Below are 115,343 nucleotides of genomic sequence, written 5' to 3' on the forward strand. Positions count from 1 at the left end.
GTTTGATAAAAACTTGGATGGTTTAGTAAATGCAGAAGATGCCAAATTAGCGGGCAATAGTAATGCAACGCATGATGGATTCCGCGTGAAACTACCAATTTCGATGCCGATGCCAAGTAACATCAACGAATTTATTAGCCAATATGGTCAAGGGAAAAACTATGTAACGCTTGGAGATTATCTAACAACGCGTGACAAACAATATTTTGCAACCGATGTGAATGGTGATCATATTGTCACTGAGAAGGAATATGTGGATGAGTTTATGCAACGTTTTGATGCCAATATCGCAACAGGTAAATTCAAAATGCAGGAAACGGCAGCACAACAATTTCAATTGATTGGCAAAGGTAAAACAACAATTCAAGCCAGTGATATTCAAAAATTTGCTAAAAATATGGATCAAGCGATCAGTCAATAAATTATAGTCAATACGTAATAAACAGTTTCTCGGTCATCTTGAGGATGATCGAGAAATTTTTTATTTAAAAACTAAGATAAATCTTTGATATAAATATATTCGGTCTCTTTTATAAGTTCTTTTTTAAAGTATAAATTGACATAAAAACACCCACATCTTTGCATTTTCCCAAAGGAAGAATGAACTTTCAATACTCATATGATTTAATTCAAATGATCATTTTTTGATTTATGAAAGAGGGCTCATAATTCTAAATTAAATGTTCTTTAAGAATTACAATATATCCCATTCGAGTATGTTGCGTAGTCTTATAAATGAGTTGGATGAATTAAAAATTCAATTAAAAGGGCAAACCGAGCTCTTATTTTCTTTATTTTTCTGCTAAGATATTGCTAATAATTCTCATTCTCTTTAAGTATGTCTGATCCTATTAGCACACTATATCGTCATCACCATTCTTGGTTATATCAATGGTTAAAACGTCGCCTCAACCATAGTGAAGATGCCGCTGATTTAGCCCATGATACTTTTCTGCGTATCTTAAAGCGTAAAGATGAATTGTATTTTGATCAGCCGCGTGCAATTTTGACCACTGTTGCCAAGGGAATTTTGATTAATTGGTATCAACGTAAATCGATTGAAAAAGCCTATTTAGAGGCGCTTTCAAGCAGACCTGAATATGATGAAATTACACCTGAGCAAAAAATATCGGCAATTGAATCTTTATGTTTGATTAATCAATTACTCAATCAATTGCCTGAGCGCCAGCAACAGGTCTTTATTTGGTCACAATTAGAAGGGCTGACTCAACAGGAAATTGCAACACGCTTAAATATTTCTACCCGAACCGTGATGCGTGATCTGGTTTCAGTACTGAGTCAATGTTTAGCTGTTATGGATTAATGCCTGCATGTTGCATGATCAAATTTATCAAGAAACAGCGCAATGGATCATTAAAATCCAACACGCACCATTGAATGAAACTGAACAGCTTGAATTTGAACAATGGAAACAGCAAAGTTCCCAACACCAAGCTGCATGGTCTAAAGCCGAACGCTTATTGTATAGCCTTGAGGAATTTCCCGAAGATGGGCAGCAGCTGATTCAGCAAGGCAAGAAAAATGCCCAATTTAATTTAAACAAACAACTGGTGCTTGCCTGTTTACTGTGTTTTGGCAGTGTCATGCTATGGAACTCGGATTATCGCTATATATGGTTATCGGATTATCGTACTGCTGTGGGTCAGCAGAAACAGGTTGAGCTGGAAGATGGGACACAACTTCAATTAAATACCCATACGGCTTTGGACGTGCGTTATACAGCGCAACAACGTATTGTAAAATTACATTATGGCGAAATACAAATACGTACGGCCAAAGAAAAAAATCATGCTTATCGCCCATTCTTGGTCGAAACTGAATCGGCAAATCTGCAAGCGCTTGGCACTGTATTTAATGTTCAGTATTTCAACAACAGTGAAAAGCAAACCTGTCTAGGCGTCATAGAAAGCGCAGTGAAAGTCAGTTTGAACCAGTCCAAACACACTAAAATTGTCCATGCTGGTGAGCAGCTATGCTTTGATGATCGCAATTTTAAAGCATTACAAAGTTTAGATCCGAATATATTGGCATGGAAAAACCATATGGTCATGGCTTTTGAAATGCCGTTGGAAAAATTGCTTCAAGAGATTGGGCGCTATCAACACCAATATATAGATATTGCCCCTCAATTGAAGTCGTTAAAAGTTTCAGGTTCATATCCAGTCAATGACTTTGGCACCTTACAAACAGCATTGCAATTCAGCTATCCAATCAAAGTAGAACGTTATTTCGGGGATCGTGTGTTGAGTATTCAGCCTAAAGCTGAAAATCAGAAAAGTAAAAATAATTAAGAAATGATGTCAGTTTTTACAGACAAGGCGGGTAATACAGTTAAACCAAACAAACTGGAGAAAATTGATGAGCACCTCATTCACACTCAACCGCCTTGCATCTCGTTTAAAAACAGAAACAGCCAGTCAACATGAATATATGCATCAATTAATGGAAAAAGCCCAAGTATTTAAAGACGTCGCACATTATGCAAAATTTACTTTGTCGCAGTATTATTTTCAAAAAAATGTCGAATATTTATTTCAACATCCCAAGGTTGCAGACTTGATTTCTGATTTAGATATTCGTGGGCGTTCGCAAGCAGCTTACTTAGATCTACAAGACCTTCAGATCGAACCAGAATCGTTGGCCTTGGTTACTGAAAAGATCGGCTTTCCTGAAGCGCTGGGTTGGATCTATGTATCTGAAGGTTCTACGCTGGGTGCAGCATTCTTATTTAAACAAGCGCAACAAAGTTTGGGGTTTTCCGCAGATTTTGCTGCGAGAAATTTAGCTGCCTATCCAGAAGGGCGGGCCAAAGTCTGGAAACACTTTATTGAGGAACTTGATCAGGCTGACTTTACTCAAGATGAGCAAGATCGCGTCATTTACGCTGCTCAACAAGCCTTTGATTATTTTGGCGCATTATTAAAAGACATTCATTCAACATGAAGAAAGCGTCTTCTGTCAGCAATCACACACAAGGCAAAGACTTAACGCTGTTAGCGTCTTTGCCGGTAACGCCATCTGCAAATTTACATTCATCCTCAGTGGTGCGTGTGATCTGCATCATCTTGGCAATTTTGTGTCTTGTTCTCGCTGTGGTGGGCATTTTATTGCCGGGGATCCCAACTTTTGATTTCCTCTTTTTAGCAACGATTTTTGCCTCAAAAGGTTCAGCACGCTTGCATCGTTGGTTACATCAAAATCGTTATATTGCAATGTTGCTCGCACAGTATCGTGGCGGTTTTAAACAGATTTCGCGTTCACGTAAATGGATGATGACATTGAGTATTTTATTCGGTACGACAATGTTAATGGTGTCTTCACTGCATTTGCACTTAAAACTTAGCCTGCTGGTCATTTTGCTGATTGGGTTGATCTGGATTTGGACCAGACCAGAAAAAATATAAATTTTCATGTCATGTTTTAACAATTCACTGGGTAATGATTATTGAAAATGAAAATCATTCACAAGTGTGGGCGTTCCTATGAAGTTTAAAAAACAAACTCTGGCCATGTTAATACAGTGCTTTTGCATCAGTGGTGTTTATGCACAAATTACTCCCAATGTTTCAATGGCAGCGAAAAAAGCGCCAGAAAAATATTATCAAATTTCAGAGAACCAATTGGGCTATGTGTTATCAAGTTTTGCAGCACAGTCGGGTATTGCCTTAAGTTATGATGCAAATATTTTAAAAGGGCTGAAAAGTAAAGGAATTACCGGGCATTATAGTGTAAAGCAAGGCTTCGATTATTTGCTTACAGATCACCCTTTTCGGGTAGAGCAGCAAGGTTCGACTTATGTCTTAATTGCTAAATCTGGCTCAGCTAAACCGAATACAGAGAAAAACACTGCGATTGCAAATACAAGCACTCCGTTAAATAACACTTCGCTTTTCAATAATATGGACAGTGATGTTGTTACGCTTCCTCAGATTAAAGTCAATGCTGTACAACAAAAACAAAAGGTCAATACAACACAGCTGAATCGTGAACACATTAGCCGATTTAGAGGCACGGGGAATGGTGATGTGTTTTCTGATATCGCTGGTGTACAAGTCAATAGCCTGCGTAACGAAGCGGGTGCAATAGATATTGGTATCCGTGGAGTACAAGGTGAGGGACGTGTCCCTGTAATTATTGATGGTAGCCTACAATCCAGTCATACCTTTCGAGGCTATCAAGGAGAGAGTGACCGAACTTATATCGATATGGATTTGATTAGTCAGATTGAAGTCGAAAAAGGTGCATCGCGAGCGAAATTTAGTGTGGGCGGTATTGGCGGAATCGTGAAAATGCGTACACTCAGTGCAAACGATATTTTGCTGCCTAATCGTCAATCAGGTGTCATGCTAAAAGGCAGTTTTTATAACAATAACAAAGCACCACAGACCTCAGATAATGAGCGTGAACAGATGTCTTATCTGCTTCGTAATAAACTGTCCTCGAATAATTTTCAAAATGGCGCTGGCACAATCGCTGCTGCTTATCGGAATGATGTATTCGATCTGGTCGCTGCTTATAGTAAACGCGAAGTCGGTAATTACTATGCTGGAAAACATGGCATTGATTATTATGAAGCGCGAGATATTGTTGATGTTGGACCCGGTCAAGAGGTGGTAAATACCAGTTATAAAAGTGATTCTGGCATCATCAAAGCGGGTATGAATATTACAGACGAACATCGTGTTGAAGTGAATATGCGCCGCCATATGCAAAAAGCGGGTGAGGTCATGGCTTTTTATTGGAATAGATCGCAAGTGATTGATCCCAACTCCCCACCTTGGGGATATATCGATGGTGATTATGTTCTACCCAAATATATAGAGGGTGCATATACCATGCCACAATGGTCCCTTGGAACCGCAGCGATTAATGCATTCAGTGCCAACTATACCTATAAGCCCAAGAATAATCAGTGGTTTGATTTAGAGTTAGGGGTTTGGCATACCAATGCCAAATATCGCCAGCACAATGGCATGCTTGGCATAGCCAATTCTCATTATGGCGACCAATACTGGGGAAGTTTTCAGGACTATCGTAGTGGGATTAATTTAGAAAACACCAGTAAAATTGATGCTTTAACCTTGAATTATGGTCTGACATATGACGAGCAACGGATGAAGCCACAAAATCTTATTGATACTGAAATCGCACGTGATGGATTACGTCAAGAGTCCTCTCTATTTCTCAATGGCGATTATATCTTTAAAGATTTTACCCTGAGTTTAGGCAGTAAATGGCATAAGGCAAAAGTTAAGGATTATGGAGACCAGTATGTCGCAATGAGACCGGTCGCCAATTCCGATTTAAATGACAAAGGCTATGCGCTTCGAGATTATGACGGAAAGATCGACTGGATAGCGCAGCTGAATTATCAGTTGCTGAATGGTATTGATGTCTATGGAAAACTCTCCAATATGTACCGCAGTCCAAGTTTGTTTGAATCGACGGTTTCCAAACAAACCTTTAGTTATGATCCAGATCTGCCGATTAAATCAGAGAATTCTCGTCTTGTTGAGTTTGGTTTTATTGGGCACAACGATAACGTTTTCACTGAAGCAGATCAGTTAAAATTCAATATCAATTATTTCCGTAATCAAACCCAAAATTTCCTTACCCAAGGAGTCCAACGTAAAGAGATTGTTAATGAGATTACGCCTGATTTTATTTTGCCTTATACCACCTCATATACTTTTCTAAATTATGAGCAAGTTGTATTGAAAGGTTTAGAGTTTAATCTTGCTTACCAGCATCCAAGTTTCTTTGTAAACATGAACGGAACTTTATATCAAGCACCGAAAGTATGCCCAGCAACGAAAGATGATTGTAATGAGGTCGGAGATTCTTGGAGTCTGATTTCAACACGCTTGCCACCACGTAAACTTTTTAATATTAGCTTAGGCAAGAGTTTGTTTGAAAATAAACTCAATGTGGGGGTACGTGCCAGATATCATTCTGAAAAGAAAAATCCTAAAGGTTGGTTACAGGGTACAGGGGTGAGTGGGCGTGCGGTGACTGAAATTTCTTCGGAAACCTTAGTTGATATTTTTGCGAGCTATAAACTGAATCCAAATCTAAATCTCTCGTTTAATGTTGATAACTTAACGAATCGTTATAACTTTGATCCTGGTACAGTGATCGGTATGCCGATTCCCGGCCGTACCATCAAAGCAGGGTTCGAAATGAGATTCTAGAATCATAAAACAATCAAATCGGCAAAACCCAACTGTAAAAATATGAGTGAACAAAGTAGTGAAAAATCAGTCGCTCTAAATCAGTAGCTCTAAATCAGTGGTTAGAATCACGCACTAAAAAGTTGATAAAGTTCTATAGATATAGAACTTTATCATCAAAAAAATATATTCAAGCGATCTGATCATACACAGAAGCTTAGACAGCAGCATGCTGGTTGTTCAGCCCACTCAACGTCATGATTTTTGCGCCTGTTGGTCAATCTGTTGTAGCTCTTGTAAACGGCTAGAGTGAAGGTCTTGATTGTGTTGACGAGCCAACAGACTGTAAATGGTAGGTAAGACAAAAAGCGTAAAGAAGGTCCCGATCAACATACCGCAGACAATCACAAGCCCTAAGCCAAAACGACTATGTGCACCAGCGCCTGTGGCAAAAAGGAGAGGAATCAGCCCAAACACCATTGCCGCTGTGGTCATCAGAATTGGACGTAAACGAATTTGAGCAGCTTTTAAAATGGCCGCTCGCCGATCTAAACCTTCATGAACTTGTAATTCATTGGCAAACTCAACCATTAAAATACCATGCTTACTAATCAGTCCAATCAGTGTGACTAAACCAATCTGAGTGTAGATATTGACTGTGGCAAGTCCAAAAGCCAAGGGGATTAATGCGCCACAGATCGACAGCGGAACCGTAATTAAAATAATAAATGGATCCATTAGGCTTTCATATTGAGCGGCTAAAACCAGATAAATCACAATCAGCGCGGCTAAAAATGCAAACATCAAAGCGTTACCTTCCTGTACATACTGACGTGCATCGGCTTGCCAGTCATAACTAAATCCAGTCGGTAACTCAGATGCAGCCTGTTCCAGAAAACTTAAAGCTTGACCTAAGGAAACCCCAGCGGCGGGGATTGCCTGAAAAGTTGCAGCATTTTGTTGATTAAATTGAGTGAGTTTATTGGGTTCTACCTGTTCACTTAGACTGACCACAGTCGATAAGGGAATCAGTGTGCCTTGGTCCGTACGAATAAACTGTCGTGTCAGTGCTTGAGCTGTCAAACGTTGTGTATTGATGCTTTGAGGAATCACATCATAGGCACGACCTTGCATACTAAAACGATTGATATAATTCTCACCAACCAATGTCGCCAAGGCTTCACCGATATCTTGCATACGAATACCCAGACTATTGGCTTTGGCCCGATCAACCTCGATTCGAATCACGGGGTTATTAAAGTCAAGATCACTGTCGACCACCACAAAAAGGCCACTTTCACGGGCTTTTTGCTTGATGTTCTGCATCGCCTGATAAATGGTTGAATAGTCTTGTGCACTACGCAACACCATTTGTAAGGGTAATCCACCTGTTGAACCGGGAAGCGCAGGATTTTGGAATACAAAAATACTGCTGCCTTCTACATCACCGACTTTGGCTTGAAGTTGCTGTTGAATTTCATCCGCAGAATGCACTCGCTCAGACCATGTCGAAAGGGTTGTTCCACCAAAACTTGATGCAGGCCCATCTGTACCATTAATAATCCACGTGGTACTGGTTTCGGGGAAAGTCCAGAAGATTTCATCGAGTTTTTGATTAAAGTGCTCAGCATAATTCAGATTGGCATGTTGTGGTGCTTTGATGGCTGCCAATACACTGGCTTGATCTTCATTGGGCGCCAATTCTTTTTGAGGGAGTTGGTAAAGCAATGGAAGGCTAATAAAAATAGCGATCGCAAAAACCACTGTGATCCAACGATGATGTAAGGAAAAATTGAGCAATTTACTGTAAAGCTGGGTCAAATGTTCAAAGAACCATTCGGCTGCTTTTGCCATTTTACCTTCCTGCTGTTTGGATTGAAGTAGAAATGAACTCATAACAGGAGATAGGGTTAAGGCAATAATCCCTGAAACTAAAACTGCGCCCGCTAAAGTAAAAGCAAATTCTTTAAATAAGGAACCAGTTAATCCACCCATTAAACCAATCGGAGCATACACTGCGGCCAGTGTAATGGTCATTGCAATTACAGGGCCTGCGACTTCTCGTGCCCCGATCAAAGCTGCTGCAACAGGGGATGCACCTTCTTCAATATGCCGATGGACATTTTCAACCACCACGATTGCATCATCTACAACCAAGCCTATGGCGAGTACCATGGCTAAAAGTGTGAGTAAATTGATGCTAAAGCCACATAACAGCATTAAACCCAAGGCACCTAACATTGACAGTGGAATTGTCACTACAGGGATCAAGACACTACGTAAAGAACCTAAACACAGATAAATCACCGCAATAACAATAATCAGCGCTTCGATAAAAGTATGTAAAACTTCATCAATAGAGGCATCAATAAAACGGGCTGTTTCATAGGCAAGATTGACTGTAACCCCCGGCGGTAAGGTTTTTTGGATCTCAGGCAATTTATCTTTAATTCCCTGTACGATCACCAAGGGATTGCCTGTAGGCGTCGCTTGTAGACCGACAAAAATTGCAGGTTTACCATCCATAGAGGCACTTGTTTCTGTCGAAGCAGCGCCAAGTTCAACTGTTGCCACATCTTGTAGACGAATTAGATTTTGAGCATCATTGCGTATCACCAGATTTTTAAAGTCCTGAATACTGGTGAGATCTGTGGAAACATTGACATTTGAAACCACCAATTCGCCTTTGACCTGACCCGGTGCGGCTTGATAGTTATTTTGACGGATCGCATTGGCGACATCGGTGGCAGTTACACCACGACTGGCCAAACGATCGGCATCCAACCAAATCCGCATAGCCAAACGCTGACTGCCATAGGTCTGTACCTTAGCAACGCCATCAATTGTAGACAGCATGGGCTCTACCACCCTAGACAAATAATCTGTTAATTCAGCCAAGGACAGTTGTTCGCTGGAAAATCCGATATAGGCAACATCGGTAGATTCACCTGAAGAACGTTCAATGACTGGATCAAATGCCTGTTCTGGTAGTTTGTAACGGACTTGATTAACCTTTGCCATTACCTCTGTTAACGCTTGGGTTGAGTCACGATTTAATTGCATACGTAACGTTACAGCACTGCGACCCTGTACAGTAGAAGAACTGAGATAGTCGATGCCTTCCACCGAAGATACTGCTTGAGCAATGGGTTGGGTGACAAAACCTTGCATAAGCTCAGCAGATGCACCGGGATATTCTGTATTGATACTTATCGTTGAAGTTTCAAGTAAAGGATACTGTCGGATAGGCAGTTTATTCAGGGAAAACAAGCCCGCCAGCAAGATCAAGGTGCTGACAACCAAGGCCAATACTGGGCGTTTTACAAAAAGGTCAGTAAATTTCATTCGCTTATCTCCCTAGACTTTGGGCTTGATCGAGGAAGATTGGGGATGCTCAAGTGTATTTACGGTCGGCTCAACTTGCATACCATCACTTAATTTAAGTTGCCCTGATACAACAACTTGATCACCTGCTTTGAGCCCAGATTTGACTACAACTTTGGCTTGATGGCGCTCACCGAGTACTACAGCCACACGTTGCACAATAAGCTTGTTCTGGTCTTGTTTTGCAAGGAAGACAGTATTGCCATAAGCTGTATAGGTAATTGCAGTTTCAGGAACGACCAAGCTTGGAAGTTCAGATTCTTGGATGTCTAATTTGGCATACATGCCCGGTTTTAACTGTTGATCATGGTTATTTAAAATTGCTTGCCCTTGCACAGTTCGCGATGTTGTGATCAGCGGTTCGATTGCACTTACCACAGCTGTAAAGGACTTTTCAGGAAATGCATCAATTTTGAGTTGTACAGATTGTCCGATTTTTAACCTCGATGCCAATTGTTCATCCAATGTGAAATTGGCAAGAATTTGTCGAAAGTCGACCAGATTAGCAATACTAGTGCCTGCCTCTAAATATTGTCCTTGATGTACTTGGCGTATTCCCATGACACCAGAAAAGGGGGCACGAATCGCTTTCTGTTTTATGCTGGCTTGTAGCTGTTGGATTTCTGCACGCGTCATATCTCGATCAGCCAATGCTGTATCCATTTCTGCCTTTGAAATCGCATGACTATCAATCAGGAGTTTGGTGCGGTGATAGGCCATTTCGGCTTGTTTCAATTTGGCTTGCAAGCGACCTAATTGAGCTTGTTCAACATCGGTATTGAGTTGAATCAGTATTTGACCTTGTTGAACAGCTTGTCCAGATTGGAAATAAATCTGTTTGATCATACCTGTTATTTCTGTTGACACTTTGACTTGTCGGATTGCTTCCAACTCACCAATACTGGAAAGCACTTGTGGAATATTTTGTTCGACCACTGTACTCAAGGCCACTTTGACTGGAGGGTAAGCGCCAGATTGATGCGTTTCACTTGAACGAGAATTTAAATAAAAATAGATTGAGACACCCACGAGAATTAAAGTGATCGCGATTAGAAAAAGCCATTTGTTGTTTTTCATGCGACAACTCCAAGGTTGCGGAGTTGTTGTCGAAAATGACTGGCAATGGTCAGCGCTAAAAGACCGCCAATCACTGAAATATGTTCAAGTGCAAAGTAAAAGGCGATATTGGCTTGGATACCAGACATGTTCCAAAAGTGATGTACAATCACAATTGTCAGTGCTAAAAATACAGAAAGAATCAGTGTGCCGAACCACATATGCCGCTCAAATAAAATACAATAGGCGCCCACAAGCAGAATCAACGCAGAAGCATAATTAAATAACCACGCAGGCTCTAGACCAGCAGCCTGCATTTCCAAAAATCCTGTTTCAACAGCAAGAATTTTACTAAGTCCTGAACTTAGAAATAGAAGCGCAAGACAACATCTGCTGATGGCCCACAGCCATTGGCTTTCTAAACTTAATTTAATGAAATATGGCATGAGAATATTTCCTGAAGAAATAAGACTGGATAATTAAAACCTTTAAAATGAATAGCTTGTTGTTATTCATAACAGCTGTGGCAAGCAGTCTAAAACCTCAAGTTATATTTAGGTCAATGGGCTTTGATCAGAAAATTTGTAGAGGGATAAGATTTTTACAATGGATTAAATTGGCGATAGCGTTTTTTGTATTTTGAGTTGTAATGATGAAAAGCCATGGCAGCTAAGATCAATTGACAAATGTACTTTGCTGAATTATAAAACCTCAAGTAATATTGAGAAATATCAAAATGCAGACAGAAGAAAAAATTGATTTTAATCGAATGATGACGGTAGGAGAGGTGGCTAAACGGAGTGGTGTAGCCGTTTCAACCTTGCATTTTTATGAGTCGAAAGGGCTAATTAAAAGTATTAGAACAAATGGAAATCAGCGTCGTTTTCCATCAATTGTCTTACGTTATATTGGAATTATTAAGGTTGCACAAAAAGTCGGAATTTCTCTGGAGGAAATTAAAAATGCATTAAGTGTTTATCCTATGGGAAGCAAATTAACCGCAGAACAATGGTCAGTGTTATCATCGCATTGGCGTAAGGATTTAGATGAGCGTATTCAAAAACTAACACGTTTAAGAGATGAAATGGATTGGTGTATTGGTTGTGGTTGTTTATCTCTAAAGCAATGTCCTTTACGTAATCCAGAAGATATATTGAGACACCAAGGATCCGGTCCCCGTATTTTAGAGCGTGAATAAGAATCCAATATTAATATTTTATGTGATTGATATTTTAGCTTTTTATCTTGAGCTGTTGATCACTTATGTTTGGTGAAAAAACTCTAAGCACACTTTCAAGCTTTTAATCAGTACAAATGACCATTATCAATAATGATATTGAGCTAAAACGGGCATATTCAAAACCAAGTCAGTGTTGTGTAAATAACCAGTAATAAATAGACAGGTCTGTATAGACAGTCCGCCTAACTTTTTAGTAGAATACATCACAATTTAAAATTAAATAATAATGCATGTCTAACAATATTTACGCTGCTTTGGAGCAGCTTGGCTTATCAGCACAAAAACGTGCGATCCACATACAATTTTCTAATTCGGCGTTGAGCCAACAGGTGTTCCTACAACGTATCGATGGAATACATCAAATCAATGAGGGTGTTCGGCTCCAACTCATCTGTCTTGCAACGTCAGCAACTATCCCTTTAAAAAGCTTTATTGGAACGCAAGCTGCAATTGATATCGTCACAGATAAATCCGAATTAACCCGTATTTCAGGGATTGTGACCCAAGCCGATATTGGCGCATCTGATGGTTCTCTTACCATCTATCGTCTGACTGTAGAAGACCCAACAGCACTTTGGAAACACCGTAGAAACTCTCGAGTATTTATGAATAAGTCGGTTGTGGATGTGATCCAGACCGTGTTCCAAGAATGGGCACAACGCAGCCCGCTGTTTGCTTCAAGTCTAAGTTTAGATAAGAGTGGACTGAGCAAAGACTATGATGTGCGTCCATTCATTATGCAGGCATCTGAAAGTGACTTTGACTTCCTGACCCGTTTGATGAGAAGTGAAGGGATTAACTGGCTGATCGATGAAGCACAACTTAAAGTGTCGAGTTCAACAGAACAAATCCAAGCACAAAAGCTTCGTTTAATTGATGATAATTCGCAATTTAGTGCCTTAGAACGCCGCAATATTCGCTTCCATAGAAGCAGCGCCGTAGAAAAAACTGATTCAATTACCAATTTTATTGGCCAGCGTTCCATTCAACCGACTTCAGTGCATATCCAACGTTGGCAAGCTGATGTATTGGATATTGATGAAGGCGCTGGCAGTGTCCAAAGTAAACACAGCCATAGTGAAAATTATGACAATGCCAGTCTAGCTTTAGAACAAGCATGGCACTTTAGCCCTGCATGGATTCAAGACTTGAATGGTGAAGATGGCGCAACGCCATCGGGCAACAGTCAAATTGAAAAGTTTAACCAAAACCTCAGTAACTACTACGATTCACAAGCCAAACAATTTACAGCAACGTCAACTGTGCGCGATGCACATGTTGGCTATTGGTTTGAACTGAATGAACACCCTGAGATAGATCAACACTCAGGTGCAGACAAAGAATTTTTAATCACGGCTAAAAGCTTTTATAACCAAAATAACTTACCTAAAGATCTCACTGATCAAGTCACCGCTTTAGTTCAACAAAGCAATTGGCAAACAAGTCAAATCACCAGCAACACGAGTGATGAACGTCAAGCCAGTAATTTAACCATTCAACGTCGTAACATCAGCACGGTTCCAGCTTATAACCCATTACAACACCGACCGATTGCATCAGCACAACGGGCCAAAGTGGTGGGGCCAAGTGGAGAAGAAATCCATGTCGATGAATGGGGGCGTATTAAAGTTCGCTTCCTGTTTAGCCGTAATGAAGACAATACCCATGATGGCGGTGCGGGTTCTAATGACAATGACACAGATTCCGCTTGGGTCGATGTCCTGACCCCATGGGCAGGTGAAGGCTATGGGGCGCGATTCTTACCGAGAATCGGTGAGATTGTCGTGATTGACTTCTTTGATGGCAACATTGACCGTCCATTTGTGGTTGGGCGCATCCATGAAGCACAACGTCATCCAAGTAAGTTTGATGACAAAGGCAAACTGCCTGACACCAAGAAACTGGCAGGAATAAAAAGTCGAGAGTATCAAGGCAGTGGCTACAATCAACTGAGGTTTGACGATACTACAGGCCAAATCAGCAGCCAGTTACAGAGTAGTCATGGGGCCAGCCAACTCAACTTGGGCAAACTGAGTCATCCTAAAGACAAAGCGGAAAGTGAAGATCGTGGTGAAGGCTTTGAACTTCGTACAGACCAATGGGGAGCAGTTCGGGCAGGGCAAGGTTTACTACTTTCAACCTATAAACAAGACCAAGCCAAAGGTGATCACCTTGATTCAGAGCTTGCCAAAAAGCAACTTGAGGGTAGTCAGACCAACAGTAAAGCTTTAAGTGATATTGCCAAGAATCAAAAGACGGATGAAATTGAATCGATTGAACAACTCAAAGAATTTACAGAACAGCTTGAGCAAAAAATTGCAAAATTCAATAAAGCCTTACTTTTATTAAGTTCACAAGATGGGATTGCCTTAAGTACCCCTGAAGATATTCATTTATCAGCAGATTCGCAGATCAATCAAATTGCAGGCGATAGCATCAACTTGAGTACGCAAAAGAATTTGATTGCACACGCGCAAAACAAACTCAGTTTATTTGCTGCTCAAGGTGGCATTAAAGCCATTGCAGCACAAAGTAAAGTTGAAATTCAAGCACAGTCCGATGCTTTAGATGTATTTGCCAAGCTGGGTATTACCATTTCATCTACCGATGACAAAGTTGTGATTAGTAGTCCTAAAGAGGTTGTGATTACAGGTGGTTCATCGCAAATTGCACTGAATAATTCAGGAATTTTCCCAAAAACAGGTGGGAAGTTTGAGGTAAATGCTGGGCAGCATGTATTTCAGGGTGGGAGTAGTGTGAATACCAATGTTCCTGTCCTACCGGAATATAATAATCAAAATTGGATAGGCTTAGAACTGCTGGATACACTTAGAGAGCCATTTGCAGATATTGGCTATAAAATTCATTTTGAAAATAATCAGATTATTGAAGGAAAGCTAGATTCAGCAGGCAAAGCGCATCATGACAATGTGCCACAAAAAGCGATAAAAGTTGAATATGAGTTTAATCCAGAAGATGAGCCATGGCCTGATTATGATGATTTATTTCAAGCAATAGAAAAAAATATAAAATAGAGAGAAAAATATGTCTGATTTTTTTGATGATATTGCAAGTGGTGTAAAAAGAATAAAAAACTCGGTTTCTGATACTGTTTCAGATGGCGTGAACAGTGCTCAAAAAACTGTATCTCGAGGGTATGATGTTGCTCAAAAACAAGTTTCAGAAGGTATAAGTACAGCGCAAAAAAATGTTGATGCAAGTGTTGGGGCTGCCAAAAAGAAAGTTCAAGAAATTAGCAAAGAAGTTTCTAAAAATATCGATGTGGGAAAAAAGAAATTAGAAACGGCACAAAAGCAAATCGAAAGTACCGCACAACAGGCTGCTAATGCTGTAACCGAACAAACTTTAAAAAGTGCATTGGCTTTCTTTTCTGCGGCAAAACAAGGGAGTGAAGCAGCAAAGAATGTTGGTATTTGGTTGTGGGAAGTGATCAAAGGGGATTTTCATGAAGATCCTACAGTAGGGCAGATTGCGACTGGAATGGTTATTTCAATGATTCCTATTGTTGATCAAATATGTGATGTACGTGATTTTTTTGCTTGTAGTATACAAGTTAGAGAAAAACCGGATGATAATTTGCCCAAAATTATGATGGTGATTACGATTATTGGAGTTGTTCCAACAATTGGTTCATTTGCTAAAGGTATGTTGAAAATTATACTTTCGATACTTCGTCGGACGTTTAAGAATGTACCCGCTAATTTTCATCGATTACCTGCATTTGAAAAAAGGATAGATGAAACTTTAGAAAAAGCATTAAAACAGGTGAAAGTTTTTTTAAATAGAGCGGATGTTCAAAAGTATCTTCAGTTTAAAAAAATTGGAGACCCATATAAGTTTGTGGCAGGGAAAATTGAAATATTAATAAGTGAAGCAAGCAAAAACAGCTCATATGTAATTAAGCAAGCCAAATATCTTCTTGGAATATTTGATAAATTGATTGGTTATGTTAAGCGATTCGGTGGTAATAATAAGCTTGTCCAGGAAGCACTTGAAGAACAGAAAAAATTAAAAGATTTTATTAATAATAAATTACCTAAATTGCTTCAAGACAATGAAATATTAACTGCTGCAATTAAAATGCTAAGAAAAGTTCAACGACGATTAGAGATCGAAAGTGATATGGCATTTAGAGCGACAGTGAATAAAAAGAATCTAGATAAAATTTGGTTTCCGTACCTAGATGAATTGGAGCAGATGAAAAAGAAGACCCCAAAATGGGCGGATAGAAATAAAACCCCATTACCATATAAAGCTCATTCAAGAGCTGAGCCACCTACAAGTCAAGCCCATTTTTTAAATGAAGGTTACCCAGATATTGGCGATGGTTTTACTACTTTTGCTAGAAATGCAGCTCGTGCCACAGAATTTAAAGAAGGTGAGGTGCTTTATCGAATTATTTCTCCTGGTTCTGCGGATAACTCAGTTTGCTGGATGAGAAAGGAGGAGTTTGCAAAGCTCAGCAATAAGGATGATTGGCGACGTAACTTTGCCGTGTGGGGAAGTTGGAACAGTAATGGAGAGTATGTAACCTATACTGTTCCTAAAGGGGGGTTAAAAGGCTGGGAAGGCAAAACAGGGTCACAAGTGATGGATACCGCTGGTCGTAAGCCTGATGGCATTTCACAATTGGATTGGGATAAAAAAATGAATGAAGCAAAAGAATTTTCATTAGATGGTGGGGCGATCCAAATTGTACTGGATCCTAAAATGTTACAAGTTTCTAACCTTGGCACACGTAAACCCACAGGTTGGGGCTATGGAGACGACGATCTTGGTCATGTTGTTGATTTGGTGGGTGTGCCTGTGCTTAAAAATAGTGTCTATGTGAAATAGTGAGTAAATAAATGATTGATTTACAAAAACTGGAACTCTTCCCCAAAGAAATATATGTAATTGAGCAATTTACAACCTATAGGTATTATTACCAAACTGTTTTACTTTGGGAAGACTTAATCCAGTATGCTGAAAAACTTTTAGATCAATACAGTGCAAATTTAGCCCCTGATCATCGTTCACAGCATCCATCCCATCAGGCTGACTATGTTTGGGGAACAATGGTACTGCCTAATTTTAAAGGGACACTTCACCATTTATTAGATGGACTTGAAGATTTAAAAGCTGGTTTTTTGCCGATACTTAGACGGATGAGTAGTATTCGTAATGATCTTATCGCTCAATGGCGAGATTATCCCTATGACTGGATGGATCAAGTGCAAAAAGGTGCAAGTGTAGTATTTAAAGAAAAAAGAGATATTCTATCTATTAGGGCAACCAATATTTATATTACGAGTGATTACCATGATTCCCAATGGGATTATAAGAATTTATTAGAAGATAGGTACTTAATCGGTATAAATTTTCCTAATTCCTTGCCTAAATATAAACTTAATACTGCTGTAATGATAAAAACTGATGAACCAATTATGGTTACTGGTATTTACCGCTCAACTGAACCCTATTCAGCGTGTAAGTTTTTAATGCAGGAGTTAAAAATGGGCGCTGAAAACGATGATGACTGGAAATTAGCGCCTGAAGTAAGTGCCTTTGAAAATAATCCAGATCTCTGGACCACACCTGATACGATTGAAGACCCAAGAGAGGTACCAACAACATGGATATTGGTTGAACAAGTGACTGAAAACAATGATGCAGATTTTGTGTCAAATAATTTGGGGATATCTCAAAAAGGTGGGGAAAAATGCTCAAAGACAGGATATTGGACGACACCAGCTCAACCTGATACACGTCCTTACTTTACGCAAGGCGAAATATTACCAACCTTATCACAGACCGATTGGGGGGAAGTGTATTGGTATTTTGATGGGCTAGACTAAAATTTTTTCAATTAAATAAGAAGCTATCTATAAAAGGATGGCTTTTTTTATTGACAATGCTGTCAAAGGCGTTTCCCCTACTGTTAAAGACACAACCAAACTCAATGTAAAATTAGAGAGATGTAAATAATGTTACCGATAAACCAACAGGAAGAAATAAAAAAATATTTTGACTATTTTAAGGTTAAATTTACGAATATTAAGATTGGTAAAAAGCCTTCGCCTGAGTTTATTGCTCAATATAATCATACTTTTCCCGAATACCTATTTTATATTTGGGAAAAGTTAGGTTTTGCTTCATTTGAAAACGGTGGATTCTGGTTAGTTAATCCTGCGGATTATGAGGATGTTTTAGAATCGTGTTTAAAAGATACTGATTTTACTCAATATGATGATTTCTATGTTATTGGTCGAAGTGCTTTTGGTGAGCTGCATACTATTGGTAAAAATACGAGGTCAAAATTAACAATAGATGTTGTAAATTTAAGAATTTATCCCTCAATGAGGGAGGTTCAAGAATTAGAAGAAATGGATCATCTTGGAGCTTTTTTATCAACTATAGTTACTCAGGCAAAAAATGAAGATATAGATATTTATGATAAAAATGAAAAATTACTTTTTGATCGCTGTTTAACTAACTTAGGTGAGCTTAAAGAAAATGAAATCTATGCATTTGAACCTCCTGCGGTACTCGGTGGGAAACAAGTCATAGAGAACATGAAGAAAGTAGATTTATTCCAATATATTCCTTTTGTTGCTCAGTTGGATAAGTTCCAAGTCATGTTAGACATTGCTAAAGAAGTCGAAAAACAAGGAGTAAAGCCAAATAACTAATTTTATAGCAGTTTAAGGAGGCTGATTTTAGTCTCTTTCTTTATCAAGTTTTAAGGGGGGAGTAAAGCCCTGAAATACGATGATCAAGGTAACTTACTTAGCTATACCGATTGTTTAGGTAAAGAAACTGAATATATGCATGTAGAATGCTCACAGGGCGTTATTCATGGACATCCAATTTCTAAAACGACACATGATAGTTATATTAAGAGGTCAAAATGAGTATTTGGTGGGAAATAGACATTAAAACAGGAATTGTAGATCATGACTCTATTTCTTGGATAAATGATAATTTTGAAGTAACAGAAGATACAGTTTTTGATTTATCTCAAGATTTATTGCAAATTAATTTTAAAAATCAAAAAATTATTTTAGATGTAGGGTGGTATCCTGATTTGGATGAAAATGGAGTATTTAGAACGGAATTAATTAAAGATAATGATTGGGAAAACCCAATTATCTCTGTCGAATCTAAAAATATAGGAAGTCTGAAACATGATATTGGTAGAGTTATTAGTGATCGAATATATGAATAATAAACTTATAGTATTTTGAATAAATTTAATTTATTAGCTTGGGTGATTCAATGACTATAAAGTTGGAAATTTTAAATGAGTTGTTAAAGTATGATTATCAAAAGGAATATTTTAAATCATTGGAAAATAATTTTGATATAAAAGAAAGTGATAAAACTTTAGAACTTGTTAGATTGGTTTATAACTTATTTGTTCAAGAGTTTGATAATTATTCTGTGATCAGAGAATTTTTAGATAGTATAGAGTTTTGCGATTTTAATCGTAAAAATTCAATCCAATGGGCAAGTCTTTGTTATTTATATCAAATTAAATATGTTGTAAATGAGAATATTAACTTAAGAAAAGAAATCATTTCTATTTTAATGAAAGATCTTAATGATAATAAAGTAATGGAAGAAAAGCGTTTTAATCGGGTAATCAATGGAAGTGAAATAGCTTCTAGAATCGAGACTAGGAACAAGGAAAAAAAATTGGGACGAGAATTTTATTATACTAACTCTATAGCATTAATAATTGATATGTTGAAAAAAAATATATATGAGTTCAAAGATAAAGAAGACTCTTTTTTATTACAGGATAATATTATTTGTGAAATTAATGAGTTAAAAAATATTTTGCCTACTTTAGAGGAAATTTTTTAAATTTTGAATATTAATCAATCTGAGGTCTTTTTTATAAATCAAAATTGTTTGAGTATTGATGCATAATTTAAAAAAGAAATATATTTATATTCAAAAGCTTATAGATATTCAGTTTAAGCGATTAGCGGGCATTTGACGTATACTTGAAGCCACCAGTAAACTCGGTAAAGAAACCTTTAGCTTTGACCCAGCCAGTAACATCATAGATCGCTACAATGATGACAAAGCCCAACATCAAGATCAAAACCATGTACAACGAGCAGAAGAAAAAGGCTATGGTTACAATCGTCTAGTCAATAACGTGGTCAAAGAATACCTCGACCAACAATACCAATATGATGCATACGGACAATTGGTTCGACAAAAATCAACGCAAGGTGATTTAAATCTTGAGTGGGATGTTTATGGTCGAATGATCAAAAGCCGTAACAGCCAATATACAGCAGAATATCGCTATGACGCTTTAGGACGAAGAATACAAAAACGTAGTAAGCACCACCATACAGGTGATGAGCACAACATCATCTATGGATGGGATGGTGACACATTAGCTTATGAGTCAACAGAACAAGCCACTAAACACTATATCTACGAAAAAGATAGTTTTGTGCCGATGCTGCAAGCCGTCTATCAAAGCCCTATAGAATTACATCAAACACCTGATTGGTCAGACAAGCCGTATAGTGTACATCGTGACCCACTATGGAAAACTACCAAGCAAAGCAAAGGCTTTGATGATGTATGGTTCTACCACTGTGACCATTTGGGTACACCACAAGAAATGAGCGACCATACAGGTTCGATCATTTGGAAAGCTGAATATAAAGCTTGGGGTGAGTGTAAAACTGAAAAAGCTAAATCCAGTTTCTTTGAAAACTCTGAAATCATCAGCAACAACATTCGTTTCCAAGGTCAGTATTTTGATGAAGAAACTGGGCTCCATTACAACCGTTATCGTTACTATTCACCTTATGTGGGGAGATTCGTAAGTAAGGATCCGATTGGATTATTGGGAGGAAATAATTCTTATCAATATGCATCGAGTTCAACTGGTTGGATTGATCCACTTGGGTTAATGACTCAATGTGAAAAAAGTCAGAAAATTTATAATGAAAAATTAAAGGAGATTAAACATCTTATCGCTATTCATGACTATACTAATAGACCAAATGCTAAATTGAAAATAGCAGGTGGAGTTAGTGGTTCGATTGGTTATACAAAAGCTACAGGAATATTAGTTGGGCCAGGTGCTGGAGATCACGTTGAAAAAGGAAAAGGATTACTTACTAGTTTTAAAAAGACTATGAAAAGTGTAGACAATGCATTCAGTCTATGTGTGAAAGATAAAGCAAAATTACATATGTATGCTGATCCATATATTAGAAAGTTAGAAGGAGCTTTGGCAATGCCTGTTAAAGTACAACCAACTGGAAAGCGAATATGAAATATTTTAATCATAATATAGAGTTAATGGAAATTAAAAAACTAAATGAAGATGAGAAATTTGAATTTTGGGTGCATCCAAAATATGTAATAGGTTTTAATAAAAAAGACTTATTAAACTTCAACTCAGAACGGAATTATATTAATAATCACTATAATAATGAAGAGGTTGAGTCGCCTGATGTTGTAATTATTGATTATTTAACCTCGTGTTTAAAGGCTGATCAATATCAAAATGAGTCCAATGGGTATTTTATTAAATATACTGATATGTTAGATGCTGTATTTTTCTTGATTAAAGAATTATTCTCATCAAAGGCTAGTTATCCATTTGCTTGGTGGGGGGAGTATTTACTTGACTCTGATAATTGTAATCGAGTTTTTGAAATTATATTTGACGAGTTTAAGCAATCGAAAAATAATCATGTTAAAAATTTATTAAGAATATTCTGTATTGAATTGCTATCTGGTAAATCTAGAGAATTAAATGAAAAAAACAATTTAAATTTTAAAAAAATAGAAGAATTTCAAACGGAAAATACTTCTATGTATTAAATTAAATTGTGAAAGTAGTGAGAGGAATTAATGGGCTTTGTAATTTAAATAACTTATTAATACTAATAAAAATGGTATTAATATAAAAGATAATGCTACGGAATAAATACTCATGATAACGAAAAAATTATAACTCTTTTAAACGGAATACCTAATGTTGACACCGTCATTTATTTCTAAAGAACTGTTAGGTAAGTTTAAGCTAACAACCACAGATTTATAAAATTAAATTCTTAATTTAGGGCTAAGTATTAAAAGTCACGGGTAATTGATAAAAATGCTGATAAATTGAATCTTCTAGTTCAGGGTGAAAGAGAATTTTTGCTTGATAGAATATAAGTTCAATTAGTTGGGTAGATCCACTTGGTCTTCAAAAAAGTGGTAAGCAAAAGTAAGGATCAGCAAAGCCAGAAGAAGGCACTCCTAAAAAACATGCCCGCATTCGAATGTAGTTAATGCTTTAGAGAATTTCCAAACAAAAAGGTATCAGTTTGGAAGCAATACATATATTTTAGACAAAGCTGCAATGACTCATATTTTAAAACGACATCATCCAGAATATTGGGATGGTTCAATTAAAAGTACACAGTCTTTCTTGTGTCCGAGTTTGTCAATAACGCAAATTGAAACAGAAATTAAAGCTGTACTACAAGCTAATCGTGAAAAATTAGCAGAGGCAGGGGCAAATGCAAAAATGTTCCAACTGCCTAAAACAAATTGTCGAGTAGTTGGGTTGAATCGTGGGCGAATAGGGCAATTTTATTAAGAGGCAGTATGATTGAATTTAAGTCACTCATTAAAATTAATGAAAATTATGTAGATATCAATGATTTTACTTTATCTCATCAAGTAAAGAGTCTTGATTGGGACTATGTTCAAGGAAAAATCATAATTTTTTATTATGGGAAGGAAATTTTTGGATCAGAAATTGTAGATGATATTAATTGGTTTTGGGGATTTATTGCTGATGGATTTAATGAGTTTTTTGAAAAAGGAGTTTATGATATTGGCTTTCCTTCGCAGGATATACGTTTTGTTTTGGTAAAAATTAAAAAAAATATTATTAGTCTTAAAATTACATCAGAAAATATAGTTTATTTAAAGAAAAAATTTGATTTGATTGATTTTTTAAATTCTTTTTTTACGGTGCTATTAATTATTTTGTTTTTGAAAAAAATTAATAAAGATGAAAATATTGAAATGGATAGGAAAATTGGTTTAATAGAATTATATAAGAAAAATCTTTGAAGTTTAAATAGGATCTCATTTTTGAAATAATAACATATGAAATATTCAAATAAAGGCTTAGTAAGTAATGATTTTTACTTTTTTGTATAAGGTGTAAAATGAAAAAAAGCTTTTTTTTAACATATACTTCAAAACTTAAGATGTTTGATTTAGAAGAAATTTTTCAAAATAAATTTGATATTTATTTTATTAAACATAGTAGTGATTACTTAGGTGAATACTACTCATATGAGGGATTGTTCTGTGATCAGTTTAAATTATTAAATAATAAGTTGCCTGATAATAATTATCAAATAACTGATAGTGAAATTGTAACTATTTTGAAATTTGGATTTTTTAATGGAAAAAATAAAGAAAAACAAAGTAAATACGAATTTATGAAAAAGCAATTGGAGAAAATTAATAATTTGAGTTTATATTCATTTGAAGTTTTTGAAAATTAGTGATCATTGTCGTGTAATTATTTGGAAAATCAATTATATTGTTTAGGATTGGCGAGATCATTAAATAATCTTAGAAAGATTATTTAATGATTCTTATTAGAAAAGGATAAATTAAATATGAGTTTTAAAGATTATTTGAATGAGAGTTTTTTTATGCCTTACAAGGTAAAAAGAAATTGGATGATTGTAAAAAATCATCTATATAACGTAGATTTGAAATAGCTAAGCTCCTTAGAAGAAGATGAAAAGTTTGATGTTATAGATGCATAATTTTATAAAAATATTTTTTATGAATTGTATGAGATCGAATTAAATTCAAAAAATAAAAATTAATTTTAGATTTTTATATTTATCCAGAAATTGAAAGTGATATGTATGTGGGGTTTGAATATGAAGTCACAGTAAATCTTGTTAATATGAATAAAAAGAATATAAGTTTAGATATTGTCGAATTTGAAGTGAAAAGAATTGGTGATTTAATTAAGTTAATGAATATTTTCTCACCTTTTACATCTTTAGATTTAAATAAATATATCGATAATAAAATCTTAAAAATTAGTTATGATTTGGAAGTGATGGTGAATGAATTTAATTTAGGCAATAAAGTATTAAGAACCTAAATAATATAAGTTGAAATAGATATCACTCAGTCCCTTATGTTTATCGATAATATCAAACTTAAGAAAAGTTAAAAAGAACCTTAAACAGAAAACTTATAACAATTCTAAGTTAATTTTCATTCTGTTCAATCCATTGAACCAAATCATAAATTTTTTCAGCGACTTCAACTCCTTTATTTTCAGATAAAGAATATTCTACATGTGGCGGAATAATTGGATATTCCTTACGAATCACAAAACCATCATTTTCCAAATCACGTAAAGTTTGAGTCAACATTTTTTCACTGATGCCATCAATTCTCCGTCTTAACTCACTAAAACGGTGAGTCCCTCTTCTTAAACAGAACATGACCAAAACGCCCCAACGATTGGTTAAATGCATAAGCTTAACCCGAGACGGGCAATTCTTTGACAACACATTTGCGGCTAAACAAGATTCATCAGTATTCATAAACTTTCCACGACTAAAAAACACTTACTTTTTAGTAAGTACTTACAAAAAGTAAGTTTATTATTTACTATAACAAATATCAGCAAAACTGTGTGGCTTTTCACATATTTTGAATCATATATTTATAGATGAGAGTTAATTTATGGCTTCTCCAATTCTACACTGGATTATCGACCCGATCTGCGGCTGGAGTTATGGTGCACTGCCTTTAATTAATGCAGTCGAAGAAAAATTTCCAAATCTACAACGTCTACATTTTGGTGGACTTTATAGTGAAGATCATCAACCACAAATGACAGCAGCAATGCGAACACAGATCATTCACTATGATGAACAAATCCATCAACTCACAGGTGTTGATTTTGGTGATGAATATAAAAATGGTTTGCTTAAAGACAGCACACTGATCATGAACTCTATCCCTGCAACTCATGCTTTACTGAGTATTCAGCAGGGGTTAGGGCATAGCGCGATGATATCGTTATTAAATTTAATACAACTGGGCTACTATCAAAAAGGTCTAAATGTCACACAATATAGTGTACTGGCTCAATTTGCTGTCGAGTTAGGACTGAATAATGACCAATGGTCAAAATATTTAGATGCGATCGATCAAGATCAACAAGATGAATATATTCAACATGCACGCCAATTATTATCCCATGTTCGAGGACAAGGTTTTCCAACATTGGTGTATGAAAATCAACATGGTGAAATGGGCAAAATACCGCTTCATGGTTTTTATAATAAATCAGAGGATTTTGTACGTTTTTTAGAGCAACAACTACTTAAATCTTAATTTAATTCTAAAGAGAGCCAACAATATGAAATTATTTTTAAAATCACTTCTTGCAAGTTCAGTGATGTTGAGTGCTTCTGCATTTGCAGCAGAGTTAAGCTATAAAGTTTATAACCCACAAGCACAAGGCATTTTTCCAGTTACATCTACACTTATTTCGGGTGAAAAAGATGCAGTGCTGGTGGATGCGCAATTCAGTGTTAACGATGCAAAGAACTTGGTTAAAATCATTCAAGACAGCGGTAAAAACCTTAAATATATTGTGATTACAGCGGGTGATCCAGATTTTTATTTTGGTTTAGAGCCACTGGTACAAGCGTTTCCAGATGCAAAAGTGATTGCAACCCCAGAAGTTGTTAAACATATTGAAGCAACCAAAGAAGGCAAGTTTGCTTATTGGGGACCTATCTTAAAAAATGGTGCGCCATCTCAAGTGATTGTACCGAGTGCCAGTGAAGATAAAACCATTGTGCTAGAAGGTGAAAAAATTGAGATCAAATCACCGGGTAAATACGCATCTTATCTTTGGGTTCCAAGCAATCGTACAATTCTAGGTGGTGTAGGGTTATCTTCAGGGATTCATCTGTGGACAGCAGATGCACAAACTGAAAAAGAACGTAACGAGTGGCGAAAAACGCTAAAACAAATGAATCGTTTAAATCCACGTGCAGTGATTCCTGGACATTATATTGGTGATATTCCAACAGGAACTCAAGCAATCGACTTTACTTATCAATACCTTGTGGATGTTGATCAAGTTTTAAAAGATCATAAAGATTCAGCATCAGTGATTGCTGCTTTAAAAGAAAAATACCCGAACTTGGCCGAAGAAAGTTCTTTGGAGTTAAGCTCTAAAGTGTTGACGGGTGAGATGGAATGGAAATAATTTAACGATGACCTATTGTTTTAAATTCATGAACTTCGTCATTGTTGGTGAACAAGGATAATGGGTTAATCTAATCAGGTGAAACTTAATCTAAGATCATGGTTAAGTTTCATCATTGAAGCCATTGATTTTTTTCTAAGCGGAATTTTGAGTTTCAAAGCCAATACACAATCGACATTTACAAAATCTCTCACAGTATTCAATTTCATCGCCACGTTGTATTTCTGTATCGAGCGTGAGTATTGATCGTAGAAAATATAAATCTTTATTAAAATCTAATTAATTAAAAATCAGATATTTACTGTTAATAAAAGCAGGGTTTATTGGTGGCGATAGCCTGATAAAAATTGAATTCAGCATATGTTTTAAAATTGTAGAAATAGGGGTTTTCCCTCATTCAAAAATCTTTTTAGGGCAGAATATACTGTGCATGTTGAATATATCCTCTATAAGAACGCTTGGAGTAAAAAATGACTGAACTAAGTAAAATACCTACACCAGATACTGCTGAAGATAATGCATTTTTTCCATCCCCTTATTCTTTAAGCCAGTACACCGCATCGAAAACAGATTATGACGGTACGACTTATCCCAATCCATATCGTGGAGACAAAAAAATTCTGATGATTGCAACGGATGAGCGCTATATCCTGATGCAAAACGGTAAATTCTTTTCTACAGGAAATCATCCAGTTGAAATGTTACTTCCAGTATTTCATTTAGACAATGCAGGCTTTGAGTTTGATATTGCAACGCTCTCAGGCAATCCTGCCAAGTTGGAAATGTGGGCGATGCCGAATGAAGATAAAGTGGTTTTAGATACTTATGCAAAGTATGCTGAAAAACTTAAAAACCCGTTAAAGCTTGATGATATTTTGGACGAGATCATTGCTGGAAACTCGCCATATGCAGGGGTTTTCATTCCCGGTGGTCATGGTGTACTCGCGAAAATTCCTGAAAGTAAAAGTGTAAAAAAAGTTTTAGAATGGGCGATAAACAACGATAAATATGTGATTACACTGTGTCATGGACCCGCAGCTTTACTTGCCGCAGCCGTCGATGAAAAACCAGAAAACTATATATTTAAAGATTATGAAATTTGTGTATTTCCTGACTTTTTAGATAAAGGCGCAAATATTGAAATTGGTTATATGCCTGGGCCATTACAATGGTTGGTGGGTGAAAATCTCGATAAATTAGGCGTTAAAATCCTAAATAAAGGTATTACAGGGCAGGTCCATAAAGACCGAAAACTTCTGACTGGAGATAGTCCTTTGGCATCGCATAATTTAGGTAAGTTAGCCGCTGAAACCTTATTGGCTGATCCTGAATTGGTATAAGCATCAATCAAGACGTTGTTTCTATTTAGACGCAATTTTTTATCTCAATATTGGAGATCTAGAGGCGATCTGCTACTGATCTCCAATATTTTAGTTTTAAGTGTTCAGTTTAGTGAGAAGACGGCTTTATGAGACTTGCAAGCAATCAACTGGCCGATTTATTGTTTCAGACCGTTCACCAATTGAGACAAGCGCGTGACCTCGAAAGTCTATTTAAAATTCTGGTGGGATTTGCCGCTCAGCTAAATTTTGATCGGATTATTGTATGTAGTGTTTCACCTCAAAACCAACATGAATGGATTGATGAGGTTTTCTTTGTGCATGGTAACTGGGTTGATCGCAGCAATATCAAAGAGCGTGAAGTTTATTTACGCCTCTGCCCAATCACCAAGCATATTTTTGAATACGATGAAGCCTTTTTTTGGGCAAAGAGCTCGCATAAAAAAACTGCAAAAGAAACCTATCGGATTATCAAAAGCCCTCTGCATCTTGGTGAGGTCAATGGAATACAAGTGCCCGTATTTGGTCGAACAGGTTTAGAAGGGGCAATTTCATTTGCGGGTGAAATTTCGGATATGGGTGCTGATTTTAAACTCACAGTACAGATGGTTTGTAATATTGCTTTTGGTGAAATTTTACATAAACAAAAGCATAGAATTGCGCATAAAAAAATACTGACCAAACGTGAAAAAGAAGTTTTAAAATGGGCAGCAGTGGGTCAAAAGCATTTTGAGATTGCCGACATTTTAAAAATTTCAGAGAGAACTGTTGAAAATCATTTACGCAGTATAAGAAAGCGCTTAGGAGTAAAATCTACTGCTCAAGCAATTGCTTCTGCCATCATCAGTAGAGAAATTGAATTATAAAGCAGCCCAATGTTTGCGACTTTTAAACATTCAGGTTTAGCCAAAAGCGCAGCGATTCTTTTAAGAAGCATAGCGTGAGCATTGAGATTTTAAGCCCCCCCCCTCAAAAAAAGAAGAAAAGAAATAAAATAATAATGATCACCAAATAAAAAACCAGAAGGACTTCTTATTTGGCGTGTATGTGTAGAAAATTTGGTTAGTCTTCACTATGCCTAAATTGAAGTAATTAGATTTATCGATGCTTAAAAATAAATAAATTTTGAAATTTTATCAGCATACTCAACCACATTTTGAGAAATTTCACCTCTAAATAAATCTTCTGTATAGGTGCTCAATGGGCAGCTTACAGATAATACGGCAGCGATTTCTTGAGTTGCCTGACTATAAATAGGTGCAGCACTGGCAGCCATATCGGTATTAAAGTGCCCCCAACTGATCATAAAATCCTGACTGCGGACATAGTTTAAACGTTCTAATAAACTCGCCAAATCACGTGGTGTACGATCAGAATAGACTTTCCAATCGGTAAAATGTTCATAACGCTTAACCACTTCAGCCTCGGAAAGGCGAGATAAAATTAATTGTCCAATTACGGTGGCATGGGCATGCCAACGTGTACCAATATGCACATTACTGGTAAATGAACCAATAGATTGGGCATTGCTGATAAAGACAATATCGGTACCTTCTAAAATCGAAAGATGCACAGCAATTTTAATTTTATCGCGTAATTCACGCATGATGGGGCTAGCCAGATCAGTCAGCGATGATTTGGATAAGCTGTTAAAACCAAGTTCCATCACGTTGCTGTTCAGCGCATAAGTCTTTTGCGACATTTTTCTTAAATAACCACAAAACTCTAAGGTGTGGATTAAACGAAAAGCACTCGAACGGTTTACATCTAATTTTTCTGCGATTTCAGAAATGGTCATTTCCTGATGCTGTTGATCAAATAATTTTAAAATGGCTAAGCCACGCACCAAACCCGGTACTAAATAACGTTCATCATTATTGGGTTCAGCATTTTGCTCCAAGAGAGCATCATTTATTAAGTTCATTGCCAAGTTGCCCTATGTTTATTTTGCAATTCCTGCACATGGAATATCACTATAGTAATCATCAATTTTTCTAATCTCAATGTTTATATATAAAACATTTTTTTGATTAAGAAACATCTAAAAATATAACTTTTTATTAATTCATTGAAAAACATAAAAATATAGTATTTGACAAGCAAAATGATCAAAGCTTATGCTATTCATTATGTTTTAAATGCTAAATTAAGTTTTATATATAAAACAAATAAGGATGCAAAAATGAGTTGGATCTCAGTTTGTCAGCAAGATGACATTACCGAAGACGAGCCGAAAGCCATAGAAGTCGAGGGTAAGAAAATTGGTGTTTTTTTTATCGATGACAATTATTTTGCGATCGAGAATGTTTGCCCACATGCCTTTGCGTTACTAACAGAAGGTTTTATTGAAGATCAAACCGTGGAATGCCCATTACATGAGGCAATTTTTGATATTCAAACAGGTGAGCTAAAGAGTGGACCGGGATGTCGTGATTTGTGTACTTATCCCGTACGTGTTGAAGGGCAGGACGTTCAAATTCAACTATAAGTCTTATTTATAAGGATGGAATCTCATGAAAACATTTAATGAGAAGCTAGCGAACTGGATTCATGCCACGCCAGCGACCGAAGCAGGGATCAACAATATTCAAATACCGGGACAGCCAGAGCTTCTGGTTTGGCAAACACGTTATAAAGTGCCAACAGTCTATGAGCAGGATTTTGTTCAACATTTAATTCAAGCCTTTTCTTCAGGCGTAACAGAACTTACTGATTTGGTTCAATCTTTAAATCAACAAGGTTTTCGTTGCGAGTCTGGTGAACTTTGGACTTCTGAAACATTTTCTGAAGAAATGCAACGTTTAGGTTATTGATTCAAGGAAGAACAGTGATGAATGCAGCAGTAACAGTGACTCCGAGTGTTGAGGAGTATTTAGATTTAGGTTTACGTGATCAATGGCATCCGGTACTGGCAAGTTGGGAAGTCGCAGCCAATCCTGTGGGTATTACCCGTTTAGGTGAAAATATCGTGGTTTGGCGTGATGACCAAGGTCAGGTGCATGCTTTAGAAGATCGTTGTCCGCACCGTGGTGCGCGTCTTTCTTTAGGTTGGAACTTAGGTAATCGCGTGGCATGTTGGTATCACGGCGTTGAAGTTCGCCATGATGGCAAGGTTGAAGATGTACCCGCAGTACATGAATGTCCAATGAAAGGCACAACCTGTGTGAAAAGCTACCCAGTGATTGAGCAACATGGTGCAATTTTCCTGTGGTTTGGCATTGATCCAAATGAAGTCGCTAAACCACTTGATTTTCCTGAGCAATTGGCGAGTGGGGAGTGGAGTTCATTTCTATGCCAAGCAGATTGGAAGGTCAATCATCAATATGCGATTGATAATGTAATGGATCCAATGCATGGCACCTATTTGCATTGTACCTCGCACTCAATGGCGGACGGCGAACGTACTGCAGAAATGAAACACCGCTCAACTGAAAATGGTTTTGTCTTCGAAAAAGAAGGGCAAACAGGGGTCAATTTTGACTGGGTTGAGTATGCCAATACTGGTGCAAGTTGGTTGCGTCTTTCGATTCCTTATCGTAAAGATTTTGGTCCAGGCGGTGAGTTTTGGATTGTGGGTTATGCCACACCGATTGATGCTCAAAATACCCGTGTTTTCTTCTGGCGTTGTCGTAAAGTCAGTGGTTGGCAACGTAATGTTTGGCGTTTTCTTTATCGCAATCATTTAGAAAAACTGCATTGGGATGTCTTGGAACAAGATCGAATTATTTTAGAAAATCTTGCGCCAAACGCACGTCAACATGAATTCCTCTATCAACATGATGTCGGTTTATCCCGCTTACGCCGTTTAATGAAAAAAGAAGCGGAAAAGCAGTTAAAGAAAATTGCGAGCTTGAATAGCTCAAACCGTATTGAAATGCAGGAACAAGTTCATGGTTAATGTCGCATTGTTGCAGGGCAAGAAAGTCTTTGTTACAGGCGCAGCAAGAGGCTTGGGACGAGACTTTGCACAGGCCATTGCCGAAGCAGGTGCTCAAGTGGTCATGGCGGATATCTTGACAGATCTTGTGCAACAAGAAGCAGCAGTATTGCAGGCACAGGGTCTACAGGTGACTGCGGTCACGATTGACTTGGCCAATGCTGATTCGATTCAACAGGCTGTTCAGCAAGCAGCTGAACATTTAGCTGGAATAGATGGTTTGGTGAATTGCGCTGCACTTGCGACCAATGTGGGTGGTAAAAGCTTGATGGATTATGACGCCGAGCTATGGGACCGGGTCATGAACATCAATGTCAAAGGGACGTGGTTGGTCACTAAAGCATGTGTGCCATATCTCAAGCAGTCCGATGCAGGCAAGGTAATTAATGTGGCATCGGATACGGCTTTATGGGGCGCACCTAACTTGATGGCTTATGTTGCAAGTAAAGGTGCTTTGCTGGCAATGACCCGTTCGATGGCAAGAGAGTTAGGGCCATTTAATATTTGTATCAATACGCTTTCTCCAGGATTGACGCTGGTTGAAGCAACAGAATATGTACCGCAAGATCGTCATGATTTATATGTAAATGGTCGTGCGATTCAACGTCAGCAGTTACCACAGGATCTGAACGGAACAGCACTTTATTTACTTTCGGATTTGTCCTCATTTGTGACTGGACAGAATATTCCCGTAAATGGTGGTTTTGTCTTTAATTAAGGAATTGTTTCATGATTACAGGGATTGAGATTTTAAAGTTTGGCGTTGAGGATCGGGCTGCTTCAAATAAATTTTTGGCAGATTTTGGTTTAAAGCCAAGCCAATCAGATATTGAGGGTACGGATCTTTATCAAACCCAGAATGGTAGTAAAATTTATTTATTTGATTGTGATGATCCGCGTCTACCACAGGCCATCGAGTCAGGTTCAACCTTACGTGAAGTGACTTGGGGCTTGGATGATGCAGCACAGGATTTGGCTGATTTAGCGACTCGCCTGAAAGATGTAGATGGTTATCAAGCCACGGCTGACATGCTGCAATGCTTAGACCCAAATGGGATGACCATTCGCTTTCAAGCCAGCTTTACCCAAGAGCTACCTGCGTTAAAAACAGAAGGGATTAATCAATACGGCAGTATCACTCGTGTCAATGCAGCCAGTCCAGTGTATGAAAAAGGGCAACCTGTTGCGATTGGACATGTGGTGTTCTTTACCCCAGATTTAGAAAAAACAGAATCGTTCTATATCGAAAAGCTCGGTTTCTTCTTATCGGATGCTTATCGTAATCGTGGTGCTTTTTTACGTTGTCGTGGCAAAGGCTATCACCATGATTTGTTTTTGCTTTCGGTACCCAATAAACCTGCTGGACTCAATCATGTGGCCTTTGTGGTGCGTGATATTCATGAAGTGATTGGCGGTGGCTTAAACATGAACCGTTCTGAATGGTCTACTTTTATTGGTCCGGGTCGTCATCCAATTTCTTCGGCTTACTTCTGGTATGTCAACTCACCTTTGGGTGGTGCATTTGAATACTACACCAATGATGATTATTTGACGGAAGAATGGCAACCACGTGTTGAAGAACATTGTTTAGAACTCTTTACTGAGTGGGCGGTTGAAGGTGGTTTAGATGACCATACTCGTCGCCAAGTCAAACCTGTATAAGCAGTTGGAACAGGGAGATTAAGCTATGCAAAGAATAGTCATCGTTGGCGCAGGACAAGCTGCGGGTTGGGCAGTAAGCACACTCCGTCAACATGGATTTCTAGGTGAAATTCATGTGGTATCCAATGAGGAACGGGTATTTTACGAACGCCCACCCCTGTCAAAACAAGTCCTCTCCAAAGAAGCCAGTTATGACAGTTTGCATCTGTTCTCTGCTGAACAGATGCAAGATTTTAACATTGAGTGGCACAAACCCGCTGTGGCAACACAAGTGGATCGCCAACAAAAACATGTGGTTTTAGAAAGCGGTCAAGTTTTGCCTTATGACAAATTATTGATTGCAACAGGAAGCCGAGCACGTGTACCAGTCAATACATGGCAATTTATTCCCAATGTGGTGACTTTACGTAATGTACAAGACTGCGAACGTTTAGCCGAAATCTTACAACATACGCAAAAGTTAGCAGTAATTGGTGGTGGTTGGATCGGCTTAGAAATTGCAGCAACGGCACGGAAACAAGGCAAACAAGTGCATGTTTTTGAATACGGTGATCGACTTTGTGCACGTAGCGTTAGCCCTGATGTATCTGAATTTTTGCAAAATATGCATCAACAACAAGGTACTCAGATCCATTTAAATAGTAAAAATGTGCATTTGATTGAAGCAGGTCAACAGCAAGTTGAAGTGGTGAATCATCCAAATGCCAGTGAACTGTTTGATTGTGTAGTGGTGGGTGCGGGTGCAGATATTGCCAAAGAGCTGGGTGTGAGTGCGGGTTTAGACGTTAAAGATGGCATTGTTGTCAATGCTTTTGGACAAACTTCAGACCAAGACATTTATGCCGCAGGTGATGTGGCGACACATCCAAGTTTGGGCTATTGCATTCAGTCTTGGGCCAATGCGCAAAATCAAGCCATTGCCACGGCAAAGTCAATGTTAGGTATGGATACGGAATATCTGGATATTCCTTGGTTATGGTCAGACCAGTATCACTACAATATTCAGATTTTAGGGACTTACCAACCTGAAAAAACCAAGCAGATTGTGCTACGTCAAAACGCAGCAGATCAGTGCTGTTATCTTTATCTGGATGAGCAAAACTGTTTGATTAACATGATTGCGATCAATGACTCAAAACTGGTCAAACTGGCAAAGCGCTGGATGCAATCCAATACCGTGTTAGACCCCAAATTATTAGCAGACCCTGAATTTAATGTAATGAAATTAAAACCGTAAACATTAAATCCGGTTCATGACTCAATCGAAGGAATGAAATATGAGTAATGAAGAGAAAAGTGGATTGAAGCATTGGGTTCCTGCTTTTGTCCTGATGATCTGTGTCGTTCTGGCATTTTTCGACAAAATTAGTATCGCAGTCTTATTTGCGGACCCGCACTTTCAGGGTGCGATGGGGATTGCCCAAGACAAAGCAAAGCTTGGATGGTTAATGACCAGCTTTTTATTGGCTTATGGTTTTTCCTCTGTGTTTTTAAGCTTCTTAGGCGATATTTTTAGCCCTAAAAAAATGCTGTTTTGGAGCGTCTTATCTTGGGGGATACTCATGTTCTGTATGGGTTTTACCACCAACTATACAGGGATGTTGATTCTCCGCGTTCTGCTTGGATTAGCTGAAGGCCCATTATTTGCCTTGGCTTATACCATCGTGAAACAAACCTATACAGATCGTCAGCAAGCACGTGCTTCCACCATGTTTTTGTTGGGTACACCGATCGGTGCCTTCTTGGGTTTTCCAATTACCGCGGCTGTTCTCGCAAACCATGATTGGCATACTACCTTCTTTGTGATGGCTGGTTTAACTGTAATTGCACTAATTGCGATTGTGTTTGGGTTACGTAATTTACAACTCAAGAAAACCATTGAGCTTGAATCGACCAGTAAACGTGTCAATTTTAAAGGGCATATCCACAACACCAAAGTGCTATTACAGAACGGTTCATTTTGGTTGGTGTGTATTTTTAATATTGCACTGATGACTTATCTGTGGGGATTAAACAGTTGGGTTCCATCCTACCTGATTCAAGACAAGGGCTTTAACCTTAAAGAGTTTGGTATTTATTCAAGTTTCCCATTTATCGCCATGTTGATTGGTGAAGTGATTGGTGCATTTCTTTCTGACAAGTTAGGTCGTCGTGCCATTCAAGTTTTTAGTGGCTTATTGGTGGCCGGCATCTTTATGTATGTCATGGTCATTATGACAGATCCAATTTTAGTGATTGTTGCAATGTCTCTCAGCGCAATGGCTTGGGGCTTTGGTGTCGCAGCAATATTTGCACTACTTGCTCGTGTGACCACTGCTGATGTGGGCGCGACTGCGGGTGGGATTTTTAATGGACTGGGTAATTTTGCCAGTGCAATTGCACCCGTTCTGATCGGTTACATCGTGATGCAAACCCACAGTTTTAATTTAGGAATTACCTTCTTAGCAGCAGTTGCTGTGATTGGATCGTTCTTCTTGGTTCCTTTACTAAAACGTTATTAATTCAAGATATCTAGGAGTTAAAACATGACTACTCAACAATTCGAATCATGGTCACAGCCTGAAGGTACAAGCTTACAAGATTGGTTAAATACACGTATCGCACGTTTTGAAACACGTAAATATGATTTTGATGCCTTGAAGTTCCAAGCGGACTATGACCCCAAATATCGCCGTGCCCAAATGCGTTATATGGGCACAGGTGCAACAGGCGTAGTCAATGATGGCAACACCGTTCCAGCAGAAAACTTCACTTTTTCAACCATGGTTTTACCTCCGCAGTGCGAAGGGCCTTTGCATATTCATCATGATGTTGAGGAAGTGTTTTTTATGTTGCGTGGTGAGATTGACCTGTTTATCGAACATAACGGTGAGAAATTTCAAACCAAACTTAAAGAGCGTGATCTGATTTCAATTCCACCTGGAATTTACCGTGGCTTGTTTAATCCGGGTCAGGAAGATGCCTTGATGTGTGTGATGTTAGGTGCGGGTAAACCGACTATTCCGAACTATCCACCAGAACATCCATTGTCGCAAATCAAACGTTGATTGAATCGACAAAGCCCAGGTTTACAGCAAAAAAGGAATCCAGCCATGACATTGCTTGATCGATTAGCCAAATATCCAGTCAAAACCATTGTAGTAGATGGTCAAGTACACGCCTATCGTGAGGCGGGTCAAGGCCAGCCGTTGATTTTGCTACATGGGATTAGTTCGGGTTCTGCTTCATGGATCAATCAGCTCGATGTACTGAATCAGTCTTTTCGTGTGATTGCTTGGGATGCACCGGGTTATGGCTTATCGGAAGGTTTAAATACAGCGCAACCGAATGCAGAAGATTATGCACAACGTTTGTTGGGTTTAATCGATGCTTTGGCAATTTCGCAAGCCATTCTGGTTGGTCATTCCCTTGGGGCTTTACAGGCCAGTGCTTTTGCTCATCTTTATCCTGAACGTGTACAGACTTTGCTGATTGCCAATGTGGCACAAGGTTATCAACGTTCAGATGAGGAAAGCAAATCACAGGTTTATCAAAAACGACCAATGCTGTTGAAAAGCTTAGGTCATGCAGGCATGGCAGCAAGTCGTGGACCGCATTTAATTTATAAACAAGACGCTCAAGCTTTGGCTTTGGTCACAGCAGTGATGCAGGATTTGACCTTAGACGGTTTTACCCATGCATCGTATTTGCTGGCCTATGACGAAATTAGAAATTATTTAACAGATATTCGTGTTCCTTGCGTCGTGATTGCAGGCGATCAGGACCAAATTACATCTGCACAAGGTATTCAAGACCTTGCCGCAGAAATGCAATTGAGCCGATGTCATTTGATTACAGATGCAGGTCATCTGAGTTATGTCGATCAACCACAACAGTTTAACGACATTATTTTATCGGCACGTTAAGACTCAAACGAGAGAAAAATATGAGCTTCCAAGTTGAAGGAAAAGTAGCAGTAGTAACAGGTGGCTCGTCAGGCATTGGTTTGGCTGCTGTCGAAATTTTAGTTGCAGAAGGTGCCAAAGTGGCATGGTGTGGTCGGGATGAACAGCGTCTAGCAGAATCAAAAAATTATATTTTGGAAAAGTATCCGCAAGCCCATATTTTTACTCAAGCCTGCAATGTTTTAGACAAACAAGATGTAAAACGCTTTGCACAACAGGTCAATCAAAATTTAGGCAATGTCGACATGTTGATCAATAACGCAGGTCAAGGGCGTGTATCCAATTTTGAAGACACCCAAGATGAAGATTGGATGAAAGAAATTGAATTGAAGTATTTCAGTGTCTTGCATCCTGTTCGTGCATTTTTAGATGATTTAAAAAATTCGGCGTGTGGATCAATCACCAATGTCAATTCCTTACTGGCCTTGCAACCTGAACCACACATGATCGCGACTTCATCGGCACGCGCCGCTTTGCTGAATTTAACCCACTCCTTAGCGCATGAATTTAGCCAATATGGGATTCGGGTGAATTCAATTTTATTGGGCATGGTGGAGTCAGCACAGTGGAAACGCCGTTTTGAAACACGTTCAGATAGCCAAGCGTCATGGGAACAGTGGACAGGCAATATTGCAAAAAACCGTGGTATTCCAATGCAACGTCTAGGTAAACCTGAAGAACCAGCACACGCTTTGGTGTTCTTGGCTTCACCATTGGCATCCTATACCACGGGTGCAGCCTTGGATGTCTCTGGTGGATTTAACAAACATTTATAAGGTGTGCCCATGAAACAGTTGATGATGATTGGTTTCGGTGCAATGGCAGCAGAAGTGTACGCACATATGCCACAAGATTTACAGCTTAAATGGATTGTGGTGCCTGCACGCAGTGTTGAAAAAGTACAGGCACAAGTATCCGCTCAGGTACAGGTAATTAGTTCGATTGATCAATGCCTTGGCACGCCTGATTATGTAATCGAAGTGGCAGGCCAAGCGGCGGTAAAAGAACATACCCAAAAGGTGTTAGAGAAAGGATGGACTATTGGTCTGATTTCAGTGGGAACCTTAGCCGATAGCGAATTTTTCTCTCAACTGAAACAGACTGCGGAACAACACGATGCCCATCTACATCTTTTAGCGGGTGCGATTGCGGGGATCGATGGTATCTCTGCGGCAAAAGAAGGTGGTTTGGAAAAGGTTACCTATAAAGGCTGTAAAAGTCCGAAGAGTTGGCGTGGCAGTTATGCTGAACAATTGGTTGATCTCGATCAGGTCAGTGAAGCTATGGTTTTTTTTCGTGGTACAGCCAGAGAAGCAGCACTGAAGTTTCCAGCCAATGCCAATGTTGCAGCAACTATTGCACTCGCAGGTTTAGGCATGGATGAAACCATGGTTGAGCTTACGGTTGATCCAAAAACCAATAAGAACAAGCACACCATTGTGGCAGAAGGCGTGTTTGGTGAAATGACTATTGAATTGGTGGGTGTACCTTTGGCAAGCAATCCCAAAACCTCAACTTTGGCTGCGCTTAGCGTGATTCGTGCATGTCGCAATAGCGTTGAAGCAATTCAGATTTAAAAGGATTTGATCATGGTAAAGGAAATTTATATCGCAGGTGAATGGCGATTAGGTAAAGGCAATACGATTCAAAGTCTGTTTCCAGCAGATCAATCTGTAAATGCTGAAATTTCTACAGCGAGTTTAGATGATGTCAATGAAGCAATTGAAAAAGCAGATTTGGCATGGCGACAAGCAGGCTGGCGCAATAGCATGCCACATGAACGTGCACGTATTTTGTATAAAGTGGCAGAGATTATTGAAGCGCGTGTAGATGAGCTTGCAAAATTACAAACCCGTGATAATGGTAAGCCACTGGCTGAAACACGTGGTTTAGTGATGAGTGCAGCCGCGACAGCACGCTATGTTGCCGCAGCATGTGAAACGCTGAATGATGAACTCACCACACAACGTGCGGCTGACTTTATGACCATGAGTGTGCATGAACCTGTCGGTGTGGTGGCCGCGATTACACCGTGGAATTCACCGATTGCCAGTGAAGTTCAAAAACTTGCCCCTGCCATTGCTGCTGGAAATGCGGTGATCCTTAAACCGGCAGAGGCAACGTCTTTAATTGCCTTGGAACTCGCCAAAATCTTTGAACAAGCAGGACTGCCAAAAGGCTTACTCAGTGTTTTAGTGGGGCGTGGTTCTGTAATTGGTGATGCCATCGTAAAGCATCCTTTGGTCCGCAAAATTTCATTTACTGGCGGAACCACTACAGGGCGTCATTTGGCTCATCTTGCCGCAGATAAATTGATTACCACCTCATTAGAGCTTGGTGGAAAATCCCCTACGATTGTTATGCCTGATGCAGATATTGAATTGGCTGCTAAAGGTGTGGCTTATGGGATCTTTAGCTCCGCAGGACAAGCCTGTATTGCAGGTTCACGACTCTTCGTGCATCACAGTATTTACGATCAGTTCCTTAAGCGTTTGGTTGAAATTACCAAAGCTTTACGAGTGGGACATCCAGAAACAGCGGATGTACATTTGGGCTCTTTAATTAATCCAAAGCATTTGGCTTCTGTCGATGCCTATGTGCAATTGGCCAAGCAAGAAGGTGGTCAGGTTGTAGTGGGTGGTCAAGCGCTGACGGATGGTGATTTGGCGAAAGGAAGTTATTACTTACCGACCATCATCACGGGCTTAAATAATACTGCACAAACCTGTCAGGAAGAGATTTTTGGTCCGGTCTTGGTGGTGATGAAGTATCACGATGAAGCTGATTTAATCACCCAAGCCAACGACAGTTGTTTTGGGCTTGCAGCAGGAATCTGGACTGAAAACTACCGTAAAGCTTGGCAAATTGCACGTGCTTTGGAAGTTGGTACAGTCTGGATTAATACCTATAAAAAATTCTCTATTTCGGCACCGTTTGGTGGCTTTAAAGAAAGTGGTATCGGGCGTGAAAAAGGGCGTTTAGGTATTTTGTCTTATATGCAGCAAAAAAGTATTTATATGGGATTAAGCGAACAGCCAAATCCTTGGTGTGAATAATAAATTCATGGAATGAAAAAGTTTTTGAGGATTAAACAATGACAGAACGTGTAAATGTAGGCGAAGCAATCGCGCGTGTTTTAGAAGCACACCAAGTGGAAAGTATCTATGGGGTGATTTCAATTCATAACCTACCAATTGCAGATGCCGTAGGGCGTCGTGAAAAAATTCGTTTTGTGGCAGCGCGTGGCGAAGCAGGTGCAGTCACGATGGCAGATGGTCACTCACGCTTTAAAGGTTTAGGGGTTGCTTTGACCAGTACCGGTGCAGGTGCAGGCAATGCAGTAGGCTCATTGATTGAAGCGATGAATGCTGGGAGTCCTGTGTTGCATTTAACTGGGCAAGTTGAACGTGAATATCTTGATCGTGATGCCAGCTTTATCCATGAAACCAAAGATCAACTGACCTTCTTACGTGCTTCAAGCAAAGCTGCATTTCGTATTACCAGCCCAGACAATGCAGTGGGTGTAATTCGTGAAGCAATTCGTGTTGCAACCACAGTACCGATGGGGCCTGTAAGCGTTGAGCTACCGATTGATGTGCAAGCTGCAGAAATTGACTTGCCATTGAATTTAGGTCCTGTCAAAGCGCTTGAATTACCACAGGCTGAGCAAGTTGAAATTGATTTAATTGTTGAAGAAGTTAAAAAAGCCAAACGCCCCATCTTCTGGATTGGTGGTGGCACGTTAAATAGTGTTGATGAAGTGAAAGCCATTGCGGATCTTGGGATTCCTGTTGTTTCTTCTACCCATGCCCGTGGTGTGTTAGCGGATGAGCATCCACGCAGTTTAGGTGCATTCCATAACTCAGCAGGGGTTGAGCAACTGTTAAAAGAGGCTGACTTATTGGTGGTAGTGGGCTCGCGTTTACGCAGCAATGAAACCAAAACCTATTCGGTGCAGTTCCCTGATAATCTGATTCAGATTGATGCCAATCCAGTGGCGCAGCAACGTAATTATAAAGTTCGTAACTTCATTTGTGCTGATGCCAAAGATGTATTACAACGTGTGCTCACAGGGCTAAGCGGTATCTCAAAAGTTGATGCAGATTATGATGCAGCGGTTGTTGCAGCAAAACAGTCCGCTATTGAGGCACTGCGTACTCAGCTGGATCAATATGCACTGATCTGTGATCACTTACGTGCGGCACTGCCACAAGATGGCATCTTTGTACGTGACATTACCATGTCAGGCAGTACTTGGGGCAGCCGACTATTTCCAGTACAAGCACCGAATCAAAATATTCACTCACTTGCAGGGGCAATTGGTCTTGGTTTAGCCACGGCAATTGGCGCTTCGATTGCCAATCCAGATAAAAAAGTGATTGGGTTAGTGGGCGATGGTGGTTTGATGCTCGGTATCGGTGAGATTGCCACCATGGCGCAAGAAAATACCAACATGGTGCTGATGATCATGAACGATGGCGGTTATGGCGTAATGCGTGGTATTCAAAAGAATTACTTTGGTGGGCGTCAATATTTCAACGAATTGCATACCCCAGATTATAAAGTCTTAGGGGAAGCAATGGGAGTGAAAAGCTGGAAAGTGGGCAGTGCAGATGAGTTTAAAAGCGTGATTCAACAAGCAGTCGATTTTCAAGGGCCAAGTGTGATCGAATTGGATATGAATTCGATTGGACCACTGAACTTTGCAGGACCGCCGCAGAAAAAACTCTATTAAACCCAGTTGAACATTCGATGTTGGCATCGGATGTTCAGTAAATTCACCAGCAAATTTTTTTGCTCAAAATACAATAAAAACTATGTTTTATAGGTAAAACAAAAGTCCAGCAGGATCGTTGGAACACAAGGGAAGGAAGCAATTATGAAAAAGACAGCTATCGCGATACTACTTGCAGCATTGTATTTGGGTACCACATCCAATGTTTTGGCGCAAAGCTCAGCATTAGAATGGAAAAGTGAAGATGAGACGGACTCTATAAAATTGGGTGGCGTGGTGCGATTAAACCAACGCTATGAAAATTGGGAAGGACCGAATGATGGCTTTGGCAAACTCTATTTTGATATTTTTAGAGTCGATGTCAAAGGTAAATTTGACGATGCCTATTTTAATGCAAGCTACTTGTTTCAAGACCAAGAGAAACGCTCGATCGAAAAAGCCTACGTGGGCTACAATTTAGATCAACAGAATAGTTTAGAAGCCGGCTTTGTATATAAACCTTTTGCGATTTATCCTTATCCGCAAAATGGTTGGACTTACCATATCCCATTCTTTTTGGGCTATGGCAATAACATTGCGCCAGGTTTGAACTGGAATTTTCATAATCAGGACTGGGATGTAAAACTGGGCTATTACCCAGAAATGCTGGCAACCAATCTGCGCTATTCGCCCGAAATTGCCACTTATGATGACCTAGCCGACAATGCATTTCCAAGTCAAAAAGCTTATCAAAATGAAAAGCGCCATCAATTCAATACGCGGATTGTGCGCAAGTTAGACACCAAGGTGGGTAAGCAGGAAGTCGGGGTATCGGGGGCAATTGCGCAATTGCATAATAAAACCACCGATAAAAATGGCCAATATTACGCAGTGGGTGTGCATAGCGATAACAATTACAAACGCTTTAATTTACAAAGCTCTGTGATTCATTATCAATATGATGCAAAGAACCCTGACGGGGTCAATAATGATATGACTTTAATGGGGAATAATGGATTTACCCCTGCTTATTTTATTGCCTCTGAAGCGACAGTTGCCAGTTTAAATCTTGCCTATACCTTACCTATGCAAAATATGGGCAAACTCAAAGCGATCCGTTTCTACAATGATTATAGTTATATGGATAAGAAACGTGATGATTGGTCGGATTCTCAAATGAATACCACTGGGATGATGTTTATTGCGTCACCCTTTATGGTGTGGGCCGATTATACTTGGGGGAAAAATGCCAATATTATTGGTGGTGCAATGAATTCAACCGGTTTTAGCTCGACCGTTTCACCCTATAGTGACCAATGGTTGTATCGTATCAATTTAAACCTTGGATTTAGTTTTTAGAAAGCTGATTTGGGAATTGATTTGTTTGTTATGCCGATATTTACTGTGGCAATAACCGCTTTGTTGCACTTAGATTTAAACTCCGCTGGATGACATTTACTTATTATTTGAGTATTTGTCAAATGAGAATCTGTCAAAGCAGCGGATCGGCTATGTATGCAACAAAGCATGTTTATCGGATCAATTTTATAACTTCACAAGCGCATACGACGATCGGTTACGCTTGTTTTGCTAAGGCCATCAACGACTTCAATTGCTGAACTTCCAGTGGGGTGGCATGTTGTAATGGCTTTCTTGGTTCACCTACAGAAAAACCTAATTCATTTAAACCTGCTTTGACTGTTTTCGGTAGGCCGCCTTGTACAATAAAGCGCAACAAAGGCAATTGACGATAAAACAAGGCTTTGGCGTGGTCTAAATCACCATCTTTGACTGCCTGATATAACTGACTTGGTAGCTGACCGAGTAGATTTGGCGCCACAGTACACCAACCACTTGCCCCTGCACAAAATGCCTCAAGCGCTAAAGGATTACAGCCATTATAAAAGGGCAACTGTCCTTGAGATAATTCATGAAATTTATGCATGCGCTGAATATCACCCGTACTGTCTTTAACCATGCAAATATTCTCAATTTCTTGAAACATTTTCACGATCAATTCTGGTGACATATCTACGCCACTGGTTGCTGGGTTGTTATAGACCATGATCGGCAGTTTGGTCGATGCGGCAATTTGCTGATAATAATCATAGATTTCTTGATCATTGAGTTTCCAGTAAGATACTGGGATCACCATAATTAGATCAGCGCCAAGCTCCTCGGCTTTTTGGGCTTTTTGAATTGCCATCGCCGTTGTGAGTTCAGAAATTCCCAACATGACCGGGACACGGTGATTAACGACTTCGATACTTTTTTGTGCGACTTGTTGCCATTCTTGCCAAGATAAATAAGCACTTTCACCAGCACTGCCCAATGGCACAATCGCATTACATTGTTGTTCCAGCAGAGCATTTAATGTGATGGTCAGTGCATCCACATCGACAGTTTGTGTGTCTGGGTGAAATGGTGTGATTGGGTATGCAATAATGCCTTCTAATTTCATTTTCATTACTCCTCGATACAGTCCGCATGATTTTTTAAAGCTTTACGCGCATAGTAGGCAAAATTGACATTATTACGCTTGTTGGTAGAGACCCAGTCATGAGCTTCTTTTGCCAGTTCATGTGGGATAGGTTGAATTTGTCCAGCAGCCATTGCCAAAAGCTGAAGTCGGGCAGCGCGTTCAATTAAAATGGCTAAGTTGCAAGCCTCTTCAATGGTTTTACCTGCCACCAGCTGACCATGATGTGACAGCAGTACAGCGCGGTTTTTACCTAAGGCTTCTGAAATAAAAATACCTTCTTCATTGCCGACGGGGACTCCCGGCCACTCTTCCACAAAAGAACAGTCTTCATATAAAGCGCAGGTATCCATTTGTGCGATCGCTAAGGGCACACGGAGCATCGACAACGCTGCAATATGTGTTGGATGGGTATGGATAATGCAATTCACTTCAGGATGTTGTTTATAAATCCATGTATGAAAGCGATTTGCAGGATTTGCCATGCCTTGTTGATCAAGTGGCTTTAGATCTTCATCAACTTCCAATAAGTTTTGCGCGGTAATTTCATCAAAGCCGAGACCAAAACGCTGGGTGATAAAGCTATTGCCTTGCGTGGTACGACAAGTGATTTGTCCCGCTAAGCCAGCATCATGGCCGTGGTCAAATAAAATACGGCAGGTTAATGCCAACTTTTGTCGATCTGTGTAGTTTGAATCTTGAATAAATTGCTGCATATTTTGCTGCGCATTTTGCATCAATTGCTGTTTATCTAGTTGTGCCGTTTGCATAAATAAAACCTCTCGCTGAGTTGATTTTCACATCGCCTAAGTACAGAATAAAAATTCTGTGGATGGATTAAAATATCCAGTTTCTAAAACTTATATGGGCCAGAGAGTTATGCGTCAGCCTTGGAAAATTCGGCTACATTTAGAAGATCGTGAAGAAAAGACCCTTTTTTTAAAGTTGGCAAATCAGATTATTCAAGAGATTTTATCTGGCAGAATTACTCAGGCAACACGCTTGCCAGGTTCACGTACACTGGCGGATGAACTCGGGATTAACCGAAAAACCGTACAATCGGTATATGAAGATTTGGAGGCACAGGGTTGGCTGGTTTCAAAAGCTAGGCAAGGCACCTTTGTCTCTGAGAATTTACCGGATTTAAAAGCGCAGTCATCGCCTACACTCGAACAGGTCGATATCACACCAGTTTTACCAACTCAGGTGCTGATCAAAAATGATGGTGTGCCAGATAATCGGCTGATCCCGTATGAATTGTTTTCACGGGCTTATCGGCATGCATTGATTCAAGTAACACGTCATCAAACCATGGGATATGGAGATCCGCAGGGCAGTTTAGAACTTCGTCAAGCCTTATTAGAAATGTTGTCTATGGAGCGTTTTATACAGACCTCTATGGAAAACATTTGTGTGGTTCGTGGCAGTCAAATGGGGATTTTTCTAGCTGCGCGGGTTCTGGCTCAACATCAGTCTCAGCGTCATATTATTGTGGTAGAGCAATGGGCTTATCCACCTGCAGTGGAAACATTCCTGTCTAATCATTATCAAATTATTCGCGTGCGTTTGGATAAGCATGGTCTAGATACCGATCATTTAACTGAAATTTTGTCCAGCCATGCAGTTGCTGCGGTATACACCACACCTCATCATCAATATCCAACGACAGTGACGATGTCTATGGATCGAAGATTAAAGTTGTTAGAGCTGTCTAAAGCCTTTGATTTTTATATTATTGAAGATGATTATGACCATGAGTTTCATTATGACAGCCGCCCCATTCCGCCGTTAATTAGCTTACCAGCAGCAGACAAAGTGATTCATATCGGTTCTTTGTCTAAAGTGTTTGCGCCCAGTTTAAGAATTGGTTATGTGGTGACCAATGTGCAAATTATTCAGGCGATGAAACAAGACATTTTGCTGATCGATAAACAGGGCAATGCGATTACTGAATTGGCAATGGCTGAACTGATGCAGCAGGGTGAAATTAAGCGGCATATCCGTAAAATGCGTAAGATTTATCAGCAACGTAGAGACTTTGCTGTGAGGGCTTTTCAGCAGACTTTTGAGGAGTGGGTTGAAATAGCCCCACCCGCAGGCGGCATGGCGTTGTGGGTAAAGTTTAAGTTACCTTTTCAACAGCAGTTTTTAACGGTTTTAAAACAATTACATATTGATTCTGAATATGATTTTGGTTCGGAATGGCATCATTCTGATCACAGTTTCTATATTCGTTTTGGTTTTGCAGCCCTGACCGAATTGGAAATCCGTCAAACTGTTGAAAAGTTGTACCAGGTTTTTGTGAGCTGATGATGCTCAAGAAACTTAGAAAGTATTTTGAATCTTGTTGAACTGACTTTAGAACGGTTTAAGCAAAAACCAGAAGCATTGTGTTTCTGGTTTTTTATGGATTAATTTAAAGCCATACGATATTCAATGACCCCTGGTTTTTCAGCGATCCAGTCATAGAGTTTTTGCGCAGTTTGATTGCTTTGTTGAGTATGCCAATACAAGCGCGCGCAGGGTTGAACAATCGCTTGCTGTTGTACATATTCAATCAGGCGCTTGCCTACATGTTGACCTCTTGCCTGTGGAGAAACATATAAGTCTTCTAGATAGCAAAAGTTGGCCTCGGCCCATGTCGAGCGATGGATCACGTAATGTACAAAGCCGAGAACATGCTCAGCTTGTTTAGCAACAGCACAATATATCGGTTCTTGATCATCAAAAAAACGTTGCCAAGTGGTTTGCGTAACAGTATTGGATAAAGCCACTTTGTAAAAGTCTTGATAAGCCAGCCAATACTCCACCCATTGTTTATAGTCTTGTTGTGCAACAGGCACAATTTGAACCACTAAATTTTCCACAGGTATTCTCCAGTCATCGGGAAAGAAAGAGGAGAAATGAGTTTAAGTGTGATTGTGGTATTGAAATAAGATACACTTTGAGTATTTTTAACAGTACCAGTTTTACTTATGGCGACAGCAGCATCGGCTTATTTCCCCCATTTGATCTTGCCTAAAGGGGTGATTAAAGAGGGGTTATATAGCGTTTTACGTGATGCAATTTTGGATGGTCGCCTGGCTTCTGGAACCAAACTGCCCTCTAGTCGTGTCTTGGCGGAAATGATGTCGATTTCTAGAAATTCAGTCTTGGCTGCAATGGATCGTTTACTGGATGAAGGCTATGTTGTGACTAAGCCGAGCTCTGGTACTTATGTCGCAGAGCTGATTCCTGACCAATTAATTTCTATACAAGAGATAGCGACAGAATCTGCATCTGACATCTGTCACAAGCTAAATATTAATCCGCATATCGCAAATTTATTACCTGCTTGGCAGAAACAAAATGTATCTGGGCAGGGTGAAAAAATATTTCATGTTGGTGTTGGCTGTACCGATTTATTTCCACATTTGCTTTGGGGGAAATTATTGGGGCGTGCTTGGCGTCAGTCTCATCAGCAATTGGGTCAGTTTCATGATTGTCGTGGCTATTTGCCTTTACGTCAGGCTATTTGTGATTATGTTCGTTCTACGCGGGGGCTAAAATGCGATGTACAACAAATTTTGATTGTAAATGGTACCCAACAAGCGATTCACCTTGCAGCTTATGCATTATTACAACCTTTGGATCAGATCTGTTTAGATGAGCCTGGCTATGATGCCGCTTTAAATATTTTTCGGAGTTTTGGCATTCAAGTTCATCCTGTATCAAGTGATCACGAAGGGATGAAAATTGCTGAGATTATTCAGCATTATTCCAAAAGTAAATTCATCTATACCGCACCCTCTCATCAGTTCCCTTTAGGTGGAACACTCAGTTTAAGTCGACGGTTGGCCCTATTGGAATGGGCAGCGAGTCAGCAAAAATGGATTTTTGAAGATGATTACAACAGTGAGTTTAGATATGGAACGCACCCAATTCAAGCCTTACAGGGCTTAGACCAACAGCAAAGAGTGATCTATTCGGGTACTTTTTCTAAAATGATGTTTCCTGAGTTTCGACTTGGATTTATGGTGGTTCCAGAATCGCTGATAGAAACATTGAGTCTGGCAAAATATTATACCGATACGCGGAGTGCTTATTTAGAACAAGCGGCTTTGGCTTTGTTTATCAAAGAGGGGCATTATGCACGCCATGTACGTAAAGTGCGTAAAGCTTGCCAAGAACGTCAACAGGCATTAATTGCTGCGATTCAACAGTTTCTTGCAGATGTATTGACTGTTCAGCCAACCGACTCAGGGATTCATGTGATTTGTTGGCTAAAAGCCCCATGGACTGAGCAAAGCTTTATTGATCAGTGTCTTGCTATTAATCTGGCTGTTCAGCCTTTATCTCGCTACTGTCAACAGCCTTATGAAAAAGCTGCGGTATTGTTTGGCTATGCAGCGCATACTCCAGATGAGATTAGCATGAATATTCAGAAGCTGGCGCAACAGATCAAGCAGACCTAATACGGCTTCCTGTTTCATCTTCTATATTTCTTCATTTCCTATATAAAGCGCTAGCTGGTCTAGCTGTATAAGCATTGATGATAATTGTTGTACATCTGTTTATGTAATGTTATAACATAACAATAAATTACAATTCGGAATCCATGATGCGTCACCATACTTTAGCAATCGCTATTTCTTTACCGGTCTTTCCTGCATATGCGATTGAAAATAAACAGCTGACTGTACTTCCAGTGATTCGAGTAAATGCCGAAAATGATCCATTTATCAATCAAAGTATCATTGTAGAAAATAGAAATGCAGATAATAAAACTTTAGGTGATGCTTTAAAGCATCTTTCAGGGGTACAAAGCAGCGCTTTTGGTCCCAATTCAGGTGCGCCTGTGATTCGCAGTTTAAGTGGAAACCGGGTGCAGATTTTGGAAAATGGTCAGTCTATTTATGGAATGAATAGTATCAGCGGCAATATTAATATCCCTTTTGATCCTTTATTCACTCAATCTGTTACTGTCAATAAATCTTCAGACAGTGTGCGTTATGGTGGTAATGCCATTGGCGGAAGTGTGAATATTGATTCTGGTCTAATCGATACAGCGATGCCGAATAAAAGTTCTCAATTAGAGCTTGTAGCGAAAAAGGGCTGGAATGATTTTGATGCCAAAGGTTTTAAACTCAATCTCAATAACCAAAGTAACTTTTCTACCAATTTATTGTTTTCTAGCCAAGATATGTCAGCTTATAAAATTCCGGGAGAGGGTAAAGCGAGCGTATGTAATAGTGGTGTATTTCCAGCGACGGGTGGGGTAAATACAGCATTGGCAGATGCTTGCCAAAAAGAAGCACGCATTCAAAAAAATTATAATACTGCATCACAGCCTTATATTGACCAATTTATGACGGAAAATCCCGATTGGGCAGATGGTTCATTTTCCTTCTATACAGATAAACCTACCTCAGTTTGGAGTGGAAAAACCTATACCAATCCAGTAAACCCTAAATATGTACCCAATACCCAGCAATATACTGAAAACAAAATTAATAAAGATGTCACACCCAACTATAAAAACAAGCTGGGCAATAGCTATTTAGACAATCAACACTTTGCGATTGGAAGCACTTATTTTCTCAACAATGGACGTATTGGGCTCAGTGCTGATTCAAAAAAAAGTGAATATGGGGTACCCGGATTTTCTCTTGAAAATAAATCTTTTCAATCTACCAGTGACAGCATACCAGTCGGGGTGAAAACAGATCAGCGAAGATATGCCTTAGACAGCGAGTTTAATTTTAGCCCGTTGTTATTGAAACAAATACAATTTGATGTGAGTAAGAGCGTTAATACATCAGGGGAATATTTAGGATCAAAAATGGCCAATAACTATAAATTTGATACCCAACAGGCTGAATTATTACTGAAGCATAGACCTGTTGAATTTTGGAATGGTTTTATTGGCTTTAATCAGATTGATCGTAAAGTGGTAGGACATGGAAATTTACGTTATTTACCGAATATCAATACGCAAACACAAGCCGTGTTTATCAAGGAAAAATTAGACTTTGATTGGCTAGAACTCGATGCTGGTTATCGTAACGAAAAGGTTGAACATAAAATTCAAAAAAGTGATTTTGTACCATCCAGAAATTCACCGAATACAAAACTCACCGATACAAAATTTAATCTTGAAAGCTACAGTTTCGGTTCATACCTAAAATATAATGATCTATTGGGTTTAAAGTTGCGTTATTCAGTGTCAGATAGAGCGCCTGAAATTAATGAACTTTATGCCAGCCATCCACATTATTCAATTATGTTACAAGAAGAAGGTAACCAAAAACTCAAAGAAGAAAAATCCAAAAATCTTGAGTTAACAGGTCTGTTCAATTATAAAAATTTTAATTTTGAAGCGACTGTATATAAGATGAAATATGACAAGTATTTGTATTTGACCCATTCAGGGGCACAAATACGTAATCGCTTGCCACTTAAATATTGGACCCAGACAGATGCTGAAATTACTGGATTTGAAATTGATTTAAAACAAAAGTTTGAACTCAATCAGTATGGCAATCTTTTGATCTCTGCTTTTGCTGACTTGGTGAAAAATAAAAACCTTAATCCAAACAAAACCAGTTTGGCAAATGATGGAAATTACTTACCCAACATGCCAACGAACCGTTATGGGCTAAACCTTGAATGGAATAAAAATGATTGGTCAGCACGCTTATCCAATATTTACTATGATCAAGCTCAGTATTTAGGCAAAAATGTGTCTAAAGAAATTCCATTGCCGTCTTATAACTTGCTGGATCTACAAATTCAGAAACACTTCAAATTACAAAATGCCAATTTTGATGTTTTCCTCAATGGATCTAATTTGTTAAATGAAGATGCACGACCACAGAACTCGCCATTAAAATATATTGCACCACTTCCTGGGCGTGGGGTACAGCTGGGTATAAGTATGAAAATTTAATCGCTTAACTTTTGTTGGTTAAGTTTTTATATGTTGGGTCTTAACTTAAGATTTATTATCGGGGTCAATAAGTTGCTGTTGTTGAGAAGACTTCAAGCAACGTGTTGGCCCCTTTTATTTTGATAGATTGAGAATGAAAAATTGATGTCAACAGACCCTAAAATTAATTTAAAAAATAGCTGTTAAAAATAGTCTATTCGATTTAATCATTACAGTTTGATTTATTGCAGCATCAATTTTTTAACATGCAATAGCAGCTTCACGTTCAAAAATAGATTCAACACTTTCAAATGCCAAATGACAAGCATGGTTTTGATATTGTCGAGCATAACTGTTTACTGCACTTTCAAGCACTTGTAAAAAATCATTATAATTCTGTTCAAAGTCTAATAAGTCGAGTAAGTCTGATTTTTTGCTGTTATGGCAGTTATATTTTTGAATAAAATCAAGCATTAATTTTTGAATAGGGGCATGGGTAAAATAAATTAAATAAGTTGCTGCCGAACCACAATGCAAACAACCTTGTTCAAGATAAATTTCTTCACTGTTTAACCAGCAGCATTGTAAGGTAAAAAATGCTCGAATCGCTTCAGTCGCTAAAGTAGGCTGTTCCAAAGTGTTCACCAATTTTTCATATAATGAAATTGATAATCATTATCAATTAAATTTTGCAAAAAGTCTATGTGATAATTGGTAAATTTTTTAAGTGTTGCTGTGAAATAACGGTACAAATTGATGTTTTTTAATGAGATGGTTTTAAAATAATGAAATTAATTGTTATATTATATCATAACGTTTAATTTGTTGTTTTTTCTATGTCTATTCCTTCGCAACGCTTACAAGCGATTGATGCATTACGAGGCTTGGTGATTTTGATTATGATGGTTGATCATGTCAGAGAAACTTTTTACCTCCATCATCAAGTTCCAGATCCAATGCTGATTCCAGGCACAGAAACGTCACTTTTCTTTAGCCGAATATTGGCCCATTTATGCGCTCCAGTATTTATTGTTTTGACAGGCTTATCCGCCTATCTCTATCAAGCTAAAAATAATAGTCTAGCGATGACACGTGAGTTTTTGATTAAACGCGGATTATTTCTGATCTTTCTTGAGTTGGTGGTGATCAATTTTGCATGGACTGGCAAGTTCCCACCTGATGTGATTTATCTACAAGTGATTTGGGCGATTGGTTTAAGTATGCTGGCGTTGGCAGCTTTAATTGGATTGCCACAAAAATTATTATGGATAATCAGCATTGTGATTATTTTTGGGCACAATGTGCTTGATCAAGTGTCTTTTGAAAATGTACCTTTCATACAGAATTTATGGTTCATTTTGCATGAACGGGGCTGGATTGAGTTTGGCAATCTGATTCGTATTCGAACCTCTTATCCTGTTTTACCTTGGATTGGTGTGATTACTTTAGGATATTGTATTGGTTCAAGTGTTTTTGCTTCATCTCAACAAAACCAATCAAGAAATACAAAATTACTCATTTTTGGTTTTTCCAGTATCGCTTTATTTTTGCTTTTAAGAGTGATCAATGTATATGGAGATCATGTATGGACGGTCATGCCGACATGGACTGAAACATTCATGAGTTTTATGAATCTAACCAAATATCCACCATCTTTATTTTTCATTTTATGGAACGTTGGTATTGGACTGGTTCTTTTGGTCTGTCTGCAAAAAATCGAAACAAAACCTTGGATCAAACCCTTGATCATATTTGGTTCTGTACCAATGTTTTTTTATATTGTTCACTTATATGTTTTAAAGGCTTTATATTTGCTCGTGGTTGCCTTTTTTGGGAAAAATCATGGAGATTATTTTGGTGTCGATTCGGTGTCTACATTGTGGTGGATTGCGATTATTCTCAGCATAATTTTATATCCTTTAATGGTTAAATTTTCTGATTACAAACATAAAAACAAACATATCGCTATTCTTAAATACTTATAAGATAAGTTAAGTATTGTTTTTATTTAAAAGCATATCTAGCATCTAAAATAGTGATGTCCAGTAATGATGGATATCACTATTTTTTTAATATTTTTGAATGCTTAACCTAGTGCTGAACAGCCTAAAGACGACTTGGACTGTATTAAAGCTATTTCATGTTCAATATTTTAATTTATTTTTCACCTTTTATTTATAGCCTGTCTTTATCGAGATGTCTTTATAGGAATGATACTATCATTTAAGGACAACCTTGAGCCAAAGCATATTCACTTGATTGACAAGATCTGCATGGATCATTATTTTGATTTTATTAGTTCCTTTTTGGAACTTGTTATTTTGAGATAAATTCTTGAGGTGAACCATGTCTATATCAGCGGTGAAAGAAAAATCAAAGCAAAAAACACCTGCATCATTTCCAGTACGTCGTATGGATTATGAGTTTCAGGATATGCCCAAGTATTGGTGTAATGACGAACCTACCTTTACTCATTACTTCACAGGTCTATCAACACTTTTTCCAGAAGGTGAATCGTACTTTGTCCGTTCAGTGCGAGCCTTACGTAAAAAAATTAAAAATAATCCACAATTAGACCGTGATATTGGAGCCTTTATTGGACAAGAAGCCATGCACTCTAAAGAACATCATGCTTTTCATGTCAGTGCACAACAATATGGTTTAGATCCGGAATCTTTAGAAAAAGTCACAGGGATCATATTAAAAGCAATTGAACGTACTTTTCCTAAAAAGTGGAATCTCTTGGTGACTGTGGGTCTAGAACATTACACCGCAGTGTTGGTGGTGGAGATGATGAAAGATGTCAATGAATTGATGACGGATGAAAGCATTCGTAATTTATGGTTATGGCACAGTGTTGAAGAAACCGAACATAAGGCTGTGGCTTATGACATGTATGAATACTTATATGGAAAGGGCTTAGCTGCTTATATTCCTCGCGTTGCGATTTTCACGTTTAGTCTGGTTTTGATTACTGCATTGTCGAGTGTTTATCAAGTTGTGCTGTTAAAACGCGATCGCCAATTATTAAATCTAAAATCATGGCGCAAATTTGCTCAGCATGGTGTGGAAAAATATAAAGTTTTTATTCCTAAATTTATAGATTACTACCGTTTTAATTTCCATCCCAATGATACGGATGAGTCTGAAATCGTGGCAAAAACCAAAGTAAAAATAGGCCTATCTGAAACGCCTCATCATTTACCATCATAACTCTGAGGAAAGAATTATGCGATCTGAAGCATCAAAAGCAAGTTGGGCAATGATTCCTCGACAGGTTAAATTTGAATGGGAGCACTCGCCTTTACACTGGATACCACAAGACCCATTGGCAAGTCATGGTGTCAATCATTTTAGTTTTACCTTGGTTCGAGGAGAGTATTTTTTCTGTCGAATGTTCAATAAAGCTTTACCTTTTATTCATGATGAAAAACTTAAGCAAGATGCCAAAATTTTCATTCGACAAGAAGCCATTCATTCACAAGCGCACAAGGATTCAATCGAAGAATATTTGCTACGTTATGGGGTGGATGTGGAGAACCAATATAAACGAGTTGTTGGCTTATTTGATCGGTTACTCGCGGACAAACCTTTGGGTTTTAACTTACCTAAAGTCTGGCAGCGACCTTGGTTAAATGCGCGAGTTGGGTTAGTGGCCGCGGCTGAACATTTTACTGCAGCAATTGGTCAATATGTATTAACCCGTTCAGATTGGCAGGCACGTGGTGGAGATCCTGTGGTAAGTGACTTGTTTACTTGGCATAGTGCTGAGGAAGTTGAGCATCGTACGGTTGCTTATGATGTTTATCAGCATATTTCAGGGAGTTATTTATTACGTGTTGCGGTGATGGCTGTGACCGCTCCTATTTTTACCTATCTCATGGCGGCTGGTACTGTACAACTGGCTCAAGATGATCCCGCTATTCCACAAAACCAAAAAAGCTTATGGCAACCCGCTTTTTGGAAAGCTTGGCATCGTTCTGATTTAAATGGCTATATACCAGGACCAGTGTGGTTTTTTAAGACCAGTTTACGGTTTTTTAAGCCCAACTATCATCCCTATTACGAAGCTTCAACTGAACTTGCTCAAGCCTACTTGGCACAGTCAGCAGGGGTGCTTGCATATCAGCAAAAAACTGAAACTGTTCCGCGGGTGGTTTCATGAAGCATTTTGATAAGACCAAGCTATATGTTCATTCAGGAAATATCTGTTTGGCTGCTTACCATTGGGGCAGCTTAGATGTTGATCAAGATACTATTGTATTGATACATGGTTATCCAGATTCTGCTGAAGTCTGGCACGCGGTGGCACAATATTTAGCCCCTCATTTTAATGTGGTTGCTTATGATGTACGTGGTACAGGATTATCTGATATTCCACAAACAACAGCAGATTATGCTTTTGAACATTTGATCGAAGATTTATCCCAAGTGATTAAAGCAGTGAGCCCACATCAATCGGTCCATTTGGTTGGACATGATTGGGGCGCTTTACAAGGTTGGGAAGCGGTATTGGCTGACCGATTAAAGTCTCAAATTGCGTCTTATACTGCATTGGCGCCAAGTACAGATCATGTAGGGTGGTGGTTTCATCGCCAGTTGGCCCAAGGTAACTTACAAGGCTATTTCAACGTGATTAAGCGAGTGTCAGCATCAAGTTATATGGCAATGTTACAAATCCCTGTACTTCCTGAACTGACTTGGCGTTTAGGTCTTGGCAAAGTATGGCCAAAACTGGTGGGGTATTTAGAAAAAACCTCAGTTGATAAGAGCCCGACCCAACTTCGCAATGCCATCAGTGGTTTAGGTCTATATCGTCAAAATTTAACCAAAGCATTATTCAAGCCGACAGGTCGAACCACAACCATTCCTGTGCAAATGTTATTGATGAATCAAGATCCATTTGTACCGCTTGCTTTAAGCCGTGGGATGGAAGAGTGGGGGGATGATATTCGCTATAGCGAAGTTTCGGCAGGGCATTGGGGGATTTTAAGTCAACCACAGGCAGTGGCGGATAAGATTCAGCAATTTGTGCAACTGTTTTTAGTCAATAAAGCCATAGCTATCGTTTAAGAGACGGATCAAATAGCCCAATCAACGATGATGGTGCTGTTTGATCCAATAGATGTTGTCATCGAAGCATGGTGTTAAATGACAGCTTTAAATTTATTTGCTGCCTAAACGATGTCCTGATTTAAAACCATTTTCATGCGCAAAAAATACAATAGATAACCCCAATAATGATAATGCGATGATACAAACAAAGAATGAGTCTATTCCTACATTTTGCAGTAGGATGCCACCTAAAATACCGCCCCCTGCAACAGCAAGATTAAACACCGTCACCAGCATGGATTGGGCAATATCCACATTTTCATCTGCGACATCTGCCAGCGCAGTTTGTAGTAGAGTTGGTGCACCGCCAAAAGTCATTCCCCAAAGTACGATACCTAGCATCACAAGCCAGATGTGATGACCGCTCAAGCCCATGAAAAGAGCAGCGATGGCAAAGCCTGTTAAACTGATTAGGGTTAATTTGCGTAATGATCTATCGATCCAAATCCCTGTAATCCAAATGCCGAATATTGAAGAAAGACCAAAAATAAGAAGAATAAGATCAATATGCTCACTCAGCTGTACAGCAGACAAATAAGACGAAATAAACGTATAAAGTATGTTATGTGCCAAAATCCAAACAAAAATAACCGCCAAAATTGTGCCTATACCGGGGTGTACCAAGACCTTGAGAATGGATTGTTGTTTGCTCGCGGGTTGTCCAGCCAAATGAGGGAGGCTTATTTTTATCCAGATGATCAGGATTAAAGCAAGTCCTGAAATCACCCAGAAAACCCCACGCCAGCCAAACAGATTGCCCAATCCAATAGCTAAAGGCACACCCATACATAATGCAATGGGTTGACCGACCCCAACGATCGCCATCGCTCTGCCTTGTAGATGGGCAGGAACTAGACTTCGAGCATAACCCGCCAAGATACCCCAGATAATTCCAGCTGACATTCCCGCAATAAATCGTGAAATCAGGATGACAATATAGCTGGAAGATAGCGCTGTTAGACTATTGAAGACAAACAAGCCTGTGATTGCCAATAACAATAAAGGTTTTCTTGACCAACTCCGTGTTGCAGCAACCACAGGGATCGCCGCAATGACCGATCCTAGGGCATAAACTGAAATCATTTGCCCTGCTAAAGCTTCAGACACCTCTAAGTCATGACTGATCAATGCCAATAAGCCCGCAGGTATGATTTCCGTCATAATGGTAATAAAACCTGCAACCGTAAATGCCAATAATTTCCATATCGGTAAGCTGGGCGCAGATCGGTTCTGCTCTGATCTGTTGTTGAACTGATTCATGCGCTATACCTCTGTGTATGATTGACAGAAAGTTCATCTCGTTTAAGGAATATAGGCATCACAAAATTTTGAAGATCAATATTCATTGTAGACTCCATGTTGTCATTTATATTGGAATGATCGTTCCATTTTTAGGTAAATAAAACCCTCAGCATTGCAAATTAGCCAGTCTGCTAAGGGGGAAACTAAAAATTAATACAAGGTATTCAGTGCGACTTCAGCAACATTCTCTAGATATTGCTGACGATTTTCTGCGCTACAGCCTTTGCTTAAAACGCGAATGCCTTGAATGGTATTCACGAAAAAAAGTGCTAAGGCTTGCGGAGAACTATGTAGGGTGATTTCACCAGATTGCTTTCCTCTGATCATGAGCTGTTCCAGTGCGTGCTGTAATCGTTCAAAGTTGTACGTGACAGATTCTGCAGTCTTTTGATCGTGTCCTGCTAACTCCAAACAGGCATTGGCCATCAGGCAACCCCGATGTTGCGGATCATTTAATTCATCTTCAATGATACGAGATAATAATTGTTGCATGATACTTTTGACTGATCCATCACTGGATAACAAATCAATATTTGATTTACTGATCAGGCGTTGATAGCGAGATAAGGCTTGTTGGTATAGCTGCTCTTTATTTTTAAAGGAACTATATAAACTGCTGCGTGAGAGTCCAGTTTCCTCAACCAAATCTTGAATTGATGTCGCTGCAAATCCTTTACGCCAGAAAACTTGCATAACTGCATTTTCAACTTCTTCAGGATCAAACTCTTTAGTACGCATAATGTTAATTTATACTGGAACAATCGTTCCTAATGCTTTATACAAACAATCAATGGCTGTCTAATGATAATTCAACAGTATGGGGAGATTTGAGTTTGCTTTATTGAATTAAGCCAAGATATAAGTCAACCTGTCAAAAAAGCTCAGACACAAGAATATAATTTCTTTTAATGAATATTTTTAATTAAATCAATTGCATGAGAAAATAAATTATTTAATTATAAAAAGCTTGCAATGCCACACCTTACCTTCAAAGTTTAAATAGCTTTGCGTAGGCGATGCCTCACTTTTCGTAGGGATTGCCAAACCTTGCGCTGCAAACAAAGCAGTGCTTTGTTTTTGCTCATGTTGGGCGAGAGGTACGTCCTGTACCCCCGCCCAACGGCGACATCCATGTCGCCTCACGGTAGAATCACCATCTATAATTCAAAAGTAAAAAAAATGAATTGATAACCAACAGTTTCTAAAAGCACATACAAAAACATAAGTTCATTTCTGATCAATGACTTGATAGAAATCACTTGTATGAATAATTAGGGGGGTGACTATAGACATTAAAAAACCACGCTCTTGGAGGGCATGGTTTTTAGTTGATCTATAAGAGATAACTAAATATTTAAACTTTAGCTTAAAACTTTTTAGTGAGCGAAAAAGTGAGGGTGGAATCAATTGGATTTGAAACTTTGGCATTGGGATTGCCATTGCTGTATTTTTGATAATATCCGTCTTTGTCCCATGCTTTGCTATAACTTAAACTGGAAGATAAGCCATAAGGCAGCGCTTTGTTAATGGCAACACTGGCATCTTGAAAGCTTGCGGCAGAAAAGTTTTTTATACGTTGATTGCCATAATGCATATTCAGCGACCAACCTTGAGCGATGGGTTGTAACCAATTCACATCTAAATAGCCTGAACCACGAGAGTGCTTATTGGAACCAATTGCTAAAGTATCAGAATTATTGCCAAAATAATCTTGGGTATAAGTGATTGCATATTTAACACTCAGCGGACCATAGCTGATTTCTGGAATAATTTCACCATAATCAAAACGGGTAGAACCTGTTTCAGCAGTGGTTTTTGCCCCAGGATAGTAGTAATAAGCGACTTTAGTACCCAGATTTAACTGACCGAAACTACGGCTATAACCAGTATAGACGTCCCATTCAACATTGGTATCACGGATGAAGTCATCACTCACAGTAGAAGCCCAAGTTCCTACATAAAAACCATTGGGATGAGCATAATCAAATCCGCCTTGTACAGCAGGGTTGCCCCAGGTCTGTTGAAAACCACGTGAGATATATTGGCTGGCTAGTGTCAAATTTGCACTATACGGAGACGGCGTTTCTACTCCAGATTCATTGGCATGTAGGGTTTGAAAAAATAAACTCAAAGGGATGGTCAATAATAATTTTTTTCTCATTTTATTCGTCCTTGAAAGATGCGACACACTCAGTCAAAACTGAGGTGTCGCTAAAATATGAATACTTTTACACGATCGGACGTAAAGGCGCTTTGCGCACAGGTGCTGTGCCAGCTTTGTAATAACCCGCTTCAGAACGTGGCAATTTTTTGCCACGAATTTGATCTGCGATTTTTTCAGCGATCATAATCGTTGTGGCATTTAAATTTCCAGTAATGATCAGCGGCATAATCGAAGCATCAATAACGCGCAAGCCTTGTAGACCGTGTACACGACCTTGACCGTCAACCACTGCCATTTCATCTTCACCCATCTTACAACTACATGAAGGATGGTAAGCAGTTTCAGCATGGTTGCGCACGAAATCATCCAGTTCAGCATCAGTTTGCACCTGTTTTCCAGGACTGATTTCATCGCCACGATATGCATCTAATGCAGGCTGTTGCATGATTTCACGGGTGATACGAATGGCATCACGGAATTCACGCCAGTCTTGCTCAGTCGACATATAGTTGAACAGAATACTTGGATGTTCAAATGGATCTTTAGATTTCAGCTTAATTCGACCACGAGCTGGTGAGCGCATAGAACCAACATGCGCTTGGAAGCCGTGTTCTTTCACTGCATTACTGCCGTTATAGTTAATCGCAACGGGTAAGAAGTGATATTGAATATTCGGCCAGTCAAATTCATCTGAGCTGCGGATAAATCCGCCTGCTTCAAACTGGTTGCTTGCGCCAATACCAGTCCCATTAAATAACCATTCAGCGCCAATTGCAGGCTGGTTAAACCATTTTAAAGCGGGGTAGAGTGAAACAGGCTGTTTACATTTGTATTGTAAGTACATTTCCAAATGGTCTTGTAAGTTTTCACCGACACCCGGTAAATCATGTACAACATCGATGTCCATTGATTTAAGGAAGCTACTTTCACCAACACCCGAACGTTGTAAAATTTGTGGTGATGCGATAGCACCCGCACAAAGCAAGACCTCACGGTTTGCACGTGCTTGTGTGAGATTGGTTTTATCCGCACCGATGATATATTCCACACCAATCGCTTGTTTTTGATTAAATAAAATTTTATTGGTGGTGGCATGGGTCACGATCGTTAAATTAGGACGACCTTTTGCCATGTCTAAATAACCACGTGCGGTACTAGAGCGACGGCCTTTTGGCGTCACAGTACGATCCATTGGACCGAAACCTTCTTGTTGATAACCATTTAAGTCATCTGTACGTGGATAGCCTGCTTGTACACCTGCTTCAACCATGGCATGGAACAAGACATTGTTGCCATTTTTAGGGGTTGCCACAGATACAGGGCCATTGGCGCCGTGGTAGTCATTACCACCAATATCACGGGTTTCGGATTTTCTGTAATATGGTAAGCAGTCTGCATAGCTCCATTCTTCTAGCCCTTTGAGCGTCGACCAGTTATCTAAGTCCATTGCATTACCACGGATATAACACATCCCGTTAATCAATGAGGAACCACCTAAACCTTTACCACGGCCGCATTCCATACGGCGATTATTCATATGTGGTTCAGGATCAGTGAGATATGCCCAGTTGTAACGGCGTCCTTGTAGTGGGTAGGCCAACGCTGCTGGCATTTGAGTACGGAAATCTAAACGGTAGTCTGGGCCACCTGCTTCCAAGAGTAAAACAGTAACGTCTTTGTCTTCAGTTAAACGTGTTGCGAGCACATTTCCGGCAGATCCTGCGCCGATGATAATGTAGTCATATGCTTGAGTAGTCATAATTATCCTTTTTGTATTTTTTAAAAGTGCCAATGCAATCAGGTGATGACATGGCACATAGGATTGATATACGGAGAAAGTGTGAGTGCATTAAAAAATGCTTTGATACTCACCTAACTCAACTTGAACTGATTTGATACGGGTGTAATGCCCAAGTGTGGTTAAACCATTTTCACGACCGACACCTGATTGCTTATAGCCACCCACTGGCATTTCAGCAGGGGATTCGCCCCATGTGTTGATCCAGCAAATACCTGCTTCGATTTGATGAATAATACGATGTGCTTTGGTGATGTCTTGTGTTACAACACCCGCTGCTAAACCAAAAGTGGTGTCATTGGCACGACGAATGACTTCTTCTTCAGTTTCATAACTGAGAATGCTCATGACAGGGCCAAAGATTTCTTCTTCAACAATGCGCATATCATCTTGGCAGTCACTGAAAACTGTCGGTAACACATAAGCACCTTGCGCCAATTCAGCTTCTGTCGCACGGCCACCGCCAATGAGCAGTTTGGCACCTTGTTGTTTGCCTGACTCAATGAAAGACAAGACTTTTTCCATATGCGGGAAGCTGGTGAGTGGACCAAAGTTGGTTTGCTCAGCCATTGGATCGCCGATACGGATCCGTTTTACCCGTTCTACAATAGCGGCTTCAAAATCTGCCAACAGTGCTTTTGGAACAAAGACACGTGTACCATTGGTACAGACTTGACCTGAACTAAAGAAGTTTGCCATCACCGCAATGTCTGCTGCACGATTGAGGTCAGCATCATCACAAATAATTAAAGGGGATTTACCGCCGAGTTCCATGGTCACTTCTTTGAGTGTAGAACCTGCGGCACTTGCCATAACTTTCTTGCCTGTTTCAACACCACCAGTGAAAGAAATTTTTTCAATAATTGGATGTTCAGTTAACCATTGTCCAATCTCACGGCCTGCACCTTGTACCACGTTAAATACGCCATCTGGTAGTCCAGCTTCAGTATAGATTTCAGCAAGTTTGAATACGCTCAGCGGTGTGGTTTCACTTGGTTTAAAGATCATGGCATTCCCAGCAGCTAGCGCAGGGGCAGATTTCCATAATGCGATTTGAATTGGATAGTTCCAAGCACCGATTCCCGCGACAACACCAAGCGGTTCACGACGGGTATAGAAAAAGCTTGATTCACGAAGCGGAACTTGCTCTCCCTGAATTGCAGTCGCGAGACCTGCATAATATTCGAGTACATCAGCACCGGTGACAATATCAACGGTCGATGTTTCGCTATAGGCTTTACCTGTATCGAGGGTTTCTAAGCAAGCGAGTTCATCATTACGCTCACGTAAAATGTCGACAGCGCGACGTAAAATACGAGAACGCTCCATCGCTGTCATTGCGGCCCAAATTTTTTGACCTTGTTGTGCGCTTTGAACAGCCGCTTCAATGTCTTGTTGTGATGCTTGTTGAAGGGTTGCGATCACTTCACCGTTGGCAGGGTTAATACTGGTAAAGGTCTTACCACTGGTCGCTGCTACATAGCGACCATGGATGTACAATTGATGAACTTGTGAATCACTCATTCTGTCTCTCCTGCAAAGGTTTTTTCGCAAATTGCAATTGCGTTTTTACATAATCGTAAGCAATGGAACGTGCCAGCTGGCTGTCAAATTCATCATGACTGCTTAAACTGCCACGTAACCATAATCCGTCAATCAATGCCGCTAAACCACGAGCGGCAATGCTTGCCTGTTCTTTGTCCAATAACTTGAGAAAGTGAAACTTCAAGTTTGAATACAGGCGTTGATCATTAATTTGTTGCAAGCGCCCAAGTTCGGGTAGGTGCATGCTTGCAGACCAAAAGTCTAACCAGATGCGCATGGCTTGTTTATTGACCTGACTAATATCAAAGTTAGAGTCAATAATCGCTTTAAGTTGGCTTTCTGGATGCTCGTCTGCTTCAGTTTTATTTTGGTCGGTTTTGCGACGTAAAACATTCAGCATTTCTTGCATGCAGGTATTTATTAATCCCTGTTTATCACCAAAATAGTGACTCACAATACCTGTGGATAGCTCGGCTTTCTTTGCGATTTGTGCAATGGTCATATTGGATAAGCCCACTTCATAAATCACATCAAATGCGGCGTTAATAATTTCTTCACGTCGCACATGCTCTGGTTTGACTCTACGTTTTGTCATGTATATCCACTTAAAGTGCTGAAAAGGCACTTTTTATTTAACATTACTCAATGTAGAACATCTTAGCATTTTTTTATAATACTTTTTATTGATTGAACGTTCAATCAATAAAAAGTATAATCTGCAAAAATCAATAATTTTTTGATGAGTAATAAGAAATGTAAGTGTATACATCAACATTCTGATCCATCAGGATGTTCAGTAAAAATAGTACATATCCTATTATTTTTTAAGAAAATACACCGATTGCAAGGAGCAATAGCATGGTGTCAAATAGCCATAAAGGATATTCATCCGAACGGATTCGATTAAATTTATTTGTGTTTGGAAGTTCTGCAATCAGTATCGGTATTTTTGGCCTATTGTTTGTTTTATTTCCAGAAAGAAGTCAGTTTTGGCTAACCTATGTGCAAGAGCAGGCCAATCAACTCTTTGGTTGGTATTACATGCTGGTGATTGTGGCATGTCTGGGTTTTGTCGGATGGTTGGCTTTTTCACGTGCTGGACAACTTCCACTTGGAAAAGATGGTGATAAACCTGAGTTTGGTTACTTGGCTTGGGTGTCTATGCTGTTTTCAGCAGGTATCGGTATTGCCTTACTGTATTATGGTGTTGCTGAACCTGTCGATCATTTCTTAAGACCACCTGAAGGCGAGGGCGGCACAATCCAAGCTGCCAGAGATGCCATGATGTATAGCTTTTTACATTGGGGTATACATGGCTGGGTGCTCTATGCCTTATTGGGTGTCACCTTGGGCTATTTTGCCTTTCGCTTAGATTTACCTCTGGCTTTACGTTCTGCGCTTTATCCAATTTTTGGCGATCGGATCTATGGTTTGATCGGCGACTTTGTGGATGGCTTTGGGATTTTAGCCACGGTGATTTCTTTGGTCACCAATCTAGGTATTGGTGCACTGGTGTTAGTTTCGGGCATTAGTTATTTAGTCCCAGCCATTCCCGACAACAATGTTACCCTGATTGCAGTGGTATTGGTGATGATGTCTGTTGCGACAATCACCACGGTGGTGGGGATTGAAAAAGGACTGGCTTGGCTTTCACGGATTAACTTACGTTTACTCTATGCGTTATTATTATTTGTGTTCTTAACAGGGCCAACCAATCATTTACTGAATGGTTTGGTACAGAACGTGGGTGACTATCTCAACCATTTTGTTGCGAAAAGCTTTGATGTGTATTTATACAATCCACAAGCAAAAGGCTGGCTTGGTTCTTGGACAGTGTTTTATTGGGCTTGGTGGATTGCTTGGGCACCTTTCGTTGGGATGTTTATTGCGCGTATTTCAAAAGGGCGCACCATTCGTGAAGTGGTCTTGGGTGTGTGTCTGATCCCTTTAGGCTTTACTTTGGCTTGGATTTCCATTTTCGGAAATACTGCAATTGATTTAATTTTGACTCAAAAACAAAAAGTTTTGGGCGATATGGTTCTTACCGATCCAGCTTTGTCTTTGTTTAAGTTGCTCGAATATTTACCTTTTAATCCTTATGTGGCTGGGATTGTTGTAGTGATTTGTTTTGTACTGTTCTTGACCCCAGTGGGTTCTGGTACGCTGATGATTGCAAATCTGTCTACAAAAGGCGGAAGCAATGAAAGTGATTCACCGATTTGGTTGCGAATTTTCTGGTCTGTGGTGATTACGATTGTCAGTATTGGTTTACTGTTAGCAGGTAGTTTTCATTCGATGCAAAGTGCCGTGGTGCTATGTGGTTTACCATTCTCGGTGATTATTTTGCTGTATATGTTTGGTTTAACCAAAGCAATTAATCAGGACTTAGCCAGCCCGCAACCACCACAAGCCATCAACAAAACGACTGATTCTTCTGAACCCGCCAAATAATAAGATCCACAGATCAACATGAGGATTTAATACGCAATTAGGTTGATGCTAGCGCAGGATGAAATGAGATCAGTGATTTTGGCGCAATAGCAAAAGTTGATTGCGCATGTTAAATAGAAGAAATTCCTCTAGGCAGTATGGAGTTTGCTTATTGCCTAGAGGAAGTCAGTTAAACCGGATTAAAACTTATATTTAAGTCCTAAATTATAGTTACGGCCTTCGCCCCATGTATACGTGCTATACCAGCTAAAAATCGTATAATATTTTTCATCTAAAAGATTGTTTACATTAAAAGAAACAGATAGTTGATCATTGACTTCATAGTTTGCCATTGCATCAAATAGCCAATAATCAGACACCACATGTTTAACAGGATCTTTATACAGTGGATTGGTGACATCGCCCCAAGTCTTATCTTGCCAACGTGCACCACCACCAATAGTTAAACCATCCACCCATTGATTGAGCTTATAACTGGTATAAAGGCTAAATTCATTTTCAGGGGTCAAAGTGCTCTGCTTTATCCCATCTTGTTTAGATATTTTATGATTAAAGCCAGCATGTAAATTCCAACCCGGGCGAATTTCACCAGTAACTTCGAGTTCAGCCCCTTTGGTTTTGACACCTTGTAGCGCTTCAGATGCGACACCACCAGATGGTGTAAGGACGTTTGGAATCTCTTTCGCAAAATTGTCTTGTTTGAGTTGATAATATGCCAAGCTAGCATTTAAGCGACCATCAAAAAATTCACCTTTGATTCCAGCTTCGTAGTTTTCTCCCTCAAGCGGATCAAGTGTTTTACCGTTTGGATTTTGTGCAGATTGAGGTTTAAATATGGTGCTGTAGCTTGCATAAACTGAGTATTGGTCATTTAAATCATAAACCGCACCGACATAAGGTATAAAGATACCTGACTCTTTCGTCTCTTCTGACTTATAGTTTGCAATACGTCCACCCAAAATGACTTTTAAATCATCATGTAAATTCAAACGGGAAGTGAGATAAAATCCATTCTGCTTGGTGGTTTCATTGTTTGACCAATGATTACCTCTTTGCCAATCAGGCTCTGCAACATTCCCGTTCCATTGATAATATTGATCTACACTGGTTTTATAATCAGTTGGTGTACCATAACCATTATTTTTCCAAGTGCTTTCAGAAATGCTTGCACCGACAACCAGCTCGTGTTCACGGCCAAAAAGTTGAAATGGACCTGTTGCATAGATGTCTGCAGCATCACTTTTGGTTTCGCCTTTATAGTTTCCAGCCCACATTGAAACACCAGTGCCAGTCGATGGATTTGGATGACCACCAGCCGCTGCGCCTAATTGTGCATCATAGCCATTGATTTGATGATTTAACTGGATTTTTGCGACCCAATCATTATCAAACTTATGCTCTAAGGTTGAGAAAATGGTTCGGGTATATTGCTCCCAATTACTCCAATTTGCACCATTGTTAAAGCCACGCGGCATTTTATTGAATTGGCCCGCCGAATTATAAATCGGGATACCGCCCCACGTTGATCCCTTAGGTTTATTGTCTTGATAATCTGCGCCTACAGTCAGTAGGGTATTGTCGGTTAAATCTGCTTCTAATATGCCGTAGAACACAGGGGTTTTGCGTTCATAGCGATCTAATTGAGATTCTTTGTCTTGATATGCAGCAACTCCACGCGCACGAATACTGCCCGTTTCGTTAAGTGGACCACTTAAATCAATTTGGCCGCGGTAGTTATTCCATGTGCCTAGACCAAGAGAAACATTTCCTTGGAAATCTTTGGTTGGTTTTTTACGAATGAGATTAATGGTTGCACCAGGATCACCCACCCCAGTTAAAAGCCCCGTTGCTCCTTTTAAAACTTCGATACGATCATAAATCGCCATATCACTCAGGGTATTTCCTGCTGAGTAGGCCGAATCACGATTCATCGGGATCCCATCGTACTGGAAGTTTTGTATTGCAAAACCACGGGAGTAATATTCTGTCCGTTCACTGTCATAGGTCACCACACTAACACCCGGGGTATGCCGCATAACATCATCGATAGAGTTGAGATTAAAATCATCCATTTCTTGGCGAGTAATCACACTAATCGTTTGTGGGGTTTCTTTGGGTTTTAAAACCAAACGCGTTGCTGTGGCAATTGAACCCGGAGTATAGACACCACTGTTTTCTGTAATTTCACCCAATTGGTTTGCTGTAAACTTGAGTGTTGGCAATGCGAGAGGTTCTGCATTATTTTGAGTCGTCTCTTCAGCAGCATGCAAAAGGGTAGTAGCAGCTACAGAAGTGAGACCTAACATGATCATTTGAATCATTTTTGACAGGTATTTTTTGTCTGTCATTTGCATTCTTGTTGATGACATCGAAAGCGGCCTTATAAGATGTGAGGAGTACGCTTATAATGTCGTTTGAGATTTAAAAAAGGATCAAACAAATTTATCCCTGTCATTTTGAGATAACATTGGCTCATCTGTTAAGGCGGGTAGATTGGTTTTAAGTTTTGCACTTGGCTAGAGAAAAACAACCTTGGTAATCTTATTTTCAGCAATTATATCACCATGTTTTCGCGGTAGTTATAATTAGTCATCATGAAAAAATGTTGTAGTGGATTCGCTTTGGATCTTTAAGCAGACCATGATGTATAGCTATGCAACACAGCCTGAGCAATGAATAATAAAAAAGACTCGGATCGCGAGATCCGAGTCGGCTGCTGTCAATTGTGTTCAATCATCATTGAGTTAGGCCATAATAAAGCCAGAGCATCAACCTCAAGAATTGATTTCCATTTCAAATACTCCCCCGAAATAACCGTCTTAAGAACAGTGAGATGGGGGTATTTAAATCGGGTAATGGCTTGATTTAAACAGGCATATCTAGATCATCAAATGTTTCTAGCGTTTTACCTTGTTCTAGATGTTTTTGATAATATGCGACTCGGCTCAGATCTAATGTTGAGCTGGACATACCGACATTCCAATAGCCCGCTACACGAATATCATCTTTACTCAAATGACTGTGTTGGGTAAACAGCTTACGTATCGCTCTTGCTTCATTACGTTCACAGGCTGCCCAAACGCTTATATCTTCACGATCTTTAAACTGCTCGGCAACTTTAAGTAGCATGCCCAATTTACCCGCTTGCTGTGGTTTTTCCCGATGGAGTAAATGCATATTTACACTACTATGTTTTGGCAAATCATCAATAATATTGGCTTCACAACTTTCGATATAAATCTCTCCATGAATCCCCGTTTGCCAATGCTGTAAAATTGAATAAACGGCAGGAATGGCGGTTTCGTCAGCAAACATCACCACGCGTTTGGCTGGGGTAAAATTGGGGAGAAAGTGCGGTCTTGGACCAGTAAGTTGAATTTTAGTGCCAATTTTTGCTGAATCTAGCCAAAGCATTGCTGGACTTGGGTCAGCATGTAGAACAAAGTCTATTTCAATTTGGCGGGTACTTGGATCAAAGCAACGCACGGTATATACACGTGATATGGCTAAGCCGTCTGCTTGTTGAAGTACTTCTAAACGAATGGCAAGGTTGGGTGTTGTCCATAAGTCTGGCTGTGTTGTATTGATTTCGCCCCGGATACGTACAATTGAAGGAAAAGGATGAGATATCGCCGTTATCGTCATCTCAATGACTTCCAGATTCCGCATATGATCATCTTGTTTCAGTATCGCTTTTGGGTCTGATACTGTTTTTTTGTCTGAAACCGTTTTTTGGTCTGGTACTATTTTTTGATCTGATGTCGTTTGTTGTTGGCTATTCATTATTAAGTCTACCTATATTTATTAAGCAATAAACCACAATTGCCTTTCTTTCAGTGCTGAGCGGATCGAGAAGATCTGCATAGTGTTAAATGTAAAATATAATCATTATCATTTAAAGAGCATTTATGTTTAAATTACTTGTATTTTAATTTTAGCAATTGATTTATTGCGGAGAGAGGTAAGATTGTGAGGCATTGTAGTATTGATCAGGCTAATGGTTTATTTTAATTACGTGAAAAATATATTAATTTTAATCTTGTAATTTTCTATATAGTCAAATCACCTAATTATTTCATACAAGTGATTTGCATCAAGTCATTGAGCATAAATGAAGCTTATGTTTTTGTATGAACTTTTAAAAATTGTTGGTTATCAATTCATTTTTATACTTTTGAATCATAGCTGGTGATCCTACCGTGAGGCGACATGGATGTCGCCGTTGGGCGGGGGTACAGGACGTACCCCTCGCCCAATAGAAGATTTTTGTCACTTTTCATCTCTGAAAAGTGAGGCATCGCCTACGCAAAGGGATTTAAACTTTGAATGTAAGATGTGGCAGTGTAAGCTTTTATATAATTAAACAATATCATTTCATCATATGTTTGATTTAATTAAAAATATTAATTAAGAGAAATTATATTATTGTGTCTGATTTTTTTTGACAGGTTGACTATATTTGCCGTGCATTTTCTGTCGTTGGCCTTAAAAATTAATCTTAGATCGATTCATTTATCATTTTTTATACAAAGCAATTTTAAGCAAAACAACTTCAAGCAAAAACATAGCTCGCTTGAGGAGATGTATTCTACTTTACTCAACTTTATAGCCTTAAACATCGGAGCAAAACGGCACTGTGCTACAAGTTGTGCAATAAAATATCTAAGTTCATTGAGCCTAAAGTAATTTTAAAAAATACGCGCGATGCTGACTTTGTTCAGGCAATAATTCCAGTACCCGTTGTATTGCATCATTACGTTCAGGAAGACGACTAATAATTTTTAAAAGTGGGTCAATATCCTGAATTTGATAAATCAGATGACTTAAACGCGCATCGAAACAATCACGCCATGTGGTCAAGAAAGGGCTTTCTGATTTGGCCAAAAAACTACCTTTGTAGAGGGAAAATGTACTAGCGAGAAAACCTGCATTGAGGGACTGTTCAGCTCTGGTAAAGTCGGTTTGAATCTCACAAACTAACTTATAAGGGCGCGATAAAATACAGTTGGGAAGTAAGGTACGTAATTGTGACATTTCTGCTTTTAAGGTTTTTTCACTAATGTCCCGATCACCGTATAACGCATAGTGCAGTTCATCTAGGTTAATACCCTCTGGGTGTAACACAAGAATGCATAAAATTTCAATTTGTCGATGGGTCAAAGTTAAAAGCTGTTGGTTAAATTGAACTTTGGGTGTACCAAAAACTTTGAGGTAAAGCATGTTTTTTTGTTCAAATTGAATCGCACGTTGAACCAACTCTGCACAGCGTTCTACAGCCAATACACCCAGTGAAGTATGCTTCTTGTACTTGGTCGATAAATTAATCACACCATGAAATTGTCCAGATACAGGGTCAACAATCGGCGCGGCATAACAAACCCAATCCTGTACACTGTTCATCTGATTTTCATGTGAATAAACACAGCTAGAGAGATGATTATTTAAGGCTAAACCAATTGCATTTGTACCGACAGCCTGTGTTGACCAATGTCCACCTTCGACAAAATGCACTTGCTCAGCAGAGGAGAGCATAGCACGGCTGCTCCATGTCCAAAGTAATGTGCCATGATGATCTGTGATTCCAATTGCCATTTCAGAATCATCTGCAATTTTTAGTAAATCCGCATAATTATGTTGAAGAGAACGACGAAACAGTGACGGTTCTAGTTCGGTAGGTAAAGCGAGAAGTGGCGCAGCAGTGACGGATTCGATATTGACAAAATGTGTGGTCTGTAAACGAAGCGCTTGTGGCTGTAATTGATTCAATAGCTTCATATCATATTCCTTTATGATGAATGGTTATGCCATTAATACCTTGTATTCTTTGTCGTTGTGTCTGGTGATTTTAGTTGATGATCACACCAGATTTTAAGCTATATTCAAACAAATAGTGTTCCGAAAATAATCATCTTTATTAATTCATTTATTTCACTTTAGAAGTTAATGTTTCGCTTTGAAATGAGTTTTCTGCTCACAAATGTTAAATAAAGTTACCAATAAAAAGACAGTGTGATCTTTTTAGTACTCATTGTTTAATGTTTAGGCGTCCATATTCACTTTAACACTCAATCATCCTAAATTTCTGTGACAATGTTTTCACGTGTAAACGGCTTGGGTACAGGCTCGCCCTTGTATTGACGATCAGCAAAATAGCTGGAACGAACCATTGGCGCACTCCATATATTTTTAAACCCTAATAACTCACCATGTGCTTGATAATGTTCAAACTCTTTCAATGAAACAAAACGATGTATTGGGGCATGAGATTTAGACGGCTGTAAGTATTGACCAATGGTGACATAGTCCACCTGATAGTCACTGAGGTCATTCAGCAACACAATAACTTCTGCTTCGACTTCACCCAATCCCACCATCAAGCCACATTTCGTTGCGATGTCTGGACGTAAATGCTTAAACCGTTTTAACAGTTCCAAGGAATGTTGATAATCTGAACCTGGACGCATTGCACGGTACAAACGAGGGACCGTTTCAATATTATGATTAAATACATCTGGCGGGGTTTCGCTCAGAATGTTGAGGGCAACTTCTAATCTGCCCCGAAAATCAGGGACTAAAATCTCAATTAGCGTATCTGGGCTACTTTTACGGATTTCTCGAATACATGCAGCAAAGTGTTGTGCTCCACCGTCAATAAGATCATCACGGTCTACTGAGGTAATCACCACATAGTTTAAATTTAGATTTTTAACGGTTTCTGCTAAATGTTTCGGTTCATCAGCATCTAAAATATTTGGACGTCCATGGGCCACATCACAAAATGGGCATCGACGGGTACAAATATCTCCCATAATCATAAAGGTCGCTGTTCCACCACCAAAGCATTGTGGCAAATTGGGGCACGCGGCTTCTTCACATACGGTATGTAGTTTTTGTTGACGTAATAAATTTTTAATACGTTGCACTTCTTCAGGCTGGCTGATCTTGGCGCGAATCCATTCAGGCTTTTGTGGGATCTGTTCTGTACTGATAATTTTTACTGGAATACGTGCCAATTTATCTGCACCACGTAGTTTTTGTCCCGTGGTGACTGAAACTTTTAAATCCATTTTAAATAGTCCATTAAATAAAATAATTTAATATAAAATGACATTTTTATCTATGATGTCAAATATATTTAAAATATTTATCAATATAATAAAAGAGTGCAAAATATTAATATTATAAAATAAAGGTTGGTTAAAGGTTTGATTTTTTAAGTTTTTGAAAATTATAAAAATTTACAAATATTTTTTGCTTTATAAAGTGCTGTTTTTAATATTTTTATTGTGTTTTATAAAGAAATATTTTTTTAGTCTAATATTAATTTTTAATGAAATAATTTTATATAAATATACGGGTTTTAAATACCAGTATTTGTTTTAAATATATGGTTTTTACTTTTAACTGTGAGCATGAAGGAATAAGTATATGCAATTAACGGAAGAGCAATTGCTAGCAGCATACAGACGGATGCGAGATATTCGTGAGTTTGAGGATCGACTTCACGATGAAAATAATACAGGTGATATTCCCGGATTTATCCATCTTTACAGTGGTGAAGAAGGGGTAGCCGTTGGAATTTGTGAAAATTTGACCGACAAAGATTTTATTACCTCAACCCATCGTGGTCACGGTCACTGCATTGCCAAAGGATGTGATATTCACGGCATGATGTTGGAAATTTTTGGTAAAGACGATGGTTTGTGCCGTGGCAAAGGCGGTTCAATGCATATTGCTGATCTAGACAAAGGCATGTTGGGAGCCAATGGTATTGTTGGTGGTGGGCCGCCTTTGGCAATTGGAGCTGCGTTAACCGCAAAAACTTTAAAGACGGGTGGAATTGGCTTGTCATTTACTGGGGATGGTGGTTCTAACCAAGGTTTGACCTTTGAAGCCATGAATATGGCTGTGGTTTTAAAACTCCCAGTGATTTTTGTTTTTGAAAATAATGGTTTTGGTGAAGGTACTGCACATGATTATGCAGTCGGAAGTAAAGATATTGCTGGTCGTGCTGCGGCTTTTGGTATGCCTGCTGAAAAAGTAGATGGGACAGATTTCTTTGCTGTGTATGAGGTCGCCCAAAAAGCTATTGAACGTGCACGGCGTGGCGAAGGTCCAAGTGTGATTGAAACCATTACCAATCGTTTTTATGGACACTTTGAAGGTGACCCAGGACTGATTCGTTCAAAAGAAGAACTCGATTATGTCAAAGAGCATAAAGATCCATTGAAAATTTTCCGTGAAAAAGTCAAAGGCAAGATTGCTGAAGCCACGCTGGATGCAATTGATGTTGAATCAAAAGCCAATGTAGATGCTGCTGTCGCAAAAGCACGTGCTGCCAATTATCCAGAACTTTCTCAACTTCTTACCGACGTTTATGTCTCTTACTAAAGGAATAGTAAAGCAATGCCAAATAAAAGTTATCGAAACGCGATTAAAGAAGCGATTGAATCAGAAATGCGCCGTGACCCAAGTGTGATTGTTGTCGGTGAAGATGTCCGTGGCGGGCATGGCGGTAAAAATACGGATGACAATAAACTCGAAGGCTTTGGGGGCGTACTTGGTGTCACCAAAGGGCTATGGACAGAGTTTGGTTCAGAGCGTGTGATCGATACGCCGATTACTGAATCTGCAATTATTGGAATGGCAGCAGGGGCTGCTGCAACAGGTTTACGACCTGTGGCTGACCTGATGTTTATGGACTTCTATGGCGTATGTCATGACATGTTGTATAACCAAGCGGCCAAATTTCGTTATATGTTTGGTGGAAAAGCCAAAGCGCCTCTGGTGGTTCGAGGCATGATCGGCGCAGGCTTTTCTGCTGCCGCACAACATTCACAATCCCCGTATAACGTGTTTGCTGCTGTACCTGGTTTAAAAGTCGTGGTGCCATCTAGTGCGTATGATGTAAAAGGCTTATTGATCCAAGCCATCCGTGATGATGATCCCGTGGTTTTTTGTGAACATAAATTGCTTTATGACATCAAAGGTGAAGTTCCGGATGAACCATATACCATCCCTTTTGGTGTAGCAAATTACACCCGTGAAGGAACCGATGTCACGATTATTGCGCTAAGTTTAATGGTGCATCGTGCCAATGAAGTCGCGGATAAGCTTGCCAAGGAGGGGATTTCTGTAGAAGTTGTCGATCCAAGAACGATTTCTCCACTGGATGAAGAAGGCATTTTAGAGTCTGTTGCGTCAACAGGGCGTGTGGTGATTGTTGATGAGTCTGCTGCCCGTTGTGGTTTTGGGCATGATGTGGCTGCATTGATTGCACAAAAAGGCTTTCATTATCTCAAAGCACCCATTGAACTGGTGACACCACCGCATTCACCTGTGCCATTTTCACCCGTATTAGAAAAACAATGGCTACCAAGTGTAGAACGTATCGAACAGGCTGTACGTAAAACGTTGGAGGCTTAGGATGAGCGAAATTAAAACTTTAGAAATCCCAAAATGGGGTTTGTCGATGGAAGAGGGCACCATTGCCCAATGGTTGATTCAAGAAGGTGAGCAGTTTAGTAAAGGACAAGAAATTTGTGAAATTGAAACCACAAAAATCGTCAATGTCCTTGAAGCACCGTTTGATAGTACCTTGCGTAAAATCACTGCCAATAATGGCGATACTTTAGTGGTTGGTGGGATCATTGCAATTTGTGCAGATGCGCAAGTTTCTGATGCTGAAATTGATGCCTTTGCTCAATCTTTGGCTGGTGCACATATTGTTAATGAAAGCAAAGCTGTTGAAGTGGTTACTGAAAAGCTGACAGCGACTCAGCCTGAAACCAAGACACAAGCTGTGCCTAAACAGAATCGTACTGAGCAGCTATCAAAAGCTGTTGCCCAAAATGGCTATGTAATTCCTGCGGCATTACAAGGTTACCAACATGTTGAGGATATTTTTGCAACACCGCATGCCTTGAAATTGGCTGAAAAGCATCAAGTGAATTTGGCGCTGGTTTCAGGCTCAGGGCGTGAAGGTCGTATCAGTGTGCAAGACATTCAAACCGCAGTTCAAGCTGCGGGTGGATCATGGCCCGATATTCGACAGCAACCGAGTGGTAAAGTGGCGAAATCTAAGGCAGATGATAGCCAAGTGTTGGCAACACCAGTTGCACGTCGTTTAGCCAAACAATGGGGCATTAATTTACATGACTGCCGTGCCTCAGGCTCCAGAGGGCGTATTTGTAAGGAAGATGTTGAAGCAGTTTATCAGCGTGAAAACCCTGCACCTGCCCAAAACAGCGCTGATGTAACGCTGACAGAAACTGCCAAGGTAACCACCATTGCGATGAATGGTATGCGTAAAGCCATTGCTTCACGCTTACAGACAGCAAAACGTAATGCACCACACTTCCGTTTAACAGTAAATTTAAATGTAGATGCCATTCAGGGATTACGTCAGCAAATTAATGCCACTGTGCCGCAAGTGAAATTGTCAATCAATGACATGCTGATTAAAGCGGCAGCAGCTGCATTGATCAAAGTGCCGCAGGTCAATGTTCAGTTTGATGAAGAGAATCAGCAGATTTTGCAGTTTGATCAGGCGGATATCGCTGTTGCTGTAGCGATTGAGAATGGCCTTATCACTCCAATCATTAAAGCTGCCAATACCAAGTCTTTGGCACAAATTTCCAATGATATGCGTGATCTTGCAACACGTGCCAAAACCGGCAAATTGGCGCCTGATGAATTTCAGGGCGGCAGTTTCAGTATTTCGAATTTAGGTATGCTCGGCGTTCAACAGTTTGACGCGATTATTAATCCACCCCAAGGTGCGATTTTAGCTTTAGGTGCAGCAGAAAAACGGGCAATTGTTGAAAATGAGAGCATCGTGATTCGACAGATGGTGACCGCAACCTTGTCTTGTGATCATCGGGTGATTGATGGTGCGTTAGGCGCACAGTTCTTGGCAGCATTTAAGCAGTTTGTTGAAAATCCTGCATTGATTTTGGTGTAGGAGCATGAGCATGTCAGACACACAATTTGATCTTATTGTGATAGGCGCTGGTCCAGGTGGCTATGTGGCTGCGATTCGTGCAGCCCAACTGGGCTTAAAAACAGCGATTGTTGAAGAACAGCATTTGGGTGGCATTTGCCTAAATTGGGGCTGTATTCCAACCAAAGCTTTATTGAGTGGCGCGGCGCTTGCACAGCAATTTAAACATTCACAACAGTTTGGTTTTTCTTTGGGGGTGATTGATTTTGATATCCAACAACTGGTACGTCATAGCCGTCAGGTGTCAGAACAGTTGGTACAAGGGATTGGGCAATTACTGAAAAAGAATCAAGTTACTGTTTTTAATGCAAGCGCTCAATTTATCGCGAAAGAACGCTTAGAACTGACTGATACAAAGGGTCAAAAACAACAGATTTCTGCACCGCATATTATTGTGGCAACGGGTGCTAGAGCCGCCAATTTAGCGCATGTTCCTGTCGATGGACAGCATGTCTGGAGTTATAAAGAGGCTTTAGTCCCAGAACAATTGCCGAAATCACTTCTTGTGATTGGTTCAGGGGCCATTGGCAGTGAGTTTGCCAGTTTATATCAGGACTTAGGCTGTCAAGTCACCTTGGTTGATATTGCCAAACAGATCCTACCCAGTGAAGACCTTGACGTTGCCAAATATGTGCAAAAGCAATTTGAACAGCATGGCATGACGGTTTTGACTGAAGCCGCTGTACAAAACATCGAAATCGACAAGGGCCAAGTACATTGTCATGTTGAAACTGCAACAGGTGTACAAACCATCACTGTTGAAAAAGTCCTTTCCGCAATCGGTGTGCAACCCAATACTCAAAATCTGGGTTTAGAAACATTGGGTATTGAGTTTGAGCATGGTTTTATCAAAGTTGATCCGTGGTGTAAGACCAATGTGGTTGGAGTGTATGCCATTGGTGATGTCGCAGGTGCGCCATGCTTGGCACATAAAGCCAGTCATGAAGCAATTTTATGTGTGGAGAAAATTGCTGGACTGACGCATGTACATGTTTTAGATCGTAGCCAAATTCCAGGGTGTATTTTTACCCATCCGCAGGTTGCAAGTATTGGGCTAAGCGAGCAAAAAGCCAAAGCAGCAGGTTTTACAATCAATGTGGGTAAGTTCCCTTTACAAGCCAATGGTAAAGCTTTGGCTTTAGGCGAGACCACAGGATTTGTAAAAACTATTTTTAATCAAGAAACAGGGGAATTGTTGGGGGCACACATGGTGGGTCATGAGGTCACTGAACATATTCAGGGCTTTGCCATCGCTAAATATTTAGAAGCCACTGATGAAAGCCTAGCACAGGTTATTTTCCCACATCCTACGTTATCTGAGGCGATGCATGAGTCGGTTCTATCGGCAATGCAACGTGCAATCCATATTTAAGGAGTCGCAACATGCCTAGAGGTCTAAACAATAAAGTCGCATTAATTACTGGTGCCGCACAGGGCATAGGACGCGGTATTGCTTTACGCTTGGCACAAGAGGGCGTACATATTGCCTTGGTTGATCTTCACCAAGAAAAGTTAACTGCTGTTCAGCAAGAGATTCAAGCATTTGGGGTAAAAGCCACCACATTTATTGCAGATGTTGCTGATCCTGTACAAATCAGCAGTGCGATTGATCATGCAGAATCGACATTAAATGGCTTTGATATCATCATTAATAATGCAGGGATTGCCCAAGTCCAAGCCTTGGCGGAGGTGAGTCCAGATGAATTTAATCGGATTATGAATATCAATGTGGGTGGTGTGCTGTGGGGAATTCAGGCCGCCGCCGATAAATTTAAACAGCGCCAACATGCTGGCAAAATCATCAATGCATGTTCGATTGCTGGGCATGAAGGTTTTGCCTTGCTTGGTGTCTATTCAGCCACTAAATTTGCCGTTCGTGCCTTGACTCAAACCGCAGCAAAAGAATATGCCAGTGCTGGTATCACGGTAAATAGTTACTGTCCTGGTGTAGTTGGTACAGATATGTGGGTCGAGATAGATCAACGTTTTGCTGATATCACAGGTGCACCTGTTGGTGAAACTTATCAGAAATATGTGGATGGAATTGCTTTAGGACGTGCCGAAACCCCAAATGATGTTGCCGCATTGGTTGCTTTTCTAGCCAGTGAGGATGCCGACTATATTACTGGACAGTCAATTTTGACCGATGGCGGGATGGTTTATCGTTAATACTGGAATGAGGAATGCATCAATGAAAGCAGCTCGTTTTTATGATAAAGGGGATATCCGTATTGAGGATATTCCAGAACCACAGGTACAACCAGGAACTGTTGGAATCCAAGTCGCATGGTGTGGTATTTGTGGCACAGATTTACATGAATTTATCGATGGTCCAATTTTTATTCCTCCGTGTGGTCATCCGCACCCGATTTCGGGTGAAGCTGCACCCGTGACCATGGGGCATGAGTTTTCAGGTGTGGTGTACGCTGTAGGGGATGGCGTGGATGATATTCAGGTGGGGCAACATGTTGTGGTTGAGCCTTATATCATTGCTGATGATGTTCCGACTGGACCACATGACAATTATCACTTGTCAAAAAATATGAATTTTATTGGTCTAGGTGGTCGCGGTGGTGGGCTATCTGAAAAAATTGCGGTACAACGCCGTTGGGTACATCTCATTTCTGACCAAATTCCCTTGGATCAAGCCGCATTGATTGAACCTTTATCTGTCGGACATCATGCCTTTGTAAGAAGTGGAGCACAGTCAGGTGATATTGCTTTGGTCGGTGGAGCGGGCCCAATTGGATTGTTATTGTCTGCAATTTTAAAAGCCAAAGGCTTAACCGTCATCATTACTGAGCTCAGTGCAAAACGTAAAGAAAAAGCCTTAGAAGCGGGTGTTGCTGACTATGTGCTAGATCCGTCTCAAGTGGATGTTGTAGCTGAAGTAATGAAAATCACCCAAGACCGTGGGGTAGATGTGGCTTTTGAATGCAGTAGTGTCAATAAGGTCATGGATACACTGGTGGCAGCCATGAAACCGACAGGTGTGGTAGTGATAGTTTCGATCTGGAGTCATCCTGCAACGATTAATGTACATAGTGTGGTGATGAAAGAGCTGGATATTCGCGGCACGATTGCCTATGTCAATGACCATCAAGAAACCATTCGCTTGGTTGAGCAAGGTAAAATTAATTTAGAACCTTTTATTACCCAAAGAATTGCTTTAGATGATTTGGTTTCACAAGGCTTTGAAACCTTGATTCATAACAACGAATCTGCGGTCAAGATTATTGTGCATCCTTAGAAACCATACAACTCGATGAGGCTTGTTATTGGTTGATGAATAGTTTGTGGGAGGCATCACAATCATTGATCAATAACCAATAACAGGTTTTAGATGAAGTGAAATAGAGATCTTGGTTTAAAATCTTTAAATTGAGTAATCCAAGCCAAGAGTTATTCAAGCAAGTCTTGAGGTTTAGCTGCAAAAAAGCTTTTATAGATAAGTTTAAACTTGGGTCTATGCTTGGTTTAGATATACTTAGCCATTACGCAATGATCTTAGCGAATCAGCTGTTAAAGACAGCCTGATTCAATAAAGTTTTATATCTGGTTATTTTAAATCATCTCTTTCATTGATCATGGTTAGTGCCCCAATGATTAATGCCTCCATACTCTGGATAAATTCCGCCTCCATTTCTGCTTCTTCAGCGGCACGTTGGGTGTCTTTAATCGGTTCTTTACCCGCCACAGAATAAATCGTATCTGCAACCGCGATACAGTGAAATGCAATGGTTGCATTTAACCAACCCGCCTGCTTTTCAGAAAGAGAATAAGCCGCCGCAACTTGATGATGATGTTTTTTAATTTTGGTAATCATCGAAGGTGTAGATGCCATGCGACGAATTAAATAGGGGGTAAAGCCGGGGTTGGACTTCACCAGTTCTCGAATTGAATGCATAAATTCAAACAGATATTGTTTTAATGGAATCGGATTTTTTTCTAAAGGTTGCGGTATTTCCCAACGAATAAAAATTTCTTCTGCAATCAAATATTTGAGGTCTTCTAAACTGGCAATATGTTTGTATAACGCCATATGACTGACCCCAAGTGCAGCTGCAACGCCAACAAATGTAAGGTTCAATAAACCGATCTCAATCCCAGCATTCATGATGCGTTCATGGGTGATGGTACGTGGGCGACCGCGAGAAGACGGTTTGCTCAGAGAAGACATATTTATTCCGTAAAAATTAATTTTTTAATGTTGCCATGTGAATGGATGAGGGTCAAATCGTTTACTTTGCTTAATTAGTTTACTACAATGCAACTAACTCTATTGATATTAATTCTCATTATTGTTTGATGGCATGTCTAGCGGAGTTTTAGTCAGAATCAACTGACCAAAAGCGGATGGATATGAACGATCAGACACAGGATTTTTACTGTTATGTGTGCAAGTCATGTAAAAGAAGTTCAGGCTCAGTATTCAAATCCATTGAATTTTATATTGCATCCAATTCGACTCAAATTAATTTTGGCTTCGGTCACGGCAGCGGTTGGTTCAATGCTCACCTTGGTGCCTTTGATCGCGATTACATGGGTGATCAGTACTATATTTACCGAAGTAACTACACTCGGTGGATCACAACAGGGTGACGATAAAATCCTATGGATGATGTTACTCAGTATTGGGTGTTTGTTGCTCGGCATGCTTTTGTTGACCGTCAGTGAGTTAATCGCGCATTTGGCGGATCATGAAATTACTGGGCAATTGCAAAGCAATATAACCCAGCATCTGACCCAAGTTCCTCTGGGATGGTTTACAGGCAGAAGTTCGGGAGAAGTTAAACAAATCATGCAGGATGACATTGGTCTACTGCATAGTTTAACTGCACATTTTTATCCCGCTGTTGGACGTGCATTCGGCACAATTAGTGTTGCTGTAATTTTTCTATTGATGATGGACTGGCGCATGGCAATTTTAGCATTATTGCCATTTTTAGGCTTTGTCATATTTTTACGCAAAGCCATGCGTGCCAGTGGAAATAATATTCAGCAATTTGCCAATCAGCTGGGTCAGATCAATAGTGCCGCTGTTGAATTTATCCATGCGATACCCGTCGTCAAAACCTTTGGCAAAAGTGGTCAGGCTTCACAGGGCTATCAGCAGGCCGTTCATTCATTTGCAGATGCTTTTCGAATATTTACTCGTCCCTTAGTTAAATCTATGGCACATGCCCATGCGATGATTTCACCGATCACCATATTAGGTGTTGTACTGCTGAGTGGAACACTATTGATTTCTTTGGGTTGGCTTAAACCCATAAATTTACTGCCTTTTATGTTGATTACACCAACCATCTGTGCTCCCGTTTTATTGTTACATACCTTATTACATGATCTACAGGCCAGTCAGGCTGCCGCACAGCGAATTTTGGCATTATTGGATACACCAGTATTGCCAATGGCTAAAGGGAATCCACAGTTACAGATTAAAGACAGCAGTATTGATTTTCATCAAGTCAGCTATGGCTATGCAGCGCAGCATCAAGTGCTATCGGATCTTAATTTTTCACTTAAGTCTGGAACCATCACTGCAATTGTCGGTCCATCGGGTGCAGGGAAGTCAACCATTGCTCAGCTGTTGCTACGCTTTTTTGATCCTGTTGCAGGAAAGATCATGCTTGGTGGCGTAGATCTACGCGATATTCAAACCACCACACTTTATCAACAGATAGGATTTGTTTTGCAGGATACCCGTCTCATTCATGCCAGTGTACGTGACAATATTGCTCTCGGACGTCCAAACGCCAACCAACAAGAAATAGAAAATGCAGCAAAGGCTGCAAATATTCATGATCGAATTATGGCGTTGCCACAAGGCTATCAATCTATTGTGGGGAAAGATGCCCAGTTGTCAGGGGGTGAACGTCAAAGGATTAGTATTGCCAGAGCAATTTTACTGGACCCACCGATATTGGTGCTGGACGAGGCCACAGCTGCTGCTGATATTGAAAATGAAATTGCAATTCAGGATGCACTTTCAAAATTTGCCCAAGGTCGAACCCTTTTAGTTATTGCACATCGTTTAGATACCATTATGAATGCTGACCAAATTCTTGTCCTTGATCAAGGAAAAATTGTTGAACAGGGTACCCATGAAGCGTTGTTCGCTCAGCAAGGTTTATATCACCAATTATGGTCCTATACCGAAAAGCATGTTCATACGCAAATGGGAGAAGCATCATGCTAAAAACCTTTTCTCAATTGCTGGGTGATGATGTCACTATTCTTCACCGTTATCTGGCGATGGCAGTTGTATATGCTGTGTTTTGTGGCCTGAGCCTGATCATGTTGGCGTTGATTTTGTCTCAATTGATGCTTGCTAATCTTGATCAAATGGCGCTTTGGCTGATCTTATTATTTTTTGCAATCATCCTGTGTTGGTGTCTTCGCCGTGTAGTGGAGCAAATGGGAATTGCGGTTGGTATTGCTGTTTTAGAAAATGCCCGTTTGCGTTTGGGGCATCATGCCGCAAGTCTACCTGTCGGTTGGTTTACCCAACAAAATACCACTCAATTCAATCATCTTGTCACTCAAGGCATGATGTCGGTTGCGCAATTACCAGCGCACGTTTTTACCCCTGTGATTAGCAGTGTGATCACGCCTTTGGTCATTGTCATCGCATTGTTATGTATACATGGTGTGTTCGGCTTGATTGCATTGGTTGCGCTTCCGTTGATTGTGCTGGTCTTTAGATTGACTAGCCAAATTGCCCGTTTTACAGATGAGCGATACCAACAGAGTTTTGCTGAAACAAGCCAACGTATGGTGGAGTTCGCGCAAGCTCAATCCGTTTTACGTGCTTTTAATGGTGAAGGTCGTAGCACCCGATTTATTCATCAAGCCGTAGACCAGCAACGACATTTCGGTTTAAAGCTTATTTTAATGTCGTCCTTATCAGCGGTATTGAATAGCTGGGCCATTCAAATTGTGTTTGCGATATTTTTGATTGTTACGGTGTTTTGGCTGAACATCCACAGCGCAAATCAGCTCTTATTGGCAGACATTGTCAACATTACCGTTTCACTGCTCTTAGTTTGTCGATTTATTGACACCTTGCTTGAGGTTGCAAGCTATAGCGAAGTATTGCGTAGTGCAGGCAGTCAACTTGAAGCCATACAACAGATTTTTAACGCCAAAGCATTAGCACAAGTTGAAATTTCTAAAAGCCCGAATGATGCATCGATTGAATTTAAAAATGTTCAATTCCGTTATACAGAGGATGAGCCTGATGTCTTAAAGGGTGTGGATTTATATATCCCATCAGGCAGTATGATGGCGCTGATAGGTGCTTCTGGTTCTGGAAAAACCACTTTAGCCAAGCTCGTGGCGCGTTTTTTTGATGTCAATCAAGGGCAAGTGCTGTTAGGTGGGGTGGATGTCAAGCAATTACGCTATGAACAACTGACTACACAGATCAGTCAAATCTTCCAAGACAACTATTTGTTTTCGGGCTCGATTGCTCAGAATATTCGTATGGGTAAAGCCAATGCAACCGATGATCAGGTGATGCAGGCAGTCCAGCAAGCGGGCATCACAGAAATGCTAGCGCGCCTTCCTGATGGTCTTGAAAGCATGGTGGGAGAGGGTGGTGTACGACTATCAGGCGGTGAACGACAACGGATTACCATTGCTCGCGCGTTGATTAAAGACGCACCTATTCTTTTGGTGGATGAAGCAACTGCTGCTTTAGATGCAGAAAATCAGGCGATTATTTGTGAATTGCTGAATCGCTTACGAGGTCAAAAAACAATATTGGTGATCGCACATCAACTCTCGACAATTGCCGCTGCAGATCACATTGCGGTATTAGAAAAAGGCCGAGTGATTGAGCAGGGAACACCCGCACAATTACGCTTGTTGCATGGGCATTATGCCCGTTATTTAGCGCAGGGGCAGGCGGTTAAAGGATGGCGACTAGGCAAAAATGTACAGGTCGGAGAGCATGCCTAATGCCTGTCGTTTTATTGTTGCTGTTTGGTATGTTGTGCATCGCATCCTTACTACTCGGTGCTCAGCAAATCGCATGGTTAGACTTATTTTCTGCATCCAGTGATGCATGGCTCACCCTTAGTGCAAGTCGGATTCCACGTTTGATCACGATTGTATTAACGGGTGTGGGCTTGTCAGTGTGTGGTGTGATCTTACAGCATATTGTCCGAAATCGTTTTGTTGAACCGGGTACAACTGGGAGTTTGGATGCCGCCAAGCTTGGAATTTTAGTGTCATTAACGCTTATTCCAGCCGCAAGTGTACTCAGTAAAATGCTGTTTGCGATGCTTTTTTGTTTCCTTGCCAGTCTGATTTATATCGCCATCATTCGCCGTATCCAATTTAGGAATACCGTTTTAGTGCCTGTGATTGGTTTGATGTATGGCGGCATATTGAGTGCATTGGCAGAGTTCTATGCTTATCGCAATAATATTTTGCAGAGCATGCAAGGCTGGCTGATTGGGGACTTTTCAAGAGTCATTCAAGGCCACTATGAAATGATTTATATCATTTTGCCCATCGTGGTACTGAGCTATATTTTTGCTCATCGCTTTACGGTACTGGGGATGGGTGAGGAAATGGCCTCAAGTCTGGGGCTAGGCTATGTAAGGATGGCTGCAATTGGCTTGTTGCTGGTTGCAATCACTGTTGCAGCAACGGTGATTACCGTTGGCGCTATTCCTTTTGTCGGATTGGTGGTTCCCAATCTGGTTGCCTTGATGTATGGCGAAAACTTGGCAAAAACCTTACCCATTGTGGCTTTGGCAGGTGCTTCTTTACTGTTGGTCTGTGACCTTATCGGACGTTCTGTACTTTATCCCTTTGAAGTGCCGATTGGTTTAACTGCAGGTGGTGTCGGTGGGGTTTTATTCCTGATATTGATTCTGAGAGGGCTTCGATCGTGACAAAGTTGAAGCTATCGATGCTGGTATTCGGCGTAATGGTGCTGGCGGTATTGTTTGTTTTTCTAAATGCAGGATTTGATTTTGCTTATGTCATTCCGCAACGACTGGTTCGGCTCGCCACCATCGTGCTTGGTGGAATATGTGTTGCATTTTCTTCGATTATCTTTCAGACCATCGTCGGCAATCGTATTTTAACCCCATCCATCATGGGCTATGAAGCCGTCTATTTGTTATGGCAGGTCATGTTGCTGTTTTTTCTTGGCACTTCTGGATTGTCATGGCTGGGTTTAAATGGAAATTTCTTTGTTTCAATCTTGCTGATGCTGTTTTATTCGTGGGCAATGCACCGTTGGTTGCTGACCCGAGTGCGCAATGATGTCTTTCAACTGCTGTTATTTGGCTTAGTACTCACTATGGTGATTAGTACCGTCACTCAGTTTATCCAGCTCAAAATAAGCCCCGGTGAGTTTTCAGTATTTCAAGGACTCAGCTATGCCTCATTTAATCGTGCTCAACCTGAAACATTAATTTATGCAGTGGTGACAGTTGTTATGGTTCTTGGGTTACTGAGAAAAAAATATGCTGTTTTGGATGTGATGGTGCTCGGTCGTGAACAGGCAATTTCATTGGGGATTGATCATCATCAATACGTCAAATTTTATCTTGCCTTGATTGCCGTCTTGGTTGCAATTTCAACCAGCTTGATTGGCCCTACCGCATTTATGGGGGTGTTTATTGCCAATATTGCTTATGCACTCGCCGGAACACATCAACATAAATTTACCTTAGCCATCGGCTGTGTTGTGGCGATTGCCATATTTATTATCGCTCAGATTTTAGTTGAGCATGTTTTTAATTATAAAACGACAGTCAGTATTTTAGTCAATTTGGTATGTGGTGTGTACTTTCTTGTACTGACAGTTCGTGCCAGAGGTGTTTCATGATTAGGGTGCGTAATATCCATAAATCCTATGGGGGAAAAAGTGTGCTTTCGGATGTCAATATTGAATTTCCTGAAAAGCAGGTGACTTCACTCATTGGTCCAAATGGAGCGGGTAAATCGACTTTATTGATGATGCTGGCAAATTTATCGAGCCCTGATCAAGGTCAAATTTTATTTCAGCAGAAAGATATTACCCAGATCCGAACGGCTGAATATGCCAAATATGTTGCAACCTTACGACAGTCTCCAAGCTTTAACTTACGCATGAGCGTAGAAGAACTGGTGTCTTTTGGGCGGTTCCCTTATAGCGGTGGTGCTTTGACCGCAAACGATCATCAGGTGATTGATGAGGCAATTCAATTTCTAAATTTAGAAGCATTACGTAAAGCCTATATCGATGAATTGAGTGGAGGCCAACGGCAGATGGCTTTTCTGGCGATGACCATTGCTCAGCAGACTGAGGTGCTTTTATTGGACGAGCCTTTAAATAACCTTGATATGAAACATGCTGTTCAGATCATGCATGCATTACGTCGTTTATGTGATGAACAGGGGCGTACCGTGATTCTGGTGATTCATGACATCAATTTTGCAGCGAATTATTCTGACCATATTGTTGCGTTGAAGAATGGCAAACTGCGTTTTAGTGGTCCAGTCAAACAGGTGATTACTGCGCAACAATTAGATGATCTGTATGAACTTGATTTTGAAATTACCTACAGTGAACAAGGCTGTATGTGCAACTACTTCAACTCAACAGGAGCTTGAATACACATGAAATGGAAAAATAACAGCTGGAATCTGGCATTGAGCATGATAGCCGCAATCAGCTTATCGGGATGTGACAAAAAACCTGCTGCTGATGCGAACCAAGGGGCTCAAAAGTTAGCAACCCCGATCGTGGTTAAACATGAACTAGGAACCACCAGCATTGCCTATCATCCACAACGTGCTGCGGTATTGGATATGAATGAAGCTGATTTTCTTGATCAACTGAGTATTCCTATTGCGGGTATGCCCAAAGATTATGTACCACATTTTTTGCAAAAGTATAAAGATGATCAAAAGGTTCAAGATCTAGGTGCGATTGTTCAGCCCAATATGGAACGGATTTACACACTCAAACCAGACATCATCTTAATGACGCCACTGCAAGCAAATCAGTATCAAGCGTTGAGTAAAATTGCACCGACTGTGCACTATGACATCAATTTCAATAACAGTCAGCAGCATCACATTGAGGCGATTAAAGCGCATTTGATCACTTTAGGCCAGATCTTTAATCAACAGCAATTGGCGACGCAAAAAGTAGATGCATTGGATGCCAAAGTAGCAGAAGTACGAAAAATAACTGTAAATCGTCCTGAAAAAGCTTTGGTGGTCTTACATAACAATGGTGCCTTTAGCAACTTTGGGGTTCAGTCACGTTATGGCTTTGTATTTAATGCATTCGGGGTAAAACCAGCCAGTACAGTGGTAGATACAAGTTTGCATGGTCAACCGATTTCTAGTGAATTTATCAAACAAGCTGATCCCGATATTTTGTATATCGTCGATCGTACAGCCGTCATGGAACATCGTCCGACGATTGATGCTGAGCGGATGAGTAATCCTTTATTACGCCAAACCAAAGCATGGAAAAATGGCAAAGTGGTTTTTGTTGATGCAGATGCTTGGTACATCACTGCGGCAAGCCCAACCTCCATGCATATTTTAATTGATGATGTCATCAAGGGGTATCAGCTATGAATTAGGTCTTTACACGATAAATTTATAGCCAGATAAACTCTAGCCAAAACACCCATACCGTGAACAAGTGACTACAGCATACTTTTCAATAAAAAAAGTGTGATAGGGAAACTTGTGCTTAAAAAATGAAAGGAAATTTGTATATGAAATATGGTCATCCACTTTTTCAGCACGCTTTGAAACCACAGTGCCGAGATTTAAGCCCGCAATTTAAACTGAAAAACTTGATTTCTGCTCAACTGTTGTTGGGTTTCGGATTAACTTTGGTGATTCCGATCTCAACAATTCATGCGCAAACACCTGATCTGCCATCATCAGATCACGAGGCATTGCAAAATTTACCCACCATCCATGTACAAGCTGTGAATGAAAAAAACAGTGTTTTAGCGGGGCAGATTTCTTCGCAGAATAAGTTGGGTTTTTTAGGTGAAAAAGGCTTTTTAGAAACGCCATTTAATAGCATTGGCTATACAGACCAATATATTGAAAATCAACAGGCAAAAGATATTACCGATGTCATTGCTAAAACCGACCCATCTGTATTTACCAATGGTGCCAGTGGCGGATGGAGTGAAAACTACTATATTCGTGGCTTTGCTTCGAGTACAAGTGATATGTCAATGAACGGCATGTTTGGCATCACACCTTTTTATCGAACCTCTCCTGAAATGTTTGAACGAATTGAGGTACTCAAAGGACCTACAGCATTACTCAATGGTATGCCGCCAGCAGGATCGGTGGGGGGCATGGTCAATTTAGTCAGCAAGCGTGCAGGCGATGATCCACTGCAGCGTTTTAGCGCGACCTATATGTCTGATTCACAGTTTGGTGGACATCTCGATATCGGCAGACGTTTCGGTCAAAATAAAGATTTTGGTGTACGTTTAAATACAGTATATCGTGATGGAACAGGGGCAATTAAAGACCAAGATAAAAAAACAGCCTTAGTTTCTTTAGGTCTGGATTGGCGTGGTGAAAGTGCACGTATTTCAGCAGATCTCTATACAGCTGAGGATCGAGTAGATGGTGTCAACCGTGGGATTAATTTACTCTCAGGGGTTGCGATTCCTAAACCACCAAAACCAGACACACTATTAAATCCAGACTGGTCTTTTGTTGAAACCAAAGATAAGGGCGCTATGCTTCGTGGCGAATATGACTTGAGTGATCGAGTTATGGCCTATGCCACTTATGGACAAAGTAAAACCGATTATAAATATAATGGTGCCATGTCAGCGACCGTGCTCGACAGTCAAGGCAGGCTCGAAACCAAGATTGGTCAGTTGGCTTTTGATCTTGAAAAGAAATCAGCTGATCTGGGCATAAAAGGAAAATTTGATACAGGATCTATTGGTCACCAATGGGTTGTCAATGCAACGTATTACCAACATGATCAAAATGACTATGGGGTAAGAAACGTGGCTGGGGCTGAATGGATCACCAATCTTTATCATCCAGTTTGGGGAAATCCAGTTCGCTTTAATGCGCCACATATTTCTAAAACAGCATCTCGTTTAAACAGTTATGGGATTGCGGACACCTTATCTTTTGCTCAAGATCAAGTCCAATTGACCTTGGGTGTACGACAACAGAATGTGCTGAGTGAAGCTTTTAATATTGTTACAGGCAGTCGAACATCACGTTATGATGAAAGTGCCACCACACCTGGGGCTGCGATATTGTTTAAAGCCACAGCGCATATTTCCTTATATGCAAACTATATAGAAGGCTTAAGCCAAGGCTCAACCGCACCGTATACTGCGGCAAATGCGGGTGAAGTTTTTGCGCCTTTTAAAACAAAGCAAAAAGAGCTTGGGATTAAAATGGATTTAGGGAAATTCTCAAACACTTTGAGTCTGTTTGAAATTGAAAAACCAAGTAGCTATACCGATCCCGTCAGCAATATTTTTACTGCTGATGGCGAGCAACGCAATAGAGGAGTTGAATGGAGCTTCTTTGGAGCACCTATTGCGAATCTTCGTGTAATCGGTGGTGTTGCCTATATTGATCCTGAATTAACCAAAACTGCAGGTGGTAAAAATCAAGGCAATACTGCGACTGGGGTTGCCAAGCAACAGGCGAAATTAGGCATGGAGTGGGATATTTCGATGTTGCAGGGTTTAACCTTGACTGGAAATGCCACAGCAGTTTCAAAGCAATATATCAATCAGGAAAATACACTACATGCTTCTGGACGAACACTGTTTGATGTTGGGGCGAGATATAAGACCAATGTTTCAAGTTTTCCACTGAGCTTAGCTGCGAGTATCAATAACGTGACCAATAAGGCCTATTGGGGCATGCCACAATTGTCCAGTTTAGCCTTGGGCGCACCTCGAACTTATATGCTGTCGGCTTCTATCGATTTTTAATTTAAGCGATACAGCACTATATTTTTATATGGTGCTGTATGTTGATTCAATGAGGCGCTTTAAATCATATAAATCTGTTTAATCAAAAATAAAGCGGATGGGGTTTTTGTCTCAGGGCAGGCTTGCTTAAAGTGCTGTTGATAAAACAACACTAAATCTAAAACAAGTGATGAAATCTAAACATTTATTAAAATTGAATTTTGAATAAGCTATTGAAAATTATAAAAATAAATATTGGCATAAAAGCTGCTCAATACAAGTGATATGAAATTGGAAGTATCTTAAGGAATACCTATGTCACTTGTCGTCGATAAAAAAGAAAATTCTAAAGAATTTGTAAAAAGTACTTTATCTGAAATTTGGGTCACACGATGTCCAGTACCCACTGCAACAGGAATCTCATTAAAGCGCGGCACCTTAGTCGAAAAATTTGAGCGACATGGTATTGATGTTGCGGTATTGCAAGATGCGCGTAAAGGCTTGTCTGTGCATCATTTTGATCATCAGCTTCCGGCTTTATTCCGTGAGGGTGGCAATGTACCTGCTTTGGCTGCACGTTCAGAAGGTGCCCCAAGTCGTCTGATTGGATTAACTTGGATTGATGAATGGCAAGTGATTATTGTTCGACCTGATTCAGCAATTCGTCAACCTGAAGACTTAAAAAATGCCAAAGTGGCTTTACCTGAATATGCCGATAAACGTGCAGGCAGTATTTTTAGAGCCATGTCATTGCAAGGTATTCGAGGGGCTTTACAACTTGCAAATTTAAGTTTTCGTGATGTTTATTTTATTGAAGTTCCTGAGCGAGCTGAATCGAAACAAGATCGCGATGCCAGTGCCTATTGGTCAGGCCTTGATGCCTTGATTACAGGTGAGGTGGATGCCGTGTATGTCAAAGGGGCATCGGCTGTTGAGGCTGCCACCAAACGTGGTTTAAAAGTCGGTATCGATTTAGATCAATTTGCAGATGTGACTTCACGTGTGAACAACGGGACACCTCGCCCTATCACGGTACATGAAGATTTATTGGAACATCACTTTGATGTCGTCGTGGATTTTCTGGAAGAGCTTTTTGATACCGCAGACTGGGCAGAAGATCATTTAGATGAAGTGCTGGTTATTCTACAAGATGAAACCATTGCGGGTGCTGAAAGTGTGGCTACAGCGTATCGTAATAATTTCCATAAATCTTTACATCCTTCATTAAGTGAAGAGCGCCTTGAGCTTTTAAAACAACAAAAAGATTTTCTTTGGTTACATGGCTTCCTTGAAAAAGACGTAGATCTTGATACATGGGTCGATCATCGCCCATTACTCGAAGTTTTAAAGCGTCGCCAAAATAAACAACGTTAAAACAGGATATTTATCATGACTACACTGATTCAATCGCCACTTTCCCCTGAACTCAATGATTTTATTGAACGCAACCGTGAAAAAGCTGAATTTGCATTTGAGGTGTTCCGTGAGACGGGCACAATCACTGCCAATGGCACGGTCAACTTTGTTGAACGCGCCCCTGAGAATACCTTGGTGACCTTTAACTATGCAGGGCCTTGGTCACGAGATAAAAAAAGCAAAGTACTGGTAGAGAAGCTTGATGGTGAAGTTTTATTGGGACGAAAAGGTGCTGGTGGCCGTTATAACAAACTGTTTCGTGAACATGCAGATGTCACCACAATCTCTCATGTACATGCACCGAATTTAGGTGCTTGGGCCCAAACACACCGAACCCTACCGATTCGATATGTGCCTGTTCAGCGTTTTCATTTATTTAATGAATTACCGATTTATATCGATCGCCGTCAGGCAGAAGTCGATTTCATTTTAGATCAACTCAAGATTGATATTGAGCATCGGGCTATTTTGGAAGCCAATGGCGGTGCCACAGTTTGGGGGCGTCAAGGTCTACAGGAAACTGCTGAATTTATTTTATTGCTTGAAGAAGGTGCTCAAATTCAACTGTTAGCAGAACTGGTTGGAGGAAGTCGTGAATATGGGCAAGGGGTGTTACAGCAACAGTGGAAAATGAGCGGATTGACTGAAAAAGCAAAATCACTGGGATTACTTCCACTCCATTAGAAACATGATTTAAAACAAATATAGAGAATATTATGGCTGTAAAACTTTTGTGGTATCTCACCTCTCCTGATGGTCCCTATCCTTGGTTGGAGTCGGGACGCTGGGATACCGATTATGAACATTTGCAACAAATTGCAATTACCGCAGATCGTCTGGGGTTTTACGGTTCGCTCATGGGTACAAGTGAGTATGAAACACTGGCGGTTGCTGCAAGTTTAATTCCTTTTACTGAACGCCTGAAGTTTTTGGTTGCACAGCATCCAGGTGAAGTTCAACCCGCAGTTTTAGCCAAATATGCACAAACTTTTGATGCCTTTTCTCAGGGACGTTTGTTGTTTAATGTGGTCAATGGCAATGATCAGGGACTTGCCGCTTTGGGTATTCATTATTCACATGATGAACGCTATGACTTTAGTAAAGAATACTGGAGCACATTTCAACAGAATTATTTAGGCGATAAATCTGGTTTTCAGGGTGAGTTTATTCAAGTGGCTCCACGTCAAGAGGGTGCTTCACCGATGTCAAAATGGCATGGGGCAACCCAAAAACAAGGCGTACCGCTGTGGGGAGCTGGCACATCAGTGAAAGGGGTACAACATTCAGTGGAATTGCTGGATGTGTATTTAAGCTTTGCCAACACACCGCCGCTGCTGGGAGAAAAATTCAGTAAGGTTGCAAAAGAAGCCGCTAAAGTTGGGCGAACTTTGCAGTATGGAACTCGCTTACAAATTATTGTTCGTGAAACCGAAGAAGAAGCGTGGCAATACGCGCAGTCTCTACTCGATAAAATTGATGTGAATTATGCGATTGAAGCAGTAAAACGTCAGCTTCCACCCAATGAAACTTTTGAAAGCTATCAAAGTAATAACCCGATTGTTCAAAAAAATTTAGAACGTTTACGTCAGGGGATATTACCTCAAGCTAAAGATTTTGAAATTTATCCAAATATTTGGACAGGGCCATCACTGTTTGGCTTTGATATCTTAAATCCCGCTGCGGGGACCGCATTGGTCGGGAGCGCTGAAAATATTGCTCAACGTATCCAAGAATATGAAAGCTACGGTATATCTGCATTTATTTTGTCGGGTTTTCCTTTAATCACTGAAGTTTACCGTGTTGCAGACTTGTTGTTTCCTTTACTTGAGCTCGATCATGGTTTTGAGTTACCGAAGTTAAAAAATCGCTCCTCTGTAGATTCTCTGTTGAATCAAGAAACTGTGGTTTAAAAGGAGAATCCTATGAGTAAAATTACGCGCAGAGCATTAATTAAAAATACTGGTTTAGGTCTAGGTACGATTGCAGCAGCAAGCCTGATCGGGTGTTCTCGTTCCGATTCCTCAGCATCAAATGAAGCTGCTGCACATACAAGCCAGCATACCACACCGCAAAAAGGTGGAGTGATCAAAATTGGGGTGATTAATGGTAATCAAGCTGGAAATTTAGATGCCCATAAGCCGATTGGAATGTCGAGTGCCTTTAGAGGTTGGCCGTTATATGCCAAATTATGGGAGTGGGGGCGAGATATTCAACCTAAATTGGCGCTTGCTGAATTTGCAGAACCCAATGAGGATGGCACTAAATGGACGATTCGGTTAAAGAAAGGGCTTGAGTTTCATCATGGTAAAACCATTACAGCCGATGATGTCATTTTCTCTTTACGTCGTTTGACCGATCCTAAACTGGCGTCTCCCTTTGCTGCTTATCTGTATTCATTACAGCGCGATGCGATTAAAAAGCGTGATGATTACACCGTTGAAATTCCATTTGCTCAAGGCAAAGGCTTAGTAGCCCTACCTGAAGCATGGATGAGTTGGGGCGGTATTGTTCCAACAGATTATGACCCAATCAAGAATGTCGTCGGAGCAGGCCCGTTTAAGCTGGAAAGTTTTACCCCAGGTCAACGTTCCCGTTTCGTACGTTTTGAAAATTATTGGAAAGACAATCAGCCTTATGCAGATGCCATTGAAATTATAGATTTTAAAGACCAAACCGGGCGTCTTGCTGCTTTGCAATCAGGGCAAATTGATATTGCATCGGGTATTAGTGCCGAGCATTTATCTTTGATTCAAGCCAATAAACGACTGAATGTTGTTTCATCTGAAACAGATGCTTGGCAATCCTTTGACATGAATACCACTAAAGCACCGTTTAATGATCCTCGTGTCAGACAAGCATTTCGTTTGATTGCCAATCGGGATGATTTAGTGAAACGGGCATTGGCGGGACAAGGGCGAATTGCCAACGATCTGTATTCATTTAGTGATCCTGTTTATAACCATGAAATTCCACAGCGTAAGCAAGATTTAGCCAAAGCTAAAACACTATTAAAAGCCGCTGGTTTTGATCAAAACTTAAAAGTTGATTTATATACAGGACCAGATAGCAATGCCGCTTTGGTGTTTGCGCAACATGCAGCGCAAGCTGGCGTGATCGTAAACGTTAAACAAGTTGAAGCTGCAACATTTGCAGATGCAGTCAAACAAGATTGGGCATTGAGTACAGGTTCAAATGTTTCTCGTCCATTTTTATTGACGGTATTGCAGATTGATGGACCCGGTGCAGCCAATAACAAAACCCGTTTTAATCAAGCCCGTTTTACTGAGCTGGTGCATCACGCATTGCAACAGCCTGATCTGGAAAAACGCAAAGTTCTGGTGCATGAGGCACAGCAAATTCAGCATGAACAAGGTGGCTTACTGATTTGGGGTTTTAACAATGTTTTAGATGCACATTCTCATCAGATTGGTGGTGTAACACCTGATCGAACCGGTTTTGCAGCATGGCGAACTGATGAGTTTTGGCGTAAAGGGGAGTGATGATGACGACTCAAGCCAGCAAAATTGAAAGCTCGATTCAACATCCAGCTATCGCCAAGTCGTTTGAATTTCCTGCATGGTTACCTTGGTTTTTGACCCGTATCGTGTCAGGAATTTTGGTGATTTTTGTGATTAGTTTAATTGTATTTATCGCGACTCAAGCGCTTCCATCTGACCCTGCGCGGGTCATTTTAGGGCCAGAAGCACCAGAAGCTACGGTTCAAATACTGCGTGAACAATTGGGGCTGACTCAACCGATATTGGTGCAATACTGGAATTGGCTGACTCAATTATTACAAGGTAATTTTGGACGCTCAATTGATTCTAATGTACCTGTGTTACAGATTATTCAAAACTATTTTGGTAATACGCTTGCTTTGAGTAGCTTGGTGGTGGCAATCACTGTACCGATTTCAGTTTTACTTGGGGTTTTGTTATCGCTACGTCGTGATAGCAAACTAGACCGAATCATTGTATCTAGCTCGATTATTTTTAAAGCAGTGCCCGGATTTGTCATTGCCATTTGGCTGATGATGTTATTTTCAACTTCGATCTTGCATGTATTACCCGCTGCATCATTGCTGATTCCTGGGCAGTCTCCGTTTAGCCAGTTAGAGTTTTTAATTTTACCCATTTTAACGTTAGCTTTATCGCTTATTCCTTATCTCATGCGTCTTGTGCGAGGCTCAATGATCGATGCCTTAGAGTCTGATTATGTCACTTCAGCACGATTACGCGGTATTCCAGAGCGTCGCATTATCTGGAAGCATGTTTTACCTAATGCTTTAGTGCCTGTGGTACAAGGCACGGCATTGACCATACGGGTTTTACTCAGTGGGGCTTTAATTATCGAGGTTGTATTTAGTTATCCCGGAATTGGCAATGCATTGAATGCAGCAATTGAAATGCGGGATATTCCTACCATTCAAGCGATTGTGTTATTGCTGACCATCTGTGTGGTGGTGGTCAATTTAATTGCAGACTTAATGACCACTTTACTCACACCGAAAATACGCACTGCAAAAAAACATAAAGCCCGCTCACCTGGTTTACGTCAGGCATTACGTTTATGGAAATCTGGCCGACCGATTACGGTAAAGCCTGTCGATCGCCGTAATGCCTTGAAGAATATCAATTCAGGAGAGGGGAAATGAGTACACTTCATTGGTATCAACGTAAGTTTTTTAAAGCCTTGATTTCTGAGCGACAAGTCCGTTTTGGTTTTGTGGTGACAAGTTTAGTTTTGATATTTGCGCTTATTGGCCCAGTGCTGGTTCCTTTTGAACCAACTGCATTAGTGGGCATGACCTATGGTGCGCCTGAAGCACAAGCTTTTCTTGGCTATGACTATATTGGGCATGATGTTTGGTCTCGTGTATTAGCGGGTGGTGTTTCAATTATTTGGATGACCCTCGCTGCCAGTTTGGTGGCTTTAATTATTGGTTCCAGTTTAGGCATATTGGCTGCTTTTGCACGAGATAAAGTTGACCAGTTTGTGACTTGGCTTACCGATGTTTTTATGGCATTTCCTGATCTGATTTTAGTGCTATTAATCGTTTCGATGTTAGGGCGTGAGCCATGGCTGATTGTGCTCACTGTTTCGATTGCTTTTATTCCTGGGGTAGTACGTCTTGCACGAAGTGTTGCGCTAAATTTGGTTGAGCAAGAGTATGTAGAGGCCGCCAAAATTTTAGGTTATTCGAAAAGCTATATTTTATTCCGTGAAATCCTACCCAATATGCTGACACCCTTATTAATTCATCTTGGGGTGATGTTGACGTGGGCTGTTGGCATGTTATCTGGTCTGGCTTTTCTTGGTTATGGTATCGCACCTCCTGCAGCCGATTGGGGCCTGATGATTAATGAAAATCGTGCTGGGTTATTGGTTCAACCGTGGGCAGTATTTGCACCGGTGATTTTAATTGCTTTGTTTGCGCTGGGAACCAATGTGTTGGCTGAAGGTGTAGGGCGTGCCGCAGCGCGGATTGAGGAAAAGTAACCATGACAGAGATTTTAAAGAATACGGTACTACAGGTAAAAGACTTAACGGTGGCATTGGTCAACACAGGCAATCATGTGGTTTCGAATATTTCTTTTCATTTAAACGAGGGCGAAGTCCTTGGGTTGGTGGGAGAAAGTGGTTCAGGTAAAACCACATTGTCGAGTGCGTTATTGGGCTATGCACGACATGGTGCCAAAATTATTCAAGGCACAATTGCGCTGGATGGACAAGATATCCTCAGTCTTGACGATCACGCTTTGCGTCAAATTCGAGGTTATAAAATCAGTCACGTTGCCCAAGATCCGGGAACGGCACTAAATCCAGCATTAACAATTGGACAGCATCTACTTGAGTTATTAGAAGTCCATCAATCACGCTTATCCAGTAGTGAAAGAAATCATAAAGTTGCTAAAATTTTAGATGAAGTGGGATTGCCTCAGGATGATGTGTTTTTAAAACGCTATCCTCATCAGCTTTCCGGCGGGCAACAACAACGGATTTTATTAGCATTGGCATTTTTGTTACAGCCTCGCTTAATTGTCTTGGATGAACCGACAACAGCATTGGATGTTACAACCCAAACTTTAGTGCTAAATATTATTCGTAAATTATGTCGCGAATATAATGTTGCAGCAATTTATGTATCACATGATTTGACTGTGGTGAAAGATATTGCAGATCGCGTAATCGTCCTGTATTCAGGCCAGATTGCAGAAGATGCCGCATTAAGTCAGTTATTTGAAACGCCAAAACATCCTTATACTCAAGGTTTACTCAATGCCATCCCCGATGTGTCGATTCGTAAATATTTATCCCCCATCGAAGGACATGCACCCTCACCGAATGACCGTCCAACAGGATGTGCCTTTGCCGCAAGATGTACTTTCGCTAGCGAATTATGTCATCAACAGCAACCGAAATTAACCCTGTTATCTCAAGGAGTTGATCCACATTTTGTTGCTTGTCATCATTGGGATGAAATGGGTGTGATCAATTTTCAAGAGCTTGATCCGCATCTGATTGAATTAAAAACAGATCAACAGGCACTGCTTAAAGTAGAACATATCAATGCTTGGTATGGCCAGCAACAAGCACTTTTCGATGTTTCTTTTCAAATACAGCGTGGAGAATGTTTGGCCTTAGTCGGGGAGTCTGGTTCAGGTAAAACCACACTGTCTAGAGTGATTGCAGGACTGAATGAAAATGCAGAAGGTCAGGTGATTTTAGCAGATGAAGTATTGTCCTTGCAGGGACAAAAACGTCAGTTAACACAACGACATAAACTGCAGTATATCTTTCAAAATCCATATAAAGCCTTGAATCCAGCACATACCATAGGACAGACACTCACTAAAGTGGTTCAGCACTTTTTTGCTACATCTCAGCAAGAAACTCAACAAAAGGTCGTTCAGGTACTTCAACAAGTATCGCTTCCTCCACAGGTTCAAGAACTCTACCCAAGAGATTTATCTGGCGGAGAACGGCAACGTGTAGCGATTGCACGAGCGCTATTATGTCAGCCTGATGTTTTGATTTGCGACGAAATTACTTCTGCTTTAGATGTGTCAGTACAAGCATCTATTTTAAAACTGTTGCAACAACTGCAAAAGCAAGGCGTAACTTTACTTTTTGTGACCCATAACCTTGGGGTAGTTCGAGCAATTGCTGATCGAGTTGCCGTTTTAAAAAATGGCCATCTGGTGGAATACGGTGAAACCGATCAAGTACTGAGTCATCCGCAACATGGGTATACCAAAACTTTGCTCACACATGCACCAAGCTTATTTAAGACTACAGCACAGCGTATCTGTGCATAAAAAACAAGAGATTTTCCGGAGTTAAAATGAACGATATTCAGCAACACAATTTTTTAGAATTGGGCAGTATAAGACATATTCAAAGTGAACAAGAAGCATTGGATATTGCCAAGGCAGTAGCAAAACAACTGACTGAATTTGCTCAAGATCCTCAATATAACAAAAGTGTTCCTTATGAACAGGCCCGCTTAATTTCAGAAGCAGGTCTGACAGCGATTATTGTTCCTCAACAATTTGGTGGTTTAGGCGCAAGTATTACTACTTTGGTTAATGTGGTAAAGATCATTTCATCTGCAGATGGTGGTGTGGGGCAACTTCTACAAATCCATTTCACCATGTTTCGAGGAATTTTAACGGGTTATGAGGATGATATTCGCGATCAATTATTGCGTGATGTATTGAGTGGTAAACGTTTAGGCAATGCACTCGCAGAAGTGGGCGGAAAAGATAAATTTCAGCATAAGACCCGTGTAGAAAGAAATTCACAAGGGCAGTTAATCTTAAATGGCAGTAAATTTTATTCCACAGGCTCTTTATTGGCCGAGTGGATCTCTTTATTTGCAGGCAGTGATGATGGACCTGTTTCGATCTTGATTCATCGTGATACGCATGGGGTAGAACTGCTCGATGATTGGGATGCAATGGGGCAAAACAATAGTGTCAGTGGCACAGTCAATTTTAAAGATGTTGTTGTCGATGAACGTTATGTTGCAAAGCGCAATACTGGTGGTTTAGGGACAGTGCTACGCACAGGTTTAACTTGGCCTCAGATTTTGCATGCAGCTATGGATACAGGTATTGCTAAAGGTGCACTTGAAGGGGGGATTGATTATTTGCAACAAAATGCTCGTCCTTGGGTGGAAAGTGGTGTCGACTCCCCGACACAGGAACCGCATATCATTAAGCAAATTGGCGAGTTTGCAGTTTTGGTCCGTTCAGCAGAAGCACTTTTAGATCGCTCAGCAGCGATTTTTGAGCAACATTTAACCAATCTGGAAGATGAAGCCTTACAAACTGAATTGATTTTATCTGTGGCTGCCACACGGAGTCAGTCAGACCATGCATCTTTGAAAATTTCCAGTGAAATTTTTGGCTTACTTGGAGCAAGCTCTACTTTGTCAAAATGGAATTTAGATCGTTTCTGGCGTAATGCTCGTACACATACCACACATGATCCGATTCGTTGGCGTTTATATCATGTTGGAAATTATTATTTAAATAATATTCCACCTGGTGAATATAACTCTGTGCTTTTAAAGAAACAGGCTGAAAATGTGACCAAATTTAAGTCATAATTTGAGTTCGACAAAAATATGCTATTCGGAAACCTCATCCACAACTGTTTGAGGCAGTACTTAATCGCATATTTTTTTCGGTGAGAAGCAGCGTTTTGTGCGTTGAGAATAGTCAGAAGCTTTTGTATAGGCGATGCCTTAAATTTGGAAGCTGAAAAATAAAAGGTTGTCATCACGACAACCTTTTATTTTTTCGTATTGTTAAGCCACTTGTGCATGAATAGCAATGTCTTGTGCTAGCCATTCACGAACATTGATTTGAGCTGGAATAAACTTCCAGCGATAGAGAAAGTCACTAAGGTCTTGTAAGGCAATAATCGATGTTTCATCAAAATTGGTATTCAGCTTGAGATGTGCATCTGCGCCATAAGCTGCATGGACCCATTGTTCACTGCTATTACATTCTTTAGCCAGATAGCGGTGAGTTTCATCTGCATGCACATGCGCCCATTGTTCAGCTTGTAAAACCGCATCGACGATGGATTGAGCTTGTTGTGGATATTGCGATAGAAAATCTTCATCCACAGTTAGTGTTCGAGGGGTACCATTATTTGAACGTAGGATAGGGTCGGGATGTGAACCAATATCAATAATGGTATGCAGGGCAAAATCATGGGCAATTTGTGCTGCATGTGCGCCTTTTAAAAAGATGGCATCGACATCCCCTTTGATTAAAGCCACAATCTCTGCACTTGCGCTCAGTTTATTACGATTGCTAAAGAAACTCGCATCATTTTCTTCGGTATGATTTTGCTGTTGCGCCACTAATATATCAGCACGCAGACAATCCACCAGTTCCAGATCACTGACCTTAAGATTTACTGTTTTTAATGCATTTTCTAAACCGCGAATGGCTTGAGCACGAGAGAAATCGATGATGACATCTTGATTCAGTGGGAGCCCAAAGCGTTTACCTTTTAGATCCTCAACCGTCTTAATTTGGGAATCATATCGAGTCAGCAGTAATTGGACTTCATCTGCCCAAGATAAACCGATGACTTTGGTTTTTTGTCCAGAAGCATATGCCCAAATTGCAGGAATACTGCCACCATGCCGAACTGAATTGGCAAGGGTATGGTTAAAATGTGAGTTACGAACCTCTTTTGAGTTCGATTCACGAATTGATTTAATTTCAATTTGTTGCTCAATAAATTTTTCTTTTAGCCAGCCTTTTTGAATCGAGATTCCGAGCCCTGTAGGAACTGGACAGCGTGTATACCAAAGTGTATTCAATGGTTGCGTTTGAAGTGTTGTCATTGTGACATCCTGTTGTGATTTGAATGCTTTAAAGCAATATTAATGCCATTGTTTAACTTATTGATATTTAAAATATATTTTTAATATCTATTTTTATGATGTTGATATATCAAATATTGTTGCAATAACAACAGATAACAAGTGCGGATGTTTTAAATCAAACATCTCATCAAACATGTTTTTTAAAAAAATAATATAAAACAGTGGATTAAAATATTTATGCCTTTGAAAAATTTGGCATAGATCTCGCAGTCAGCTATAGATCTTTAGTTGTTGTTTTATTTTTATGTTTAAAAATTATCCACTGTTGCGAAGTTTGGCCTTATATCGTTTTATGCCATTTCGCTTTGTATTGACGGCAACATTATTTGTCCTTGCCAATTTTGGCTTAGCACTACAGCAATATTCAATCGGACATGCGATTGATACGCTAAAACACAGCCAACCTGAAAGTTTATTTCAACATGCTTTTACAGATCCGTTAAATCCGTGGTTTTGGTTTATTCTACTGACGAGTATCGCTTTACTTCGTGCCATTATTCAATATTTAGCGGGTTTAAGTGCCTTGACGATTGGACAGCAATTGTTAAGTATTTTAAGAGAAAGAATCTTTAGCCAGGTCCAGCATTTAGATGTTTCATGGCACTGGAAACACGGATTAGGTGAAGTTTTATCAAGAACCACCCGAGATTCAGATAAATTAAAAGAAGCTTTAATTAATTTTTGGCGACAAGTGTTTGAATCCAGTCTAGTGGTCGCCGCAACAGTTGGATTGTTGTGTTGGTATCATCCTTGGTTGGGGATCGTCCCGCTTATTTTTATTTTTCTAGGCCTAGCTGTGCTGTTTAAACTGACCAATCAGTTGGTGGTGCTGGATCATCAAGTTGCCTATGCCTATGAAAAAGTCAGTGATACTTTGGCTGAAAGCGTCAATGGCATTCGAGTGGTCAAAGCCTTTCAACTTGAGGAAAAGCTCTTACAACGTTTTAATGCTGCGGTTGATAGCTTTATTCGTCATTCCATTCAAACTATTCGCACCAGTGCACAACGCTTACCGATTCCTCAAATGATTATTGCCTGTTCCTACTTATGGGTGATTGGGTTTGGTGGTTACTTAATTGGACAAAATCAATTACAGATTGGGCAATTTGTGGCTGCTGTACTTATGGCAAATTTATTGGTGTTTCGTATTGAAAGTATTGGACAGGTCTTACATATTTTTGCAGATGCACGTTCATCGGCAACTCGAATATGGCAAATGCTAGATGAGAAATCGGCAATTGTAGATGCTGCACATGCTTTGCCACTACAAGGGGATGCTGATGGGGATGAAGGTTTAAATATTCGACTGGAAAATGTCAGTTTTCAGGATCGAAGCACAGAAAAGTATATTTTAAAACAGTGTAATGTTGAATTCCGAGCAGGTGAAATCGTCACCATTGTAGGGAAAACTGGAGCGGGTAAAACCACACTGATGAACTTGCTCAATCGTTTTATCGATCCAACCGCAGGGCAGGTCTGGATTGGTTCAGATCAACGCGGTTGGCTCAATCTTAAAGATCTTAGTTTGGTTAACTTACGTCATATGGTTCAGATTATTCCGCAAGATAATTTCTTTTTCTCAGGAACTTTGGCGGATAACTTAAAAATAGCCAAACAGGATGCGACTGAACAGGAGATGCGAGACGCATTGCATTTGGCTTCAGCATCTGAACTGTTACAGCGACTCGATGCTGGTCTGGAGACACGAATAGGGGACAAGGGAGTCACCTTATCTGGAGGGCAAAAACAACGGATTGCACTGGCACGGTCAATTTTAAAAAACTCGCCAATCTTGGCGCTTGATGATTCAACCAGTGCTTTAGATTCCACTACAGAAAAACAGGTGTTACAGCGTTTATCAGGCTTGGCTGACAATAAAAATCAGCTCAAAAGAACCATTCTGATCAATTCAAATAAACAGACCACGATTTCTTTATCAGATCGCATTATCGTATTAGATCAGGGACAAATTCTTGCTCAAGGGAGCCACACAGAATTGCTCCAGCATTGCGTATTTTATCGGGAGTTGATGGGTTTTCAAAAAGCGCAACAGGAGATTCAAGCATGAATACCACGGTTAAAAATTTCCGTCCGCTGGCGAAAATCTCTGATCTGCAGATCGAAGAAAACTTAGCTAAAACCGCGCTACATCGCGGAATGTTAAAAAAACTCATTCCTTTGCTTTATCCGATTCGTTATTTAATTCTAGCCATGATCTCAGTAGAGATCTTACAAGTGCTGAGCATCTTTGTACGTCCATGGGCAGTCAAGTACATTTTAGATTCTGGATTTCAGCAAGTGGCTGGGAAACTGGTGTTGTATCAGCCAGTACTTTTTATAGCAATTGCTATTCTGGCATTCAGCTGGGTGTGTCGTTTTGGATTAGCGGGTATATCAAAATACTTGTCTGGAAAAGCGGCTTTAAGCGTCATTAATGATCTAAGACGTTCATTATTTCAACATATTCAAGCTTTAAATATTGGTTATTTTGATCGAACTAAAGCCGGCCGAATTATTTCACGAGCGGATCGTGATGTGGATACTTTAGAACCAGTATTGATACAAGGACCACCTGAACTACTTTCTGCGATTTTACGTTGCGGATTAGCATCTGTGCTTTTGTGGCATATCTATCCCCCATTTTTCTGGTGTTTATTTGCAACTTTGCCGATTTTATTGACAATGACTGCAATATTTAAAAAGTCATCACAACGGCATTGGGGACGGGTTGCCGAAGAACGCAGTCGATTTACTGCACATTTGGTTGAAACGGTAAATGGCGCCAAAATTATTCAGCAATTGAATTATAGTGAAACCAATCAACAGCGCTATCAGCAACTCTTAAAAGATTTTAATGATTCTATTATTTATGGAAGTAAGCGGACCAGCTGGTTTGCCCCATTTACTGGATTGCTTTCGACAGTGGCAACCGCAGTTTTTATTGTGATTGGAAGTTATGCTTATAGTGAAGGTGTCATCAGTATTGGACAGTTTGCCGAAAGTATTTTTTATGTGTTTTTATTCTTGGCACCTTTACAGGAATTGACCGATTTATTTGAGCGTTATGCCAATGGTGCAGCGTGTGCACAACGGATATTTCTACTTTTAGATACCCAATCTAGCATTCAAGATGCACCACATGCGTTGAAATTAGGGCAACTTAACGGGCATATTCGTTTTCAGTCTGTACATTTTGCTTATACCACCAAAGCTGTTTTACAAAATTTTGATTTAGAGATCGAAGCTGGAACGGTGGTTGCGATCGTGGGGCCGACAGGTCATGGTAAAAGCACGATCGTTCAGTTACTGACACGGTTTTATGAGCCTCAGCAGGGGGGGATTTTCTTAGACCGTTATCCGATACAGGATATCCATCTGGACAGTTTAAGACAAAATGTCAGTATTGTTTTACAGGACAATGTCTTGTTTAGCGGCACAATTTTAGACAATTTACGTTTAATTCAACCCGAAGCTACGGATCAACAACTGATTCGGGCGATTGAAGAACTTGGTGCAGATGATATTCTAGGACAGCTTCCTCATGGTTATTTTACTGAAGTTGGAACACTCGGAAAAAATTTAAGTCATGGGCAACGCCAACTAGTTTGTCTCGCACGTGCATATTTGGCTGATCCTAAAATTTTAATTTTAGATGAAGCGACCTCTGCAATTGATATTTATACGGAACAGAAAATCCAATATGCCCTTCGACGCTTATGTAAAAATAGAACCTGTATTGTGATCGCACATCGCTTAAGTACCATTCAAGAAGCAGACAAAATTGTGGTGATTGAGAATGGGGCTGTAGTGGAACAAGGTGCTCATGAACAACTGATTCAACAACAACAATCTTACTATCAGTTGTATCAATCTTATTTACACAATCAACTTGTATAAGCTTATGCGCCACTAGCAAATCTGTGGTTTTATAAACATTTTTTCGAATCATTGTTTAAATATAAACAATGATTTTTTTATTTTTAATGACAAGTTTTTGATATTCAATAATAAAAATTTTGGCATTGGCTTTGCTATATCGGGGCAGATCGTTAAGGAAGCTTATATGCGTACATATTTTTCTCAATTCATTCTTCATTCTTCTGTTTTTGCGTTCAGTACACTTACCGCCTCAATCACTTTGGCAAATGAACAAAGACCTGTATCAGAAAAAGAGGATGTCGTGACATTGCAATCAGTTGTTGTAACGGGTTCTCGGCGAGCTATCAATAGTGCTTTAGAGGCTCCTGCTCCAGTAGACATTGTGACAGCCAAAGAACTACAAGAAACAGGGGCAGGTGATCTTGCAGCTGCATTAACACGCTTATCGCCGTCAGTGAGTTTACCAACATCACCTGCGGGTGGTTTCGGTGCATCGGTGCCGCCGAGTATTGCATTGCGAGGTTTATCTGCAGATCAAACCTTAATTTTGATCAATGGTAAACGTCGCCATACAGCGGCTTACTTCACTCGACAAGCGTATGCTGGGGGGAGAGGTGCTGCGGTAACAGATTTAAGCCTAATCCCGATTAGTGCCATTGAACGTATAGAGATTTTACGAGATGGTGCCGCAGCTCAATATGGTTCTGACGCGATCGCGGGCGTGGTTAACATTATATTGAAATCGCGTGATCATGGTGGTGGCGTGAGTTATCAAACTGGAGGCTATACACAAGGGGATGGTGAACAGCATAAAATCAATCTTTGGAAAGGCTTTGAATTACCCAATGATGGTGCTTTAACTGTTGCCGTAGATTTAGGAAAGCGTGAAGCTGCAAGTAATACTGCACCAGATACGCGAACATTTTATGATGGTTCAACCCAAGCCCAATATACCGAGCAGAACACACCATTTAGAACTTGGAAATTTGGTTCTCCTGAACAAAAAGACCAAATCAATATCACTGCGAATTTAGATTTACCTTTAACTGATGAAATTGCCTTGTATGGTTTTAGTAGTTATGGGCATCGTAAGACCATCGGGGAAAATTTTTATGAACCTCCAACCACCAAAACAGTACTGAATCAATCCATTTATTTTAAGCAACGTTATCCTGATGGACGCTCACCTTTGAGTTTAGTCAGTGTGGATGATTTTGCGACCACGTTTGGGGTTAAACAAGGCAACCAGACTTCAGGAAAATATGACCTGTATGCCACTTATGGACAAAACAAAGTCAGCACTGAACAAGGCAATGGCATTAACCCAAGTTATGGTGCAGATTCACCCTCTCATTATGATTTAGGGGAAAACATTTTTGCCCAACTCAATACAGGACTGGACTATAGTCGTGATTTTGCAATTGATGGTCTAGCCAGTCCATTGACTGTTTCGACGGGAGCGCTATACCGTTGGGAACAATATAAACAAAATGCAGGCGACCCCATTGCTTATACCCGTGGACCCTATTTTAATCCAAGTACGGCTTTAGGTACGGGTATCCCAGGTATATACGCGGGTATTACAGATCAAGACCAACGCAAAATTAGTCGAGATGTGTACGGCATTTATTTGGATCTCGAAGCCGATATTGTAAAAGATTTAAATGTTGGTGCTGCTATTCGAACAGAAAAATATTCAGACTTTGGTTCGACAACCAACGGCAAACTCTTTGCCAAATATGATATATCTCCGCAGTTGACTCTTCGTGGATCTGTCAATACAGGTTATCGCGCACCGTCATTAGCCCAGCAAGGATACTCCGCTTATAGTGTACAAACGGTGCAAACTCCGACAGGTTGGCAAGATGTACAGCAAAGGACTTTAGTTGCGGGAAGTGAAGCGGCTTTACTGATTGGTGGAACTTCACTTAAGCCTGAGAAATCGACCAATTATTCTTTAGGTTTGGTACTCAAACCATTTATCAATACCTCTGCAACTTTAGATCTTTATCAAATCGATATTCGAAATCGTATTTTACTTTCTGACAATATTACTGGCAGCGTGATCAATAATGCTTTTGCAAATACGCCGTATGCAAATATTGCCAATGTGGCGTTTTTTAATAATTTATTAGATACGCAAACACGTGGTTTGGAGTTCGCATTAAAACATGATCTTGATCTTGAACAATATGGCAAGTTAAAGCTGAATTTAGGTTTGGCTTATCATAAAAATAAAATCACTGACAGCCGAGACTCAATCACTGCAAAAGGTGAGCGAATTCCAGTCTCCAGTATTGCTGGTCGAAATACCCAAAGCCTAATTGAATCTACAGCGCCAAAAACCAAATTAGCATTGGGGGCACTTTGGTCAAATCAAGCGTGGAGTATCAATGCCGCAGTCCGTCGTTATGATAAATGGACTACTTTAAATAATACCAATACTTCATTGGATCAGACCTTTGATCCGCAATGGATTGCTGATTTGGACTTTGGCTACAAAGCAGATGCGTGGGTAAAAGGGCTAAAATTCAATCTGGGCGCAAATAATTTATTTAACAGTTACCCAGACAAAGCTAAAGACTCATCTGTAGGGAACATCGTCAAATACAGTTTTAATGCGCCAGAAGGTGCCTTTGGAACGTATTTATATGGCCGTGTAAGTTACGACTTTTAAATTAAAAAATAAATTTTTTAAAACAGTTTTTAAATAGGTTTCAAGGTCATGAAAATGCAAAATACTTTTATATCTAATGTGGTTAAATCCGTTTTTGTCGCAAGCATACTAACGTCTGCTGGAATGGCAAATGCCCAGCAAGCCCCTCAGCCTGAAGATCGTTATGGGGATGGACGTGTTTCAGCATTTTATACATGGAAAGCTGCGATTCCAGAACAAGCTGGAAAACTCTTAAAGACAGAGGACATCAGCAACCCTTATATCAGTTTGGACAATGATAGTACGGCCATTCGTATTTTATATAGTTCAACAAGTGGACGGGATAGTAAGACCCCCATTGTGGTTTCTGGGACAGTACATCTTCCTAAAGGTACGCCACCGAAAGAAGGTTGGCCTGTTGTGTTATGGGCACATGGTACGGTTGGTCTAGCAGATGCCTGCGCACCTTCTTGGAATGGACGATCTTATCGAGATGTACAATATTTAAACCGATGGTTAAAAGAAGGATTCGCTGTAGTAGCAACTGACTATGAAGGACTTGGTGTGGCTGGCCCGCACTTGCTGATCAATAATCCAATGCTTGCTTATAGTATTTTAGACAGCGGTCGAGCTGCGCTTAAAACGAAATTACCTCTAGCAAATCGTTTTGTTATTGTGGGGCAATCTCAAGGTGGGGCAGGGGCTGTTTCAGCTTCAGCTTATTCAGCAACCTATGCACCAGAGTTAAATATTAAAGGATCTATTGGCACAGGGGTGATTTATCAGGACCCAGAGGCAACAGCTGAAAAGAATCAGTTAAAGTTAAATCCTTATGAAGTCAGTCCATCCTTAGCATATGGTATTTATAGTTTTTTAGTGACACAAAGCTTATTTCCTGAAATCAAAACTGAAGATATTTTTACCGCTGAAGCAGTGCCTTTGGTGGAACAAGCAAGAAATGCCTGTTTGACCAGTTTTATGGGAGATATTCAAACAGCAGGACTTTCACCTGCGCAAGCCTATAAGGCGAATCCACCATCGATCTATAAAAAATTACAGGAAAAACAATCCAATGATTATGGTTATTACCCGACCTTAAAAATCAATCATCCATTATTTATTGGCACTGGGGCAAATGATCGTACACCAGATGCACGTAATCAAATGAAGTTGGTGGCGGATGCATGTAAGGCAGGTACAGTCGTTGAAGGGCATTTGTATCATGGATTGGGACATAGTGAGACAGTGAATGCTTCCCTACAAGATTCTGTTCCATTTGCCAAAAAGGTGATTGCAGGGGAGAAGATTCAGTCCATTTGCAAACCAGATTTACAATAGAAAATCAGAAGAAAATAACCATCCCTCATAATGATGCTCATGGTTATGACAAGACCTTAAATTAGCAAGCAATAAAAACCGCTCATTCAATCCGATTAAATGAGCGGTTTTTATTTAGCTTGAGGACTTAGGCAATCTGTTTGTTTCGCTTGGCCGCCTCAGCTCGTACCGCAGGAATAATATAACGACCATAGTCCACAGTATCGTAAATTGGATCATAACCACGATTTAAAAAGGTGGTGACGCCCAGATCTACATAATCAAGTAATGCGGCAATAATCGTATCAGGCGTTCCGACAAGGGCGGTGGTATCACCATAGGCCCCAACTGCGCTTGCAGTTGGCATCCATAAGGCTCGGTCATGGCGATCACCTTGTTGTGCTGCTGCCAGTAACCGTTGTGAACCTACGCCTTTAATTTTATGTCCCGAAAGTGAGCCATTATTTTGGAACGTTGGATTTTGCTGAATATCAGCTAAAATTTGTTGTGCTCGTTGCCATGCGAATTGTTCTGTTGGCCCAATAATAAGACGTACTGATAAACTGACCTGCGGCTGGGGTTTATTGGCTGCTTCTGCTGCCTTTTTAAGTTTATTTATCTGCTCTTTCACGCCCGCTAAAGGCTCACCCCAAAGCGAATAAAGATCTGCATGACGCACTGCGATATCGTAGGCAATATCCGAAGAACCACCGAATGAAATCGGAATAGAAGTTCCATTGACCGGTTTTAAAGGGCAGAAAGCATTTTCCAGTTTAAAGTATTTGCCTTCATAGTGAATCGGTTGCTCACTTTTCCAAAGCTTTTGGATGATATCTAGATATTCACCCGTGCGTTCATAACGTTGAATTTTATCAACAATATAATCACCTTCTTGCGGTTCAGCGGTAATTCCCGTAATGGCATGTAAACGAATGCGTCCTCCGCCAGTGGTATGGTCCAGTGTGGCAAAGGAACGTGCAGCCAGATTAGGCGTCATCAGCGCAGGGCGATGTGCAATCATAAATCCAAGTCGTTCAGTCTGTTGTGCCAGATAAGCTGCGATTTGGGTACTATCAGGGCTACTTGGTCCATTGGCGATTAAAACTTTATCAAAACCTGCATATTCATGTGCACGAGCATGATAGCGTAAATATTCGAGATCAATTTTATGACCAATTCGGGTTCCTTTGGTTTCAGACCATTGATTTGGAAAAACCATACCCACAAACTCTATGCTCATCATTTAACCTATGCTGTAAATTTTAAATAAAAGAGCAAAATAGGTGCCAAATAGAGAGGGGAGATAAAATATATAATTTTTTCAAAAATATTATTGTAAGCTGTTTATATATGATCAATTGACAGACATATTGTTTAAAAAGCAACATTGCATAAAAATAGAAATATATTGATTATAAATGCATAAGCAAAAACGCCTATTAAATCATTCAATATATAAATTTAGGATTAAATATCTGTAATTATTATTTATCAGCTTTGTAATAGAATTGTACTATTCTATTTTAATATCCTCCTCAGCTATTTAAAGGGTTAATTATGAAATCCTATTTGGATAATGATTATAAAGTAATTACCTTGCCTGATAATGGTGTGCCAATTAAGCCAATAAGAGCAAAAGCGATTATATTTTCTGATCAAAACTCTCGTAAGCTATTAAGCCAAGTTGAAACCATTGCACCAAGTTCTGCCAGTGTGATCATCCAAGGTGAATCAGGTACAGGTAAAGAATTAATCGCACGTGAAATTCATTTGAAAAGTGATCGCCAAAATAAGCCGTTTCTTGCTGTCAATTGTGGTGCTTTAGTTGAAACACTTGCAGAATCTGAATTGTTTGGTTATGAAGCAGGCGCATTTACGGGTGCGCATAAGACACGCCCTGGTATTTTTGAAACAGCCGACGGCGGAACTTTGTTCTTGGATGAAGTGGGTGAGTTGCCGTTGTCTTTGCAAGTAAAACTGTTACGTGTATTGCAAGAAAAGGAAGTTGTTCGGGTCGGTGGACGTAAACCGATCCCGATTAATGTACGCATCTTGTCTGGTACACATGTTGATTTGCGTAAAGCTGTCGCGGAAAATAAATTCCGTTTAGATTTATACTATCGCCTAAATGTGGTTGTGCTAAATATTTTACCATTGCGAGAGCGTAAGGGTGACATTTTGCCTTTGGTGGATTTTTTCTTAAACTCCTATTCGCAAAAGATGATTACGCCGAAACCCAACATCAGTGATCGCGCCAGAAATGCACTACTCAACTATAGTTGGCCAGGAAATATCCGTGAGCTTGAAAATAATATCCATTATGCACTGCTCATCAGTGGTGGCAAAACCATTGATATTGAACATTTAAGGTTTTCAGAGGAGGGTGGCTCAAGCGTTTTACCAGATAATGATTTGATTCAAGAGTTTGAGGATGTACTCAAGCGTTTATTTCAAGAATATGATGGTGAAGCATGGCACATCATTGAAGATAAAATCGTCAATACCGCTTTTTCAAGTTGCTGGAATAATCAGGTTAAGACTGCAAAAATGTTAGGACTGTCGCGCAATGTTTTACGTAATTTGTTATCAAGATATAATTTATTACCAAATAAAAATGAAATTGTTTAATTGGGCTGTGCAATAGAAACATCCATTTTACCCATGGATGTTTTATTTTGGGCTGGTCATTTTTGTGATCCATAAACCAAGTTCAAACAAAAGCCACATTGGTACTGCCAGTGCAAGCATGCTAAAAATATCAGGGGGTGTAATAAACATTGCGATAAAGAAAAACAAAACAATGATGTGTTTACGGTAATGTTCCAATTGTTGAATAGAAAGAATACCAATAAAAATAAGAATGTAGGTCAGTACAGGGATTTGAAAGGCGATACCAAAAGCCAGAAAAAGCTTGAGACAGAAATCAAGATAACTGTTGATATCAGTCATCGGTAAAACATTATCTGGTGAAGCTAAGACAAAGAAGTTTAACGCCAAAGGCAGAATCAAATAATAGGCAAATAAGATGCCAAGATAAAATAAACCGATGCTGGAGAGCACAAGCGCCATGCCAAATTTTCTTTCACTTTGATATAGAGCAGGTGCAATAAAGCGCCAGAATTGATAAAGAATAAAGGGAATCGCCAATAAAATTGCAAAATAAATATTGAGTTTAAAGGGCGCTAAAAATGTACTCATCACATCTGTAGCTATCATGGTTGAATTTTTAGGCAATCGGGATATTAAGGGTTGAGCCAAAAAATGATAATTGTGTTGTGCAAGGGGCAATAATAGTAAAAAAATAGTTAAGACTGTAGCAATGCTATAGATCAAACGCTTTCTAAGCTCTTTTAAATGTTCGCTATATTTCATTTCAGTGAGTGTTTCACTGAGTATTTGTTCGGTCATGCAGCTTGATCCTCACGCAAGATATTGGATGATGTTGTGTAAATTAAAAAGGGTACTTTTAATTCACGCGCAGAGATTTGATAAACATAATCATGTGTGGGATAAGGGGGCGCTTGATGTGCTATAGCAACAGCGCTATGTACACTTTGGATTTCGTGTTGCATTTGTGCAAGCTGCTGTTTGAGCAGCTCTTCGTTTTGTTTTATTTTGAGCAGCTCTTCTTGCATGATCCTTTTTAGTTCAAGCAATTCCAGTTCATTTTCTAACTCTAGCTGGATTTTGTTAAGATTATTTTTAAGGGCTCTATATTTAAGTAATCCCACCCTTAATGTTTGAGGGAGCTTTTCAGGTCCCAATATAATCAGTGCAATAACAGCAAAAGCCAAGAGTTCACCAAAACTGATATTGAACATAATGATTTAGTACTCACCGGTTAGTGTTTTTTTCTTTATTTAAATCGAGATGATGGATTTCTTTAGGCTGATTTGTTTCAGACAGTTTTTGATCATCAGAATGAACCGAGTCTTTAAAATCTTTAATTGCACCACCTAAATCCTTACCTAAGTTTTTAAGTTTTGATGTACCAAATAATAAAATAACGATCACGGCAAATAATAATATATGCCAAATTGATAAACCCATTTCATATTTCCTTAATAATTTAAAACTTGTTGATATAAATATCATGCTTGAATATATTTTCTAAATAATATTTATATCGATGAATATTCGATTTCATTATGCGCTATGGTCCAGCATATTGAGTGCTTGATTACGATAGTTAAATAATAATTCGCTGTCTTTATGTCTTGGATGGGTCAAAGGAACTTGAATGATTTCTTTAATTTTTCCTGGTCGAGCAGACATTACGATCACGCGATCACCCAGATAAACCGCTTCTTCTATATCATGTGTAACTAGAATCATGGTGATCTTTTGATCTTGCCAAATACGTTGTAATTCAGTTTGCAGATGGCTACGTGTAATTGCATCTAAAGCACCAAAGGGTTCATCTAAAAGTAAAATATCAGGCTGATTAACCAAGCCTCGTGCAATCGCTACCCGCTGCGCCATACCACCCGATAGCTCATGTGGATAAGCATTTTCAAAACCTTTTAAACCCACCATTGTAAGATGTTCTGCCACACGGGCATTTTTTTCGGCACGGCTTAAGTCGGTTTCTTCGAGCGCTAAATGAATATTTTCGGAAACACTGAGCCAAGGCAATAGACGGTGCTCCTGAAAAATTAAACCTCGTTTTAAATCTGTCCCTTGTATTGGTGTTTGATTCAGTAAAATCTCACCTTGATAGTCTTTATCTAATCCTGCAATTAAGCGCAACAAGGTCGATTTACCACAGCCACTGCTTCCGACAATAGAAATAAATTCTCCTTGTTGAATATCGAGATGAATACCATCTAATACGGTGAAAGTTTGTTGATCTCGATAAAATGATTTATTGAGTTTTTTAATCGAGAGTAAGGAAAAGCTCATATCAATATCCTGATGAGATGGGTGATTCAGTTAAACACGCCATTGCAGTAGTCGTTTAGAAATCAAGTGAATGCAAAGCGTCATGCCAATACCGCTGAGGGTGACCGTGATTGCACACACCAACAAAATATCCATTTCGGCATTGATTTCAGCTTTCATCATTAAATTGCCTAAGCCTGCACCAGCATTGAATAACAGCTCACTGGCAGTTGTGGTAATCCATGTAAAAGGCACCGCTAAATTCAACCCCGTTAAAATATATGGGAGAGCTTGAGGGAAACGGATTTTTTTAAATTCCTGCCAAAAAGATAATTTGTAAATACGAGCGACTTCACTGTATTTCTGGTCATAATGACTTAGCCCTTGAAAGCTGTTAATCACCATCGGGAAAAAAGAAGCAAGCGCAATAATAAAGATTTTTGCCTGCTCACCATTGCCAAACCACAGTGCAATCAATGGGGTTAAACCAAGTAAGGGTACTTGGCGAATGCTATTAAATAATGGTGAAACCAAGGCATTTAAAATTTTTGAATAGGCAAGTAAGGCACCGAGTAGTAGCCCTGTTGTCGAGCCAAGTAAAAACCCCAATCCAGCTTTTTTAAGACTTCCCCATGTGTTTAACCATAATTCACCTGTTTCAAGCAGCTGAATAAAAGCAAAATACACCTTCTGTAAAGGCACAAATGCATAGGCATGACTGGCGCCTAAACTTGAATTGTATTGCCATAAAGCCAGTAAAAGGAGCGGGAGCAGCAGACCTTTGATC

The 115,343-nt window shown here is 39.9% G+C and carries 97 protein-coding genes and 2 pseudogenes (2 of these 99 only partly in view); 72 read left to right on the forward strand and 27 right to left on the reverse strand.

Going from position 1 to position 115,343, the window contains the following annotated elements; all coding sequences use genetic code 11:
• The 6 genes from FHR28_RS03740 to FHR28_RS03765 all read left to right on the forward strand — a co-directional run.
• Positions 1-421, forward strand: partial view of a hypothetical protein gene (locus FHR28_RS03740; RefSeq protein ID WP_154130889.1) — the 3' portion only. It extends 386 nt beyond the left edge of the window; the window shows 421 of its 807 coding nt (coding positions 387-807); its start codon lies off the left edge, out of view; the stop codon is at positions 419-421.
• 417 nt (positions 422-838) lie between these two features.
• On the forward strand, positions 839-1,324 hold the full coding sequence (locus tag FHR28_RS03745; protein ID WP_004717675.1) for a sigma-70 family RNA polymerase sigma factor: 486 nt from the start codon (positions 839-841) through the stop codon (positions 1,322-1,324).
• A gap of 7 nt (positions 1,325-1,331) precedes the next feature.
• Positions 1,332-2,312: a FecR domain-containing protein gene (locus tag FHR28_RS03750; RefSeq protein ID WP_056513246.1), complete on the forward strand. Its 981-nt coding sequence runs from the start codon at positions 1,332-1,334 to the stop codon at positions 2,310-2,312.
• Positions 2,313-2,379: 67 nt separating this feature from the next.
• A complete protein-coding gene (locus FHR28_RS03755) occupies positions 2,380-2,964 on the forward strand; it encodes a biliverdin-producing heme oxygenase (RefSeq protein WP_154130887.1) in 585 nt (194 codons plus the stop codon).
• Positions 2,961-3,425 (forward strand): YbaN family protein, encoded by a 465-nt coding sequence (locus FHR28_RS03760; RefSeq protein WP_166781962.1) that lies wholly within the window; start codon positions 2,961-2,963, stop codon positions 3,423-3,425. The genes FHR28_RS03755 and FHR28_RS03760 overlap by 4 nt, the downstream gene beginning before the upstream one ends.
• Before the next feature lie 78 nt (positions 3,426-3,503).
• A complete protein-coding gene (locus tag FHR28_RS03765) occupies positions 3,504-6,212 on the forward strand; it encodes a TonB-dependent receptor (protein ID WP_166781963.1) in 2,709 nt (902 codons plus the stop codon).
• A 234-nt stretch (positions 6,213-6,446) separates the two neighbouring features.
• Here the strand turns inward: FHR28_RS03765 and FHR28_RS03770 are convergent, their stop codons facing one another.
• Genes FHR28_RS03770 through FHR28_RS03780 form a run of 3 tightly spaced genes read right to left on the reverse strand, consistent with a single transcriptional unit; the run spans position 6,447 to position 11,077 of the window.
• A complete protein-coding gene (locus FHR28_RS03770; protein WP_166781964.1) occupies positions 6,447-9,536 on the reverse strand; it encodes a MexW/MexI family multidrug efflux RND transporter permease subunit in 3,090 nt (1,029 codons plus the stop codon).
• Positions 9,537-9,548: 12 nt separating this feature from the next.
• On the reverse strand, positions 9,549-10,652 hold the full coding sequence (locus FHR28_RS03775) for an efflux RND transporter periplasmic adaptor subunit (protein WP_166781965.1): 1,104 nt from the start codon (positions 10,650-10,652) through the stop codon (positions 9,549-9,551).
• The gene (locus tag FHR28_RS03780) at positions 10,649-11,077 is read right to left on the reverse strand and encodes a DoxX family protein (RefSeq protein WP_056513228.1); all 429 of its coding nucleotides are present in this window, start codon (positions 11,075-11,077) and stop codon (positions 10,649-10,651) included. Before FHR28_RS03780 ends, FHR28_RS03775 begins: the two co-directional genes overlap by 4 nt.
• A gap of 290 nt (positions 11,078-11,367) precedes the next feature.
• Between FHR28_RS03780 and soxR the strand changes: the two genes are divergently transcribed.
• The 14 genes and pseudogenes from soxR to FHR28_RS21805 all read left to right on the forward strand — a co-directional run bounded on the left by soxR (position 11,368) and on the right by FHR28_RS21805 (position 24,049).
• Positions 11,368-11,829 carry a redox-sensitive transcriptional activator SoxR gene (gene soxR / locus FHR28_RS03785; RefSeq protein WP_166781966.1) on the forward strand — a complete coding sequence of 154 codons (462 nt, stop codon included), beginning with the start codon at positions 11,368-11,370 and terminating at the stop codon, positions 11,827-11,829.
• Between the two features lie 272 nt (positions 11,830-12,101).
• Positions 12,102-14,906 carry a type VI secretion system Vgr family protein gene (locus tag FHR28_RS03790; RefSeq protein ID WP_166781967.1) on the forward strand — a complete coding sequence of 935 codons (2,805 nt, stop codon included), beginning with the start codon at positions 12,102-12,104 and terminating at the stop codon, positions 14,904-14,906.
• A 10-nt stretch (positions 14,907-14,916) separates the two neighbouring features.
• The gene (locus tag FHR28_RS03795) at positions 14,917-16,728 is read left to right on the forward strand and encodes a hypothetical protein (protein ID WP_166781968.1); all 1,812 of its coding nucleotides are present in this window, start codon (positions 14,917-14,919) and stop codon (positions 16,726-16,728) included.
• An 11-nt stretch (positions 16,729-16,739) separates the two neighbouring features.
• Positions 16,740-17,729: a hypothetical protein gene (locus tag FHR28_RS03800; RefSeq protein ID WP_166781969.1), complete on the forward strand. Its 990-nt coding sequence runs from the start codon at positions 16,740-16,742 to the stop codon at positions 17,727-17,729.
• A 129-nt stretch (positions 17,730-17,858) separates the two neighbouring features.
• Complete coding sequence (locus FHR28_RS03805; protein WP_166781970.1) at positions 17,859-18,563, forward strand: GAD-like domain-containing protein; 705 nt, start codon at positions 17,859-17,861, stop codon at positions 18,561-18,563.
• Between the two features lie 54 nt (positions 18,564-18,617).
• Positions 18,618-18,710: pseudogene (locus tag FHR28_RS22105) on the forward strand (RHS repeat domain-containing protein); the annotation flags it as partial.
• Positions 18,711-18,781: 71 nt separating this feature from the next.
• Positions 18,782-19,099 (forward strand): hypothetical protein, encoded by a 318-nt coding sequence (locus tag FHR28_RS03810; RefSeq protein WP_056513199.1) that lies wholly within the window; start codon positions 18,782-18,784, stop codon positions 19,097-19,099.
• A gap of 50 nt (positions 19,100-19,149) precedes the next feature.
• Entirely contained in the window at positions 19,150-19,740 is a 591-nt protein-coding gene (locus FHR28_RS03815; RefSeq protein WP_166781971.1) for a hypothetical protein, read from the forward strand.
• 136 nt (positions 19,741-19,876) lie between these two features.
• Positions 19,877-21,184 (forward strand): annotated as a pseudogene (locus tag FHR28_RS03820) (RHS repeat domain-containing protein); the annotation flags it as partial.
• A complete protein-coding gene (locus FHR28_RS03825) occupies positions 21,181-21,738 on the forward strand; it encodes a hypothetical protein (protein ID WP_056513188.1) in 558 nt (185 codons plus the stop codon). The pseudogene FHR28_RS03820 and the gene FHR28_RS03825, both read left to right, overlap by 4 nt.
• 526 nt (positions 21,739-22,264) lie before the next feature.
• Positions 22,265-22,504 carry a hypothetical protein gene (locus FHR28_RS21800; protein WP_228722013.1) on the forward strand — a complete coding sequence of 80 codons (240 nt, stop codon included), beginning with the start codon at positions 22,265-22,267 and terminating at the stop codon, positions 22,502-22,504.
• Positions 22,505-22,512: 8 nt separating this feature from the next.
• Complete coding sequence (locus FHR28_RS21745) at positions 22,513-22,986, forward strand: hypothetical protein (protein WP_171527299.1); 474 nt, start codon at positions 22,513-22,515, stop codon at positions 22,984-22,986.
• Between the two features lie 98 nt (positions 22,987-23,084).
• Positions 23,085-23,429, forward strand: coding sequence for a hypothetical protein (locus FHR28_RS03840; RefSeq protein WP_166781973.1), 345 nt, complete (start codon positions 23,085-23,087; stop codon positions 23,427-23,429).
• A 377-nt stretch (positions 23,430-23,806) separates the two neighbouring features.
• The gene (locus FHR28_RS21805) at positions 23,807-24,049 is read left to right on the forward strand and encodes a hypothetical protein (RefSeq protein WP_228722014.1); all 243 of its coding nucleotides are present in this window, start codon (positions 23,807-23,809) and stop codon (positions 24,047-24,049) included.
• A gap of 109 nt (positions 24,050-24,158) precedes the next feature.
• Here FHR28_RS21805 and FHR28_RS03850 read toward each other — a convergent pair whose 3' ends face one another.
• Positions 24,159-24,500, reverse strand: coding sequence for a winged helix-turn-helix transcriptional regulator (locus FHR28_RS03850; protein WP_004717650.1), 342 nt, complete (start codon positions 24,498-24,500; stop codon positions 24,159-24,161).
• Positions 24,501-24,642: 142 nt separating this feature from the next.
• On the opposite strand from FHR28_RS03850, the gene FHR28_RS03855 reads away from it, so the two are divergent.
• From FHR28_RS03855 to FHR28_RS03870, 4 genes are all read left to right on the forward strand, one after another.
• Positions 24,643-25,299 (forward strand): DsbA family protein, encoded by a 657-nt coding sequence (locus FHR28_RS03855; RefSeq protein WP_154130339.1) that lies wholly within the window; start codon positions 24,643-24,645, stop codon positions 25,297-25,299.
• Between the two features lie 25 nt (positions 25,300-25,324).
• On the forward strand, positions 25,325-26,185 hold the full coding sequence (locus FHR28_RS03860) for a Vmh family MBL fold metallo-hydrolase (protein ID WP_166781974.1): 861 nt from the start codon (positions 25,325-25,327) through the stop codon (positions 26,183-26,185).
• A gap of 470 nt (positions 26,186-26,655) precedes the next feature.
• A complete protein-coding gene (gene hchA / locus FHR28_RS03865) occupies positions 26,656-27,525 on the forward strand; it encodes a glyoxalase III HchA (RefSeq protein WP_166781975.1) in 870 nt (289 codons plus the stop codon).
• A gap of 128 nt (positions 27,526-27,653) precedes the next feature.
• Positions 27,654-28,391 carry a PA1136 family autoinducer-binding transcriptional regulator gene (locus FHR28_RS03870; protein ID WP_166781976.1) on the forward strand — a complete coding sequence of 246 codons (738 nt, stop codon included), beginning with the start codon at positions 27,654-27,656 and terminating at the stop codon, positions 28,389-28,391.
• 242 nt (positions 28,392-28,633) lie between these two features.
• Here FHR28_RS03870 and FHR28_RS03875 read toward each other — a convergent pair whose 3' ends face one another.
• Positions 28,634-29,449 carry an IclR family transcriptional regulator gene (locus FHR28_RS03875; protein WP_004717641.1) on the reverse strand — a complete coding sequence of 272 codons (816 nt, stop codon included), beginning with the start codon at positions 29,447-29,449 and terminating at the stop codon, positions 28,634-28,636.
• A gap of 258 nt (positions 29,450-29,707) precedes the next feature.
• On the opposite strand from FHR28_RS03875, the gene FHR28_RS03880 reads away from it, so the two are divergent.
• The 14 genes from FHR28_RS03880 (at position 29,708) to FHR28_RS03945 (ending at position 43,141) form a co-directional block, all read left to right on the forward strand.
• On the forward strand, positions 29,708-30,013 hold the full coding sequence (locus FHR28_RS03880) for a non-heme iron oxygenase ferredoxin subunit (protein ID WP_034615827.1): 306 nt from the start codon (positions 29,708-29,710) through the stop codon (positions 30,011-30,013).
• 25 nt (positions 30,014-30,038) lie between these two features.
• Entirely contained in the window at positions 30,039-30,338 is a 300-nt protein-coding gene (locus FHR28_RS03885; RefSeq protein ID WP_004823462.1) for a recombinase-like helix-turn-helix domain-containing protein, read from the forward strand.
• Between the two features lie 17 nt (positions 30,339-30,355).
• The gene (locus tag FHR28_RS03890; RefSeq protein WP_004717632.1) at positions 30,356-31,423 is read left to right on the forward strand and encodes an aromatic ring-hydroxylating oxygenase subunit alpha; all 1,068 of its coding nucleotides are present in this window, start codon (positions 30,356-30,358) and stop codon (positions 31,421-31,423) included.
• Positions 31,416-32,180 carry an SDR family oxidoreductase gene (locus tag FHR28_RS03895; protein ID WP_166781977.1) on the forward strand — a complete coding sequence of 255 codons (765 nt, stop codon included), beginning with the start codon at positions 31,416-31,418 and terminating at the stop codon, positions 32,178-32,180. Before FHR28_RS03890 ends, FHR28_RS03895 begins: the two co-directional genes overlap by 8 nt.
• A gap of 11 nt (positions 32,181-32,191) precedes the next feature.
• A complete protein-coding gene (locus tag FHR28_RS03900; protein WP_004717628.1) occupies positions 32,192-33,124 on the forward strand; it encodes a VOC family protein in 933 nt (310 codons plus the stop codon).
• 25 nt (positions 33,125-33,149) lie between these two features.
• Positions 33,150-34,361, forward strand: a complete 1,212-nt coding sequence (locus FHR28_RS03905) for an NAD(P)/FAD-dependent oxidoreductase (protein WP_166781978.1) — start codon at positions 33,150-33,152, stop codon at positions 34,359-34,361.
• 40 nt (positions 34,362-34,401) lie between these two features.
• Complete coding sequence (locus FHR28_RS03910) at positions 34,402-35,625, forward strand: MFS transporter (protein ID WP_004717622.1); 1,224 nt, start codon at positions 34,402-34,404, stop codon at positions 35,623-35,625.
• A gap of 24 nt (positions 35,626-35,649) precedes the next feature.
• A complete protein-coding gene (locus tag FHR28_RS03915) occupies positions 35,650-36,171 on the forward strand; it encodes a cupin domain-containing protein (RefSeq protein WP_004717620.1) in 522 nt (173 codons plus the stop codon).
• A gap of 45 nt (positions 36,172-36,216) precedes the next feature.
• A complete protein-coding gene (locus FHR28_RS03920) occupies positions 36,217-37,029 on the forward strand; it encodes an alpha/beta fold hydrolase (protein WP_166781979.1) in 813 nt (270 codons plus the stop codon).
• A gap of 20 nt (positions 37,030-37,049) precedes the next feature.
• Positions 37,050-37,844 (forward strand): SDR family oxidoreductase, encoded by a 795-nt coding sequence (locus FHR28_RS03925; RefSeq protein WP_166781980.1) that lies wholly within the window; start codon positions 37,050-37,052, stop codon positions 37,842-37,844.
• 9 nt (positions 37,845-37,853) lie between these two features.
• Complete coding sequence (locus tag FHR28_RS03930; protein WP_105713504.1) at positions 37,854-38,645, forward strand: aspartate dehydrogenase; 792 nt, start codon at positions 37,854-37,856, stop codon at positions 38,643-38,645.
• Positions 38,646-38,657: 12 nt separating this feature from the next.
• Positions 38,658-40,124, forward strand: a complete 1,467-nt coding sequence (locus FHR28_RS03935) for an aldehyde dehydrogenase (protein WP_166781981.1) — start codon at positions 38,658-38,660, stop codon at positions 40,122-40,124.
• 38 nt (positions 40,125-40,162) lie between these two features.
• On the forward strand, positions 40,163-41,803 hold the full coding sequence (locus tag FHR28_RS03940; protein WP_151956917.1) for a thiamine pyrophosphate-binding protein: 1,641 nt from the start codon (positions 40,163-40,165) through the stop codon (positions 41,801-41,803).
• Positions 41,804-41,947: 144 nt separating this feature from the next.
• Positions 41,948-43,141, forward strand: coding sequence for a hypothetical protein (locus FHR28_RS03945; RefSeq protein WP_004717608.1), 1,194 nt, complete (start codon positions 41,948-41,950; stop codon positions 43,139-43,141).
• 217 nt (positions 43,142-43,358) lie between these two features.
• Here FHR28_RS03945 and FHR28_RS03950 read toward each other — a convergent pair whose 3' ends face one another.
• Both FHR28_RS03950 and FHR28_RS03955 read right to left on the reverse strand, forming a co-directional pair.
• Complete coding sequence (locus FHR28_RS03950) at positions 43,359-44,243, reverse strand: dihydrodipicolinate synthase family protein (protein WP_105713506.1); 885 nt, start codon at positions 44,241-44,243, stop codon at positions 43,359-43,361.
• A 5-nt stretch (positions 44,244-44,248) separates the two neighbouring features.
• Positions 44,249-45,031, reverse strand: a complete 783-nt coding sequence (locus FHR28_RS03955; protein ID WP_004717605.1) for an aldolase — start codon at positions 45,029-45,031, stop codon at positions 44,249-44,251.
• Positions 45,032-45,140: 109 nt separating this feature from the next.
• Here FHR28_RS03955 and FHR28_RS03960 point away from each other — a divergent pair, with 109 nt between their 5' ends.
• On the forward strand, positions 45,141-46,571 hold the full coding sequence (locus FHR28_RS03960; protein ID WP_105713671.1) for a PLP-dependent aminotransferase family protein: 1,431 nt from the start codon (positions 45,141-45,143) through the stop codon (positions 46,569-46,571).
• Between the two features lie 101 nt (positions 46,572-46,672).
• Here FHR28_RS03960 and FHR28_RS03965 read toward each other — a convergent pair whose 3' ends face one another.
• Complete coding sequence (locus tag FHR28_RS03965; protein ID WP_105713507.1) at positions 46,673-47,128, reverse strand: GNAT family N-acetyltransferase; 456 nt, start codon at positions 47,126-47,128, stop codon at positions 46,673-46,675.
• Between the two features lie 108 nt (positions 47,129-47,236).
• Between FHR28_RS03965 and FHR28_RS03970 the strand changes: the two genes are divergently transcribed.
• Positions 47,237-48,715, forward strand: coding sequence for a PLP-dependent aminotransferase family protein (locus FHR28_RS03970; protein ID WP_166781982.1), 1,479 nt, complete (start codon positions 47,237-47,239; stop codon positions 48,713-48,715).
• Between the two features lie 146 nt (positions 48,716-48,861).
• Complete coding sequence (locus FHR28_RS03975; protein WP_166781983.1) at positions 48,862-51,189, forward strand: TonB-dependent receptor; 2,328 nt, start codon at positions 48,862-48,864, stop codon at positions 51,187-51,189.
• A gap of 240 nt (positions 51,190-51,429) precedes the next feature.
• Here FHR28_RS03975 and FHR28_RS03980 read toward each other — a convergent pair whose 3' ends face one another.
• Entirely contained in the window at positions 51,430-51,813 is a 384-nt protein-coding gene (locus tag FHR28_RS03980) for a hypothetical protein (RefSeq protein ID WP_004717594.1), read from the reverse strand.
• Between the two features lie 191 nt (positions 51,814-52,004).
• Here FHR28_RS03980 and FHR28_RS03985 point away from each other — a divergent pair, with 191 nt between their 5' ends.
• The 4 genes from FHR28_RS03985 (at position 52,005) to FHR28_RS04000 (ending at position 56,241) form a co-directional block, all read left to right on the forward strand.
• Positions 52,005-53,153 carry a DUF1624 domain-containing protein gene (locus FHR28_RS03985; protein ID WP_151956914.1) on the forward strand — a complete coding sequence of 383 codons (1,149 nt, stop codon included), beginning with the start codon at positions 52,005-52,007 and terminating at the stop codon, positions 53,151-53,153.
• A gap of 361 nt (positions 53,154-53,514) precedes the next feature.
• Entirely contained in the window at positions 53,515-54,381 is an 867-nt protein-coding gene (locus FHR28_RS03990) for a metal-dependent hydrolase (protein WP_056513122.1), read from the forward strand.
• A 16-nt stretch (positions 54,382-54,397) separates the two neighbouring features.
• Positions 54,398-55,333, forward strand: coding sequence for a metal-dependent hydrolase (locus FHR28_RS03995; RefSeq protein WP_056513119.1), 936 nt, complete (start codon positions 54,398-54,400; stop codon positions 55,331-55,333).
• Entirely contained in the window at positions 55,330-56,241 is a 912-nt protein-coding gene (locus FHR28_RS04000) for an alpha/beta fold hydrolase (RefSeq protein ID WP_166781984.1), read from the forward strand. Before FHR28_RS03995 ends, FHR28_RS04000 begins: the two co-directional genes overlap by 4 nt.
• Positions 56,242-56,334: 93 nt before the next feature.
• Here the strand turns inward: FHR28_RS04000 and FHR28_RS04005 are convergent, their stop codons facing one another.
• The 6 genes from FHR28_RS04005 to betI form a co-directional block, all read right to left on the reverse strand.
• Positions 56,335-57,543 (reverse strand): MFS transporter, encoded by a 1,209-nt coding sequence (locus FHR28_RS04005; RefSeq protein WP_166781985.1) that lies wholly within the window; start codon positions 57,541-57,543, stop codon positions 56,335-56,337.
• A 192-nt stretch (positions 57,544-57,735) separates the two neighbouring features.
• The gene (locus tag FHR28_RS04010; RefSeq protein ID WP_105713513.1) at positions 57,736-58,323 is read right to left on the reverse strand and encodes a TetR/AcrR family transcriptional regulator; all 588 of its coding nucleotides are present in this window, start codon (positions 58,321-58,323) and stop codon (positions 57,736-57,738) included.
• 628 nt (positions 58,324-58,951) lie between these two features.
• Entirely contained in the window at positions 58,952-59,746 is a 795-nt protein-coding gene (locus FHR28_RS04015) for a TorF family putative porin (protein WP_166781986.1), read from the reverse strand.
• A gap of 67 nt (positions 59,747-59,813) precedes the next feature.
• Complete coding sequence (betA, locus tag FHR28_RS04020; RefSeq protein WP_166781987.1) at positions 59,814-61,508, reverse strand: choline dehydrogenase; 1,695 nt, start codon at positions 61,506-61,508, stop codon at positions 59,814-59,816.
• A 90-nt stretch (positions 61,509-61,598) separates the two neighbouring features.
• Complete coding sequence (betB, locus tag FHR28_RS04025; RefSeq protein ID WP_166781988.1) at positions 61,599-63,071, reverse strand: betaine-aldehyde dehydrogenase; 1,473 nt, start codon at positions 63,069-63,071, stop codon at positions 61,599-61,601.
• Positions 63,064-63,687, reverse strand: a complete 624-nt coding sequence (gene betI, locus FHR28_RS04030; protein WP_004717575.1) for a transcriptional regulator BetI — start codon at positions 63,685-63,687, stop codon at positions 63,064-63,066. Before betI ends, betB begins: the two co-directional genes overlap by 8 nt.
• Positions 63,688-63,950: 263 nt before the next feature.
• On the opposite strand from betI, the gene FHR28_RS04035 reads away from it, so the two are divergent.
• Positions 63,951-65,543, forward strand: a complete 1,593-nt coding sequence (locus tag FHR28_RS04035) for a BCCT family transporter (RefSeq protein ID WP_166781989.1) — start codon at positions 63,951-63,953, stop codon at positions 65,541-65,543.
• Between the two features lie 179 nt (positions 65,544-65,722).
• Here FHR28_RS04035 and FHR28_RS04040 read toward each other — a convergent pair whose 3' ends face one another.
• From FHR28_RS04040 to lipA, 4 genes are all read right to left on the reverse strand, one after another.
• Complete coding sequence (locus FHR28_RS04040; RefSeq protein WP_228129008.1) at positions 65,723-67,891, reverse strand: TonB-dependent siderophore receptor; 2,169 nt, start codon at positions 67,889-67,891, stop codon at positions 65,723-65,725.
• Positions 67,892-68,408: 517 nt separating this feature from the next.
• Positions 68,409-69,326, reverse strand: a complete 918-nt coding sequence (locus FHR28_RS04045; RefSeq protein ID WP_151956908.1) for a siderophore-interacting protein — start codon at positions 69,324-69,326, stop codon at positions 68,409-68,411.
• A gap of 894 nt (positions 69,327-70,220) precedes the next feature.
• A complete protein-coding gene (locus FHR28_RS04050; RefSeq protein WP_004717563.1) occupies positions 70,221-71,318 on the reverse strand; it encodes a helix-turn-helix domain-containing protein in 1,098 nt (365 codons plus the stop codon).
• A gap of 299 nt (positions 71,319-71,617) precedes the next feature.
• Complete coding sequence (gene lipA / locus FHR28_RS04055; RefSeq protein ID WP_056513092.1) at positions 71,618-72,610, reverse strand: lipoyl synthase; 993 nt, start codon at positions 72,608-72,610, stop codon at positions 71,618-71,620.
• A gap of 361 nt (positions 72,611-72,971) precedes the next feature.
• Here lipA and FHR28_RS04060 point away from each other — a divergent pair, with 361 nt between their 5' ends.
• From FHR28_RS04060 to FHR28_RS04085, 6 genes are read left to right on the forward strand one after another with little or no spacing between them, the layout of a single operon-like run.
• The gene (locus tag FHR28_RS04060) at positions 72,972-73,934 is read left to right on the forward strand and encodes a thiamine pyrophosphate-dependent dehydrogenase E1 component subunit alpha (RefSeq protein ID WP_166781990.1); all 963 of its coding nucleotides are present in this window, start codon (positions 72,972-72,974) and stop codon (positions 73,932-73,934) included.
• A gap of 15 nt (positions 73,935-73,949) precedes the next feature.
• A complete protein-coding gene (locus FHR28_RS04065; protein WP_004717558.1) occupies positions 73,950-74,969 on the forward strand; it encodes an alpha-ketoacid dehydrogenase subunit beta in 1,020 nt (339 codons plus the stop codon).
• Position 74,970: 1 nt separating this feature from the next.
• Positions 74,971-76,506, forward strand: coding sequence for a 2-oxo acid dehydrogenase subunit E2 (locus tag FHR28_RS04070; protein WP_166781991.1), 1,536 nt, complete (start codon positions 74,971-74,973; stop codon positions 76,504-76,506).
• A gap of 10 nt (positions 76,507-76,516) precedes the next feature.
• The gene (gene lpdA, locus FHR28_RS04075; RefSeq protein WP_151956386.1) at positions 76,517-77,917 is read left to right on the forward strand and encodes a dihydrolipoyl dehydrogenase; all 1,401 of its coding nucleotides are present in this window, start codon (positions 76,517-76,519) and stop codon (positions 77,915-77,917) included.
• Between the two features lie 11 nt (positions 77,918-77,928).
• Positions 77,929-78,714, forward strand: coding sequence for an acetoin reductase (locus FHR28_RS04080; protein ID WP_004717552.1), 786 nt, complete (start codon positions 77,929-77,931; stop codon positions 78,712-78,714).
• Positions 78,715-78,736: 22 nt separating this feature from the next.
• Positions 78,737-79,795 (forward strand): 2,3-butanediol dehydrogenase, encoded by a 1,059-nt coding sequence (locus FHR28_RS04085; RefSeq protein ID WP_166781992.1) that lies wholly within the window; start codon positions 78,737-78,739, stop codon positions 79,793-79,795.
• A gap of 309 nt (positions 79,796-80,104) precedes the next feature.
• Here FHR28_RS04085 and FHR28_RS04090 read toward each other — a convergent pair whose 3' ends face one another.
• Positions 80,105-80,725 (reverse strand): TetR/AcrR family transcriptional regulator, encoded by a 621-nt coding sequence (locus tag FHR28_RS04090; protein WP_004717549.1) that lies wholly within the window; start codon positions 80,723-80,725, stop codon positions 80,105-80,107.
• Between the two features lie 213 nt (positions 80,726-80,938).
• Here FHR28_RS04090 and FHR28_RS04095 point away from each other — a divergent pair, with 213 nt between their 5' ends.
• The 15 genes from FHR28_RS04095 to FHR28_RS04165 all read left to right on the forward strand — a co-directional run bounded on the left by FHR28_RS04095 (position 80,939) and on the right by FHR28_RS04165 (position 100,524).
• A complete protein-coding gene (locus FHR28_RS04095; RefSeq protein WP_166781993.1) occupies positions 80,939-82,744 on the forward strand; it encodes an ABC transporter ATP-binding protein in 1,806 nt (601 codons plus the stop codon).
• Positions 82,738-84,507 carry an ABC transporter ATP-binding protein gene (locus FHR28_RS04100; RefSeq protein WP_166781994.1) on the forward strand — a complete coding sequence of 590 codons (1,770 nt, stop codon included), beginning with the start codon at positions 82,738-82,740 and terminating at the stop codon, positions 84,505-84,507. The genes FHR28_RS04095 and FHR28_RS04100 overlap by 7 nt, the downstream gene beginning before the upstream one ends.
• The gene (locus FHR28_RS04105; RefSeq protein WP_105713524.1) at positions 84,507-85,451 is read left to right on the forward strand and encodes an ABC transporter permease; all 945 of its coding nucleotides are present in this window, start codon (positions 84,507-84,509) and stop codon (positions 85,449-85,451) included. The genes FHR28_RS04100 and FHR28_RS04105 overlap by 1 nt, the downstream gene beginning before the upstream one ends.
• 17 nt (positions 85,452-85,468) lie before the next feature.
• Positions 85,469-86,395: an iron chelate uptake ABC transporter family permease subunit gene (locus tag FHR28_RS04110; RefSeq protein WP_166782760.1), complete on the forward strand. Its 927-nt coding sequence runs from the start codon at positions 85,469-85,471 to the stop codon at positions 86,393-86,395.
• On the forward strand, positions 86,392-87,162 hold the full coding sequence (locus FHR28_RS04115; RefSeq protein WP_056513049.1) for an ABC transporter ATP-binding protein: 771 nt from the start codon (positions 86,392-86,394) through the stop codon (positions 87,160-87,162). Before FHR28_RS04110 ends, FHR28_RS04115 begins: the two co-directional genes overlap by 4 nt.
• A 6-nt stretch (positions 87,163-87,168) precedes the next feature.
• Positions 87,169-88,143: a siderophore ABC transporter substrate-binding protein gene (locus FHR28_RS04120; RefSeq protein WP_105713526.1), complete on the forward strand. Its 975-nt coding sequence runs from the start codon at positions 87,169-87,171 to the stop codon at positions 88,141-88,143.
• A gap of 143 nt (positions 88,144-88,286) precedes the next feature.
• Positions 88,287-90,515, forward strand: a complete 2,229-nt coding sequence (locus FHR28_RS04125; RefSeq protein ID WP_105713527.1) for a TonB-dependent receptor — start codon at positions 88,287-88,289, stop codon at positions 90,513-90,515.
• Between the two features lie 294 nt (positions 90,516-90,809).
• Positions 90,810-91,868, forward strand: a complete 1,059-nt coding sequence (locus tag FHR28_RS04130) for an ABC transporter substrate-binding protein (protein ID WP_105713528.1) — start codon at positions 90,810-90,812, stop codon at positions 91,866-91,868.
• 15 nt (positions 91,869-91,883) lie between these two features.
• A complete protein-coding gene (locus tag FHR28_RS04135) occupies positions 91,884-92,594 on the forward strand; it encodes a class II aldolase/adducin family protein (protein ID WP_004717530.1) in 711 nt (236 codons plus the stop codon).
• Positions 92,595-92,626: 32 nt separating this feature from the next.
• Positions 92,627-93,820: an LLM class flavin-dependent oxidoreductase gene (locus FHR28_RS04140; RefSeq protein ID WP_166781995.1), complete on the forward strand. Its 1,194-nt coding sequence runs from the start codon at positions 92,627-92,629 to the stop codon at positions 93,818-93,820.
• Positions 93,821-93,832: 12 nt separating this feature from the next.
• Positions 93,833-95,410: an ABC transporter substrate-binding protein gene (locus FHR28_RS04145; protein ID WP_004717524.1), complete on the forward strand. Its 1,578-nt coding sequence runs from the start codon at positions 93,833-93,835 to the stop codon at positions 95,408-95,410.
• 2 nt (positions 95,411-95,412) lie between these two features.
• Positions 95,413-96,564, forward strand: coding sequence for an ABC transporter permease (locus FHR28_RS04150; protein ID WP_166781996.1), 1,152 nt, complete (start codon positions 95,413-95,415; stop codon positions 96,562-96,564).
• Positions 96,561-97,409: an ABC transporter permease gene (locus FHR28_RS04155; RefSeq protein WP_166781997.1), complete on the forward strand. Its 849-nt coding sequence runs from the start codon at positions 96,561-96,563 to the stop codon at positions 97,407-97,409. The genes FHR28_RS04150 and FHR28_RS04155 overlap by 4 nt, the downstream gene beginning before the upstream one ends.
• Positions 97,410-97,411: 2 nt before the next feature.
• Positions 97,412-99,229 carry a dipeptide ABC transporter ATP-binding protein gene (locus FHR28_RS04160; protein WP_166781998.1) on the forward strand — a complete coding sequence of 606 codons (1,818 nt, stop codon included), beginning with the start codon at positions 97,412-97,414 and terminating at the stop codon, positions 99,227-99,229.
• Positions 99,230-99,255: 26 nt separating this feature from the next.
• On the forward strand, positions 99,256-100,524 hold the full coding sequence (locus tag FHR28_RS04165) for an acyl-CoA dehydrogenase family protein (RefSeq protein WP_004823398.1): 1,269 nt from the start codon (positions 99,256-99,258) through the stop codon (positions 100,522-100,524).
• Between the two features lie 201 nt (positions 100,525-100,725).
• Here the strand turns inward: FHR28_RS04165 and FHR28_RS04170 are convergent, their stop codons facing one another.
• Positions 100,726-101,781, reverse strand: a complete 1,056-nt coding sequence (locus FHR28_RS04170) for an ABC transporter substrate-binding protein (RefSeq protein ID WP_166781999.1) — start codon at positions 101,779-101,781, stop codon at positions 100,726-100,728.
• A gap of 286 nt (positions 101,782-102,067) precedes the next feature.
• Here FHR28_RS04170 and FHR28_RS04175 point away from each other — a divergent pair, with 286 nt between their 5' ends.
• From FHR28_RS04175 to FHR28_RS04190, 4 genes are all read left to right on the forward strand, one after another.
• On the forward strand, positions 102,068-103,891 hold the full coding sequence (locus FHR28_RS04175) for an ABC transporter ATP-binding protein (RefSeq protein ID WP_166782000.1): 1,824 nt from the start codon (positions 102,068-102,070) through the stop codon (positions 103,889-103,891).
• Positions 103,888-105,720 (forward strand): ABC transporter ATP-binding protein, encoded by a 1,833-nt coding sequence (locus FHR28_RS04180; protein WP_166782001.1) that lies wholly within the window; start codon positions 103,888-103,890, stop codon positions 105,718-105,720. Before FHR28_RS04175 ends, FHR28_RS04180 begins: the two co-directional genes overlap by 4 nt.
• Positions 105,721-105,886: 166 nt before the next feature.
• The gene (locus FHR28_RS04185; RefSeq protein WP_004717507.1) at positions 105,887-108,379 is read left to right on the forward strand and encodes a TonB-dependent receptor plug domain-containing protein; all 2,493 of its coding nucleotides are present in this window, start codon (positions 105,887-105,889) and stop codon (positions 108,377-108,379) included.
• 54 nt (positions 108,380-108,433) lie between these two features.
• Entirely contained in the window at positions 108,434-109,696 is a 1,263-nt protein-coding gene (locus FHR28_RS04190; protein WP_171527300.1) for a lipase family protein, read from the forward strand.
• Positions 109,697-109,823: 127 nt separating this feature from the next.
• Here FHR28_RS04190 and FHR28_RS04195 read toward each other — a convergent pair whose 3' ends face one another.
• A complete protein-coding gene (locus tag FHR28_RS04195) occupies positions 109,824-110,915 on the reverse strand; it encodes an LLM class flavin-dependent oxidoreductase (protein WP_166782002.1) in 1,092 nt (363 codons plus the stop codon).
• A gap of 317 nt (positions 110,916-111,232) precedes the next feature.
• Between FHR28_RS04195 and FHR28_RS04200 the strand changes: the two genes are divergently transcribed.
• Positions 111,233-112,303 carry a sigma-54 interaction domain-containing protein gene (locus tag FHR28_RS04200; protein WP_004717502.1) on the forward strand — a complete coding sequence of 357 codons (1,071 nt, stop codon included), beginning with the start codon at positions 111,233-111,235 and terminating at the stop codon, positions 112,301-112,303.
• A gap of 42 nt (positions 112,304-112,345) precedes the next feature.
• On the opposite strand, the gene tatC is transcribed toward FHR28_RS04200, so the two are convergent.
• The 5 genes from tatC to FHR28_RS04225 all read right to left on the reverse strand — a co-directional run.
• On the reverse strand, positions 112,346-113,083 hold the full coding sequence (tatC, locus tag FHR28_RS04205) for a twin-arginine translocase subunit TatC (RefSeq protein WP_105713536.1): 738 nt from the start codon (positions 113,081-113,083) through the stop codon (positions 112,346-112,348).
• The gene (gene tatB / locus FHR28_RS04210; RefSeq protein ID WP_004823389.1) at positions 113,080-113,496 is read right to left on the reverse strand and encodes a Sec-independent protein translocase protein TatB; all 417 of its coding nucleotides are present in this window, start codon (positions 113,494-113,496) and stop codon (positions 113,080-113,082) included. The genes tatC and tatB overlap by 4 nt, the downstream gene beginning before the upstream one ends.
• Positions 113,497-113,509: 13 nt before the next feature.
• Entirely contained in the window at positions 113,510-113,725 is a 216-nt protein-coding gene (locus tag FHR28_RS04215; RefSeq protein WP_004823388.1) for a Sec-independent protein translocase subunit TatA, read from the reverse strand.
• 96 nt (positions 113,726-113,821) lie between these two features.
• The gene (locus FHR28_RS04220; RefSeq protein ID WP_004717493.1) at positions 113,822-114,577 is read right to left on the reverse strand and encodes an ABC transporter ATP-binding protein; all 756 of its coding nucleotides are present in this window, start codon (positions 114,575-114,577) and stop codon (positions 113,822-113,824) included.
• Between the two features lie 30 nt (positions 114,578-114,607).
• Positions 114,608-115,343: the 3' portion of an ABC transporter permease gene (locus tag FHR28_RS04225; RefSeq protein ID WP_004717492.1), read on the reverse strand. 53 nt of this gene lie beyond the right edge of the window; 736 of the gene's 789 nt are visible here — the last part of the coding sequence; its start codon lies beyond the right edge, outside the window — the gene reads right to left on this strand; it ends in the stop codon at positions 114,608-114,610.

It is taken from the genome of Acinetobacter sp. BIGb0196, assembly GCF_011759595.1.
Taxonomy (GTDB): Bacteria; Pseudomonadota; Gammaproteobacteria; order Pseudomonadales; family Moraxellaceae; genus Acinetobacter; species Acinetobacter guillouiae.

Coding starts and splice junctions, on each gene's coding strand:
- FHR28_RS03745 (WP_004717675.1), top strand. CDS start 839: ATGTCTGATCCTATTAGCACACTATATCGTCATCACCATTCTTGGTTA.
- FHR28_RS03750 (WP_056513246.1), top strand. CDS start 1,332: ATGTTGCATGATCAAATTTATCAAGAAACAGCGCAATGGATCATTAAA.
- FHR28_RS03755 (WP_154130887.1), top strand. CDS start 2,380: ATGAGCACCTCATTCACACTCAACCGCCTTGCATCTCGTTTAAAAACA.
- FHR28_RS03760 (WP_166781962.1), top strand. CDS start 2,961: ATGAAGAAAGCGTCTTCTGTCAGCAATCACACACAAGGCAAAGACTTA.
- FHR28_RS03765 (WP_166781963.1), top strand. CDS start 3,504: ATGAAGTTTAAAAAACAAACTCTGGCCATGTTAATACAGTGCTTTTGC.
- FHR28_RS03770 (WP_166781964.1), bottom strand. CDS start 9,536: ATGAAATTTACTGACCTTTTTGTAAAACGCCCAGTATTGGCCTTGGTT.
- FHR28_RS03775 (WP_166781965.1), bottom strand. CDS start 10,652: ATGAAAAACAACAAATGGCTTTTTCTAATCGCGATCACTTTAATTCTC.
- FHR28_RS03780 (WP_056513228.1), bottom strand. CDS start 11,077: ATGCCATATTTCATTAAATTAAGTTTAGAAAGCCAATGGCTGTGGGCC.
- soxR (WP_166781966.1), top strand. CDS start 11,368: ATGCAGACAGAAGAAAAAATTGATTTTAATCGAATGATGACGGTAGGA.
- FHR28_RS03790 (WP_166781967.1), top strand. CDS start 12,102: ATGTCTAACAATATTTACGCTGCTTTGGAGCAGCTTGGCTTATCAGCA.
- FHR28_RS03795 (WP_166781968.1), top strand. CDS start 14,917: ATGTCTGATTTTTTTGATGATATTGCAAGTGGTGTAAAAAGAATAAAA.
- FHR28_RS03800 (WP_166781969.1), top strand. CDS start 16,740: ATGATTGATTTACAAAAACTGGAACTCTTCCCCAAAGAAATATATGTA.
- FHR28_RS03805 (WP_166781970.1), top strand. CDS start 17,859: ATGTTACCGATAAACCAACAGGAAGAAATAAAAAAATATTTTGACTAT.
- FHR28_RS03810 (WP_056513199.1), top strand. CDS start 18,782: ATGAGTATTTGGTGGGAAATAGACATTAAAACAGGAATTGTAGATCAT.
- FHR28_RS03815 (WP_166781971.1), top strand. CDS start 19,150: ATGACTATAAAGTTGGAAATTTTAAATGAGTTGTTAAAGTATGATTAT.
- FHR28_RS03825 (WP_056513188.1), top strand. CDS start 21,181: ATGAAATATTTTAATCATAATATAGAGTTAATGGAAATTAAAAAACTA.
- FHR28_RS21800 (WP_228722013.1), top strand. CDS start 22,265: ATGACTCATATTTTAAAACGACATCATCCAGAATATTGGGATGGTTCA.
- FHR28_RS21745 (WP_171527299.1), top strand. CDS start 22,513: ATGATTGAATTTAAGTCACTCATTAAAATTAATGAAAATTATGTAGAT.
- FHR28_RS03840 (WP_166781973.1), top strand. CDS start 23,085: ATGAAAAAAAGCTTTTTTTTAACATATACTTCAAAACTTAAGATGTTT.
- FHR28_RS03850 (WP_004717650.1), bottom strand. CDS start 24,500: ATGAATACTGATGAATCTTGTTTAGCCGCAAATGTGTTGTCAAAGAAT.
- FHR28_RS03855 (WP_154130339.1), top strand. CDS start 24,643: ATGGCTTCTCCAATTCTACACTGGATTATCGACCCGATCTGCGGCTGG.
- FHR28_RS03860 (WP_166781974.1), top strand. CDS start 25,325: ATGAAATTATTTTTAAAATCACTTCTTGCAAGTTCAGTGATGTTGAGT.
- hchA (WP_166781975.1), top strand. CDS start 26,656: ATGACTGAACTAAGTAAAATACCTACACCAGATACTGCTGAAGATAAT.
- FHR28_RS03870 (WP_166781976.1), top strand. CDS start 27,654: ATGAGACTTGCAAGCAATCAACTGGCCGATTTATTGTTTCAGACCGTT.
- FHR28_RS03875 (WP_004717641.1), bottom strand. CDS start 29,449: ATGAACTTAATAAATGATGCTCTCTTGGAGCAAAATGCTGAACCCAAT.
- FHR28_RS03880 (WP_034615827.1), top strand. CDS start 29,708: ATGAGTTGGATCTCAGTTTGTCAGCAAGATGACATTACCGAAGACGAG.
- FHR28_RS03885 (WP_004823462.1), top strand. CDS start 30,039: ATGAAAACATTTAATGAGAAGCTAGCGAACTGGATTCATGCCACGCCA.
- FHR28_RS03890 (WP_004717632.1), top strand. CDS start 30,356: ATGAATGCAGCAGTAACAGTGACTCCGAGTGTTGAGGAGTATTTAGAT.
- FHR28_RS03895 (WP_166781977.1), top strand. CDS start 31,416: ATGGTTAATGTCGCATTGTTGCAGGGCAAGAAAGTCTTTGTTACAGGC.
- FHR28_RS03900 (WP_004717628.1), top strand. CDS start 32,192: ATGATTACAGGGATTGAGATTTTAAAGTTTGGCGTTGAGGATCGGGCT.
- FHR28_RS03905 (WP_166781978.1), top strand. CDS start 33,150: ATGCAAAGAATAGTCATCGTTGGCGCAGGACAAGCTGCGGGTTGGGCA.
- FHR28_RS03910 (WP_004717622.1), top strand. CDS start 34,402: ATGAGTAATGAAGAGAAAAGTGGATTGAAGCATTGGGTTCCTGCTTTT.
- FHR28_RS03915 (WP_004717620.1), top strand. CDS start 35,650: ATGACTACTCAACAATTCGAATCATGGTCACAGCCTGAAGGTACAAGC.
- FHR28_RS03920 (WP_166781979.1), top strand. CDS start 36,217: ATGACATTGCTTGATCGATTAGCCAAATATCCAGTCAAAACCATTGTA.
- FHR28_RS03925 (WP_166781980.1), top strand. CDS start 37,050: ATGAGCTTCCAAGTTGAAGGAAAAGTAGCAGTAGTAACAGGTGGCTCG.
- FHR28_RS03930 (WP_105713504.1), top strand. CDS start 37,854: ATGAAACAGTTGATGATGATTGGTTTCGGTGCAATGGCAGCAGAAGTG.
- FHR28_RS03935 (WP_166781981.1), top strand. CDS start 38,658: ATGGTAAAGGAAATTTATATCGCAGGTGAATGGCGATTAGGTAAAGGC.
- FHR28_RS03940 (WP_151956917.1), top strand. CDS start 40,163: ATGACAGAACGTGTAAATGTAGGCGAAGCAATCGCGCGTGTTTTAGAA.
- FHR28_RS03945 (WP_004717608.1), top strand. CDS start 41,948: ATGAAAAAGACAGCTATCGCGATACTACTTGCAGCATTGTATTTGGGT.
- FHR28_RS03950 (WP_105713506.1), bottom strand. CDS start 44,243: ATGAAATTAGAAGGCATTATTGCATACCCAATCACACCATTTCACCCA.
- FHR28_RS03955 (WP_004717605.1), bottom strand. CDS start 45,031: ATGCAAACGGCACAACTAGATAAACAGCAATTGATGCAAAATGCGCAG.
- FHR28_RS03960 (WP_105713671.1), top strand. CDS start 45,141: ATGCGTCAGCCTTGGAAAATTCGGCTACATTTAGAAGATCGTGAAGAA.
- FHR28_RS03970 (WP_166781982.1), top strand. CDS start 47,237: ATGGCGACAGCAGCATCGGCTTATTTCCCCCATTTGATCTTGCCTAAA.
- FHR28_RS03975 (WP_166781983.1), top strand. CDS start 48,862: ATGCGTCACCATACTTTAGCAATCGCTATTTCTTTACCGGTCTTTCCT.
- FHR28_RS03985 (WP_151956914.1), top strand. CDS start 52,005: ATGTCTATTCCTTCGCAACGCTTACAAGCGATTGATGCATTACGAGGC.
- FHR28_RS03990 (WP_056513122.1), top strand. CDS start 53,515: ATGTCTATATCAGCGGTGAAAGAAAAATCAAAGCAAAAAACACCTGCA.
- FHR28_RS03995 (WP_056513119.1), top strand. CDS start 54,398: ATGCGATCTGAAGCATCAAAAGCAAGTTGGGCAATGATTCCTCGACAG.
- FHR28_RS04000 (WP_166781984.1), top strand. CDS start 55,330: ATGAAGCATTTTGATAAGACCAAGCTATATGTTCATTCAGGAAATATC.
- FHR28_RS04005 (WP_166781985.1), bottom strand. CDS start 57,543: ATGAATCAGTTCAACAACAGATCAGAGCAGAACCGATCTGCGCCCAGC.
- FHR28_RS04010 (WP_105713513.1), bottom strand. CDS start 58,323: ATGCGTACTAAAGAGTTTGATCCTGAAGAAGTTGAAAATGCAGTTATG.
- FHR28_RS04015 (WP_166781986.1), bottom strand. CDS start 59,746: ATGAGAAAAAAATTATTATTGACCATCCCTTTGAGTTTATTTTTTCAA.
- betA (WP_166781987.1), bottom strand. CDS start 61,508: ATGACTACTCAAGCATATGACTACATTATCATCGGCGCAGGATCTGCC.
- betB (WP_166781988.1), bottom strand. CDS start 63,071: ATGAGTGATTCACAAGTTCATCAATTGTACATCCATGGTCGCTATGTA.
- betI (WP_004717575.1), bottom strand. CDS start 63,687: ATGACAAAACGTAGAGTCAAACCAGAGCATGTGCGACGTGAAGAAATT.
- FHR28_RS04035 (WP_166781989.1), top strand. CDS start 63,951: ATGGTGTCAAATAGCCATAAAGGATATTCATCCGAACGGATTCGATTA.
- FHR28_RS04040 (WP_228129008.1), bottom strand. CDS start 67,891: ATGACAGACAAAAAATACCTGTCAAAAATGATTCAAATGATCATGTTA.
- FHR28_RS04045 (WP_151956908.1), bottom strand. CDS start 69,326: ATGAATAGCCAACAACAAACGACATCAGATCAAAAAATAGTACCAGAC.
- FHR28_RS04050 (WP_004717563.1), bottom strand. CDS start 71,318: ATGAAGCTATTGAATCAATTACAGCCACAAGCGCTTCGTTTACAGACC.
- lipA (WP_056513092.1), bottom strand. CDS start 72,610: ATGGATTTAAAAGTTTCAGTCACCACGGGACAAAAACTACGTGGTGCA.
- FHR28_RS04060 (WP_166781990.1), top strand. CDS start 72,972: ATGCAATTAACGGAAGAGCAATTGCTAGCAGCATACAGACGGATGCGA.
- FHR28_RS04065 (WP_004717558.1), top strand. CDS start 73,950: ATGCCAAATAAAAGTTATCGAAACGCGATTAAAGAAGCGATTGAATCA.
- FHR28_RS04070 (WP_166781991.1), top strand. CDS start 74,971: ATGAGCGAAATTAAAACTTTAGAAATCCCAAAATGGGGTTTGTCGATG.
- lpdA (WP_151956386.1), top strand. CDS start 76,517: ATGTCAGACACACAATTTGATCTTATTGTGATAGGCGCTGGTCCAGGT.
- FHR28_RS04080 (WP_004717552.1), top strand. CDS start 77,929: ATGCCTAGAGGTCTAAACAATAAAGTCGCATTAATTACTGGTGCCGCA.
- FHR28_RS04085 (WP_166781992.1), top strand. CDS start 78,737: ATGAAAGCAGCTCGTTTTTATGATAAAGGGGATATCCGTATTGAGGAT.
- FHR28_RS04090 (WP_004717549.1), bottom strand. CDS start 80,725: ATGTCTTCTCTGAGCAAACCGTCTTCTCGCGGTCGCCCACGTACCATC.
- FHR28_RS04095 (WP_166781993.1), top strand. CDS start 80,939: ATGTGTGCAAGTCATGTAAAAGAAGTTCAGGCTCAGTATTCAAATCCA.
- FHR28_RS04100 (WP_166781994.1), top strand. CDS start 82,738: ATGCTAAAAACCTTTTCTCAATTGCTGGGTGATGATGTCACTATTCTT.
- FHR28_RS04105 (WP_105713524.1), top strand. CDS start 84,507: ATGCCTGTCGTTTTATTGTTGCTGTTTGGTATGTTGTGCATCGCATCC.
- FHR28_RS04110 (WP_166782760.1), top strand. CDS start 85,469: ATGCTGGTATTCGGCGTAATGGTGCTGGCGGTATTGTTTGTTTTTCTA.
- FHR28_RS04115 (WP_056513049.1), top strand. CDS start 86,392: ATGATTAGGGTGCGTAATATCCATAAATCCTATGGGGGAAAAAGTGTG.
- FHR28_RS04120 (WP_105713526.1), top strand. CDS start 87,169: ATGAAATGGAAAAATAACAGCTGGAATCTGGCATTGAGCATGATAGCC.
- FHR28_RS04125 (WP_105713527.1), top strand. CDS start 88,287: ATGAAATATGGTCATCCACTTTTTCAGCACGCTTTGAAACCACAGTGC.
- FHR28_RS04130 (WP_105713528.1), top strand. CDS start 90,810: ATGTCACTTGTCGTCGATAAAAAAGAAAATTCTAAAGAATTTGTAAAA.
- FHR28_RS04135 (WP_004717530.1), top strand. CDS start 91,884: ATGACTACACTGATTCAATCGCCACTTTCCCCTGAACTCAATGATTTT.
- FHR28_RS04140 (WP_166781995.1), top strand. CDS start 92,627: ATGGCTGTAAAACTTTTGTGGTATCTCACCTCTCCTGATGGTCCCTAT.
- FHR28_RS04145 (WP_004717524.1), top strand. CDS start 93,833: ATGAGTAAAATTACGCGCAGAGCATTAATTAAAAATACTGGTTTAGGT.
- FHR28_RS04150 (WP_166781996.1), top strand. CDS start 95,413: ATGACGACTCAAGCCAGCAAAATTGAAAGCTCGATTCAACATCCAGCT.
- FHR28_RS04155 (WP_166781997.1), top strand. CDS start 96,561: ATGAGTACACTTCATTGGTATCAACGTAAGTTTTTTAAAGCCTTGATT.
- FHR28_RS04160 (WP_166781998.1), top strand. CDS start 97,412: ATGACAGAGATTTTAAAGAATACGGTACTACAGGTAAAAGACTTAACG.
- FHR28_RS04165 (WP_004823398.1), top strand. CDS start 99,256: ATGAACGATATTCAGCAACACAATTTTTTAGAATTGGGCAGTATAAGA.
- FHR28_RS04170 (WP_166781999.1), bottom strand. CDS start 101,781: ATGACAACACTTCAAACGCAACCATTGAATACACTTTGGTATACACGC.
- FHR28_RS04175 (WP_166782000.1), top strand. CDS start 102,068: ATGTTTAAAAATTATCCACTGTTGCGAAGTTTGGCCTTATATCGTTTT.
- FHR28_RS04180 (WP_166782001.1), top strand. CDS start 103,888: ATGAATACCACGGTTAAAAATTTCCGTCCGCTGGCGAAAATCTCTGAT.
- FHR28_RS04185 (WP_004717507.1), top strand. CDS start 105,887: ATGCGTACATATTTTTCTCAATTCATTCTTCATTCTTCTGTTTTTGCG.
- FHR28_RS04190 (WP_171527300.1), top strand. CDS start 108,434: ATGCAAAATACTTTTATATCTAATGTGGTTAAATCCGTTTTTGTCGCA.
- FHR28_RS04195 (WP_166782002.1), bottom strand. CDS start 110,915: ATGAGCATAGAGTTTGTGGGTATGGTTTTTCCAAATCAATGGTCTGAA.
- FHR28_RS04200 (WP_004717502.1), top strand. CDS start 111,233: ATGAAATCCTATTTGGATAATGATTATAAAGTAATTACCTTGCCTGAT.
- tatC (WP_105713536.1), bottom strand. CDS start 113,083: ATGACCGAACAAATACTCAGTGAAACACTCACTGAAATGAAATATAGC.
- tatB (WP_004823389.1), bottom strand. CDS start 113,496: ATGTTCAATATCAGTTTTGGTGAACTCTTGGCTTTTGCTGTTATTGCA.
- FHR28_RS04215 (WP_004823388.1), bottom strand. CDS start 113,725: ATGGGTTTATCAATTTGGCATATATTATTATTTGCCGTGATCGTTATT.
- FHR28_RS04220 (WP_004717493.1), bottom strand. CDS start 114,577: ATGAGCTTTTCCTTACTCTCGATTAAAAAACTCAATAAATCATTTTAT.